Source organism: Arthrobacter sp. zg-Y1110, assembly GCF_025244865.1.
Lineage (GTDB): Bacteria > Actinomycetota > Actinomycetes > Actinomycetales > Micrococcaceae > Arthrobacter_B.
In genome coordinates, this window is record NZ_CP104273.1 from 271,285 (window position 1) to 377,054 (window position 105,770).

Annotated in this window: 149 protein-coding genes and 1 pseudogene (2 of these 150 only partly in view); 111 read left to right on the forward strand and 39 right to left on the reverse strand. The window is 65.0% G+C overall.

The window, feature by feature from the left end:
• The 6 genes from N2K99_RS18185 to N2K99_RS18210 all read right to left on the reverse strand — a co-directional run.
• On the reverse strand, positions 1–425 hold the 5' portion of the coding sequence (locus tag N2K99_RS18185; RefSeq protein WP_227934638.1) for a hypothetical protein. The gene continues 46 nt to the left of window position 1, outside the view; only the first 425 of its 471 coding nucleotides appear in the window; the start codon lies at positions 423–425; its stop codon lies beyond the left edge, outside the window.
• Positions 426–526: 101 nt separating this feature from the next.
• A complete protein-coding gene (locus tag N2K99_RS18190) occupies positions 527–2,806 on the reverse strand; it encodes a DEAD/DEAH box helicase (RefSeq protein ID WP_227934639.1) in 2,280 nt (759 codons plus the stop codon).
• A 34-nt stretch (positions 2,807–2,840) separates the two neighbouring features.
• Positions 2,841–3,491 (reverse strand): M23 family metallopeptidase, encoded by a 651-nt coding sequence (locus N2K99_RS18195; RefSeq protein ID WP_227934640.1) that lies wholly within the window; start codon positions 3,489–3,491, stop codon positions 2,841–2,843.
• A 92-nt stretch (positions 3,492–3,583) separates the two neighbouring features.
• A complete protein-coding gene (locus N2K99_RS18200) occupies positions 3,584–3,814 on the reverse strand; it encodes a hypothetical protein (protein WP_227934641.1) in 231 nt (76 codons plus the stop codon).
• A 159-nt stretch (positions 3,815–3,973) separates the two neighbouring features.
• On the reverse strand, positions 3,974–4,777 hold the full coding sequence (locus N2K99_RS18205; protein ID WP_227934642.1) for a DUF3592 domain-containing protein: 804 nt from the start codon (positions 4,775–4,777) through the stop codon (positions 3,974–3,976).
• Between the two features lie 74 nt (positions 4,778–4,851).
• The gene (locus tag N2K99_RS18210) at positions 4,852–5,577 is read right to left on the reverse strand and encodes a zinc-ribbon domain-containing protein (protein ID WP_227934643.1); all 726 of its coding nucleotides are present in this window, start codon (positions 5,575–5,577) and stop codon (positions 4,852–4,854) included.
• 94 nt (positions 5,578–5,671) lie between these two features.
• On the opposite strand from N2K99_RS18210, the gene fabG reads away from it, so the two are divergent.
• Positions 5,672–6,391, forward strand: coding sequence for a 3-oxoacyl-ACP reductase FabG (fabG, locus tag N2K99_RS18215; RefSeq protein WP_227934644.1), 720 nt, complete (start codon positions 5,672–5,674; stop codon positions 6,389–6,391).
• 10 nt (positions 6,392–6,401) lie between these two features.
• On the opposite strand, the gene N2K99_RS18220 is transcribed toward fabG, so the two are convergent.
• The 17 genes from N2K99_RS18220 to N2K99_RS19110 all read right to left on the reverse strand — a co-directional run bounded on the left by N2K99_RS18220 (position 6,402) and on the right by N2K99_RS19110 (position 28,113).
• A complete protein-coding gene (locus N2K99_RS18220) occupies positions 6,402–6,968 on the reverse strand; it encodes a hypothetical protein (protein ID WP_227934645.1) in 567 nt (188 codons plus the stop codon).
• A 61-nt stretch (positions 6,969–7,029) separates the two neighbouring features.
• Positions 7,030–7,497 (reverse strand): helicase associated domain-containing protein, encoded by a 468-nt coding sequence (locus N2K99_RS18225; RefSeq protein WP_227934646.1) that lies wholly within the window; start codon positions 7,495–7,497, stop codon positions 7,030–7,032.
• Positions 7,497–8,342 carry a helicase associated domain-containing protein gene (locus N2K99_RS18230; protein WP_227934647.1) on the reverse strand — a complete coding sequence of 282 codons (846 nt, stop codon included), beginning with the start codon at positions 8,340–8,342 and terminating at the stop codon, positions 7,497–7,499. The genes N2K99_RS18225 and N2K99_RS18230 overlap by 1 nt, the downstream gene beginning before the upstream one ends.
• A 104-nt stretch (positions 8,343–8,446) precedes the next feature.
• Positions 8,447–8,746, reverse strand: a complete 300-nt coding sequence (locus tag N2K99_RS18235) for a glutaredoxin family protein (protein ID WP_227934648.1) — start codon at positions 8,744–8,746, stop codon at positions 8,447–8,449.
• A gap of 83 nt (positions 8,747–8,829) precedes the next feature.
• Positions 8,830–11,085 (reverse strand): ATP-dependent DNA helicase, encoded by a 2,256-nt coding sequence (locus tag N2K99_RS18240; protein ID WP_227934649.1) that lies wholly within the window; start codon positions 11,083–11,085, stop codon positions 8,830–8,832.
• Between the two features lie 91 nt (positions 11,086–11,176).
• Positions 11,177–11,626, reverse strand: coding sequence for a hypothetical protein (locus N2K99_RS18245; protein ID WP_227934650.1), 450 nt, complete (start codon positions 11,624–11,626; stop codon positions 11,177–11,179).
• Positions 11,623–12,708, reverse strand: coding sequence for a hypothetical protein (locus N2K99_RS18250; protein ID WP_260554888.1), 1,086 nt, complete (start codon positions 12,706–12,708; stop codon positions 11,623–11,625). The genes N2K99_RS18245 and N2K99_RS18250 overlap by 4 nt, the downstream gene beginning before the upstream one ends.
• A gap of 287 nt (positions 12,709–12,995) precedes the next feature.
• Positions 12,996–15,509, reverse strand: coding sequence for an ATP-binding protein (locus N2K99_RS18255; RefSeq protein ID WP_227934652.1), 2,514 nt, complete (start codon positions 15,507–15,509; stop codon positions 12,996–12,998).
• A gap of 3 nt (positions 15,510–15,512) precedes the next feature.
• Positions 15,513–16,583, reverse strand: a complete 1,071-nt coding sequence (locus N2K99_RS18260) for a hypothetical protein (RefSeq protein WP_227934653.1) — start codon at positions 16,581–16,583, stop codon at positions 15,513–15,515.
• 23 nt (positions 16,584–16,606) lie between these two features.
• A complete protein-coding gene (locus N2K99_RS18265) occupies positions 16,607–17,212 on the reverse strand; it encodes a hypothetical protein (protein ID WP_227934654.1) in 606 nt (201 codons plus the stop codon).
• Positions 17,213–17,334: 122 nt separating this feature from the next.
• On the reverse strand, positions 17,335–17,847 hold the full coding sequence (locus tag N2K99_RS18270; RefSeq protein ID WP_227934655.1) for a hypothetical protein: 513 nt from the start codon (positions 17,845–17,847) through the stop codon (positions 17,335–17,337).
• Between the two features lie 49 nt (positions 17,848–17,896).
• On the reverse strand, positions 17,897–19,753 hold the full coding sequence (locus N2K99_RS18275) for a PD-(D/E)XK nuclease family protein (protein WP_227934656.1): 1,857 nt from the start codon (positions 19,751–19,753) through the stop codon (positions 17,897–17,899).
• Between the two features lie 543 nt (positions 19,754–20,296).
• Positions 20,297–23,446, reverse strand: a complete 3,150-nt coding sequence (locus tag N2K99_RS18280) for a hypothetical protein (protein ID WP_227934657.1) — start codon at positions 23,444–23,446, stop codon at positions 20,297–20,299.
• A gap of 159 nt (positions 23,447–23,605) precedes the next feature.
• Positions 23,606–24,442, reverse strand: coding sequence for an HTH domain-containing protein (locus N2K99_RS18285; RefSeq protein ID WP_227934658.1), 837 nt, complete (start codon positions 24,440–24,442; stop codon positions 23,606–23,608).
• A complete protein-coding gene (locus tag N2K99_RS18290; protein WP_227934659.1) occupies positions 24,435–24,938 on the reverse strand; it encodes a hypothetical protein in 504 nt (167 codons plus the stop codon). Before N2K99_RS18290 ends, N2K99_RS18285 begins: the two co-directional genes overlap by 8 nt.
• The gene (locus N2K99_RS18295) at positions 24,935–25,954 is read right to left on the reverse strand and encodes a hypothetical protein (RefSeq protein WP_227934660.1); all 1,020 of its coding nucleotides are present in this window, start codon (positions 25,952–25,954) and stop codon (positions 24,935–24,937) included. The genes N2K99_RS18290 and N2K99_RS18295 overlap by 4 nt, the downstream gene beginning before the upstream one ends.
• A gap of 89 nt (positions 25,955–26,043) precedes the next feature.
• Entirely contained in the window at positions 26,044–28,113 is a 2,070-nt protein-coding gene (locus N2K99_RS19110; protein ID WP_308036474.1) for an AAA family ATPase, read from the reverse strand.
• Between the two features lie 120 nt (positions 28,114–28,233).
• Between N2K99_RS19110 and N2K99_RS18305 the strand changes: the two genes are divergently transcribed.
• The 3 genes from N2K99_RS18305 to N2K99_RS18315 all read left to right on the forward strand — a co-directional run bounded on the left by N2K99_RS18305 (position 28,234) and on the right by N2K99_RS18315 (position 30,739).
• A complete protein-coding gene (locus tag N2K99_RS18305) occupies positions 28,234–28,902 on the forward strand; it encodes a hypothetical protein (RefSeq protein WP_227934661.1) in 669 nt (222 codons plus the stop codon).
• Between the two features lie 274 nt (positions 28,903–29,176).
• On the forward strand, positions 29,177–30,526 hold the full coding sequence (locus N2K99_RS18310; protein ID WP_227934662.1) for a J domain-containing protein: 1,350 nt from the start codon (positions 29,177–29,179) through the stop codon (positions 30,524–30,526).
• A gap of 42 nt (positions 30,527–30,568) precedes the next feature.
• Complete coding sequence (locus N2K99_RS18315) at positions 30,569–30,739, forward strand: hypothetical protein (RefSeq protein WP_227934663.1); 171 nt, start codon at positions 30,569–30,571, stop codon at positions 30,737–30,739.
• Between the two features lie 328 nt (positions 30,740–31,067).
• Here the strand turns inward: N2K99_RS18315 and N2K99_RS18320 are convergent, their stop codons facing one another.
• A complete protein-coding gene (locus tag N2K99_RS18320; RefSeq protein WP_227934664.1) occupies positions 31,068–31,859 on the reverse strand; it encodes an MBL fold metallo-hydrolase in 792 nt (263 codons plus the stop codon).
• Between the two features lie 282 nt (positions 31,860–32,141).
• On the opposite strand from N2K99_RS18320, the gene N2K99_RS18325 reads away from it, so the two are divergent.
• The 20 genes and pseudogenes from N2K99_RS18325 (at position 32,142) to N2K99_RS18415 (ending at position 50,440) form a co-directional block, all read left to right on the forward strand.
• Positions 32,142–33,200: a hypothetical protein gene (locus tag N2K99_RS18325; protein WP_227934665.1), complete on the forward strand. Its 1,059-nt coding sequence runs from the start codon at positions 32,142–32,144 to the stop codon at positions 33,198–33,200.
• 146 nt (positions 33,201–33,346) lie between these two features.
• The gene (locus tag N2K99_RS18330; protein ID WP_227934666.1) at positions 33,347–33,643 is read left to right on the forward strand and encodes a hypothetical protein; all 297 of its coding nucleotides are present in this window, start codon (positions 33,347–33,349) and stop codon (positions 33,641–33,643) included.
• Between the two features lie 260 nt (positions 33,644–33,903).
• Entirely contained in the window at positions 33,904–36,234 is a 2,331-nt protein-coding gene (locus N2K99_RS18335) for a transglycosylase domain-containing protein (RefSeq protein WP_227934667.1), read from the forward strand.
• Between the two features lies 1 nt (position 36,235).
• A complete protein-coding gene (locus tag N2K99_RS18340; protein ID WP_227934668.1) occupies positions 36,236–37,909 on the forward strand; it encodes a hypothetical protein in 1,674 nt (557 codons plus the stop codon).
• Between the two features lie 91 nt (positions 37,910–38,000).
• Positions 38,001–38,549: a hypothetical protein gene (locus N2K99_RS18345; protein ID WP_227934669.1), complete on the forward strand. Its 549-nt coding sequence runs from the start codon at positions 38,001–38,003 to the stop codon at positions 38,547–38,549.
• A gap of 17 nt (positions 38,550–38,566) precedes the next feature.
• Complete coding sequence (locus N2K99_RS18350) at positions 38,567–39,373, forward strand: inositol monophosphatase family protein (protein WP_227934670.1); 807 nt, start codon at positions 38,567–38,569, stop codon at positions 39,371–39,373.
• A gap of 54 nt (positions 39,374–39,427) precedes the next feature.
• The gene (locus N2K99_RS18355; RefSeq protein WP_227934671.1) at positions 39,428–39,853 is read left to right on the forward strand and encodes a hypothetical protein; all 426 of its coding nucleotides are present in this window, start codon (positions 39,428–39,430) and stop codon (positions 39,851–39,853) included.
• Between the two features lie 325 nt (positions 39,854–40,178).
• Positions 40,179–40,523 (forward strand): hypothetical protein, encoded by a 345-nt coding sequence (locus tag N2K99_RS18360; RefSeq protein WP_227934672.1) that lies wholly within the window; start codon positions 40,179–40,181, stop codon positions 40,521–40,523.
• A 144-nt stretch (positions 40,524–40,667) separates the two neighbouring features.
• Positions 40,668–41,426: pseudogene (locus N2K99_RS19135) on the forward strand (cutinase family protein); the annotation flags it as partial.
• 183 nt (positions 41,427–41,609) lie between these two features.
• The gene (locus N2K99_RS18365; RefSeq protein WP_231711996.1) at positions 41,610–43,040 is read left to right on the forward strand and encodes a PKD domain-containing protein; all 1,431 of its coding nucleotides are present in this window, start codon (positions 41,610–41,612) and stop codon (positions 43,038–43,040) included.
• A 143-nt stretch (positions 43,041–43,183) separates the two neighbouring features.
• Positions 43,184–43,420, forward strand: a complete 237-nt coding sequence (locus tag N2K99_RS18370; protein ID WP_227934673.1) for a hypothetical protein — start codon at positions 43,184–43,186, stop codon at positions 43,418–43,420.
• Between the two features lie 5 nt (positions 43,421–43,425).
• Positions 43,426–43,830, forward strand: a complete 405-nt coding sequence (locus N2K99_RS18375) for a hypothetical protein (protein ID WP_227934674.1) — start codon at positions 43,426–43,428, stop codon at positions 43,828–43,830.
• A 95-nt stretch (positions 43,831–43,925) separates the two neighbouring features.
• Positions 43,926–44,609 carry a hypothetical protein gene (locus tag N2K99_RS18380; RefSeq protein WP_227934675.1) on the forward strand — a complete coding sequence of 228 codons (684 nt, stop codon included), beginning with the start codon at positions 43,926–43,928 and terminating at the stop codon, positions 44,607–44,609.
• A 77-nt stretch (positions 44,610–44,686) separates the two neighbouring features.
• Positions 44,687–45,298, forward strand: a complete 612-nt coding sequence (locus N2K99_RS18385) for a metallophosphoesterase family protein (RefSeq protein ID WP_227934676.1) — start codon at positions 44,687–44,689, stop codon at positions 45,296–45,298.
• Positions 45,295–45,681: a hypothetical protein gene (locus N2K99_RS18390; protein ID WP_227934677.1), complete on the forward strand. Its 387-nt coding sequence runs from the start codon at positions 45,295–45,297 to the stop codon at positions 45,679–45,681. The genes N2K99_RS18385 and N2K99_RS18390 overlap by 4 nt, the downstream gene beginning before the upstream one ends.
• 17 nt (positions 45,682–45,698) lie before the next feature.
• Positions 45,699–46,469: a hypothetical protein gene (locus N2K99_RS18395; protein WP_227934678.1), complete on the forward strand. Its 771-nt coding sequence runs from the start codon at positions 45,699–45,701 to the stop codon at positions 46,467–46,469.
• Between the two features lie 154 nt (positions 46,470–46,623).
• Positions 46,624–48,747, forward strand: coding sequence for an NAD-dependent DNA ligase LigA (gene ligA / locus N2K99_RS18400; RefSeq protein ID WP_227934679.1), 2,124 nt, complete (start codon positions 46,624–46,626; stop codon positions 48,745–48,747).
• Between the two features lie 94 nt (positions 48,748–48,841).
• On the forward strand, positions 48,842–49,456 hold the full coding sequence (locus tag N2K99_RS18405; protein WP_227934680.1) for a hypothetical protein: 615 nt from the start codon (positions 48,842–48,844) through the stop codon (positions 49,454–49,456).
• A gap of 83 nt (positions 49,457–49,539) precedes the next feature.
• Positions 49,540–49,974, forward strand: a complete 435-nt coding sequence (locus tag N2K99_RS18410; RefSeq protein ID WP_227934681.1) for a hypothetical protein — start codon at positions 49,540–49,542, stop codon at positions 49,972–49,974.
• A 67-nt stretch (positions 49,975–50,041) separates the two neighbouring features.
• Positions 50,042–50,440 carry a hypothetical protein gene (locus N2K99_RS18415; protein ID WP_227934682.1) on the forward strand — a complete coding sequence of 133 codons (399 nt, stop codon included), beginning with the start codon at positions 50,042–50,044 and terminating at the stop codon, positions 50,438–50,440.
• A gap of 88 nt (positions 50,441–50,528) precedes the next feature.
• Here the strand turns inward: N2K99_RS18415 and N2K99_RS18420 are convergent, their stop codons facing one another.
• Positions 50,529–51,152 (reverse strand): NUDIX hydrolase, encoded by a 624-nt coding sequence (locus N2K99_RS18420; protein ID WP_227934683.1) that lies wholly within the window; start codon positions 51,150–51,152, stop codon positions 50,529–50,531.
• A 117-nt stretch (positions 51,153–51,269) separates the two neighbouring features.
• Between N2K99_RS18420 and N2K99_RS18425 the strand changes: the two genes are divergently transcribed.
• From N2K99_RS18425 to N2K99_RS18455, 7 genes are all read left to right on the forward strand, one after another.
• Positions 51,270–51,614 carry a hypothetical protein gene (locus N2K99_RS18425; protein ID WP_227934684.1) on the forward strand — a complete coding sequence of 115 codons (345 nt, stop codon included), beginning with the start codon at positions 51,270–51,272 and terminating at the stop codon, positions 51,612–51,614.
• Between the two features lie 46 nt (positions 51,615–51,660).
• On the forward strand, positions 51,661–51,972 hold the full coding sequence (locus N2K99_RS18430) for a hypothetical protein (RefSeq protein ID WP_227934685.1): 312 nt from the start codon (positions 51,661–51,663) through the stop codon (positions 51,970–51,972).
• A complete protein-coding gene (locus N2K99_RS18435; protein ID WP_227934686.1) occupies positions 51,972–52,643 on the forward strand; it encodes a hypothetical protein in 672 nt (223 codons plus the stop codon). Before N2K99_RS18430 ends, N2K99_RS18435 begins: the two co-directional genes overlap by 1 nt.
• A gap of 49 nt (positions 52,644–52,692) precedes the next feature.
• Positions 52,693–53,022: a hypothetical protein gene (locus N2K99_RS18440; protein ID WP_227934687.1), complete on the forward strand. Its 330-nt coding sequence runs from the start codon at positions 52,693–52,695 to the stop codon at positions 53,020–53,022.
• Entirely contained in the window at positions 53,023–53,181 is a 159-nt protein-coding gene (locus N2K99_RS18445) for a hypothetical protein (RefSeq protein WP_227934688.1), read from the forward strand.
• A 72-nt stretch (positions 53,182–53,253) separates the two neighbouring features.
• A complete protein-coding gene (locus N2K99_RS18450; protein ID WP_227934689.1) occupies positions 53,254–53,532 on the forward strand; it encodes a hypothetical protein in 279 nt (92 codons plus the stop codon).
• Positions 53,532–54,128 (forward strand): hypothetical protein, encoded by a 597-nt coding sequence (locus N2K99_RS18455; RefSeq protein WP_227934690.1) that lies wholly within the window; start codon positions 53,532–53,534, stop codon positions 54,126–54,128. Before N2K99_RS18450 ends, N2K99_RS18455 begins: the two co-directional genes overlap by 1 nt.
• A gap of 66 nt (positions 54,129–54,194) precedes the next feature.
• Here N2K99_RS18455 and N2K99_RS18460 read toward each other — a convergent pair whose 3' ends face one another.
• The 3 genes from N2K99_RS18460 to N2K99_RS18470 are packed head-to-tail and all read right to left on the reverse strand — an operon-like array spanning position 54,195 to position 55,642.
• Positions 54,195–54,635 carry a hypothetical protein gene (locus N2K99_RS18460; RefSeq protein ID WP_227934691.1) on the reverse strand — a complete coding sequence of 147 codons (441 nt, stop codon included), beginning with the start codon at positions 54,633–54,635 and terminating at the stop codon, positions 54,195–54,197.
• Positions 54,635–54,766, reverse strand: a complete 132-nt coding sequence (locus tag N2K99_RS18465) for a hypothetical protein (RefSeq protein ID WP_257793719.1) — start codon at positions 54,764–54,766, stop codon at positions 54,635–54,637. Before N2K99_RS18465 ends, N2K99_RS18460 begins: the two co-directional genes overlap by 1 nt.
• 15 nt (positions 54,767–54,781) lie before the next feature.
• A complete protein-coding gene (locus tag N2K99_RS18470; RefSeq protein WP_227934692.1) occupies positions 54,782–55,642 on the reverse strand; it encodes a hypothetical protein in 861 nt (286 codons plus the stop codon).
• 89 nt (positions 55,643–55,731) lie between these two features.
• Here N2K99_RS18470 and N2K99_RS18475 point away from each other — a divergent pair, with 89 nt between their 5' ends.
• The 4 genes from N2K99_RS18475 to N2K99_RS18490 all read left to right on the forward strand — a co-directional run bounded on the left by N2K99_RS18475 (position 55,732) and on the right by N2K99_RS18490 (position 58,223).
• Complete coding sequence (locus N2K99_RS18475; RefSeq protein WP_227934693.1) at positions 55,732–56,025, forward strand: hypothetical protein; 294 nt, start codon at positions 55,732–55,734, stop codon at positions 56,023–56,025.
• Positions 56,026–56,096: 71 nt separating this feature from the next.
• Positions 56,097–56,402, forward strand: a complete 306-nt coding sequence (locus N2K99_RS18480) for a hypothetical protein (protein WP_227934694.1) — start codon at positions 56,097–56,099, stop codon at positions 56,400–56,402.
• Between the two features lie 91 nt (positions 56,403–56,493).
• Positions 56,494–56,964, forward strand: a complete 471-nt coding sequence (locus N2K99_RS18485; protein WP_227934695.1) for a Panacea domain-containing protein — start codon at positions 56,494–56,496, stop codon at positions 56,962–56,964.
• Positions 56,961–58,223: a hypothetical protein gene (locus tag N2K99_RS18490; protein WP_227934696.1), complete on the forward strand. Its 1,263-nt coding sequence runs from the start codon at positions 56,961–56,963 to the stop codon at positions 58,221–58,223. The genes N2K99_RS18485 and N2K99_RS18490 overlap by 4 nt, the downstream gene beginning before the upstream one ends.
• A 69-nt stretch (positions 58,224–58,292) precedes the next feature.
• On the opposite strand, the gene N2K99_RS18495 is transcribed toward N2K99_RS18490, so the two are convergent.
• A complete protein-coding gene (locus tag N2K99_RS18495; protein WP_227934697.1) occupies positions 58,293–58,934 on the reverse strand; it encodes an RES family NAD+ phosphorylase in 642 nt (213 codons plus the stop codon).
• On the reverse strand, positions 58,931–59,539 hold the full coding sequence (locus tag N2K99_RS18500) for a hypothetical protein (RefSeq protein ID WP_227934698.1): 609 nt from the start codon (positions 59,537–59,539) through the stop codon (positions 58,931–58,933). The genes N2K99_RS18495 and N2K99_RS18500 overlap by 4 nt, the downstream gene beginning before the upstream one ends.
• 176 nt (positions 59,540–59,715) lie before the next feature.
• On the opposite strand from N2K99_RS18500, the gene N2K99_RS18505 reads away from it, so the two are divergent.
• The 61 genes from N2K99_RS18505 to N2K99_RS18805 all read left to right on the forward strand — a co-directional run bounded on the left by N2K99_RS18505 (position 59,716) and on the right by N2K99_RS18805 (position 92,569).
• Positions 59,716–61,059 (forward strand): hypothetical protein, encoded by a 1,344-nt coding sequence (locus N2K99_RS18505; RefSeq protein WP_227934699.1) that lies wholly within the window; start codon positions 59,716–59,718, stop codon positions 61,057–61,059.
• Between the two features lie 82 nt (positions 61,060–61,141).
• Positions 61,142–62,182, forward strand: a complete 1,041-nt coding sequence (locus N2K99_RS18510; RefSeq protein ID WP_227934700.1) for an RNA ligase (ATP) — start codon at positions 61,142–61,144, stop codon at positions 62,180–62,182.
• On the forward strand, positions 62,161–62,559 hold the full coding sequence (locus N2K99_RS18515; protein ID WP_227934701.1) for a hypothetical protein: 399 nt from the start codon (positions 62,161–62,163) through the stop codon (positions 62,557–62,559). The genes N2K99_RS18510 and N2K99_RS18515 overlap by 22 nt, the downstream gene beginning before the upstream one ends.
• Before the next feature lie 102 nt (positions 62,560–62,661).
• The gene (locus N2K99_RS18520; RefSeq protein WP_227934702.1) at positions 62,662–63,180 is read left to right on the forward strand and encodes a hypothetical protein; all 519 of its coding nucleotides are present in this window, start codon (positions 62,662–62,664) and stop codon (positions 63,178–63,180) included.
• A complete protein-coding gene (locus N2K99_RS18525) occupies positions 63,177–63,407 on the forward strand; it encodes a hypothetical protein (RefSeq protein WP_227934703.1) in 231 nt (76 codons plus the stop codon). Before N2K99_RS18520 ends, N2K99_RS18525 begins: the two co-directional genes overlap by 4 nt.
• Before the next feature lie 83 nt (positions 63,408–63,490).
• Positions 63,491–63,871, forward strand: a complete 381-nt coding sequence (locus N2K99_RS18530) for a hypothetical protein (RefSeq protein ID WP_227934704.1) — start codon at positions 63,491–63,493, stop codon at positions 63,869–63,871.
• Positions 63,872–63,982: 111 nt separating this feature from the next.
• Positions 63,983–64,951, forward strand: a complete 969-nt coding sequence (locus tag N2K99_RS18535; RefSeq protein ID WP_227934705.1) for an SPFH domain-containing protein — start codon at positions 63,983–63,985, stop codon at positions 64,949–64,951.
• 141 nt (positions 64,952–65,092) lie between these two features.
• Positions 65,093–65,371 carry a hypothetical protein gene (locus N2K99_RS18540; protein WP_227934706.1) on the forward strand — a complete coding sequence of 93 codons (279 nt, stop codon included), beginning with the start codon at positions 65,093–65,095 and terminating at the stop codon, positions 65,369–65,371.
• A 1-nt stretch (position 65,372) separates the two neighbouring features.
• Positions 65,373–65,582, forward strand: a complete 210-nt coding sequence (locus N2K99_RS18545; RefSeq protein WP_227934707.1) for a hypothetical protein — start codon at positions 65,373–65,375, stop codon at positions 65,580–65,582.
• Positions 65,583–65,584: 2 nt separating this feature from the next.
• On the forward strand, positions 65,585–66,175 hold the full coding sequence (orn, locus tag N2K99_RS18550; protein WP_227934708.1) for an oligoribonuclease: 591 nt from the start codon (positions 65,585–65,587) through the stop codon (positions 66,173–66,175).
• A 16-nt stretch (positions 66,176–66,191) separates the two neighbouring features.
• On the forward strand, positions 66,192–66,662 hold the full coding sequence (locus N2K99_RS18555) for a hypothetical protein (RefSeq protein WP_227934709.1): 471 nt from the start codon (positions 66,192–66,194) through the stop codon (positions 66,660–66,662).
• Between the two features lie 95 nt (positions 66,663–66,757).
• Positions 66,758–67,315 carry a hypothetical protein gene (locus N2K99_RS18560; RefSeq protein WP_227934710.1) on the forward strand — a complete coding sequence of 186 codons (558 nt, stop codon included), beginning with the start codon at positions 66,758–66,760 and terminating at the stop codon, positions 67,313–67,315.
• Positions 67,316–67,388: 73 nt separating this feature from the next.
• On the forward strand, positions 67,389–68,276 hold the full coding sequence (locus N2K99_RS18565) for an ATP-grasp domain-containing protein (RefSeq protein ID WP_227934711.1): 888 nt from the start codon (positions 67,389–67,391) through the stop codon (positions 68,274–68,276).
• A gap of 48 nt (positions 68,277–68,324) precedes the next feature.
• Positions 68,325–69,083, forward strand: coding sequence for a hypothetical protein (locus tag N2K99_RS18570; protein ID WP_227934712.1), 759 nt, complete (start codon positions 68,325–68,327; stop codon positions 69,081–69,083).
• Between the two features lie 38 nt (positions 69,084–69,121).
• Positions 69,122–69,421, forward strand: coding sequence for a hypothetical protein (locus tag N2K99_RS18575; RefSeq protein ID WP_227934713.1), 300 nt, complete (start codon positions 69,122–69,124; stop codon positions 69,419–69,421).
• 41 nt (positions 69,422–69,462) lie between these two features.
• Positions 69,463–70,143, forward strand: coding sequence for a helicase associated domain-containing protein (locus N2K99_RS18580; RefSeq protein WP_227934714.1), 681 nt, complete (start codon positions 69,463–69,465; stop codon positions 70,141–70,143).
• Positions 70,144–70,193: 50 nt separating this feature from the next.
• The gene (locus tag N2K99_RS18585; RefSeq protein ID WP_227934715.1) at positions 70,194–70,694 is read left to right on the forward strand and encodes a hypothetical protein; all 501 of its coding nucleotides are present in this window, start codon (positions 70,194–70,196) and stop codon (positions 70,692–70,694) included.
• Between the two features lie 2 nt (positions 70,695–70,696).
• Positions 70,697–71,053 carry a hypothetical protein gene (locus N2K99_RS18590; RefSeq protein ID WP_227934716.1) on the forward strand — a complete coding sequence of 119 codons (357 nt, stop codon included), beginning with the start codon at positions 70,697–70,699 and terminating at the stop codon, positions 71,051–71,053.
• 49 nt (positions 71,054–71,102) lie between these two features.
• Positions 71,103–71,405 (forward strand): hypothetical protein, encoded by a 303-nt coding sequence (locus tag N2K99_RS18595; protein WP_227934717.1) that lies wholly within the window; start codon positions 71,103–71,105, stop codon positions 71,403–71,405.
• Positions 71,406–71,492: 87 nt separating this feature from the next.
• The gene (locus N2K99_RS18600) at positions 71,493–71,843 is read left to right on the forward strand and encodes a hypothetical protein (RefSeq protein WP_227934718.1); all 351 of its coding nucleotides are present in this window, start codon (positions 71,493–71,495) and stop codon (positions 71,841–71,843) included.
• The gene (locus tag N2K99_RS18605; RefSeq protein ID WP_227934719.1) at positions 71,827–72,105 is read left to right on the forward strand and encodes a hypothetical protein; all 279 of its coding nucleotides are present in this window, start codon (positions 71,827–71,829) and stop codon (positions 72,103–72,105) included. The genes N2K99_RS18600 and N2K99_RS18605 overlap by 17 nt, the downstream gene beginning before the upstream one ends.
• A gap of 67 nt (positions 72,106–72,172) precedes the next feature.
• The gene (locus N2K99_RS18610; protein ID WP_227934720.1) at positions 72,173–72,487 is read left to right on the forward strand and encodes a hypothetical protein; all 315 of its coding nucleotides are present in this window, start codon (positions 72,173–72,175) and stop codon (positions 72,485–72,487) included.
• A gap of 135 nt (positions 72,488–72,622) precedes the next feature.
• On the forward strand, positions 72,623–73,132 hold the full coding sequence (locus N2K99_RS18615) for a helicase associated domain-containing protein (RefSeq protein ID WP_227934721.1): 510 nt from the start codon (positions 72,623–72,625) through the stop codon (positions 73,130–73,132).
• Positions 73,133–73,231: 99 nt separating this feature from the next.
• Complete coding sequence (locus tag N2K99_RS18620) at positions 73,232–73,492, forward strand: hypothetical protein (protein ID WP_227934722.1); 261 nt, start codon at positions 73,232–73,234, stop codon at positions 73,490–73,492.
• A 2-nt stretch (positions 73,493–73,494) separates the two neighbouring features.
• On the forward strand, positions 73,495–74,154 hold the full coding sequence (locus tag N2K99_RS18625; protein ID WP_227934723.1) for a hypothetical protein: 660 nt from the start codon (positions 73,495–73,497) through the stop codon (positions 74,152–74,154).
• Positions 74,151–74,711 (forward strand): hypothetical protein, encoded by a 561-nt coding sequence (locus tag N2K99_RS18630; protein WP_227934724.1) that lies wholly within the window; start codon positions 74,151–74,153, stop codon positions 74,709–74,711. Before N2K99_RS18625 ends, N2K99_RS18630 begins: the two co-directional genes overlap by 4 nt.
• Entirely contained in the window at positions 74,704–75,204 is a 501-nt protein-coding gene (locus N2K99_RS18635) for a hypothetical protein (protein ID WP_227934725.1), read from the forward strand. Before N2K99_RS18630 ends, N2K99_RS18635 begins: the two co-directional genes overlap by 8 nt.
• A 45-nt stretch (positions 75,205–75,249) precedes the next feature.
• Positions 75,250–75,534: a hypothetical protein gene (locus tag N2K99_RS18640; RefSeq protein ID WP_227934726.1), complete on the forward strand. Its 285-nt coding sequence runs from the start codon at positions 75,250–75,252 to the stop codon at positions 75,532–75,534.
• A 3-nt stretch (positions 75,535–75,537) separates the two neighbouring features.
• Positions 75,538–75,840, forward strand: coding sequence for a hypothetical protein (locus N2K99_RS18645; RefSeq protein WP_227934727.1), 303 nt, complete (start codon positions 75,538–75,540; stop codon positions 75,838–75,840).
• Positions 75,837–76,373 carry a hypothetical protein gene (locus N2K99_RS18650; protein WP_227934728.1) on the forward strand — a complete coding sequence of 179 codons (537 nt, stop codon included), beginning with the start codon at positions 75,837–75,839 and terminating at the stop codon, positions 76,371–76,373. The genes N2K99_RS18645 and N2K99_RS18650 overlap by 4 nt, the downstream gene beginning before the upstream one ends.
• 44 nt (positions 76,374–76,417) lie before the next feature.
• Positions 76,418–76,672: a hypothetical protein gene (locus tag N2K99_RS18655; RefSeq protein WP_227934729.1), complete on the forward strand. Its 255-nt coding sequence runs from the start codon at positions 76,418–76,420 to the stop codon at positions 76,670–76,672.
• Complete coding sequence (locus N2K99_RS18660) at positions 76,665–77,162, forward strand: hypothetical protein (RefSeq protein WP_227934730.1); 498 nt, start codon at positions 76,665–76,667, stop codon at positions 77,160–77,162. The genes N2K99_RS18655 and N2K99_RS18660 overlap by 8 nt, the downstream gene beginning before the upstream one ends.
• Before the next feature lie 74 nt (positions 77,163–77,236).
• Positions 77,237–77,698, forward strand: a complete 462-nt coding sequence (locus tag N2K99_RS18665) for a hypothetical protein (RefSeq protein ID WP_227934731.1) — start codon at positions 77,237–77,239, stop codon at positions 77,696–77,698.
• Complete coding sequence (locus tag N2K99_RS18670; RefSeq protein WP_227934732.1) at positions 77,699–78,130, forward strand: hypothetical protein; 432 nt, start codon at positions 77,699–77,701, stop codon at positions 78,128–78,130. It begins immediately after the preceding gene.
• A gap of 102 nt (positions 78,131–78,232) precedes the next feature.
• Entirely contained in the window at positions 78,233–78,715 is a 483-nt protein-coding gene (locus N2K99_RS18675; RefSeq protein ID WP_227934733.1) for a hypothetical protein, read from the forward strand.
• 4 nt (positions 78,716–78,719) lie between these two features.
• A complete protein-coding gene (locus tag N2K99_RS18680) occupies positions 78,720–78,989 on the forward strand; it encodes a hypothetical protein (RefSeq protein WP_227934734.1) in 270 nt (89 codons plus the stop codon).
• On the forward strand, positions 78,986–79,930 hold the full coding sequence (locus N2K99_RS18685) for a hypothetical protein (protein ID WP_227934735.1): 945 nt from the start codon (positions 78,986–78,988) through the stop codon (positions 79,928–79,930). Before N2K99_RS18680 ends, N2K99_RS18685 begins: the two co-directional genes overlap by 4 nt.
• 2 nt (positions 79,931–79,932) lie before the next feature.
• On the forward strand, positions 79,933–80,325 hold the full coding sequence (locus tag N2K99_RS18690; protein ID WP_227934736.1) for a hypothetical protein: 393 nt from the start codon (positions 79,933–79,935) through the stop codon (positions 80,323–80,325).
• Positions 80,322–80,726, forward strand: coding sequence for a hypothetical protein (locus tag N2K99_RS18695; RefSeq protein WP_227934737.1), 405 nt, complete (start codon positions 80,322–80,324; stop codon positions 80,724–80,726). Before N2K99_RS18690 ends, N2K99_RS18695 begins: the two co-directional genes overlap by 4 nt.
• Entirely contained in the window at positions 80,719–81,012 is a 294-nt protein-coding gene (locus tag N2K99_RS18700) for a hypothetical protein (RefSeq protein ID WP_227934738.1), read from the forward strand. Before N2K99_RS18695 ends, N2K99_RS18700 begins: the two co-directional genes overlap by 8 nt.
• Complete coding sequence (locus tag N2K99_RS18705; protein WP_227934739.1) at positions 81,005–81,598, forward strand: hypothetical protein; 594 nt, start codon at positions 81,005–81,007, stop codon at positions 81,596–81,598. Before N2K99_RS18700 ends, N2K99_RS18705 begins: the two co-directional genes overlap by 8 nt.
• Positions 81,599–81,665: 67 nt before the next feature.
• Complete coding sequence (locus N2K99_RS18710) at positions 81,666–81,956, forward strand: hypothetical protein (protein ID WP_227934740.1); 291 nt, start codon at positions 81,666–81,668, stop codon at positions 81,954–81,956.
• A complete protein-coding gene (locus N2K99_RS18715; protein WP_227934741.1) occupies positions 81,953–82,111 on the forward strand; it encodes a hypothetical protein in 159 nt (52 codons plus the stop codon). The genes N2K99_RS18710 and N2K99_RS18715 overlap by 4 nt, the downstream gene beginning before the upstream one ends.
• An 89-nt stretch (positions 82,112–82,200) precedes the next feature.
• Complete coding sequence (locus tag N2K99_RS18720; RefSeq protein WP_227934742.1) at positions 82,201–83,106, forward strand: hypothetical protein; 906 nt, start codon at positions 82,201–82,203, stop codon at positions 83,104–83,106.
• A 145-nt stretch (positions 83,107–83,251) separates the two neighbouring features.
• Positions 83,252–83,899, forward strand: coding sequence for a hypothetical protein (locus N2K99_RS18725; RefSeq protein WP_227934743.1), 648 nt, complete (start codon positions 83,252–83,254; stop codon positions 83,897–83,899).
• A 77-nt stretch (positions 83,900–83,976) separates the two neighbouring features.
• Positions 83,977–85,089, forward strand: coding sequence for an RNA polymerase sigma factor RpoD/SigA (locus N2K99_RS18730; RefSeq protein ID WP_227934744.1), 1,113 nt, complete (start codon positions 83,977–83,979; stop codon positions 85,087–85,089).
• Positions 85,090–85,163: 74 nt separating this feature from the next.
• Positions 85,164–85,556: a hypothetical protein gene (locus N2K99_RS18735; RefSeq protein ID WP_227934745.1), complete on the forward strand. Its 393-nt coding sequence runs from the start codon at positions 85,164–85,166 to the stop codon at positions 85,554–85,556.
• Complete coding sequence (locus tag N2K99_RS18740) at positions 85,553–86,215, forward strand: hypothetical protein (protein WP_227934746.1); 663 nt, start codon at positions 85,553–85,555, stop codon at positions 86,213–86,215. Before N2K99_RS18735 ends, N2K99_RS18740 begins: the two co-directional genes overlap by 4 nt.
• A gap of 107 nt (positions 86,216–86,322) precedes the next feature.
• Positions 86,323–86,547 carry a hypothetical protein gene (locus N2K99_RS18745; RefSeq protein WP_227934747.1) on the forward strand — a complete coding sequence of 75 codons (225 nt, stop codon included), beginning with the start codon at positions 86,323–86,325 and terminating at the stop codon, positions 86,545–86,547.
• The gene (locus N2K99_RS18750; RefSeq protein ID WP_227934748.1) at positions 86,540–86,950 is read left to right on the forward strand and encodes a hypothetical protein; all 411 of its coding nucleotides are present in this window, start codon (positions 86,540–86,542) and stop codon (positions 86,948–86,950) included. The genes N2K99_RS18745 and N2K99_RS18750 overlap by 8 nt, the downstream gene beginning before the upstream one ends.
• A gap of 201 nt (positions 86,951–87,151) precedes the next feature.
• On the forward strand, positions 87,152–87,541 hold the full coding sequence (locus N2K99_RS18755) for a hypothetical protein (RefSeq protein ID WP_227934749.1): 390 nt from the start codon (positions 87,152–87,154) through the stop codon (positions 87,539–87,541).
• Positions 87,538–88,263, forward strand: coding sequence for a hypothetical protein (locus tag N2K99_RS18760; RefSeq protein WP_227934750.1), 726 nt, complete (start codon positions 87,538–87,540; stop codon positions 88,261–88,263). Before N2K99_RS18755 ends, N2K99_RS18760 begins: the two co-directional genes overlap by 4 nt.
• An 18-nt stretch (positions 88,264–88,281) precedes the next feature.
• A complete protein-coding gene (locus tag N2K99_RS18765; protein ID WP_227934751.1) occupies positions 88,282–88,602 on the forward strand; it encodes a hypothetical protein in 321 nt (106 codons plus the stop codon).
• A gap of 77 nt (positions 88,603–88,679) precedes the next feature.
• Positions 88,680–88,973 (forward strand): hypothetical protein, encoded by a 294-nt coding sequence (locus tag N2K99_RS18770; protein WP_227934752.1) that lies wholly within the window; start codon positions 88,680–88,682, stop codon positions 88,971–88,973.
• Positions 88,974–89,017: 44 nt separating this feature from the next.
• A complete protein-coding gene (locus tag N2K99_RS18775; RefSeq protein ID WP_227934753.1) occupies positions 89,018–89,293 on the forward strand; it encodes a hypothetical protein in 276 nt (91 codons plus the stop codon).
• Positions 89,290–89,610: a hypothetical protein gene (locus N2K99_RS18780; RefSeq protein ID WP_227934754.1), complete on the forward strand. Its 321-nt coding sequence runs from the start codon at positions 89,290–89,292 to the stop codon at positions 89,608–89,610. The genes N2K99_RS18775 and N2K99_RS18780 overlap by 4 nt, the downstream gene beginning before the upstream one ends.
• 5 nt (positions 89,611–89,615) lie before the next feature.
• Positions 89,616–89,915, forward strand: a complete 300-nt coding sequence (locus N2K99_RS18785) for a hypothetical protein (RefSeq protein ID WP_227934755.1) — start codon at positions 89,616–89,618, stop codon at positions 89,913–89,915.
• Positions 89,916–90,038: 123 nt separating this feature from the next.
• Positions 90,039–90,248, forward strand: a complete 210-nt coding sequence (locus tag N2K99_RS18790; RefSeq protein ID WP_260554889.1) for a hypothetical protein — start codon at positions 90,039–90,041, stop codon at positions 90,246–90,248.
• Positions 90,249–90,476: 228 nt separating this feature from the next.
• Positions 90,477–91,475: an ATP-dependent DNA ligase gene (locus N2K99_RS18795; protein ID WP_227934757.1), complete on the forward strand. Its 999-nt coding sequence runs from the start codon at positions 90,477–90,479 to the stop codon at positions 91,473–91,475.
• Between the two features lie 40 nt (positions 91,476–91,515).
• Positions 91,516–91,890 (forward strand): hypothetical protein, encoded by a 375-nt coding sequence (locus tag N2K99_RS18800; RefSeq protein WP_227934758.1) that lies wholly within the window; start codon positions 91,516–91,518, stop codon positions 91,888–91,890.
• A gap of 175 nt (positions 91,891–92,065) precedes the next feature.
• Positions 92,066–92,569 carry a hypothetical protein gene (locus N2K99_RS18805; RefSeq protein WP_227934759.1) on the forward strand — a complete coding sequence of 168 codons (504 nt, stop codon included), beginning with the start codon at positions 92,066–92,068 and terminating at the stop codon, positions 92,567–92,569.
• Positions 92,570–92,648: 79 nt separating this feature from the next.
• On the opposite strand, the gene N2K99_RS18810 is transcribed toward N2K99_RS18805, so the two are convergent.
• The 6 genes from N2K99_RS18810 to N2K99_RS18835 are packed head-to-tail and all read right to left on the reverse strand — an operon-like array spanning position 92,649 to position 95,132.
• Positions 92,649–93,092, reverse strand: a complete 444-nt coding sequence (locus N2K99_RS18810; RefSeq protein ID WP_227934760.1) for a hypothetical protein — start codon at positions 93,090–93,092, stop codon at positions 92,649–92,651.
• A 33-nt stretch (positions 93,093–93,125) separates the two neighbouring features.
• Positions 93,126–93,341: a hypothetical protein gene (locus N2K99_RS18815; RefSeq protein WP_227934761.1), complete on the reverse strand. Its 216-nt coding sequence runs from the start codon at positions 93,339–93,341 to the stop codon at positions 93,126–93,128.
• 3 nt (positions 93,342–93,344) lie between these two features.
• Positions 93,345–93,680 carry a hypothetical protein gene (locus N2K99_RS18820; RefSeq protein ID WP_227934762.1) on the reverse strand — a complete coding sequence of 112 codons (336 nt, stop codon included), beginning with the start codon at positions 93,678–93,680 and terminating at the stop codon, positions 93,345–93,347.
• A complete protein-coding gene (locus N2K99_RS18825; RefSeq protein WP_227934763.1) occupies positions 93,677–94,135 on the reverse strand; it encodes a hypothetical protein in 459 nt (152 codons plus the stop codon). The genes N2K99_RS18820 and N2K99_RS18825 overlap by 4 nt, the downstream gene beginning before the upstream one ends.
• On the reverse strand, positions 94,135–94,617 hold the full coding sequence (locus N2K99_RS18830; protein WP_227934764.1) for a hypothetical protein: 483 nt from the start codon (positions 94,615–94,617) through the stop codon (positions 94,135–94,137). Before N2K99_RS18830 ends, N2K99_RS18825 begins: the two co-directional genes overlap by 1 nt.
• The gene (locus N2K99_RS18835; protein WP_227934765.1) at positions 94,614–95,132 is read right to left on the reverse strand and encodes a hypothetical protein; all 519 of its coding nucleotides are present in this window, start codon (positions 95,130–95,132) and stop codon (positions 94,614–94,616) included. The genes N2K99_RS18830 and N2K99_RS18835 overlap by 4 nt, the downstream gene beginning before the upstream one ends.
• Positions 95,133–95,271: 139 nt before the next feature.
• Between N2K99_RS18835 and N2K99_RS18840 the strand changes: the two genes are divergently transcribed.
• From N2K99_RS18840 to N2K99_RS18910, 15 genes are all read left to right on the forward strand, one after another.
• Positions 95,272–95,613: a hypothetical protein gene (locus N2K99_RS18840; RefSeq protein WP_227934766.1), complete on the forward strand. Its 342-nt coding sequence runs from the start codon at positions 95,272–95,274 to the stop codon at positions 95,611–95,613.
• 87 nt (positions 95,614–95,700) lie between these two features.
• Entirely contained in the window at positions 95,701–96,450 is a 750-nt protein-coding gene (locus N2K99_RS18845; protein WP_227934767.1) for a hypothetical protein, read from the forward strand.
• A gap of 39 nt (positions 96,451–96,489) precedes the next feature.
• Positions 96,490–97,266, forward strand: a complete 777-nt coding sequence (locus tag N2K99_RS18850) for a hypothetical protein (RefSeq protein WP_227934768.1) — start codon at positions 96,490–96,492, stop codon at positions 97,264–97,266.
• 64 nt (positions 97,267–97,330) lie between these two features.
• Positions 97,331–97,567, forward strand: a complete 237-nt coding sequence (locus N2K99_RS18855) for a hypothetical protein (protein ID WP_227934769.1) — start codon at positions 97,331–97,333, stop codon at positions 97,565–97,567.
• A 142-nt stretch (positions 97,568–97,709) separates the two neighbouring features.
• Positions 97,710–98,339, forward strand: a complete 630-nt coding sequence (locus tag N2K99_RS18860) for a hypothetical protein (RefSeq protein WP_227934770.1) — start codon at positions 97,710–97,712, stop codon at positions 98,337–98,339.
• Between the two features lie 250 nt (positions 98,340–98,589).
• Positions 98,590–99,387, forward strand: a complete 798-nt coding sequence (locus N2K99_RS18865) for a hypothetical protein (protein WP_227934771.1) — start codon at positions 98,590–98,592, stop codon at positions 99,385–99,387.
• A 13-nt stretch (positions 99,388–99,400) separates the two neighbouring features.
• The gene (locus N2K99_RS18870; protein ID WP_227934772.1) at positions 99,401–99,817 is read left to right on the forward strand and encodes a hypothetical protein; all 417 of its coding nucleotides are present in this window, start codon (positions 99,401–99,403) and stop codon (positions 99,815–99,817) included.
• Between the two features lie 79 nt (positions 99,818–99,896).
• Positions 99,897–100,349, forward strand: coding sequence for a hypothetical protein (locus tag N2K99_RS18875; protein WP_227934773.1), 453 nt, complete (start codon positions 99,897–99,899; stop codon positions 100,347–100,349).
• 86 nt (positions 100,350–100,435) lie between these two features.
• Positions 100,436–100,903, forward strand: coding sequence for a hypothetical protein (locus N2K99_RS18880; protein WP_227934774.1), 468 nt, complete (start codon positions 100,436–100,438; stop codon positions 100,901–100,903).
• Between the two features lie 88 nt (positions 100,904–100,991).
• Positions 100,992–101,384: a hypothetical protein gene (locus tag N2K99_RS18885; RefSeq protein WP_227934775.1), complete on the forward strand. Its 393-nt coding sequence runs from the start codon at positions 100,992–100,994 to the stop codon at positions 101,382–101,384.
• Positions 101,385–101,447: 63 nt separating this feature from the next.
• Positions 101,448–101,654, forward strand: a complete 207-nt coding sequence (locus tag N2K99_RS18890) for a hypothetical protein (RefSeq protein WP_227934776.1) — start codon at positions 101,448–101,450, stop codon at positions 101,652–101,654.
• Entirely contained in the window at positions 101,654–101,884 is a 231-nt protein-coding gene (locus N2K99_RS18895) for a hypothetical protein (RefSeq protein WP_227934777.1), read from the forward strand. The genes N2K99_RS18890 and N2K99_RS18895 overlap by 1 nt, the downstream gene beginning before the upstream one ends.
• Entirely contained in the window at positions 101,874–103,190 is a 1,317-nt protein-coding gene (locus N2K99_RS18900) for a CAP domain-containing protein (protein ID WP_227934778.1), read from the forward strand. The genes N2K99_RS18895 and N2K99_RS18900 overlap by 11 nt, the downstream gene beginning before the upstream one ends.
• Before the next feature lie 39 nt (positions 103,191–103,229).
• The gene (locus N2K99_RS18905) at positions 103,230–103,805 is read left to right on the forward strand and encodes a hypothetical protein (protein ID WP_227934779.1); all 576 of its coding nucleotides are present in this window, start codon (positions 103,230–103,232) and stop codon (positions 103,803–103,805) included.
• A 120-nt stretch (positions 103,806–103,925) separates the two neighbouring features.
• Complete coding sequence (locus N2K99_RS18910; RefSeq protein WP_227934780.1) at positions 103,926–104,519, forward strand: hypothetical protein; 594 nt, start codon at positions 103,926–103,928, stop codon at positions 104,517–104,519.
• Between the two features lie 68 nt (positions 104,520–104,587).
• On the opposite strand, the gene N2K99_RS18915 is transcribed toward N2K99_RS18910, so the two are convergent.
• The 3 genes from N2K99_RS18915 to N2K99_RS18925 form a co-directional block, all read right to left on the reverse strand.
• Complete coding sequence (locus N2K99_RS18915) at positions 104,588–105,427, reverse strand: hypothetical protein (protein ID WP_227934781.1); 840 nt, start codon at positions 105,425–105,427, stop codon at positions 104,588–104,590.
• A gap of 90 nt (positions 105,428–105,517) precedes the next feature.
• On the reverse strand, positions 105,518–105,676 hold the full coding sequence (locus tag N2K99_RS18920; protein ID WP_227934782.1) for a hypothetical protein: 159 nt from the start codon (positions 105,674–105,676) through the stop codon (positions 105,518–105,520).
• 67 nt (positions 105,677–105,743) lie between these two features.
• A protein-coding gene (locus N2K99_RS18925; RefSeq protein ID WP_227934783.1) for a hypothetical protein crosses the window boundary here: on the reverse strand, positions 105,744–105,770 show its 3' end. Its footprint extends 348 nt past the window's final position; only the last 27 of its 375 coding nucleotides appear in the window; the start codon falls outside the window, past its right edge; its stop codon occupies positions 105,744–105,746.

The window sequence follows — 105,770 nt, forward strand, 5'->3', positions numbered from 1 at the left end:
TCAGGTTCCGCCGCGGCGGCCGCCGGTGCAGGTTTGGCTGCCTGCGCTTCCGGGGGCAGGCCCTTGCCGGCTGTCGCAGCCACGATCTTCGCGGGCTTGCCTTCACACCCGGACCCGACCATGCACTTAGAGGGCACGGAATCCGAGACGAGAATGAAGTGCCCGCACTTGGGGCATACGGCAGGTGTCGCCGCCGGATTGATCCGCAGGAGGTTCAGGGCATCCTGATGGGCGGAAATGACGTCCAGCTGGGCGTCGGAGAGGTCCAGGCCGAGGAAGGTCTTCACGACCAGCGGATCGCCGGCCTCCATGGCCTCAAGGAGTTCCTGCCAGGTGTTCTGCTTGGTCTTCTTCAGGATTGCGATGCCGAGGCTCGCTGCCTGGGACAGGCCGCTGTAGTTATCGCGGGTCTTAAGCCAGCCCATTCAGTTCCTTTTCCCGGCGGTTTCCGGTGCAGCCGTGGCGGCCTGTTCCGGAACATTCGTTATTCGTATATCCCCTATGTGTGCGGCAGGCTCAGCCGCTCTCACCGCCGCTTCCTGACGCCGGCATCCTGTTCGCGGACGATGTCCTCCACGATCCGCTGCATGATGTCGGCCAGGGACTTGAACTGCTTCTCCAGCTCGGGGTCGTCCCCTGCCGTTTCCTCGTAGATACCCTCGTCCTCGTTGACGGCCGCGGTCATCTCGGTGACGTTGTTATCGGCGCCGGGCATGAGCACGTTCAGGTCGTTGGCCTTGTTGCGCAGGATGGCCCGCATGTGCGGATCCAGGGTGTTCACGGCCATGAGGGTGGTGATGATGCACGTTTCGGTCTGACCGATGCGGTGGATCCGGTCCTCAGCCTGGCTAATGTTCGCCGGCGTCCAGTCGGTTTCCACGAAGATCGCGTCCGAGGACCTGGTCAGGGTGATTCCGAAGCCGGCGGCACCGATGGAGCAGAACAGCACGCCGATCTCACCGTTCTGCAGCTTGTCTGCCATGGGCTGGCGTTTGTGCTCGGGGACACCGCCGTCGATGAAGCCGACGCCGGCCAGGTCCGCGGGGATCGAGTTGACCAGGGCTTCCATGACCGGCTGGTGGTGAACCCAGACAACCAGGGGGCGGGTGTACTTCTTGGTCCCGTCCTTGGCTGTTTCGGTGGTCTGTTCCATCCAGTCGGTGACGATCTCGATGGCGGCAGGCACCTTGGCGACGCCGGCGGCTGCGCGCAGCGGCGTGATGAGGTCGATACGTTCCCGGGAGAACTTCTTGATGTCCTCGGGTCCGATGATGGAGCCGTCTTCGGTGAATTCCTTCACCCATTCGCGGATCTTCTCGTACAGGACCTCGTGGGCTTCGTGGAAGCCGCGCGTGTCGATGTCCACGATCCGGGTGGTGCGCAGCTTCTTGGGCAGCTGCTTGAGGACGTCTGCCTTGTTCCGGCGAACCCAGCAGTCACGGGTCATGCGCATCTCCAGTTCGGAGAGCATCTCCCGCCTGGGCAGGAAGGCGCCGAAGCGGTTCTGCTTGGTGTAGCGGTTCATGAACTTCGAGGCGCCGCCGAAGTACGGCTCCAGGGCACCGGCGATGGCCAGCAGATTCGTCACCTCGGCCGGGCTGGCCAGGAACGGGGTGCCGGTAATGGGGATGCGCAGGTCATTGATGGTGCAGGCAAGGTTCCGGTCCGCGGTGGCGCGGGCGGTGCTGAAGTTCCGGGCACGGTGGATTTCGTCGAACAGTGCCGCCTCGGGGTTCCAGTCCACGAGCTCCTTCAACAGTTCCGGGCGGGAGGCCAGCAGGGAGTCGGCGACAACGATGACACCGCGGTCGGGGAAGGGCGGGACTTTCTTCCCGGCCCGGATCGGGACAATGTACGGCGGGAAATCAGGGGCCTTCGACCGGGTCTTCTTCTTGCCGGCCGTCAGGTCCAGGGTCGCCACGGATGCCTGCTTGTGGTCCGGTGCGAAGAACGGGCCGAGGGCAGTCAGGGCTTCGCGGCACCAGTTGGTGACAACCAGCGGCGGGACGACGATAACGACGCGCTCGGCGCGGCGGATTGCGGCCGCGGCCAGTGCCTGGCGGGTTTTACCAAGGCCAGGGGCATCGCAGAGGGCACGGTGTCCGCCGACGATGGCGTAGGCTCCGGCAACCTGGAAGGGGAAGAGGTCAAGGCCGAACCATTTTGGCAGGTAGCCGGTGTGGGAGGCGACGATGTCGACCAGTTCCCGGGTGCGTTCGGAGAGGACCTTCTGCTCGTCCCCGTCGACGCCGGTGGATGCGGCCAGTTCCCGTGCTGCTTCCCGGACGTTTGCGGGGATAGGGCCGGCCTGCAGCGCGGCGACGGCGTCGTTGAAGGTGTCGTCGTCGAAGCTCAGCCCCTTCTTGGGACCGTTCTCGTCGATCAGGTCGGTGATCAGGGCGGTGAAGCGCTGGGCTTTCTTGTCCCAGACAGCGCCGGGACCCAGGAGTTCGCTGACACGCTCGTAGCCGGCCAGCCGGTGGCGGACGAAGGCCGAGTGCGGGAACCGCTTGGAACGCTGAACCATCGGGCGCCACAGGGGCTCAAGGCTGTCCAGGTCTTCCAGATCGCCTGTCGCCTCGGAGTAATCGACCTCGATGCCGTGTTTGGCGAAGAATTTGTCCGGGTTGATGCCGGTTCCGGTGATGTACCAGGCCTTCTCGGCCGGATCCCAGCGGCGCGAGGGGACAACGTCCTTGATCCACTTCTGGGCGTCGCCGCCTCTGGGCATTCTGGCACCCCAGGGGAACTCAAAGCGCAGTTCCGGCCGGCGGAAGGTCCCGGTGAGGACAACGGAGAGGGTCATATTGTTTCTATGCGCCCGGAGACGTCACGGGTGCTCAAAGCCATCCGGCCGGGTTGATGTGCTTGCCGTTGAGGACGACTTCAAAGTGCAGGTGGCAGCCGGTGGATGCCCCGGTCGTGCCGGCACTGGCGATGAAGTCTCCGCGGGAAACCTTCTGCCCGACGCTGACGTGGGATGAGCTCAGGTGGTTATAGGTGGTCACGAGTCCGCCGCCGTGGTCGATTTCGACGCGGATGCCGCCGCCGTAGGGGTGCCAGCCAGCGAATGTCACAGTCCCCGATGCAGCTGCGGTCACGTCCGTGCCGCACGGGGTCCCGAAGTCCTGGCCCGAGTGGAACTCGGTGGGGTCTCCGGTGATGGGACTGATACGGCCGCCGAAGGACGAGGTGCGGACCGGATTGGCCAGCGGGTTGTCCAGCGTCCCGCCGACGGTCTTTCCGGTGCTCATGAGAGTGCGGAGGCGGACGTCGGGGTCATGGCTGCTGGTGACACCCTCCCGGCTGAAGGAGACTTCAACGTCAGCCGGTGCGGTAACGGACTCACTTTCGGTCAGGGTGCCGAGTTCATTCCCGGCCTCCTGGGGTGCGGCAGCTCCCATGAGCGATGCCGAGACGGCAAGGCCGAGCGCAGCTCCGATCCGAAGTCGGACCTGCGCGGTTATCGTTTCTTTCCTGTGCTTACTCACTTCCCCTATGTGTGCGGCACGTCCGGTGCCTCTCACCGCCGGACACAAAAGAGGCCGCCCGCTCGTGCGGACGGCCCTCAGGTACGCGGCTTTCAGCCTTCGAGGTTCTCGACAGTCACTGTGCCGGATTCCGGGTCGAAGCTCACGCACGGCGTCCCTTCGGCGGTGCGGGCCTTGGACAGGGCCACTGCCAGCGCGTTGCGGATTGACCGTGCCTCTTCCCTGCTGCTGAACCCCGGTGCGAAGACACTGGGCGGGGCCGAGGCGGAGATACATACATCCCAGCCGTTTCCGGTTTCCCCCGGGCGGACTACGATCGCCATGGCCGATGCCCTGACAAGGTTTCCGGCCGCTGTTTCGATCCAAACATCCACGTCTTTTTCTCCCCTGATTCTGCTCTTACCTTCTGCTTCCTATGTGTGCGGAAGGGTCCGTTTCTGTGCACGTTTCAGGCCCTTTTCGGAAGGTATTTTCGGCAGGTTTCAGGCCGCGTTCTCCAGTTGTTTCATGAGCCCCGTTTTCCGCCTGGCGACCACCGCGGAGCCTGCTGCAAGGGCTGCCGGGAACAGCGGCAGCAAGGTGAGGGCATTGATCCTGCCGGGTTCTTCCGGGTCCTCGGGAATGAAGTGCGAGGGGTCTTCGGGGTCCACGTACAGATCCACCTTCTGGCCCTGCTGCCATTTCGTGTCGGCGGCCAGCGGCGGCACTGTGTCGGTGGTGGAATCCGTAACCGTTCCGGACTGCTTCCCGCCGGACTGGTAGGAGAATGACGTGATCTCGTCGGTGCGGAACAGGGCGTGCTTATCCGGGTCCGCTTCCGTGGTGCGCCTGACACCGGTAACTGTGCCCGAAACCAGGTTGTCCTCCGACGCCAGGGACATGTATTCACTGTTGGTGCCGACCCCGGCAAGGGCCATGGCCACGGATCCGGCCACCGAGGCGCAGGCGATTGCTGCGGCAGTAATCCAGGTCCGGCGGTAATGGACCCGGGCGTGCGCCGGCACCCATCCTGCAGCGAAGTGCGGGACTCCCCGCCGGTCGGTACGGTAGACGTTCCGCCGGCCGATGCTCAGCGATGATCCCGGCCGCATCCGGACGTTGTGGGTGACCGGAATATCTTCGGGTTCGATGTACCTCTCACCATAGTCAGGGGTCTCCTCCCCCGGCACACCCGGGGCCTGTACGGCCTCGGTGTCGATTTCCTCTTCAAGGGCCTCGGTGGAGTAGACGGCGAATCCGCCCATCGGCCTCTGGGGCTCGGGGGCAGTGCCTTCGTTGTTCTCCATGACGGTGCCTTCAGATCAGGGTGGGGGTGACGGTGGTTCTCCCCAACACATGCGCAGATTCCCGCGATGAAGTCCTATCCGGTCACGATCCGGTCCGCGGAGGACGGCAGGCATACCGGGCAGCCGTTGGAGTGGTAGCGGTCCACCACACGCATCCGGTAGGGGTCGTGACCCTGCGGGCAAAGCCAGCTGTACACCCGCTTGGACTGGAGGGCGACGTCTGCGGGCGTCCGCGGCGCGTTGGCTTCGGCATCCCACTGGGCGGCGAGGTCCGGGCGGAGCTCGGCGAGTGAACGTCCGGGTGCCGGAACTGACCGGCCGTCCAACCGGGAACGCTCGGCACAGACGGGGCAGCCCCTTTTTGCGGCGCCGGTCCTGGACGAGGGCTTGGCGATGTAGCTTCCGTGCCCCTCGGGGCAGAGCCAGGAAACAATCCTGCTTGAACCGAGGTACACGCCGTTGGCCTGCAGGCCCGCGTTTGCCTCTGCATCCCATTCGGCGGCGAGGTCCGGACGGAGGTCTGCCAGCGACTGCCCGGGTACAGGTGTCTTGCAGGCGATAGTGGTCCGGCTCCGGCCGCAGGCGGGGCATCCGCTTCCGGCATTCCGGTTGGCGATGCGCGAGAAGAAGGACGGGTGCCCGTTGCTGCATACCCACCACGCCTTATTCAGGGAGGAAGGGGTGACGTCACTGGGCTTGAGGTCTCCGTTGCGGGCGTAGTCCCATTCAGCGGCAAGGGCCGGGTTCACCTGGGAAAGAGCAGGTCTGTGCGGGCGCCGGCGGACGGCAGTCTGTTCCATGCCCATCATGTGTGCGGACCGGAGATTCCCGCTCCCCGCCCTGCACCCGATACGGTTTCTGACGGGGGATGCAACTGGTCTCGAAGTAAAGGATATGAATATGGCAGCGGCACGCAGCGTACTGGTCACCGGCGGAAACCGCGGGATCGGTCTGGCCACGGCAAAGGCCTTCCTGGAGAACGGGGATAAGGTCGCGGTCACCTACCGCAGCGAGACGGAGCTTCCCGACGGCGTTCTCGGCGTCCGGGCGGACGTTACCGATTCCGAAAGCATCGACGCCGCGTTCAAGGAAGTAGAGGCAGCCCACGGTCCGGTCGAAGTCCTGGTCGCCAACGCCGGCATCGCCAACGACAAACTGCTGCTGCGCATGAGTGAAGAGGACTTCACCTCCGTCCTGGATACCAACCTCACCGGTGCGTTCCGGGTGGTCAAGCGGGCGTCGAAGGGAATGATGAAGATGCGCCGCGGCCGGGTCGTCCTGGTTTCCTCCGTTTCGGCCATCTACGGTGCCGCCGGCCAGATCAACTACTCGGCGTCCAAGGCGGGCATGGTCGGCATGGCCCGGTCCCTGACCCGTGAGCTGGGCTCGCGCGGCATCACCGCCAACGTCATCATGCCCGGCGTCGTGAAGACCGATATGTTCAACGAGGTCTCCGACGAAATGCAGGCCCACTACCTTGCCGGGATCCCGGCCGGCCGGTTCGCCGAACCCGAGGAGATCGCCCGGGTCATCCGCTGGCTCTCCTCCGATGAGGCTGCCTACATTTCAGGTGCAGTCATCCCCGTCGACGGCGGCGGCAGCATGGGGCACTGACAACTGGCGATTAGGCCGCCTGGGCGTCAATCCAGGCACGCAGCCCGGCTTCGGACGGCAGTTCTACAGGGTCCTCGATGGACACGATGAGGATCTGCCGCACCGGGGCCGGGGCTGCTTTCACCGCTTCGCTGTCCTGCAGGAAGGTTGTGAGTTCACCCAGGGCGCTGTCCACGACGTCCCGGTCGATCTCAGGGTTTCCGTGGACGTAGAGCGCCACCGCCAGTCCGGGGCACGCCGGGAAGTCCCAGTCTCCGTCGAGCACGTAGGCGATCGGCTCCGTCAGGGCGTTCAGGTTCAGCTGGTCGATGTCCTCGCAGGTGGCCTCCCCGTCGGCGAGGCGCTGCAGGGCCCCGCTGGTGTCAATTCCGGGGCGCCTGAGGCTCAGGTGCTCAACCGTCAGGCGAAGCAGTTCCTGCAGGTGCGGCAATGACTCGTCAACGGTGTCTCCGGAGGCTGTTGCGGCCGCTTTGAAGGCCTCGAGGGCCTCAGGTGAGGCGTAGGGCGCCAGGCCTTCTGCGATGGCTACGGAGGCTACCGAGGCGTTTGAAGTGAAGGGATCGGTCGGTGTCGTCATTGGGCTGCCATTTCGGTGGTCTGGTCGGTGAAGCCGGCGGTCGGGTTGTCCACGTTTGTTTCTATGCGTTCCGGATGCCGACGGGCCCGGCAGTCTTTTTGGTCAGGGTCCTTGGAGGGGTGCGGGACCACCCGGGGCAGTGCTCTTCCAGCCAGCGGCGGCGGTCCCCGCGCAGGCGTCCTGCACGCAGGAGCGACTGCTGGCCCGTCAGCCAGAGCGCGATCATCCGCTCGTTGTACCGGGAGGACTGGACGGAGGGGATCAGGCGGTGGGTGAGCAGGAAGTCGGAGGCTTCCCGGGCCCGGTCCAGCCAGATGCTGTCGGGGTCTGCTTCCCACCCGGGTATGGCCTGGTCCAGTGCGGCACGGCGGAAGTCGTCCATCGTTTTCGAGGCAAGGGCAACACGCTGGCGGTTCAGCCACTGGCCGAGGGAGCGTTCGTAGTCGGAGTCCGTGACAACGGAGGGCCAGCGGCCGTTCGTCTCGTAGAAGGCGGCGACGGCGGGCGGGATCCGGCGTTCATCGAGCATCAGATCGCACCGCCCTTGGCGACGACTGCGTCCGGCCAGCCGGGTATTGCAGCCAGCCGGGCGGTCCGGTCTTCGTTGAGCCGTCCGGCACGGTGGGAGGTCCGCTGGCTGCGGGCCCATTTGGCCAGTTCCGCTTCGGCCGGGACGGACGGCAGGGGCCAGCGGCTGTTGGCGGCAACGAATCCCGCCAGCGTCCGGGCCTGTGCCCGCCACGGGAAGTCGCGGCCTTCGGCCAGGGGGAGCCAGCCTGCAGCGTCCTTGTCCAGCCGGGACATGCGCGTGCTGCTGAGCCGTCCGGCACGGGCCTGCGCGCGCTGGTGGGCAAGCCACCGGGAGAGTGAGGCTTCGTCGTCCAGCCCTGAAGGCATGGGCAGGCGTGAGTGCAGGTCAACGAAGTCCGTGACGTCGTCGGCGCGTTCATCCCAGGTCGCCGGCCGGCGGACGGGTGCTTCGAGCCAGTCCCCTAGTGCTGCTCCCAGTGCCCGGCGGCGTTCTGGAGTCAGGGTCCCGGCGGCTGCGGCGCGGCGCTGGGCGCCCAGCCAGGATTTCTGGGCAGCCGTAGTGGTTCCGGTGATGCGCGAAGCCGCCGCGGCGCTGAGGTTTTCGTTCCAGCGGTCTTCGCGGCTCAGCCGCCACCCGGGCACGTTTTCATTCAGCCAAGCGCCCAGGGAGGCATTGAGGCGGCCTTTGCGTGCGGCGCGCCGTTTGCGTTCCAGCCAGGAATGGAGTTCGGGTTCGCCGGGTCCGGGAAGACGTGCGTGCAGGCCGGTAAATTCAGCAACTGCCCCGGCCATGGGGGCGTCGGCGGTCCGGCCCTTCACGGTCGGCAGATCTAAGTTGGTCACACTATCTTCTATGCGTTGAAATGCCCCACGGGCGGCAGAAAAATGCTCAGGGCAGCAAAAGGGCCCGGTTTCCACTATCGGAATCCGGGCCCGGTTGGTGACCGTTATGCGGAAAGGACTTCGGTGTCCTTGGCCACACGGCGGACTTCGGGATCTGCATTCAGTTCGTCGATCTTGTCCGGGCGGAAGCCCCCGAAGGAATCCAGGAGGTTCCCGTCTGCATCGTGCACCAGGGTCACCGGGGCAGACATGAAGCCAAGCTCCTTGATCAGCGCACTGTTTTCCTCGATGGTGGCGTCAACGACGGTGTACTCGATGTCCGTCTTGTTCAGTGAGCGCTTCATGGCAATGCACTGCTGGCATCCGGTGGGCTTGGAGTAGAGGGTTACGGTTTTCAGGGGCATGACATGCCTTTCGTTGGTGCGGCCGGTCAGCCGCGGAAGGTTTTTCAGGTAGTTGATCTGTGTGCGGCCGGGGCCGGAAATGCTCAGGCGGCCAGGCCCATGTCCGATTCGGAGATCGTTTCGAGGAACTCCACGGCGGCCTTGTGGCTGGTGGTCACGCGCAGGAAGCGTTCGACGGCCTTCTTGTAGACGCGGCGGGTCATCTCCGGGTAGCTGACCGGTCCGGTCTTCAGGAAGCGCGGGTCCAGCACGGCGAACATTCCCACGTCACCCATGGAGCGGATGAGGCGTCCGGCAGCCTGTTCCAGCAGCAGTGCAGCTTCGGCCACGTACACGAGGCGGTCCGCGGACCATTTGTCGGTCTGCAGTGCCTCCATGAGGGCTTCCACACGGGCATCGCCGACCGGGTTGCCGGCCTGGCGCGGGATGCGGTCCACGGTGACCAGCGAGCAGGTGCGCCCGGGAGCGTCCACGCCGGTCATCAGGGATTTGGTGCCCACCAGGACGGCGTGCTCGTCATCGCGCCATGCGCTCATCAGGTACCGGGTGGACTGGCCGTCCCACTGGGAGTAGACCTTCCAGCGTCCCTTTGCGGCTGCGCGCAGTTCCCTGGCGTACCGCTCCCCCGAGGAGGATTTGGCCGACAGGATCAGCGCGCGGCCGTGGGCTGCCTCGACCAGTTCCACGTTCTTGCGTGCAGCCCATCCTTCGTGCAGGCGGGCGTCGAAGCGTGCCCGGCGCCCGGGGGCCCATCCGGGGTAGAGCTCCTGGAGTTCGGCCCCTGCCAGCTTGGGGATGTAGAGCAGGGAGGACCCGTAGGCCTTGTCGAACGGGCTGGGGTAGTTCACGTTCTCGGCGCTCATGCCGGCCTGGTATCCGAAGCGGCCGGGCAGGGTGGCGGAGACGGCGATGACGGTCATCGGGTAGGTGCCTGCCTCTTCTTCGACCGGCTCCCCCGCTTCCTTCATGGCCTGGGCGACCGGGTCTTCCTCGTCGGGAAGTTCCGGGGCGGTCCACAGGTTGGCCAGGAGCATGCCGCCGACGTTGACCGGCGAGGAGCTGGCGACCCAGTACGGGGTCTGGTTCCGGGCATCCTTGGGCGGGTTCTTCATCTCGATCCAGCGGGCGACGCCGGTCTTGTGCAGCTTCACGGCCGAAATGTTGGCAATGAAGGTATCCATCCGGCCGGTCAGGCGCTTGGCAGCGAGGCGGATCTTGGTGTTGGAGGAACTGGAGGGAACCTCGAGGGCACCCTTCACGGATTTCGCCCAGGCGATCATCATGTCGCCGGTGTTTTCGACCGGATCCTCGTTCTCGGTGACCTTGCGGACTTCACCGGGCTTGGTGCCGCGGCCCAGGGCTGCCAGTTCGTCGTTCAGTTCCAGTGCCAGAGCCTTGCCTTCCTTCACGAGGCGCTCCACGCGGGGCTCGAACTCGTCAAGCACGCGGGTGATCGAACGGGCAAGGGAGGTTACGGAGGAGACCGAGACTTCGCTGGCGCCGGCGTTGCGGACGTTCTCGGGCAGCGCGTGGGCTTCATCGACCATGATGATGTGGAACTCGCCCAGGTTCTTGTTGCCCACGAGCACGGGCACACCCTTGGCGGCCTGGACGGCCAGCATGGAGTGGTTGGTGACCACGATGTCCGCCTCGGCAGCCTTGGCGCGGGCCTTCTTGGGCTTGCAGTAGTCAAAGAGCGGGCAGGTGTCGCCGATGCATTCACTCGGGCCGACGGAGACCGCTCCCCACAGCTCGTTGGTCAGGTCCCCTTCGTAGGACTGCTTGTCTCCGGGGTCGTCATCGCGCAGCGACAGGGCCCAGGTCAGCAGGGGCACGCCCTTGGCCAGGTCGAAGGAGCGCCCGTCCAGCTGGGCGTATCCGGTCTTCTTCAGTCCGGCCAGCTTGGTGCGCAGCTCGGGCTTGGTGAGGCGCGCGCCGGCGGTTCCGGTCAGGGCTTCGGCAGTGTCGCGGACTGCGGCCAGGCACAGGTAGTTGGAGAACCCCTTGAGCAGGGCGACGTCGGGGCGTGTGCCGGTGACCTTTTCGCAGGCGGCCGCGGCATTGGGGGCATCCTTGTCCATGATCTGCGCCTGCAGGGACAGGGATTCGGTGCTGATGATGGTGCGCTGGCCCAGTTCGGCTGCAGCCACCATGGCCGGAGCCAGCAGGGACAGGGATTTACCCAGTCCGGTGGGCGCGACGCCGACGACGTGACCGGTCGTCTTGATGGCTTCTTCGATGTGTTCGGTCAGGGTGGCCTGGCCGGGGCGCGGCATGGCATCGGGGATGCCGGTGGCGATCCTCACGGCTTCGGTGAGGGTCTTCATCATGGTGGTCATAGCTGTACCTCTGTACTTGGTGGGCCTGGCCGCAGGGGCCGTGCAGTGGGTGAGGTGTATCTGCGGTGCCGGGGCGATGCCCGGCACCTGGTCAGGCGTCCGCTGAGGCGGTTTTGCCGGCCTTGGAAGTCCCGGCGCTCCGGGAGCCCGTCTTTTTCGTTTCAGGGGCTTCAGCGCTCTTCGGGCGGCGGTTGAAAGTGAAGATGTCCTTCAGGCTCAGGGTCCTTTCGGTAACCCAGGCACGGTGCAGCGCGTAGGTTCCGCCGATGACCAGGACCAGCGGCAGGGCGTCGGCGTACACGCTGAAGGACAGGCCGATGACGGCACCCCAGCGGTACCAGTGCCGGGCCTCGCCGGGAAGCAGGATGATGCTCACGATGGCCGGGATGGCCAGCAGCAGCGGGTACATCCACATGAAGTGCGCCTCGGGCAGGTGGGCCGAGAAGACGAGGCGGATGTGGGCGATGGAGATGGCGGCCGTCACGAACCAGCCGAATGTCTTCAGCCAGAAGGGAGGGAGGTTGCTGATTGAAATGCTCATGCGGCGGGGGCCTTTACGTCGAATTCGGTCATGGTGGTGATCAGCCGGTCGAGCTGTTCGTAAATGTCGTTCTCGGTCATGCCCAGCCGCTGTCCGGGGTGGGCAAGGACGCGGGCGAAGACTTCGGGGGATTTCAGGACGGTGATCCGCCGGCCGGCAAGCCGTTCGTCCCGGTACTCGGAGCCGGTGGTGTCGAAGGAGGAGTACGCCTCGAATTCCAGGGCGATGAACGTTTCGCAGGTTTCTGCGGCCAGACGGGCCCAGCCTTTGCCGGTACCCAGTGCCCGGACGCTTGCACCGAACAGGCGCAGGACGTTGCGGGAGGGGCGTGCCCGGTCGGAGACGGCGGCATCGACCAGGACCTGGGCAACCTTGGGAGGTGCGCTGGCGATGGCGTCCATCTGGTCGAAGGAATAGTTGTCCCAGAGGGCCAGCAGGCCTTCGTCGACGGTGAACGGGTACGGTTCGGATTCGATCAGTGCCCGCATTGCGGAAACGGAACGGTGGGCCAGCTCGGGATTTGAGTCGAGCATTGCCTTGAGCCTTTTGCGCTCGGGCAGCGGCGGCCGGGTGACGGCCGGGACGCGGTATCCGTGCATGATGGAGGCAGCCGACGCCGAAAGCTTGGAGCTGTCGCGAAGGTGGCGCTGCTTGGACCGCAGCCAGTCTGCTGCGTCCGTGAAGGTCTCGCCGGCTTCGGCGGGGTCCCCCGCACCTCCGACGGAGGCGGAATGGAACGCGGTGTGCGAGATCGGAGGCGGGGTTTCAGCGAACCTGTCCTTGTCCGGGACCGGGTCGATGAGATCCAGCCTGGCTCCGGTACGGACATGGATGTTGCGCAGCAGGGAAGACCTTGCCGTCCGCAGGAGCTGGCGCGCCCAGGCAGTTGACGAGGTGTTCAGGGCCAGGGTGAGATCGAATCCGCCTGCCTCGCTCTGCATGATCTTGCGGTAGAGCAGCTCCTCCATGTCGGCCTGGAGATCATCACGCAGCTGCGGATTCTGAACGGTCTTCTCACGGGCTACAGTCCGGGCGATGCCGGAGGCGTGCAGGGAAGCAGCAATGAGCTGCCTGGCAGCCATTTCTTCGATGGCGCCGGAGGCGTACTGCTGAAGTACGTCTCGGCAAGTGGTGTCTGTGGTTATAGTCGGCTGCACATGAGCTATGTGTGCGGCTGACCCTGGAAGTGTGCCCACTTGGGGCATGTGAATTGCGTCACCTACCTCCGGGATCTCCCCTGCGGCGGCGACGGACTGAACCGGTGTCTGCGGTCCACGCCCCCTATGTGTGCGGCGCGATGGAGTTTTCTCACCGCGGAAACGGCGAAGGGCCCGGAGACATCTGCCCCGGACCCCTCGCTGCCGCAGTCCTAGATGACTGCCAGTGCTGCTTCCTGCCTGCGTTCAAGTTCCCGGGCCAGTGCTGCTTCGTCACGGCGCCGGATGTCGTCCGGGCTGGTGGAGGACAGTGCCAGGAAGCTCTTGGGCAGGACGATCTCCACCGGGACGGCCCGGCCGGCAAGGTCGGCGTAGATGCCGATCGCACCGCGCAGAACACGCCGCTCCGGATCGTTGGGATCACGCAGTGCCTTCATGGAGTTCCAGTTCAGGGCCACCGATTCGCCGTCGCCGATCTCTGCCTTGGCGGTGATGCGTGCCATGCGCTCCGGTGTCGGATCGAGCTTGAAGAGCTGGCAGGCGGCGCGCGCTTCGGTGGCATCCTCCACGGGCAGGATGAGTCCGCGGGAGATGTAGCCGGTCAGTTCGGCCTTCAGCGCATCCGATACACGCTGGGTGTACAGCTCCGGAAGCACGTTCTGGGAACGGGCCAGACGTCCCAGACGCTCAACCTCGGACTTGCCTGCACCCAGGAACACCCATGCCTCATCGAGGTGGATTGCTCCGCCGCGGCCGGTGAGGGCCATGGCGGAACCGAACACCATCATGCGCACCAGTGCCAGGCAGACGCGCTGCATCAGGGTGGCCTGGCCGATTGCGCCGGGCTCGGGCAGATCCAGGTGGGAGTCGCCGACCTTGATCAGGGTGATGCCGTCGTGGATGCGCAGCCCCTTGGTCTTGGGGTTCATGCCTACGCAGGCACGGAACATCGGGGAGGAGTCGGCCAGTTCGAAGACCGGACGGACCAGTTCCTCGGTCGCCTTGCCGGCGTCCTGGGCAATGTGCAGGGCCTGGCCCACACACTGGGCACCGTTGGCGACACCGTAGGACAGTGCGTTGTACACAGCGACTTCGAACCGGGCTGCGTTGCCGCCCCACGGGTCGATGGCCGAGAGCATCGACGCGGCCATTTCCACGCCGACCTCCGGACGGAGGGAGAAGCGGATCGGGTCGAACACACCGTCGGAGTTCGCCAGGTCATCAAGGGAGCTGACCTGTCCGCCGGCGGCCAGGACCGTAGGGCTGTGGTCCGAGCCCGTCTTGGGGTCGATGATCACCTGGGGTCCGCCCATTTCGGAGTACTGGACTGCCTTCCACAGCAGGACCTGGGATTTACCGGAGCCGGTGCCGCCCACGTTCAGGAAGATGGGAAGGCCGTCGGCGGTGGAGGCGGCGGTCGGGGACACGTAGGCCGGCTGCTTGTCGCGCTCGGTGAAGCCCAGCAGGGCGCCGGTCTTGTCACCGACCGTGGACAGGGACTGGATGCCCGAGCATGCCACCGTCTGGGAGGGAAGGTCGTGCAGGTTCGGGTTCGCCCTGATGTAGGAGCACAGCATCATTTCCGCGAGGGCCTGGCGCTGGCGGAAGTTCATGATGCGCAGGTTCGCCTGCGAGTTGCCGCCGGCCTGGGTGATGTCCTCGACTTCGCCGTCGAAGGCGATCAGAACGGAGGCATCCACCAGTGTCGGGGAGCCGCCGTTGGAGCCGTAGACACCTTCGACGTCCTCGAGGGTCTGGAGCATTTCGTCCTGCTCCGCGCGCTCCATCTTGTGCTGCTCGACGCGTTCACGGATGTCGTCCATGTAGCGCTTGCGCTGGCGGCGCAGCTCCGCGCGGGTGATCTTCGCCGGTTCGATGCCGGCACGGATGGAAATCGCAACAGCATCGTCGTCCAGCAGACCCGTGGCCCAGTGGGCCTTGGTGTCCGTGGGGGCGATGAAATCGAACTCGAAGTCCTCCAGCGTGGCGAAGGTCAGGGTCCGGTGGTTGGGGATCTCGGGCCATTCGTGGCACTGGGTGCGGCCGGCGTCATCAGCCATGCGCACGGCCTTGGCGTCGGAGAAGACGTGCAGGTGGTCCGAGTGGGGAAGATCCACCGTGTCCGGGAAGTGCCCCTGGTTCCACCACGAGTTGGCGATGGAAAGCTCTTCGGAGCTGGGCGTTGTCAGGCCGCAGCGGGCCAGGGCGGCATCCACCTTCTTCAGGTCGACGTCGTAGTCCGAAAGCGGCGCGCCGCCGACGGTGAGGGTTTCGGTGACCGACTCGATGGCAGCCTTCAGGCCGCCGGATCCGCCGACCTTGGAGGCCAGCTTCACGGCAAGGAACAGCATGCGCTTCTCGGTGATCTGTGCCGGGAAGGAACGCTTGAGGAATTCAGCCATCGGGTGGCCGGTCGGGTTGAACAGGCGGTTCAGGTTCACCATCAGCAGCTGCGTCTGGCGGTAATCCTTACGGGCCATGGCCCGGCGGGTCACGGTCACCGGCGTCATTGCGGAGAGCTCGTCGTACGCTGCAAGCAGCGGGGTGAAGACGTTCATGCGCTCATCGACGCTCTTGGCATCCACGACCGGTTCCAGCGGAACACGGCGGATCAGCCAGACCGAACCGTCCACGCCCAGCAGCCGGCCGTCGGGAAGGCGGGTGCGGAGCATGGTGGGTACGGAAACATCAATGAGCGGGGCCTGTGCGGGGGGCTTCTTGGCCATGGACTACTTACCTGACTCTTTCTTCGTTTCTTCAGCCGGTTCGGCAGCCTCTTCGCCCGTTTCGATTGCTGCGGAGGTGATCTTGCGGCCCTCGACGGCGTTCATGTAGGGCTTCAGGTCTTCGCCGGTGCCGACTCCGCCCCAGGCCACAACCTGAGGAGCGGCCGTATCGGCGTTGTGGATCAGCACGTCGTAGGTGACGGTGGAGAGCTGCTGGCCGCGCGAGACGGCCTGGGAGTCCCACTTGATGCTGAATTCGATCTGGGCGACGACGGTCTTCGGGCGTTCGCCGTCGTCCGCGTTGGCGTCCATCGGTTCCGAGGCGACCATGTTGATCTGCACGTCGCTGGCCTTTGCGTGAACCAGCGGGACGTAGGAGCGGTTGGCTGCGGTGTCGCCCACTGCCAGGCGAAGGACGTTGGGGTCCCCGGAGGTGAAGGCTTCAACCCACGCCTCCACGGCCTGGGTGAGTTCATCGGATTTGGTGGCCGGCTCCAGGTTCGGCCAGGAGTTCAGGTTCGGCCAGGCGGAGGTCTCATCCGGTGCGCGCGGGATCAGCGTCGGCTGGCCCATGACCTGGGCACCGCGGACCTCGTTGTAGGCGACCTGGACCTGCGTGGTGTAGAGGGCGCCGGCGGTGGTGACGATGGTCATCGTGTGCAGCTGCAGGCCCTGGACTTCGGTGGACTGACCGGTGTCCGGGTTGGTGGTGATGGAGGGCTCGGCCTGCACTTCGGCGCCGTCCCATGACAGGAGCCGGCCGCCGGGCAGCGGTGAAGGATCGGCGGCGAGCCATTCCTCCACCGCTGTCATGGCAACAGCCTTCGTCGGAGAACTGACCGTCTGAGCCACGGCGGGCGGCGGCGGTTCCTCCTCCATGATTTTGGGCAGCATGGCAATGTTGGCAAGCAGCGATACGGGCATCAGGCCGATGGTCGTGTAGATGAACAGCCGGTTGAACTTCATCCGCTTGCTGGACTTGTCGATGAACTCGATGTCGGCGCGGGGAAGTTCCTCGACGCCCTGCATCCAGAAATTGTCCTGGGGCGCGTTTTTATTCGTCTTGCGGGCCATGGTCTGCCTTCTGGTCGGGGGTACTAGGAGCGCTTGAGCAGTTCGGCTGCCGTGATGAGCTCTGCCTTCTGCTCTTCGCCCAGATCGTTTGCTGCCCGTACGACGCCCAGGCCGGCCTTGTCTGCGCGTGCCGGAGGTGTTGCGGTATCCACGGCTTCGAGTGCGTGCAGCAGGCCCCATACGGCCTTCAGGCGGCTGCGGTCCATGGAGGCGGCAATGACGCCGGCTTCCCACGGGCGGGTGGCCAGTGCGTCCACGACTTCGTCCAGGTCCGCGAGGGCGGCAGCGGCACTGCGCGGGGCGGTCATGATGGCTGCGGTCAGGTCCGCGACGTCGTCGGTGGATCCGGCCAGCACCGCGGCGATGGCGCGGGTGGTTTCGGATGCCTCGTTGACTTCCAGGGCCTTGGCGGCCACACGGCGGAAGGACGCCTTTGAGGAGGCGGGCTTCGCGGCGCGGGCGCGGCCGGCACCGCTTTCGGCAGTGTCACCGGGCTCGTTGTCCAGGTCGTCGATGTCGGTTTCGGCTTCTTCGGCAGCGGTGCCGTCGTAGCTCTCGTCCAGCTCGGGAAGTTCGTCCAGCGGCGCCGGGGTGAAGCCGTATCCGCCGTTGTAGGTGTTTTCGCTCATGAGTGCATCTCCTTGTAGATCAGATCTGCCCAAGGACATGCGTAGACACTTCGGTGACGGCTGCAGAACGCAGAAAACCCCCTCCGGCCGAACGGGGCCGAAGGGGGTTTCGAGGGGTAATGCTACTTGCGCATCTTGGCCTTGGTCAGGGCCTTGCCTTCCGCAGCGTCGTAGTCCGGGTCAATGCCCAGGTCTTCGATGTGCTGCAGGATGCGGAATTTGCGGGTGGCATCCTCATTGGTCTGCATTTCCACCCACACGAGTACGCGGTGGCCTTCCAGGCTGCGGATCTGGCGGCAGAACTCCAGTGCCTCCGGGTTGTTCTCGGTGATTTCGGTGCGGACCGATTCCACGCCGTCCTCGTTGAACTTCGAGGGGGTGGTTTTCAGGCCGACGAAGCCGCGCTTGGAGGAGGCTTCCTTGGCAACGTGCAGGACGGTGCCGGAGAAGACCTTGCAGCCCTGGACCATTTCGATCGTCTTGGCCAGGTTGGAGTTCTCACCCAGCAGGATGGTGAGCTTCTTGGTGTTGGCGCGCAGACGGGTGTTCCAGTCCACGAGGTCTTCCCCGACGGGGCCGGTCATGTTGACCGCGGCGAGGATGATTTCGTTGCGGTCTTTGGTTTCAAGAGCCATGATTCTTCTTTCGTTGGGGTGACGCTGGGGGTGGGTGGAAAGCGGTTGGCTACGCGCCGTAGGCGAATTCGTCCTCGTCGTCGTCGGCCGGGAACTCCAGGTCGTCGACGGTGATCGTTACGGGCTTCGGCTTAGCCTTGGGTTCGGGCTTCGGGTCCTCTTCGAACTCGTCCGCCTCGGTTTCGTCCTCGGCAGGTGCCGGGACCGGCTTCACGACGCGGCGGGCGGGCCGGGCCTTGCGTGCCACGGGAGCAGGCTCTTCCTCGGCGGCCTTTTCGGCTTCGGGCTCAGCTGCTTCAGCGGCCGGCTCGGGGACGACGCTCAGCGTCGGGCCGGTGGACAGGTTGCCCCACGGCTCGGCATCCTCAACGCCTTCGAAGACGTAGTGCGCGACGGCAACGATGGAAGAGCAGCGCTTGACGGCCTTGGACACCCATTCATCCCAGGCTTCCTTCGGCTGGCCGAAAGGCATGGGCATCGTGGCGAGCACCGAGCGCAGGGCACCGCGCAGGCGGGTGTTTGCGGCGTCGGCCATGGACGTCGAACCGGTCCATTCGTCCTGTGCGGTGACAATGACGTGGCGGAACGTTGCAGCCAGCGCCTTGACGTTCTTGCCGGTGACGGGCTGGCCTGCCTTGTGCAGTTCTTCCAGAGCCATTTCGGCGATGCCGAAGACACCGATCGCGGTGTAGGAGATCGGGTTCAGCTCACCGTTCTTGGTGTAGGTGTCCCAGGGCTTGCCTTCAATAATTGCCATGTGTTCCTCTTCCGAGAGTTCGTCCGGGTTCTGCCCGCTAATCCCTATGTGTGCGGCAGACTCAGCCGCTCTCCCCAGTGCCGCTGCCTCTTCCGGGTGGTCGTCTTCATCCGGAGGGAAGAACGTGACCGTGTCGCTGGAGTCGTCGTCAAGGCGGTCCGCCACCGCTGCCGGCGCCGGAACAACGAGCCCCGGGCGCAGGGTGGGGATGCCCAGGTCGGTGGCCGAGGGAATCTGGTCCGCGACCTTCTCCGACACCTTCTTGCCTTCGGCCTTGGCCACCGGGCAGGAGTTCACCAGAGGGCACCAGCCGCACAGCGCGGAGACCTTCGTGGGGAAGGCCTGGGACTTCATGTAGTTGTTGTGGCGCTTCCAGGAGAGCTGGAAGACCTTCAGCGTCTTATCCATCGCCCGCTTGGACAGGTCGATGTCGCGGGACTTGCCGAACTTGGTGTAGAGCACCTTGCCGGCCACCGGCATTTCACCGAACTCGATCCGGACGGACTCGCCGTAGATCCGTACCTGGTCCCCGTGGTCGTCGCCGAAGTAGGTGTTCAGCACCTTGCCGGTCTTGTAGTCCTCGGGGATCAGTCCGGTGACGCCGTCGACCGTGCCTTCGGAAATGCGGTCGATGAAGCCGACGGTCGGGACGTCGCGGATGACGACGCCGTCGATCTTGTGCTCGCGGCCCTTGACGATGATCGACTTGGGATCCTCGATGACGAAGATGCCCTCGTAGGCGGTCATGACCTCGCCGATCCAGCGGGAGCGGGCGATCTTCACTGCGGCGCGGAGAGCATCCGAAGCTCCGGGGTCGTCCGCCCACATCTTGTCGGCGTACCGGACGGTGATCTTCTCGGCCTCCCGCATGGTCCGCTGGTGTCCGGGAAGGGCGTAAAGGTCCTCCAGGACGGCGTGGGCGCTGGTGCCCAGGGGTGCGGGCGCGAAGGGGTCCTCATCGTCGCTGCGCAGCAGGCGTTCGCCCACCCAGCGTGCAGCGCAGGACTGCATCGACTTGGACGTGGAGGCAGACAGGGCCTTACGGCGCAGCTGGCTGTCGATGAGGCTGTCATCGGTGACGACAAGTTTCTTGCCGTCCCAGGCGACCTTGTCGCGGAGCAAAGGCGGCTTCAGCGTAATAGTGGTCATATAGTTTCTATGCGCCAAGATCGCTGATGGGTGACAACTTTTTGTGCCGACCGGTCCGCCAACCGGAACCAACCGGGTGCCGACCAAAGAGTCGGTGAAAAAATCCGCGGAATCTAGGGGCAAAAGAGGGGGCCCCTATATAGAACCAACTTAACCAACCTATTAAGAGAGATATATATATAAGGGGGCCCTATGTATGTTCCTTCGCAGCAGATTCCTATATAACCCTTTCTCTCTTATGGAGGCCTCCCCCTCCTGTCGGCAAGGTTGGTTTAGTCGGCAGAATTTCCAAAAACCCCGGAATCACGCGGCAAAACGGGGTACCGGCACCTCGTTATGGGTCGGTTTATCGGTTGTTTTCGGTCGCCGGACGGTTGGCAGGACCCCTTCAGGGGGCTGTTTCGGGCCGTTTTCACCCCAAAACGCGCCACCGCGGCACTGAGGGCGCAACGAAACGGTGCTCTCCTACCCCCCCCTGCGGATACGGGAAAGGCCCCGTCCGCATGGACAGGGCCTTTCCGGGGTTGTGCCGGCAGGCAGCGGTTATTCGATTTCCGAGATCTCCTGGGACTCGTCAATGCGCTTTCCGCCCTGCAGGATCACGTCCACCTCGATGGGCACACCGGAGATACGGCGGTCTCCCACGGGCCTGCGGACCGTTGACAGCAGGGTGCCGGAGGAGTTCCTGGACCGGGGAATGTAGCTGGGAGCCAGCTCTTCATCCCACACGGATGCCCACGCCGAGCCGGTTCCCTGGCCGTAGGGAATCAGTACCGGGTAAGCAGCCTGGGCCTTGGAGAAGGCGGTGTGGACATCGAAGAGGATTACCTTGCGCGGAACTCCGTCGCTGTCATTCGCCGTGATGACCGTACCGATCGACATGCCTCCCGGGCGGGGCGTTCCGTCGCTGGATCCGCCCATCCATCCGAGACCGTGGTTGGCCAGGGATTCTCCCCTGTCAGTTCCTTCGATCGGCGGCCGGTTGGGGTCGTCACCGGAGATGACGTGGGCTGCGCCGGATGCCAGGAGGGCAGACAGTGCGCGCACCAGGGAGATGCCCGGCGCAGCCTGCTGGTTCTCCGTGTGGGCCTTGTTCACGAGCTGGATGATCTCCCCGCCGAGGCGGTTGACGGAGAACAGGCGGATGAAGTCGGTGCCCATGTCCAGTTCCTGTGCCAGCTGCTTCAGGATCTCGAAGGTCAGCAGGACGTCGGCGGCCAGGGACGTGGTGCGCTCCAGAGAACCGGAGGCGGCGCCGAGCTTCTCCATGATGGTGCTTGCCGTGGACTGGACCTGAAGACGCTTCTCTTCAAGGCTCGTCATGTAGTTTTCCCAGCCGCCGAGCGTACCGATGGCAGAGCGGCGGATGTAGCGCAGCACGTGGGAGGTGAAGCGCGCCTGCACACCGTCGTTGCGGGCCATCTTGTTGATATGGCTGGTCGGGGCCTTGGACGGGTTCAGCTTGCCCGGGCCGATGAACACCGGGATGAGGCGCTCCTTGGCCGAAGGAGTCGTCAGCTCATTCTCGGCCGTCATGATCAGCTGGGTCATGGGCTTGTTGGTGCGCTTGGCCGTCATATCCGCGTTCATGCGGCCCTTGCCGGCGTTGTTGAAGATCGCGCGGGTCATATCGGAGAGCTTGGCGTCCTCCTGCTCGGCCTGGCGCTTCACCGAGGACGGTGCCATGTCGTCGATAACCCAGATCGGGGTGTACGCAAGGGCGTTCTCGATGGCGGCCGCGGTGTCCTTGGCCTGGCCGGGCAGCTTGTCCTGCCAGTCCGACTTCGTCCGGGCCCAGAAGTACATCATGCACTGGGCGGTCCAGGACTTGCCCTTGCCCTTCGGACCCCACAGGTAGATGGAGGTGCGCGGGCGCAGGGGAATCGTCGGGCGAAGGGCCACGGCCAGCACGAGCGCAGCGGTGGAGTCCTCGGTCCATGCCTTGTTGGTCACGTAGGCATCCACGACGGCCTGGAAGTCCCTGCGGACCATTTCCCGGTACGCTTCGTCGTCGTAGTCCCCGTCCACGAGGTCGCCGACGCCGTAGTGCTGGGCCACCGGAACCTTGCGGTCGTCGACGCCGCAGACAGCGGTGCCGTTCAGGTCGGCGTCGCCGATGACCTGGTCGCCGATGAGGTACACGGGGTCTCCGCCTTCAACGGGAACCCAGCCCATCTGCATCCACTTGGTCTTCAGGACGGTTTCCTCGGAGCGGTGCGCCTTCACTGCCGTGATCCACGCTTCGCCCTTCTGGGCGCGCGGCGGCCAGTACGGGTGGCGCTGCAGGTCCCACGGGATGACCGCACCCTGGCGGTGCCAGTCGGCCGGCATGTAGCTGAGGATGTGCTCCGGGCCGGTGACGATGGCCTTCTGCTCGCTTCCGCCCGGACCTGACCAGGCGACCTCGACCTCAACCTGGGAGTCCTCGACGTCGGTGAGCTGAACATTCGGGTTGAACAGCCCGGTGCGCAGTTCCTGGTCGGTGGGCTGGCGTACGGACTCCCGGCTCAGGATGCGTCCGCCCAGATCGACGACGGTGCGCCATTCGTAGCGGCCGACGGAACCGCCGGGGCCGTCATTGACGGCTACGCACTCTTCAACGGACAGTCCGTTCTTGGATACGCGCCAGTTGCCCGGGCGCTCCTCTTCGCTGCGCGGCGGGGCAGCGGGCATGTTCGGGGTCAGCTGGGCCACGAGCTGGTCCCAGGTACCGACCTTGGCGAGGTAGTCGTCCACGCCGGCCTTGGCCATTTCACCGTCGTCGCCGGAGTTGATTTCCGGGTTCAGGAACAGGATCTCGGACATCTTGGACTTCTCGTCCAGCTGCAGGAACAGCTTCTGCGCAGCTGCGTGGACGTGGGGGTTCACCGACAGGTCGGCGTCGAAGGCGATCCAGCCGATGCGGCCCTTGAGGGCGATTTCGCGCCAGTCCATCGGGTGCTGGTGGGCGTTGTGGATGCCGGCAATGGAGATGATGAGGATCCGGTCCTCTTCGGGAATCCGGTCCATCAGGGTCCGCAGCGCGGCGACGGGGTCGGCAACACCTGCGGACTTCAGCTCATCCCAGCTCGCACCGTTGGCGTGCAGGTAGGCGGACAGGGCGGCGTCACCCTTGAGCATGCCTTCGGCAAACATGACGACCGGGGTGGTGTCGATCCAGGCCACGGGGGTGGCCGGGTGCAGGTCCAGAGGGGTGACGGCATCCTTGACGAATTCGTACTTCATCGGCTTGCCGGACTTGTTGAAGGACGGGAATTCCGGGCGCAGCTGGTAGGTGAGCGGAATGAGCTCTTCCTGGCGCCGTTCAGCGATCTGCAGGCTGGCCACGGAGTACCACGGCATCTGCATGGCGTCCTTGCCCGGTTTGGCCAGACTGGCCTTCCAGCGCCGGCCCTGGTCGGTGGTCGCCTTCACGCCCATGGTCTTGAGTTCTTCGGCGAAGTTGGTGTGGTCGATGCGCTTGTAGCCGCGGGCTGCTGCGACCAGCGGGGCGACACCCGAATCGGCAAGCTTCTCGGCTCCGGAGCCGGCAATGTGGGAGTGGTAATCCTCTGCCGTCCAGGACGGGAGGTCGGGGAGGCTGAAGCTGACGCCGTTCAGTGACGGGGCCTGCCGGGTTGCTGCGGGAGTCTGGGCGCCGGCGTCCGATGCCGATTCGGAGGTCGTCAGGCCGGGCTCTGTGTTCTGTTCCATATATGTTTCTATGCGCCCCGGGACCTGACGGGTGACAACTATCGGCCCGAAGTGCACTCGGCTGCCCCTGCGGGTCGGTTCAGTCGGCAGAGTCGGCGTCTGCGGCACGGAAAAGGGGGCCGGACCTCCGCCCTGACCCCCTTCCGTTACTGCCCGTGCCTAGACGTCGGAACCGCTGATGTCGAACTCCTCCTGGGCGACGGTGACCGCGTACTCCTTGATCTTGCGGATGTACGAACGGGCCGTGGAGCGGGAGACGCCCATGGCGTCGGCGATCTCCTCGACGCTGGAGATGCGGGGCGGGTATTCGGTGCCGTACAGGCCGCCCAGCCACAGTTCCGCGGCGGTGCCCAGGCGCTTGTTGTGCTCCATCGTGCGCTGGACGAGCATCTTGATGAAGCGCGGCCCCTCCACCGGATGCAGGACGAACTCGGTGTCGATCGGCTCGGCACGGTCGTGGTCGTCGACGTCCGCGCAGGCACGGTAGGTCCGCAGATCCTCGACTGTGGCGATGACACCCTGCTTCACGGCATTGGACCGGGTCCGGCGCATCTTGTCGTTGTGGCTTTCCACGACTTCGCGGTCGGAGGGCTCCCTGCGCATTTCCATCCGCATCGAGTCACGGGTCTGGTTCAGCAGCCGCACCCGGCGAAGGGCCGAGGTCATCTCGGCTGCCGGCGCCATTTCCCGGTCAAGGTAGTTGCGTACGACCTGGCGGGAGCGCAGCTTGAGCATTGCCTCCCAGACTTCGACACGCTGCAGCTCGTCGTCGTCTTCAAGGTGCTCCATGAGCATCTTGTAGGCTTCCTCGGCAACCATGGAGGTGAAGTCGTCGCCGTGCACGTCAACGGAAACACCGAAATTACGGCACAGGGACCAGGCGATCTGTTTGAAAAGGCCCCAGCGTTCGGAAATGAATGTATTTATCAGACCGGGCTGTGCCCTTTTGTCGGCAGCAGCGATGCCACGGATAACGTCCCGTGTGTTTTCAGTCAACGCTGCAGCTCCTAGTGTGGGGGAATCCGCTCCATGGCGGGTCTTTCTTTGGCTCGAGTGCATCAAGCCAGGCCGTATAACGGCGTCCGCCGGCGCGGGGATCCAGCAGCCAGCCGACATTTACGAGACGACGGTCAAGTTTAGCCCCTGTAACCGACAAAACGTGATCTACCACGGCCTCTGCCTTTCCTTTTCCCCAGCCGGGCTGATAACGCAGGAGCATTCCGAGCCGGATACGAAGCAAAGGGCGGTATTCCTTGGTGCCTGCAGCCCTGAGGACATCTGCCACCGTGGCCGGTTCCGGCTGTGCGGGCATGACCGGCAGGACCTGGCCCTGCAGGACCTTGGCCATCTCCGCCTCGAAGAGCTCAGGGACGATTTTCCCGCTCTCCGGATCAGTGATCTTCACCCTCGCCAGCCACCCCGCCCGGCAGCGTGCTGCTGCCCGGGCGGCGGCATTGAGCCCGGCCTGGGTATCCACCGCGGCCCCGGTCACTGGCCCCGGCCCCTGCTGAAGTCCATGGTCTCGGGCATCAAAACCGTTGCACGGGCCATGGCGTCGGGGCTGACCGTCATGGCCGCCTCTGCCCGGTTGATGGAGAGCCGGTCCTTGGGGTAGACCTTCCGGTACTCGGACACGATCCTGGCCAGGTCCCGGTTCCCGTCGGGCAGGTTCCTTGCGATCTCCCTGATCTTCGGCCCGATGTGCGGATCGCCGATCTTGCGGCGGATCTGGGTTTCGGCGTCACGGCGCAGGTGCTTGGACATGTACTTGAGCGGATCGACCCGCAGGAAGCATTCGGGCGCCAGGCACAGCTCAATGAGCCGGAAGACCGAGCCGGGCTTCTTATCGTCCCCGAACATCATGAAGTCCTGGATTTCGTCGATGCTGATCTCATCGAGCATCGGCTGGAAGGCTCCGGAGGTTTCGGCGATCTCGTGGCTGACATAGGCGTGGGCCTTGTACAGCTCCTTGCGCAGTTTCGGCTCCAGGCTCTGGAGTACTTCCCACAGTGCTTCCTTGCCGGCAGACGCAATGGCTTCCAGGGACCTGATGACCTGGGCCCGGGGCGCTGTGCCGACGAAGACCATGGCGGAGAGCGAGGGAACGTCCTTGACCATGGCCACAGGGCTCCCACCGGCACGGCAGACGACCCTGGACTGGCCGGCCATCGTGTGTCCCATGCCGCGGGAGCGGTAGGTGACCGGAAGTCCGGACTCGGTGACCAGGACGACCATGGGCGTATCCCAGTCGTTGCGGATCGGCATCAGCAGTGATTCACCGGTGCCGAAGGCCTTGTCTTTGCGGCCGACGTTGATGAGGGGGCGCAGCCACGTCCATGCCGGAAGGGCAGCAACGCCGGCGCGGTCGGGAATGGATTCACGGTGGGCGAGCAGCTCCTCGGCTGCCCGCCCGTGCATGACTGCCTGAAGGCGGTCACACAGGATGTCGAGGTTGGGATGCCTGTCGCAGGCTTCCTCAACTTCGATGATTTCGGCACTCAGGCCCATCAGTTTCCTGTCTGGTGGTTCATTGGTACGTGGGGGTGCTACTGCTTCTACTGCCGATGACGGCTAACTGATGCTGCTGCCGGTTACCGCTACTTCTTGCCGAACACCTTGGCGAAGAAGCCGCGCTGCACTTCTGCTTCGGGCTTGAACTCGGCGTCGGCGCGGAACGCCTCGTTGCCGGTTACCCGCAGCAGGGCCCTGCTCATGAGGGTGCGCAGATCCTGGCTGCCGATGTTGATCCGGCCTGCGTTCATGTCCTGCTGGACATCGAGGTCGGTGGCGATGGTGCCGAGGTAGTTGCCGACGCCGCTGAAGTATTTGGGCATCGTCGCGGCAACCGGTTCCTGCTCCGGGTCGACCTTGTTGACCATGATCATCAGGCGGTCCTGGGGGACACCGTTCTTGATGAAGGTGCGCAGGCGGCCGTTGAGGTTGTTCACGCCGGTGTTGGACATGTCGGTCACGCCCATGCCCCACGCGTCGTGGACCAGCGCCGGAAGCAGGATCTGGCTGACGACTCCGGTACGGTCGTTGGTTTCGATGATCTGGGTGTCCAGGATGACCAGGTCCGCGTTGCGGCGGGCGAAGGCAATGACGTCCAGGTACAGCTGGTTGGTCACCACGGACGGGTCGTTGATGTCGTCCGGCGGTGCGGCGATGAAGGCGAAGTTCACGTGCCCGAGGATGTCTTCACGGTTCTGGTTGATGACGTCGGGGGTAAGCACCGCTGAGCGGATGTTGCGGATCGCGGCATCGTAGATGGTCGGCAGCGAGGTGCGGTTCAGGCGCAGGTAAGTGCGCAGGTCGCCCTGGCCGGAGTTGCCGTCGATGAGGATGACGCGCAGGCCGGCCGCGGCGGCAACGTGGGCCATCTGCAGCGACGAGGTGGATTTGCCGACACCGCCCTTGCCGGAGAAGTTGATGATGAATGAACCGAGCCCTGCAGCGGAGCGGCCTGTGCCGGCCAGCTTGGAGGCTTCGAAGTTGTCGAAGATCGCAGAGGCGTCCTCGACGTCGTACATATCGCGCAGCGGACGGCGTTCAGCCGTCCACGCATCGCTGACTTCACTGCGGGCCGGGACTGCCAGCGCTCCGGAACGCACGGGAGGTACCGGTGCCGTTTCCAGGGGAGAGAGTTCCTGTTCCTCCCATGCGCCGTAAAGGGCCGGGGCTGCCGGAGCAGGAGCTTCGTAGCGGACCGGTGCCTCGTAGGCCACGGGGGCGGGCGCCGGTGCCTGGTAATGAACCGGCTCGGGACGGACAGGTTCCGGCCGGGCACGGTAGACGGGCTGGACGGGTGCAGCAGGTGCCGGGGCAGGGGTGTCCCAGTCTTCGGCGGCAGGTGCAGCAGCAAGCGCGCGGGCCTCGCGGCGGGAGAGCGGCTGTGCAGCAGGTGCGGGGGCAGGGGTGTCCCAGTCGTCAACGACAGGGGCCGGGGCCGGGGCCGGGGCCGGTGACGCCGCAGGAAGGGGTGCCGGTGTGTCCCAGTCGTCCAGGATGTCGATCGGGGCGGGCAGCGGTGCCATCGCCGGTGCAGCAATGGTGTCCCACTCATCCGACATTGGTGCGGCAGGTTCAATGTTCACCGCCGAATGTGAAGGAATTTCCTTTTCCGGCACATCCCAATCGTCATTCGGGGTTTCGGTAACAGTTTTTGGTGTAACAATGGGTTCAGGGAATTCGTCCTCTTCTTCTTCAAAGAGGTCGTCGAATTCCGGCATGGCAAGCCCGGGCGCCTGGGATCCGAAGGATTCGGGGAAGACGGTATTGCCTGCAGGAGAATCAATAGCCGGAAGATTCAGGGAACCAAGAAGCTGGTTCACGGTAAAGGGCTCAATGAGTTCCGTAACATTGGGCGAGACGATTACCGGATTGTCAGCATTGCGCAATACTGAAGCGGAAATCGGGGCACCCTGCTGCTTGGCAGTCTGCTGGACACGGTCAATCCATGCCCGCAGGCCCGGAGCGGGAATGTCCGCCACGACCATCGGGAAAGCTCCGGAGGTTGTTAGTTCGGCGCGGATCGCTGTTGCAGCGCTCCGGAAGTCAGGACCTGTCACGACCCTTACCCCGCACCGGGTGAGGGTCTCGGCAAGGGCGGGCAGCTCAATCAGGCCGATGATGGGCTGGTTTGATGCTGAAGGATCAGTTATGTTCACATCTACCTTCTATGCGTCCCGCTGCCTGACGGCCGGTTCGGCGATACTCCCTGCCGTAAACTTAAACAGTTCCGGCTTACAGCCACGAGCAATTTCTTTGCCATACCGAGGAGTTTTTTGATGGATCAGAAGGACATCGACTGGGTCAGCCGTTGGGTTGTCGCCCAGTGCGAGCCCTTGATCGCCACCGCCGTACGGCAGGAGATCGACGAGCATTTTGCCGGCATCGCCGCCAGCGACCCTCTGTGGCTTTCGGCATGGGCTTCCGGGCTCGTTTCCGACCTGGTCCGTTCCCTCGACCCCGAGGATCCGTGGCGCAACCTTGAAGTGGACGGCGACCGCGCCCTGCTTCCCGACGGCTCACCGTTCGGCACCTGGGTGGATGCCACCGACATCGTTCCGCCCTCCGTCCCGGACCGGCGCTCCGACCTCGGCCTGGCAGCCGTTGACATGCCCTTATCGGCACGCTCAGCCGAACTCATTGCCGTAGCCGCCGGCGGATGGCGCCGGACACTGGACTGGTTCCGTGACAACCTGGCCACCGCACCGGTGCTGGAAGGCGACCGGGCGGCCGAACTCCTGACCACCGTTGAAGAAGCCATCCGCTGGGCAATGTTCCGCCGGCGTCTCTTCGCAGGTATGGAAGACCCGTTCATCCCCGTCAGCGCAGTCGCATGGATCTCGCGCGCCGGCAAGATGGTCAACGGCGAGGCGTGGGACGAAGCCCGCGCGGCCCGCGTGCTGGAAAGCAACAGGATCCACCCGGGAACGTACGGCCAGTTCGTCTAGAGAGTCCGCCCCTGCCGCACACATAAGGGTTATGAAAGCACTGTTCTTCGTATCCCTGGCCGCGCTGCTGGCAGTACCTGTCACGGCACTCTTCTTCTTCATTTACGCGTACATCCAGTCCCCCTACTGAGGCGGCGGGCACTTTCCTGCCCTCAGCCGCACACATAGATCCGGTGAGCACCTCATCAGATCCTTTCCGGACCCTGCCTGCAGGCCGGTCCGTGCTGTCTTCGTCCCTTGACCGCGTCCGCATGCCCTTCCGGGGCGTGCAGGGGTGAACAGCTACGAGGTCCTGGGCGTACGGCCCGACGCCACCCACGACGAAATCAAAAAGGCCTACCGGGCCCTGGCCCGACGCACCCACCCCGACGTCGGCGGGGATGCCATGAAGCCTCTTTTCCTCTCGGTCACCAGTGCATGGGAGTCCCTCTCGGACCCCGACAAGCGCGCTGCCTACGACCGGGCCAACGGGCTGGGCCACCCTGCGACTCCTCCCCCGGCACCGGATCCTGCTCCGCGGGCTGACCGGCGAAGCGGGCCCGATACGCACGGCGAAGCCCCGCCTGAAAGTCCCGACTTCGAGGACTTCTGGGCAGGAGCCGGTCCCGCCGGAGCGAAAGGTCCGACCAGGGACACCCGCCCTCCGTCGGCTCCCCGAAAGCAGGCACCTGCCCCGGCAGAGCGTTCCTGGCGTGAGATCTTCGACACCACTGTGCAGCGCCGGCGGCGGCACCCCCTGCCGGTGGCCATCGGGGTCCTTTCCGCCGCGTGGGCAGCCCTTCTGATCTTCCTGGGACTGAAGGAACTGATCCTTTCCGGCCCCGAAGGTGTCCTTCCCCGCGGATCCGGAGTCCTGACCTACGCTGTGTGCTGGGTCGCCGGAACATGGCACTGCAGCCGCCAGGTCCGCGGGGGTACGGGCATCGGATGGGGGCCGCTGACGGCCGCCGGCGTAGGCGCACTCACTTTCTGGGCGCTGAACCGTGCGCATCTGGGCGCCTCGGCCGCCGCGGTGGCTGCAGGACTGGTGCTCAGCCTTGCCGTTGCCGCCTGGCTGCGCCGCCGTATCAATCTCAGGGAGGCCGGACAGGGTCCGGGTTCCCCGGGCATCACTTCCTTCAACCGGCCGGATGAGTCACCTGAGGAGGCCGAGGCGCGGCGCATGACCCGCCGGGTGCTGGGCGAGCTGCTCAAGACCCCGGGTACAAGGGTGCTGGAGAACGCCCCGGTGCGCGGCCGGGCGGTAGCCCAGATCATTATCAACGGGACAAGGGTGGCTGTCGTTGACTCCCGGATTCTGCCTGACTGGGTCCATGAAGACCTGACGGGCGACCTGTCCGTAGACGGGGCGAAGGTCATTCCGAATATCGAAACGAGCATTGCCGGTGATGTGGCCGACGTCCGCTCCAATGTGCGCAGCGTCAGGGGCTGGCTTATTGTCCACCCCTCGGAGAAGGGCAGTGCAGATCTGAAGCCGGTGCGCGGTGTTCCGGTTACGGCGGCGTCACCGTCAGAAGCACTTGAGCAGATCGGTGCCTGGCTGGCCGAGGGCCCCAAAGCCGGGCTCATCGACCCTGACCTGGCCTACCGTGTCATCCGGGGCGCCTCCCCTGCTGTCCGCTAAGGGCCGGGGAGTTGCCGGACCCCTTCCGCACACATAAGGGGCATGGAAACCAACCTTGCAGAGAACGAAACAGACATCCGCAGCATCGGCACCGCCGTGCTGTGCAACGACCAGGGAAGCCCGGTGATTTCCGAGCTGTCAGCAGATGACGCCTGGACGGTTGCTCAGCTGCAGGATGCCGAAGAGGAGCCCATGCTCCGCGACGCTGCCTGAGACCCGGAGCACGGACGCTGCTCAGCCCGCGCCGCGTGCTCCGGGATCATCCGGGTCCTCATGTGCCGCACAGGTGCGGGCTTGAGCTCGGCGGCGGCGCTTTCTCCGGTGCCGCAGGTCGGGCACATAACGACTTCCTCGATAACCCACCCCTCCTTGCGGGCCAGGCGCAGGGAAATCATCTGCGGGTATTCGTAAACTTTGACTGACTCATGCGGGCAGGGCATTTCGGCCGTTCCATCGCACTGGACACTGGTTATGGTCATGATCTGAATAGACATCGTTGTGCTCTAATTCCCCGGGTTTGAACGAAAAAATGAATGAATGATCAGCGCTGTGCGGCTGAAATGAATGCGGCGGTGCTGCCGTGGAACGCAGGACCGTGGCCCGGAAGGATTACTGACGCCTCGGCCGGAGCCAGCAGATCGACTGCGGACCTGGCTGCCTGGAGGTCATGGTGGAACATCGGGTGGAGCATCTGGGGCCCGTCCCGGTGTGCGAGGGCGTGCCCGGTAACCAGGGCGTCTCCTGAAACGAGGACTCCTGAGCCGGGCAGGTGGTAGGCCGTGTGTCCGGGCGTGTGCCCCGGGGTAAGCACGGGGACGGGCGATCCGGGCAGCTCCAGCATCCGGTCGGCATCCCAGACTTCCGCTTCCCGGATGTCGTTGGGCGTCATGCCGCCGGACCGGGCTGCATGAAGGGCCCAGCGGAATACGGCGGGGCGCCAGAGATACGGCAGTGCCGACCCGATGGTGACCTGGAACTTCTCCCTGCCGAGCATCGAGAGGTGTTCGCCGGCGCTGGAGAGGATGGGCGTACCGAATTCCTCGGAGAAGTACTGTGCGGATCCGGTGTGATCCGTGTGGGCATGCGTAATCAGCATGGCCAGTGCATTGCCGGGGGTCAGTCCCAGGGACTTGATGGACCCGAGTACGAGCGGCAGGTCGGAGGGGTAGCCTCCGTCAATGAGGGTGAATCCCTTGTCGCCGCGGATGATGACCCAGTTGGATCCGGGCCCTTGGACGAGGTAGACCCCGTCGGCTGTTTCGAGGGGTGCTGAAGCTGATGCGTTTGCGATGGCTGTGCTCCTGGTAAGCCCGCTTCCGTGCGGGCAGTGCATATAAGGAAAACAGCCGTTCGGGCATCCGCCAGGTGGGCCTTCTAAGAAGTATTTCAGCTGCACAGGCATCCGCCGGCGTTTTAGCTGCATAACCAGTATTACATGCAGTTACATCTAGTTTGCACGTTTCGGATGTGACGTCTGTCATGTCCGAAATAGCTGTATGTGGGTTTTGCTACACTGTGCGAAACCGGTCGTTTCTTGGGTTTTGAAACAGCCTGTCTATTTTTATCAGGATTTGCGTAACTACGCGCGCTCAAGCAATGAGGATGGAAGTAATACGTGGATCAGACGATGGAAACCAAGGGCCGCTGGGTCCTCATTGACACCCTCCTGGACGACCAGTTCAGCCTCCTGAGCATCGGCGACATCGACTACGCCGAGGCAAGCGTGCGAAAAAACCTCGACGTCATCGGCCGCGAGCTGTTCATCCCGCGCATGAAGGAGGTCTGCGCCGAGGTCCCCTTCATCGAAGAGGAAGTGGAGGCGCGCGGTGCCCGGTGGACCGTCCGCGTCCAGGCCATCCTCTCCCCCATCAACAAGATTGTCCTTGCAGTCCTTGCCATCTACGTCCCCGCGGGCGAAACGATCCCCGAACCGCCCGTCGTAGGCGGCATCGAGTGGAAGGTCATGGACGGCGGCAACATCGACACCGTCTGGGACGACAATATGTTCGCCCTGTACGAGGTTCCGCGCTCCGGCGCGGGCAGCGCGACCGGAGACATGAACGGCTGGGTCAATTACCTCATCGCCCCCGAGGACCGGGCCCGCATGAAGGTGGTCATCGACAAAGGCCTGGCCGATCCCGACGGGCTGCGCCACACCGTGGCTTTCCGGATCCTGACGGGCACCCGCACCGACAACCCCGGATCCAAGCAACTGGAGACGGTCTCGCGCGTCCTGGTGGATTCCGAGCGCGGAGTGAAATGGCTGCGCAGCATCGCCCGCGAAGTCACCAATCTGACCCCTGCCCTGCCGCAGGAAATGGACAACCAGAGTGCCGCCCTCGTCCGCGCCGCCTTTGACCTGATAAGCAACAAGGCCATGTTCGCTGTGGACACCTCGACCTGGCAGGTCTTCATGACCTCTCCGAAGTGGCACGAGTTCGGCCTGCAGCGGCCCCGGAACAGCTACCTGCCGCACAGCATCCACCCGGATGACTTCACAACGTTCGCCAGCCTCTGCTCCGAAGGCGGCTCCGGCGGCGCCGTCATCATCCGCGGCCTGCAGGAGGACGGCAGCTACGCCCCCTACAGTGTCACGGCCAGCAGCGGACACTTCGACACCCGGGGCAAGCGGTACGTCATCGTGGCGGTCATCCGGGCCGAAGACGCCGCCTAGGCCCCGGCCGGCACGGACCCAGGACCGGCACCCGAACGCGGGTGCCGGTCCTTTGCGTACCCCGGGGAGAAACAGCAGGGGGTCCGCACACATATAGCTCAACAACGAACCCCGGCATCAGGCCGGAACGAAAGTGAGCGCATCCCATGTTTGAACTCCTTGCCGGCCCCGCATTCTTCATCGCCCTGCTGATCACAGGCGCTGCACTGATCGCGCTGGCTTTCGGCATGAGCCCCCGCACCCCGGCCCCCGTGCCGGTCCCTGCCGCTCCTGTTCCGACCCCCTCGAAGGTTCTCTCCCAGGTTGGCTTCGCAGAGGTTGACGGCCGCGTCGTAGCGTTCCGCTCCGTAGTCCGCCAGGGCGAAGACCTCACCGACCAGCAGCTGGCCGCCTTCCAGTCCCACCTGCTCGCCCCGGCACCCCGCTCGTCATACGCCGCCTAACCCCCTCCCGATCTGAAGCCCGGCCGGACGCCATGTCCTGCCGGGCTTCACTGCGTGGTGAGAGATACCGGAGGGTCCGCACACATAGCACCGGAAGGGTCCTCGGGCCCTCCCCGGACTGACCTCCGCAGCACAGGCAAGGACCCTGACGGCAAACCGTCAACGAGACTGCCGCCGGCCTGCCTGCGCATGGGGACATCAACGGCACACCCCGTCGCAACGGCGAAGGGGACCACAAGCTTCAAGGAGCACCACCACCCGTGAACGATCCCCGCCATGAGCCGGCAACCCTGGACAGCCTCCTCGGCGAGCCCGATGAGGACACCGGGACGAAGAAACCCCGGGGCAGGCGGCTGGGCGCATTCGCGGGTGCCGTCGCCATCGTGGCACTGGCTGCCGGGTCCCTCATCGCCCCTGCCGCCACCTTCGCCGCCGGCGCCGCATCCTCCGCTCTCAACTACTGGGAGGACCTGCCCACCGAACTTCCCCTGGATGTGGCACTGCCCCAGCACACGGTCCTGCTCGATAAGAACGGCAAGGAGTTCGCCCGCTTCTACTCCGAGAACCGGATCGACGTGAAGCTTGAGGACATCTCCGAGCACTTCACCCAGGCACTGGTGGCCACCGAGGACGTCTCCTTCTACGAGAACGGCGGCGCCGACGTCAAGGGCATCACCCGGGCGGCCGTGGCCAACCTCATTTCCGACTCCACCCAGGGTGCATCCACCATCACCCAGCAGCTGGTCCAGAACATCCTGCTCAACAACGCCCGGGATGAAACCGAAGCCGCCGTCGGCACCGGCACCAGCTATAACGCCAAGCTCCGCGAGATCAAGTACGCGGTGAACCTGGAAAAGCAGCTGAGCAAGGACGAGATCCTCAACTCCTACGCCAACACCGTTTACTTCGGCCAGGGCGCCTACGGTGTAGAAGCAGCCTCGAAGATCTACTTCGGCACTTCAGCCAAGGACCTGACCAGCGGCCAGGCTGCACTGCTCGTCGGGTTGGTGAAGGGCCCGAACATCTATGACCCCTACACCGCTCCCGAGCTGGCGAAGAACCGCCGCGACACAGTGCTTCACCGCCTCGCCGCCGTCGGGGACCTGACACCCGCAGAGCTCGAGGCTGCTGTAGCAGAGCCCCTTGGCATCCTGCCCGAGCCCGGGAAGATCCGTTCCGGCTGCGATCAGTCCGACTACCCGTTCTACTGCTCGCTGGTCCGCAAGGAAATCCTGGACGACCCGGCCTTCGGCGACACCCGCGAAGCCCGTGAAGACCGCCTGACCCGCGGCGGCATGACGCTGACGACCGCACTGGATCCGAAGGTTATGAATTCCTCCCAGCAGGCAGTGGACGAAGCCCTGGGTGCCGGCAACCGCGGAGCCCTCGGTGTCGCCGTCGTCATCCCCGGCACCGGCAAGATCGTAGGCATCGCACAGAACCGTGAATGGGGCGCGGGAGATAACGCAACCGAAATGGTTTACGCCGACCAGGCGTTCCAGCCCGGATCGACCATGAAGCCGATCGCACTGGCCACCGCACTGGAGCAGGGTATCCCTGCCACCACCCGGTTCAACGCAGTCAGCCCGTACGTTCCTGCGGCACTGGACTTCCCCGACGGCGGCTACATCAACTACGGCGGAACCGACTGGGGGGTCATCGACGCCCGCGGGGCCATCAAGGTTTCCTCCAACACGTACTTCATCCAGCTTGTGGAACGCACCGGCGTCCTTTCCGTTGCCGATATGTCGGCACGGCTGGGAATCACGACCCTTCCCCGCACCGGTGAACGCGCCATCCAGGGGCGGGAGGCATCCCTCGTCCTGGGCGCCTACGAGGTCAGCCCCATCGAGCTGGCCAACGCGTACGCCACCTTCGCCGCCGCCGGCGTCGAATGCACACCCCACGCCATCGTCTCCGGCATCCGCACCTCCTCCGGCGAATCCATCCCGACCCCCGATGCCGACTGCCACCAGGCGATAGCCCCGGCCGTCGCGAACACCGTCGGGGATGCACTGAAGATGCCGTTCACCTCGGGCGGCACCCTCGAGTCCCTCGGCGGCCTCGCAGGACGCGAATCCGGAGCGAAGACCGGTACGACCAACGACTATGCGGCCAACTGGATCGCCGGCATCACACCCCAGTACTCCACCGCAGTGTGGCTCGGTGACCCCCGCGGCGGCTCGCAGCACCCGCTGACCGTCCTGCAGGCTTACGGCCAGACCTTCTACAACCTGACCGGCTCGGAAGTTGCAGCACCGGTCTGGAAGAGCGTCATGAACGGCATCCACCAGGGCCTGCCGGCAAAGCCGATGCCGAAGGCCGACGACGCCGCCACCAGCTCCACCACGGCGTCCTCCATCCCCGACGTACGCGGAATGGGAACCGATGAGGCGGTAACCCTGCTGCTGGCCAACAAGCTGACGCCCGTCATTTCCGAAACCACAGCCAAGGCCAGCCGGCTGCACCCCAAGGACACGGTGGTCAGCCAGACCCCGGCGCCGGGCAGCACATCCGGGTACCGCCAGGAAGTGGTCCTGACCCTCAGTTCCGGCTCCACCACAGCCATCACCCTTCCGGAAGGCAAGTAGCATGCGCAGAAAACCCTCAGACCGCCAGGGGACCATGCTCCTTGGCGGTGCCGCGGCGGTGGCGGCAATATCGTTGGCGGCCACTGCCGTTACTGCCCTGATCGGCTTCCCGGTCCTGACCGACGACGGCGGAAGTGCCGTTGAACCCGTCCAGGCCCCCGAAGCCGTCGCCGCCAGCTGGAAGCAGACGCCTGCGACGACCGTACTCACCGATGTCCTGAACAACCCTCCGTCGGGGTGGAAGGCAGAAGGGAATCTGCAGAGCGCCGTCGTGGCTCCGCTGCCGTACTCCTGCCCGGTGCAGAATTCGGCCGCCTCCACATCGCTGGCCCGCTCCTACACGATCAACGGGAGCCGGATCCGTGTGACCCTCCAGGCGTACACGGCCGGCCTCGGCGCCGAAGCCCTCTCCCAGATGCATTCGGGCGCGTCAGTCTGCGCCGGTGCCGAAGGCGCAGTCGCCCAGTCCCCGATCTACGGGGAAGCCCCCGGAACGGATTCCATGGTGGCATCGGTCAGCCACGGCGGGCAGCGGACCTCGGTAGCCTCCTTCCGTGTCGGAGATGTCATCGCCTACACCACCGGGTCCAACTCACAGGCCCTCATCGACGCCGCCGTTGAGCTGGACGCCACCCTGGACAGCAAGCTCAAGGGCGTCTGCGCCAACCCGGGTTCCTCCGCAGAGGATGCCTCGCGCAGCCCCTTCAGCCTCGCCGGGTACAAGCAGTTCACCCAGCCGGTCACCGTCCGCATCCCCGCGGTGGACCTGCCGTCCACGACACCTTCCGCACCGCCGTCGGCCAAGGCCTCGGAGAAGGCTTCCGGCAAGGCAGAGACCAAACCCGCCCCGGCGGATAACGGTCCTGCGCTGACCCCGTACCCCATTCCCGCCCCGGACCTGATCGACACAGTGGCAGAACCCATGGCCGAGCCCGTGTTCCCCGTCTGGCCGCCCATGCCCGCCGCGGTGGCCTTGCCTGAAGCCCCGAAGGCGCCGGCCGCTGAAGCGACCACCGAGAAGAGCTTCCCGGTAGCCGCCGATGACACCACCGGTCCCGGCTGCGGATGGTCCTTCACTGGGCTGAAAGCCCCGGGCTTTGACGCCGCCACCGCCAAGGCATCGGAAAAGAAGCAGTCCGAGCAGGCCCGCAAGGACCTCGAAGCCGGTGCGAAGGACTGGCAGACTGCCGTGCTGAAGTACTGGAAGTCCTACGGCACCTACAAGGACGCCGCAGCGACCTACAACACGTACGCCGACAAGGTCGCCGAAACCAACCAGGCCTGGCTGGAGATCGCCGCGGACTGGGACCGGTACAACGCGGAACTGGACGAATACAACTCCGACGTCGCCGCGCGGGAAGACTTCCTGGCCCGCCGGGACGCCGCCCGCTCCGAGTACGAAAAGCAGGTCAAGACCTGCAGCATCCCGCTGCCTGCAGAGGAGACCGAGGTGCCGCAGGTGCCCGAAACCGACGATGAAACAGACGAGCCGGATCCGTCATCGACGGCGTCGCCCTCGGCTTCCCCTTCACCGACGGCGTCCCCTTCACCGAGCCCGACGGCTTCCGAACCGAAGACCCGGCCCGGCTGCCCGGCGGAGAAACCGGAGATCCTGAATCAGGATGCACCGGCCGTTCCCAAGGCACCTGCGATGCCGGCGGACCCGCGCCCGTAGGCGTCCGGGCGTCTTGCCGCACACAGTCGGGCATGAACACTCCCGCGTGCACAGTCGCCCGAACGTCCACCACCCTGCCGGGGGCAGTCCTGTGAGGCTGCCCCTGGCCCAGGACCCGGCCGACCACTTCGACTACGCCTCCCTGACCTGGATCCACAACACCGCCTACGACAGCCCACTGGCCATCATCCTGACCACCGGATGGTTCTTCATCCTGGCACTGGCCTGCTTCCTCGTCGCGGCCCGGCGCCTGGAACCTGCCCGGTTCGGAAACCGTCCGATCCGCCGGCTGCTCATCCTCAGTGCCGCGCTGCTCGTACTGCCGCTGGTGTCTTCGACCATCATCGAGAAGAACGGCGGTCCGGCCGACAGCATCCCCAACTTCGCCGGACACATGCAGGGCGAGAAAACAGCCGACTACGACGGCGAGTTCGCCGGCTGGGCCAAAGCCAGATACGGACTGGAACTGAACCAGGCCCAGTCACGCGAGCTGCAGGACAAAGAGAGCCGCGGCCTGTTCGTCCCCACCAATGAGACCCGCCCCGTCATCCATAACGGAACCCTGATCCACGGCATCATTGCCGCCGACCAGATCATCCTCGTCGACAAGGCCGGCACCGAGCTGCCGCTAGCCCGATGACCCGGAAGAAGGAAAGTATGAGCAATCAAACGACATCCCCGGCCATCCCTGGCGACTTGCTGGAAGCAGCCTTAGAGGCAGCAGCTGCAGGAGCCGCGGTCCTTGCGAATCGCTCCCTGGCAGGCATGAATGCAGTGAACAAGAGCGCCTCGGGTGACTGGGTCACCGACTTCGACACCGCAGCCGAAGCGGCAGTCAGGGAAGTGCTGACCCGCCGGCGTCCCAACGACGTCGTCACCGGGGAAGAGCTGGCCAACGAGGTACCGGCCAACCCCTCCGGGATCCGCTGGTCCATCGACCCTCTGGACGGCACAACGAACTTCATCCGCAACTTCCCCTACTACGCCGTCTCGGTGGCAGCGGTGGACGAGGACGGCACCTGGCTCGCCGGAGTAGTCCACGCTCCCGCACTCGGACGTGTCTATTCGGCGGCCCGCGGCCACGGAGCGTGGTTGGACGAGGGAGGACACCGCAGCCGCCTGACCGGACCGGACCCGGAACGCATCGGAAAAGTCCTGGGAACAGGATTCGCATATGACGACGCCGTACGTTCCGCGGAATTGACCGCACTCCCCCGGATGGCAGAGGGCTACGCAGATGTCCGCCGCTTCGGATCGGCCGCCCTGGACCTGTGCATGGTTGCAGACGGAACCCTTGATGCCTTCTTCCAGCAGGGGCTGCAGGAATACGACTACGCAGCCGGTGCACTCATAGCAGAGGAAGCCGGTGCCCCCGTCCTGCGCCCGGCCCCCGGACTGACCGGCGCCGCGAAGCGGGCAGCAGTGACAGCAGCCGGCACCGAGCTGCCCCTTGCCCTCCGGTAGCCCGGGCGCGGCAGCCCCGCGCTTCCCAGAGTGAAGCTCCTGAAGGTGATCGGTTTGGTCACTGCCATCCTGACCGTAATCACCGGCTACGCGGTCCACGACCACGCTGCAGGCACCGGCGCCGAGACTGCCCGGATGACAGCCATTGCCGACCTGCTTCCTGCCGACCCCGGCTGGGAACGGACGAGCGATCACCTGGGCTACAACGGATACCTCTGTGCACCAGACACAGGCTGCGCGGAGATGCAGCGGCGGTGGAACCTCGCCCAGGGCATCAGTGCCGAAGACCTGCAGTCCCGGATCGACGCCGCCGGCTGGGACATGGAGCTGGAGGGGGACTGTATCCGGGAACCTGACGATTCCGGACAGCTGACGCTCTGCAGTGCTGAGGGAACCGTGCAGGGATACGACGTCTGGCTCAATGTCATCTCCCTGTCCTCCTACCGGCCTGAGCCCTGGCTGGTCATGAATATCTCCTAGACCCGGGTACTTCCTCTTACTTGCCCGCATGCCCGGGCATTCGAGACGGGACTGCGGCACAAAACTGCTCCCGGGCACGAGGCGTGACACAGGCAACTTAGCGTGTATCGTTTGGCCAGCAAGGCGTGGGGGCGCATTCGGCCGGGGCAGAAAATACCGGTTCTCGAAGGGGCTCGGCATTACGCCGCAGAATCTCCGGGAAGGACTGAGTGGCCCAATGAGGCACCCCGTACTGCTTTCTGCCCTCATAGCTACTGTCTTGGCAGGCGCTGGACTTTTCTTTGTCCAGGATTGGGTATCCGGAACCCGCGAGGAAACGGTTCGGATGGCCGAAATTGCAGACCAGCTTCCGCCCGATCCGGCCTGGAAACAGAAGCCCGACACTGTGGACTACATGGGCTTCGTCTGCCGGCCATTTACCGGTTGTGCCGGGCTGCAGCGACGCTGGCAGCCAGTTCAGGGGCTGGATGCACAGAGCCTGCAGAAGCGAATAGACGCGGCCGGATGGGGATTGAAGCTCGAAGGGGACTGTATCCGCGAGCCGGAGACCTCGGGAAAAACCACCCTTTGCAGTGCTGAAGGCCACGTCCAAGGGTACGAGGTCTGGTTGAACGTTGTTTCCGAATCCTCGTACCGGCCGGAGAGCGAACTGATCCTGAACATTTTCTAGTTTCTCGGCTGCGCATCGCGGGTGTTCAAGCCCGCCCATCCAGACCTAGCTACACCACATCAATTAACGGGGGGACCGTTGCATCACATATTAGAACGCGTTTCGGGGGTGGCTGCCGTACTGCTCTTGGCAGCATCTGCTGGGATGTTAGCGCTACCGGGTGCCCAGGCGGCGCCGGACAGCTACCACCCGGTCTACACCGAGGAGTGCAAGCTGGTTGAAGCTGTTTTCGCCCGCGGCTCGGGGCAGCGCAGGGAAATAGATGGGAAGGACCCGTCCAAAGGGGTCTCAGACAGCAGAGAAGCGATCAAATTCGAAGAGAAGCTTAGGACGGCAGTCGATGGTGCCGGTTACGATCTGAACTATTACGAACTAGGCTCCGATTCTTTGGACAAGCACCGGTTCCCCGCCGTAGCGGTCAAAGGGGGTCTGGAAGGCTATGTGAACCTCGCCGGTGCGGCTGTCAGTTCAGGAGCCGCTAATGACTACGGAAAAAGCGTTGACGAGGGTCGAGACGAGCTGGACTCGTACCTGACCAAGCGTGCAGACAAATGCAAGGATTCCGTATTTGTCTTAGGAGGTTTCTCCCAGGGCGCCCAGGTGGTCGGGGAGGCATATGTGGAGAAGCTTGATCCTTCAATACGGGACCGCATTGTGTACAACGCATTGTTCGGGGATCCGAAGCTTTATCTGCCCGAGGGGCAGCTCGACACAGGCAATCCGTTGAACCCGTTCGACGATTACACTCCTATGTGCGCAGGCGAACCAGCGTCCGAATGGCGGTTCGATGTGCCGGACTGCACGCTTGACGGGGGCTCACTTAGATCGCGCGTCCCTTATCTGCCGGAGGGATTCACGGATACAACCGGTCTCTGGTGTAACGATATTGACTTTGTTTGCGGGTCTTCCGTAAACCCATTTGGAAGCAACGAGGGACACCGATATGACGGCGTTGATATGGATGCCGCTGTCGTCGAGATAATGTCTCGGGTGAAGAAGCGCCTGCCTCCCATAGAGCAGCCTCCCTCCGATACCTCCCCAGCTCCTGGTACCCCACCGATCGGAGTAGGGACAACCGGGCTGGACATGGTGTTCGTCATCGACAGCACCGGGTCCATGGGCGAAGACATTGATGCTGCCAAGGAAACTGTGGCGAATATGTCAGCGTGGGTGGAGAAGATGCGGGGCAGGGTTGCCCTGGTTGAATACCGAGATGAAGGCGATGAGTTCACGGCACGCGTACTCAGCGGACTGCAAGACAACACCGTGGATCTGAAGCTCAAGCTGGAAGCTGTGACGGTAGACGGTGGCGGCGACGAACCCGAGGCCCTCCTGCACGGCCTCATGACTGCTCTAAACGGCCTGGAATGGCGGGACGGCGCCACCAAGGCGGCAGTGGTCCTGACCGACGCCGGGTTCCACTCCCCGGATATGGTCGACGGCACTACTCTGGATCAGGTTGCCCGCCGGGCCCTGGAGATCGACCCCGTCAATGTTTACCCCGTTGTGGATTCCTGGAACGCCGAGGAATATGCGGAGCTGGCGGCCGCCACCACGGGTCAAGTCATTATCAACGAGGGCGACACGGCGGCAGCACTGGAAGAGGCCCTCTCCCGTATCGAGACCCGCCCGGTGGCACTTCTGCCCCTGGTGGACTATTACATCCCGGCAGGAGGCACGGTCACCTTCGATGCCTCGAAGTCGCACTCCAACGGGGATGCAACTATCACTGCCTACGATTGGGACTTCGACGGAGACGGCACTTTTGACTCCTCCACCGCCACCCCTGTCCAAACCCACATCTACACAGATGCCGCAGACGAAGTGATGCAGGTCCGGGTTACTGACTCGAATGGACAGGTTGCCAACATGTCGGCGTTCGTCCACGTTGGCACCGTCATCCCCGGGTCTGACCTGCCGGCGGCACCGACCGTTACCGGTACGGACGCGGAAGACGGAACCATTGCGACCCTGAGCTGGACGCCCGGCGACGCCCTGGCTGACACTTGGGCAGTCACGGTCAATGGGACGCCCATAGCCCGAATGGAAGGTGCAGCCCGTACTGTCACGGTCACTGATCTGGAGCGGGACGAACCCGTTGTTCTTGGGGTCGCCGGCATTTCTGCAGACGGGTCCATCGGGGACTACGGCACCGTTGAGCTGCCCGCAGTTGCAGCTGAACCCACCCCTGTCCCGACGCCCACGGAGACGTCCGACCCGACGCCGAGCGACACGCCTTCGGTGGATCCGTCGCCTAGTGATACACCTTCGACCGGGCCGTCACCGTCATCCGATCCGTCGGAAACGACGCCGGGTGAACCGTCACCGGGTGCGGACGCGACTCCGTCACCGACCGTACTCCCGGCTGGAGACACCAAGACACCGACCTCCGGAGAATCCGGCGGGTTCCTGGCCTCCACCGGAGCCAGGATCACCGGTGTCCTGCTCCTGGGTGCAGGCTCTCTCGCCGCCGGCATCGCGCTTGTGGCAGCCAGGCGCCGGAGAACTGCGGAATAACCTGAGCTGAAAGCACAGAGGGGAGTGGCCGCTGGCCGCTCCCCTCTGTCGTGAGGGTACGTCGCATGCGCATACCCGGGGACACCCCGGGTGCCGTCCGCACACATAGCGTGCAGCAACCCCGACACGCTGAAGGAACCTCCATGAACAGATCCATGCCCAGCAGCGGCACCAGCCCGCACCTGGCCAACCTCAAGCGGCTGGATGAGCGTGCCCTGCGTAGGGTCGCTAAACTGACCCTCAGCACTCCCGGCGGCCGGCGGCGGAAGAAGGCCATCCTCTCCGCCGAACTCCCCCGGTACCGTGAGCTGATCCGCCTCGTTGCCGTTGACCTGGCTGCGGGGGCCCGCTCAAAGACCCGCCCCCGTCCGCACACATAAGGAATATGGAAACTACTTTCTGGGCCGCCCTGCACGGAACTCCTGCAGGACTGGGCATCGCCTTGGTCTCCCTCACGCTCCAGCTCGGCTTCCTCATGGCCAATACCCGCAGGATTACGGCGGTGAAAGGCACCCGGCAGAGGTACATAGCCGCAACCTGGGCAACGTCGCTTGCAGGCCCTTCCCTGCTGGCTGCAGCGGTGGACACGGTCATGGATTTCTTCGCCGGCGACTGGTTCGGCGTCGTGGTCGGCATGCTGGTGCTCTTTGTGGTCGCCCTGAACTGGCGCCAGCTGCGGAATGCCGATGACGACAACTGGTGGAAGGGCCGCGGCACCAAGATCGGCAGGTACGTCCGCTCACTCCTGACCGCCCCTCCGCAGGTGCGCGCAGCAGGATCAAACGCCTGAGAAGCATCCCCCGGCCTGGGACGTCGAAGTACCCCCGGGCAGGCCTGACCGTTCACGGGCGATGAAGCCCGACAGCAAAAAGGAGCAAGACAGTAGTGAATGAAACACAGGACGCATCCCCGGATGCGGTCCAGGACTCCCCGGGGTCGTACCTCCCTCTCCACGACAGGATGGACGGCACCTTCCTGCACCCCACGCCGTTCAAGACGGCGGAAAAGTGCATCCGGTTCTGGTCAACTGTTGAAATACCGGACGTCATTGTCGACCAGGTTGCCGTTGCCTACGCGCAGGTGAAGTCCGACGAGGTTGATACCCGGATGGACGAGGTAATGCTGGAATGGCAGCGGCAGTGGTTTGCGGCCAACCCCCAGCCCAAGGACAAGCACATCCCCGCGTGGGACGCGAAGTACCAGAGCGAGCGGGAGGCGTACCGGCTGAAAGTGCTTCCCGGCGTTGAGGCTGAGCGCCCCCAGGGCATCGGCGAGTACGACGCCACGCAGCTGATCCGTGCGGCCCAGATGTGGTACCACTCGCCCAACTATGTCAGGTTCCCGGCCGAGGACGAGATCGTCAGAAACTTCCAGATCGAGCTCCACGGCGGCCTCATGACCGTCGAAGAAATCGAGAATCTGTACGGCCTGGAGCGCGTCCATCACGCGATGACGCGCATCATCCCTGACTTCTCCACCGACCGCATCGTCTCTACTCTCGAGCTGGTGGTCCACGCCGTCACGGATGTTGAGAAGCAGATCATCACGATGCAGGCGGCCGGGTACTGACCCTGTGACGAAGGCAGAAGGTCCGCATCTTCGGGTGCGGACCTTCTGTTGTTCCAGGGCGGGTGAGAGTTCCGCCGGTGTCCGCACACATAGTGGGCATGAACAACGTCTACTACTGGTCCGACCCCCATTTCGGGCACAGCTTTGTCGCCGGGCTGCGCGGATTCAGTAGCGTTGACGACCATGACAACCACCTGATCAACGCCTGGAACAGCCGCGTCACCAAGCGCGACAGCATCTGGGTCCTCGGCGACCTCGCTGCAGCATCCCCCTCGCGGGCACTCGAAATCATCCGGCACCTGCCCGGAACCAAACACCTCGTCTTCGGCAACCACGACGTCGGGCACCCCGGGCGGCGCAACGCACACCGTCACCACAGGCAGTACCTGGACGTGTTCGACACAGTGCAGTCGGCTGCCAGCCGCACCATCGGCGGCCGCCCCGTCATGCTCTCCCATTTCCCCTACGACGGGGACAGCCACTCCGAATACGACCGGCACACCCAGTGGCGCCTGCGCGACGAAGGCGGCTGGCTCCTCCACGGGCACGTCCACAACGAATTCGATGTCCGCGGCACCCAGATCAACGTCGGCGTCGACAAATGGATGGACGGTCCCGCACCTGAAGCCGACATCCTGGCCCTCATCGAGCAGCAGGAATCGGCCGGCTACGGAAAGGCTGCGTCATGATCCCCGGCCTGCTTCTTCCCGCCGGCCGTGACCGGACCCGGAACCGCGGAGGCCGCGGCTACCACCGTACCCGGCCGCAGCCGTTGGAACCGGTGTCCTTCACGATCAACGGCCACCGCTTTGAAACCTCCGGACGGGATCTCTGGGTAACCCCGGCCGGCCGCCGCCGGGCCGACCGTATCAAGGTCACCCGCTCCACCGTCTCCAGTTCCGCCCGTGCGGGCTACCCGTCAGCCCTTGTGTGGCCGCGCCTGGACATCCGGCGCAGCCTCGAGGACCTGAAGGAAACAGCCCGCTTCTGGATTTCCTGGAGCAGCACCGAAGATTACGCCCGTTTCCCCGAAGTGGGACTTGACCAGTGGCTTCGCCGCCTCGAAGCCTGATGAAAGACAACAGCACAATGCCACTGAATGAACTTCCCGACAATGACGCATGGATCGCCCGCTTCAAGGCCTTCAAGGCCTGGGTGGATGACAACGGCCGCCTGCCCGAGAACGACCCTGAAGGCGGACCGGAGGACACACTGCGCACCTGGCTCGACCGCCAGCGCACCGCCATCCTGAATGAAGACCTGAGCCCCAACCTTGAAGGCATCCTCCGCTCGGTCCACGGCGCCGTACCCCGCGTGCCCCGGAAGAAGGCTGCCCCGGTCACCGATGTCTTCCCCGCAGGCAACGGCCGGCTGGACAACCTGGAGCTGTTCTACAAGCGCCACGGCCGCCTGCCCCGCTACTCCGGCACCGCTCCCGGCGAGAAGATCATGTACAAGTACCTCAACGCCACCGTGCGGGTCCGCTACCGCCGGGACGAGCTGGAGCCCGAGGCTCTTGAGCGCCTGAACAAGATCCCGGGGGTCTTCACGCCCCGGAAGTTCACCCGCCGTGACGGCACTGCGGACACACCGAAGGAACCCACTGCAAGGGCCCTTCGCATGAAGGCCGTTGACACCCGCATGGCCGACCTTGTCGAGTTCTGCACGAAGCACTCCCGCATTCCCAGCGGCTACGGTCCGGGCCAGGAGCCTTCGCTGTACAACTACCTGCGCCGTGTTGTCCGGCCCGCCTACAAGGCCGGAACACTCGACGAAGTGACCGTCAAGCGCCTCTCGGCCGTGGAAGGCGTCCTGGTTCCCAAGAGCCAGCCGAACAAGGCACAGAAGGAAGCAGCGTAGGTCCGCGCCGGTAAACTCGGTCAGGGACTGGCCGGCTGCAGGAACGGCTGAAAACCACCTCGGAGTCCACGGATTCCGGGGTGGTTTTGTCGCTCGAAACCCCTCCTGCCGCACACATAGAAGGTGAACGCACACCTTCGATAAAGGACCGAAAATGCCCAAAGCCCCTGCCCTTCCTCCGCAGCCCCGCAAGGTCGCCGGAGCCGCAGCCTCCACCGGCGGCCAGTTCGATACCCGCACCCACGCAGAACCCGGGCTGACGCTCGCCCCGGCCGTCACAGAGGACAACTACGAGGACTCGGTTGCCCGGGCACTCTCGGCCGCCAAAGCCTACGAGACCACCGACGTCGAGGAGATGACGGACGCCGAGTTCGACCGCCTCCAGGCCTCGATCCTTGCCTACGAGACCGAGAACGGCATCACCGGCGACCACGGACTGCACACGGCCGTCGGCCACGGCGGCGCCGCAGGCGGAGACATTGAGCACGCCACCCTCGCCGGCTCCCTGGAAAAGCCGGGCGAAGAGAAGGTCATCGAGTTTGCCGAGAAGCACCCCGATGCGGTCATCGAACCGAAGATCGACGGCATGGCCATCATCGTGCGCTACAAGGATGGGCGGATGTTCTCGGCCGCCAAGCGCGGGGACGGCTACACCGGTGAGAGCGTCACCGAAAAGGTCCGCGGGGTCGAGGGCCTGCCCGAGGTTGCCGGAGAGGGCGATTTCGAGGTCCGCGGCGAGCTGTACCTGAACGATGAAAACCTGGCCAAGGCGAACGCCGTCCGCGCGTCCAAGGGCAAGGAGCCGTTCAAGAACGCCCGCAACGGCGTGGCCGGAATGATCAACAAGGACGACAACACCTACGCCGGCATGTTCAACTTCGCCGCCTACTCCACCACCATCAGCGAAGGTGCCGACCACCTGGATGCAATGGAAGACCTGGCAGGCATGGGCTTCACTACCGCCCGGTCCCTGCTTCCCCAGTCCGTCCTGGACGCCGAAGACCCGATGTCCGCCATCGCCGCCCTTGGTGCCGAACGCAAGGGACTGGGCTTCCTCATGGACGGCGCCGTGCTGAAGGTGCCGACCGCCGCCGAGCGTGAAGCCCTGGGTGAAGGCACCCGTGCACCGAAGTGGGCCGTGGCCTTCAAGTACCCGCCGGTTGAAGAACCGACCGTCATCGAGGACATCGAGTACGAGATCGGCAAGACCGGACGCCTGTCCATCCGGGCACGCTACGCCCCCGTGGATGTGGACGGCTCCACCATCGAGTACGCCTCCCTGCACAACGTCCAGGACCTGCTGAAGAAGGACATCCGCATCGGGGACACCGTCATGGCCTACAAGGCCAACGACATCATCCCCCAGGTCCACCTTCCGCGCGCCGACCTGCGTGACGAGTCCTCACAGCCGTGGCAGCCTCCGGCCGGCTGCCCCAAGTGCGGCGGCGAGTTCGACAAGTCCACCGAGCTGTGGCGCTGCACGAACCCCGAATGCTCCGTCTCCGGCCGCATCGCCTACGCCGTATCCCGTGACGCAGGCCTGGACATTGAAGGCTTCGGCGGCTCCACCGGGGATGCGCTCATCGAAGCTGACCTGGTCAAGGATGTCTCGGACGTCTTCCACCTGACCGAGGACCAGCTGGCAAACCTGAAGCTGGGCACCACCGACTCCGGCGCCGACCGTGTCCTGGGCGAGAAGAACGCCAAGAAGATCATGGCGGAAATCGAGAAGGCCAAGGCCCAGCCGCTGAACCGGGTCATCACCGCCCTGTCGATGCGCTTCACCGGACGGACCTTCGGGCGCCGCCTGGCCTCCCAGTTCGAGACGATGGACGCACTCCAGTCCGCCACGGTCAGCCAGCTGGCCAACGTGGAAGGCATCGGCGAGAAGAAGGCTGCCGTCATCCACGCCGAACTGGCCAAGAACGCCCCGGTCATTGACCGCCTCCGCGCGGCCGGGGTGAACATGGGTGCCCCGAAGCCCAAGGCGGAGAAGGGTGCGAAGGCTCCGAAGCTGGTAGCCCCCGACGGTGCTGCCATGAACGTGGTCATCACCGGCTCCCTGAAGGGAAGCGCCCTGGGTTCCCTGACGCGCACCGGCGCCCAGGAACTGATCGAAGCCAACGGCGGCCGCGCGGCCGGATCGGTCTCCAAGTCCACGTCGCTGCTGGTCTGCGGTGAGCCGGGCTCCTCGAAGTTCATCAAGGCGCAGGAACTGGGCATCAGGATCGTCACCCCCGACGAGTTCGCACAGATGCTCGAAGACGGCGAGGCGTAACCACCACGCTGGACGTTGAGAAAGGGTCTCCCGTTCGGGAGGCCCTTTCCGCGTTTCGGGGAGAGTGCCCGTGCCTTCCGCACACATAGGGGACATGACAATCCTGACCATGACCGTCGAAGACAGGATGCGGACCATCTCCTTCCAGGGGCCGTTCGAGCACAGTCCGGTGCCCCGTACCCGGGAACCCCATGTCCTGTTCCAGCCGGACAGCATCGAAGTACGGGTCGGGACCGGTACGCGCAACGGCGAACCCCAGGACTTCTATAACGCCGCCCTGCGCCCCGCGGACCCCAAGGACTACTCGGTGGCGTACTGGAACGGCACCGACCCCGTAACCCTTCCCGGGGAAATACCTGAAACGGTCCGGCAGGTCATCACCAACCTGCGGGCCGCACTTGAGGACGGCAGCACCCCCGGTCAGACCGTGCTCATGCTCCGCCGCGACTACCGGGTCAAAGGAGCCGAACGCATCAGCAGCTCGGCCTCCGGAACGGCATTCATCCCGCGGGACCTCACCGTTCACTGCTTCGGGAACCTCGCCGGCACCGGCGGAGATGAACTGCTGGTCTCGGCATACCCGTCCGAGAAGAGCCGGATGGTCCGTTACTGGTACGGGCCGTTCGGGGACGGCAGCGATGCCCCGGCGTGGGTCCGCGGTGCAGCCGAGCAGGCCCTGGCAGACCTGAGGCCCTCGCCGGTCACCTAAAGCCAGCCGGTGCCCAAGGGAGCTGCCGGCATCGCACACACTGCAAACACGAACCCGGCCCGGCCGGAGAACCAGGAGCATCCATGCCTTCCATGAAAGACCTTCCCTGCGCTGTCTGCGGGACGACCTTGGAGCCGGTCGAATCCGACCTTCCCGATCAGCCGTACGGTGCCAACATCTTCACCACCTCGGGGCACTACGGGGCGACGGCATTCGACTCCCCCGGCGGTGACCGGCTCGAACTGCTGATCTGCACGGCCTGCATGAAGTCCATGGCTGAACGGCAGGCGATCCACCGGGTGCTCGACGCCACGGAACAGACCCCTGAGCAGACCCTGGTCTGGGGCAGTGACGCTGAGCAGGCCATCAGTGACACCCCGATGAATGCGCTCCGGCTGGCAAACATGTACCGGCTCGAAGCAGTCGAGGAGATGCCCGGCATGACGGTCGAAAAGTACCACGAGGCGTTCAGGGCATGCGCTGCAGCCTCAGCTGCCGGACGGGTCTTCAGTCCGTAGCCCACGGTATTCTGGATTCCCTCAATTCCCACCCGCACCATCCGGCCAACGCCGGCGAAGGATTCCCATGCACAAATCACTGGCAGCCGCCGCGCTGCTCGCCATCGTCCTCACAGGTTGCTCGGCCGCGGAGGAGGTGGAAGTGCAGGGCACCCCGGACGCCACCGCTGCCCCTTCGACTGCGGCCCGGCTGATCCCGCCTCTTGAGAAAGCCGTCGATGACGCCAAGGCAGAGCATGTCGGCGCAGACGAAGCAGTCCGTGCCATGGATACCCTCGGGACCCTGGCCCGGGAAGAGCTGGAACCCGTCGCGATGGCAGCCGACCTTCTGGACCTGCGACAGATGGAAGTGGAGATCATGCGCGGCTACAACGGGACAGCTTCAGAGTACGAAACGGTCCAGGCCGTCCAGCAGTACGCGGACGCCGTGGAGAAGACGGCAGCGGACTACAGTATCCTGCCCTGACACGGAAAAGGGGCCCTCCATACGGACATGAAGGGCCCCTTGTCGTATCCCCGGCCGGCAGATGAGCGGCTACCGGCCGGAAGCCTGCCTAGAACTCGCGGATGACGCCGGCGTTCTGGATGAGCGCCAGCGCTGCGAGGGTCATCCCGCAGGTGATCTTGCCGTTGGTGACCAGGCCCATCACTTCCCCGTGGCTGTACCAGCGCACCGTTGCCCCGGTTTCGTCTTCCACATGGCCGCTGTCCAGCCCGTCCAGAGTGTGGGTGGTGCACCAAACGGCCACCTCAGTGTCCAGGATGCCGGTATCCGGACGGATGGTGCCCAGCAGCCGACCGCTGTTGAACCCCAGCCCTGTCTCCTCGACCAGTTCCCGTGCCGCCTCTTCAAGGCTGAGGTCATCAGATCCGCCGCGGGGGAACTCGAGGGTAAATTCGCCGACCGGGTAGCGGTACTGGCGGACCAGGCCCAGGTACGGGATGCCCCGGAAGTTGGCGTAGGGCACGGCAATGACGCCAAGCCCGGCTCCGGTCGTGATCCGCGTGTAGCGCCCCTGGGCACCGTTAGGGAAGACGACGTCGTCGAAGTGTACGGTCACGAACCGGTTCTCGTAGTCCACATGCTCACGCACCCGACGGATGACCGCATCCTCCGGAGGGCCTGCTGCCTGCTGTGCTTCTGGTAGATCCTGGGTGGTGGTTTCCGGATTGGACAAGGTTTCTCCTGGGGAAAGGCGTTTCGGTGGGGCGTGCACCGGTAGACATGCGCAGATACCGGCGAACCTTTCCCGGAGGCGGAAAGAGATGGCCCCGTTGCCGCACACATAAGGGATATGAAGAAGATGAGCCTCACCCTCGCACTGGCAGCTGCCGCCCTTCTGTCGACAGGATGCTCCGCAGGAGAGCCGAAGCAGGGACCGGGATGGACCCCGAACCCCGCCTGCTCCGTCCACGGCAATGAAGGCGAGCAGTTCGAAGTCCCCTGCCCGTCTGCAGATCCCGGCACGGAGAACCCGGTTGGGGTCCTCGGCGAGAAGGTCGAAGAGCACCTTGAAGAAACCAACGCCCGGCAGGAAGCCCTGGACGCAGCGGATGAACTGTGCGCCGAGGCCGGGGTTGAGGACTGCGACGTCGAGGCCATCCTGAATGAACAGATCCCCTACCTCGAAACCCGTTAGCCGTCAGGCGTTGAGGGGCGGCCTCCGTGCCGCACACATAGGAGTCATGACTATCTCCCCGCCTCCGGGCATTGAGTCCTCGCCGGAATCCGTTACGGCAGCTGTCCTGAGTGTCGAACCGGATCCGTCCGGCCGTGCCCTTGTCACTTTCCGCAGCACCATCACTGCCGCGAACCCCTCCGGACGCGAGAGCGCCTACACTCCGCTGCTCTCCACCAAGGAGGGTGCTGCCCTGGCCGCGAAGCTCCGTGCCAGGGTCAATCCCGGCCCCGTCCGGCGCCGCAACACAACGTTGGACTTCGGCGTTGAGCCCGACGCCGAAGGCGGGACGATCCGCGTCATCCGCCGGGCTGCCTGATGCCTGTACTGACCCTCACCGGTGAGAGCCGGACCCGCAGCGTCCAGAACCGCCGTGCCGCACTGGATGCCACGCCCGTTCCGGCCACGCTGAATCACGGAGAGGAATTCGCTCCGGCAGACATGCTGATTTCCTGGATCCTGGAGGAAGGCGATATTTCCGGACGCGGGAGCACATTCAATGCCTACCTCTGGCCCGCGCTGCGCAGCTCTGCCGGCACATTCGCCCACTGGCAGGCCGGCCGCAATGCCCCGCTGCCCGCTTCCATGCCCGCTTGGCTGGCCACGGCGGCCGAGGAACTGCGAAGCGCCTTCGTCCAGGGAGACGAGATGCCCGAGGGTGTCATCAGCCGCGGCGTCGGACTGGAACGCACCTACCGCATCAACGGTGCTGCAGCCACAGCCTTCACCGGCAGTACATTCATCCCCGCCGACCTTTCCGTGTCCTGGATTTCCGGAGAGGGTGACCTCCAGCAGAGATTCCGGATGGTCGTCCGCCCGGACCGGAAGAGCCGCAGCCTGGACGCCAGGCACTGGGTGGGAACCCACAACGGCGGCTACGACGCGGATACTCCCGACTGGGTAATCAACGCCGCCGAACAGTGCCGCATTGACATGCTTGCCATGCCGGGAACCCTCCCGCCCCGGGCACTGACGGATGAAAATCCGTAGGGGAGCCCGCCTGGCGAGGTACGCCGGTGCTGCCGCACACATAGGAACCATGAGTACTGATAACAGCATCCTGATGTACGGCGCCTCCGATGACGTGGTTGTTCTCGAGGGAGCCATCGACGACGAGTTCGGCTGCTACGACAAGCTGTGGCAGGCAAGGCTGACGGCCCCTGACGGAACCTCCATGCAGGTCAGCGCACACTACGGCCGCGACGGCTGGGCCCTGGCCTCCGGCCCCGTGGACGGCAACACCGGGAAGACCTGGCCGGTTGCCGCCGGTAAGAGCCCGGACGACAAGGAGAACCCGTCGCTCCGCATTGATGCGCCGGCCGGAACCACCATCGAGGTTTTCGGCGACTGTGCTGAAGGCGGCGAGTAGATGGTTGCGTTATCGACCCTCCGGAAGGTCGAGGGTGTCGCCATCATCGTTGCAGTCTCGCTCTGCGCTGCCGTCATGACGGTCTTCACGCGCCCCTCAGAGCTTCGCCGGATACCCGCCAAGAGCATGGAAATGATCCGTTACATGCTGCGGGATTGACCACGGGCGGGGATTTTCCCACCCGGCGCCGCACACATTAGGTTCGAGACCAACCACCAACGAGGAGTTTCCATGGACCACGATGAATATGCACGCATGTACGACCGGATCGCCGCCTACCGTCAGGCCGTCATCCGCCGTGCCACCGCCTGGGTTACCGAGAACCTCACGGCATTCAAGGTGGACAACTCGTTTACCGACATGGATGCCTTCAACGTCGGCCTGTCGGAAAAGATCACCGTCGAGGGTGGACACTTCCTCGTCTGGCTCACCCACAACACCAGCGGGACCGCCGAACACCGCGTCCGTGTGCCCGCAGAACTTCTGGATGTACCCGAGCTGGCCGCGTAATGAGCACCATCCCGCTGGCAGCTCATAAGGACGAGACGTTCGAGTCTGCCCACGACTACGGGAGCATCTACGTCCAGGGCGGCAACGGCGTCGTCATCGGCTGGAGGAACAGCGCTCCGGCCAGGCGTACCGCTTTCGTGGAGTGCTTCCCTGAAGGGGCCTTCATCCGCGGCGAAGGCGCCACTGTCGCGGAGGCCGATGAGGCCTGCTGGTCGAAGCTGCGCGCATACCTGGACTGCCCGGGACACCAGTGGGTGGCCGGCAAGGCGCACTCCCCCGTGGGAACGTGTGCCATCTGCCGCACCCGCCGCAGTGACGCGTTCACGGCCGAGGAAACGGGGTCATTCTGCACCGCATGCAGTGAGCCGACCTTCAGACCTGCCGTCGGGGACCCGGAGCGCCGACTCCTGTGCGAGAGCTGCGATCCCAAGTCCGCGTACGGCGAGGCAGTAGTCCTGGCCATGTTCAGCTTCCACCCTGATGCCTCCGAGTACCATCGGCGGCTGGACGACGTCTGCGAAGGCGTCCGCAGTGAGGATCCCGAGGCGCTGGACTGGGCGTACGAACACCTGGAGATGGAAAAGCCCCGTCCTTGAACGTAAAAGGCCCGGGTCCGGCCGACTCGATGGTCAGCCGGCGCCCGGGCCGTATGCGTCTTGGGGTTAGTACCAGCCGGTAGCGATGCCGACGGCTACCGAGAGGGCGATGACGGCAAGGAACGGGACGCCGATCAGGAAGCCCATGGTCTTTGAGGAGATCGAGGGCCTGCCCTGGGCTTCGCGCTTATTGTTGCTCAGGTACGCCAGCCAGGCGACGCCAGCCGAAGCCAGGACTCCCGCAGCGGCGATCAGCGGCCACGCCTGTTCGATGAGCGCGGAGGCGCCGGCGACGATCATGATGAGGGAAAGGATGAGCCCGGCGATCCCGGTCACCTGACCCCATTTCTTTTCGTAGGCTATCCCGGCTATCGCTCCGGTAATGTGTCCGGCCAAAGCGGTTCCGGCCACAATGTAGGCAGAGGGCTCACCCAGGAAGACGGCCACCTCATGGGCGCCTACAAAAGAGAAGGCCAGAAACCCGAGGTAAATGGCGACCAGTTCCATCAGGCAGCGCCGGTCGCGTTGGCGAGGGGTTGGATGGGCATGGTTCTCCGCTCCGCAGGCTGCGCCTGCCGGTCATACTGGTTCTGCTCCGGCAGCTGTCTTGAGCTGCCGGAGCCTTTACCGGATGACATGCGTAGACCTATGGCCTACCCGCGGGCCGGATCCATCAGGATTCCGATGACGCCCCCTTCGTGCATGGGCTCATCTACGGGGATCCCTGTCACCAGGAACCGCAGTTCTCCGACGGGAATCTCTCCGAGAACCGAACGCACCGTGCCGCCGGGGATGGGTCCGGCTGCCAGCGGTGCCCCGGACCCCAGCACATGTCCGGTCTCATCCACGAGGTCCTTCACACTCCAGGAGCCGCCCCGGTAACGCACGCAGAGCATGTAAGCCTCCGGGTACTCCCGAAGAATGCCTGCCCGCAGCCTTACCAAGGCCTCTTCCCCGGCGCGGACCCGGGCGGCGTTGCGATGAGGAGGAACGGTTACGGCGCCAAGCACGGGCACAGGCAGTGCTGCGGCCTTGGCAAGGTCGATGTCGAATTCAGCCTTGGTGAGGCGGCTGGGGTCTTCGTAGTCCGTGTCGATGTCGGGAAGGGCATCGACACGGTTGATCCAGGTGCCGTCGCTGCCCCGGTTGATTTCCTCCAGCAGCTCGGCCAGGGTCCATCCTTCGATGTCGGTCTTCTCCAGCGCCCGGCCCTGGGCGATGACGGTCGGTGTCGGGACCTCGTACGTGGGGAAGGTGCTCTGCCCCTGAGGCACCGGGGCTTTCCATGCCGGCTTATCTGTGAGCTGCACCGGTACGGCAAAGCCGTCCCGGATTTCCACCCTGAGGAGTCCGGCTCCCGGGAATGTTTCGAGCAGCCCTTGGGCGAGCAGGATCAGTTCCAGCGTGCGCTGGTGTTCCTTTACGTCGTTGATCGCGAACCGCAGGTTGCCTTCAAGGATGGTGAATCCTTCATGGAGTTCGTCGATCTGCTCCAGTTTCGTTTTGTTTGTCATGGCCCTTATGTGTGCGGCAGTGCATGACCTGCTCCCCGCGGGCCCCGGATCCGGTGAGAGCGGGCGGCCCGTCCGCACACATAGGGTCCATGAGCGCCAAGACCAACTCCCGCCCGCTGCCACGTCCGACGCGCGGCCGGCGACGCTTTACCAAGGATGTCGTTAAGCCGAGTGGCTACGTCCGCACCTATTACAAATACGGCTTCAACCTGAACCTCGAGGGTGACGATTCCTCCGGGTTCGGCCGCCACACTCCGACGGAGCGGACTCCACGGAAGGCCAAGAAATACGTGCGCCGGAGCATGGGCTGGGGCGACTTCGCCACCTGGTACCACCGCCATGCCACCCGTTCCGCCGTCGTGCCCAAGGGCATCCTTCGGTGAGGGATTTTCAGGACTCCGCACACATTAGTGGTGCAGGGTCCGACCAGGGCCACCGGACAGAGAAGGAAACAATGACCACCGGAACGAACAGTAGCGAGATCACCGCATTGGCAATCATCACCGGACTGGAAGCGAAGGGGATCGAATCCTTCGTCTACCAGACGGGCGGCGGCACAGCCACCATCTACGTCATGATGCCCAGCCGCGTCCTGATCGTTGGCCCCGGCGCCTACGACTACGACGAACCGGGTGCATCGACCTTCGATACCGGTGACCTCTACGTTGGCACCCTCGACGAAGACGACCCCGGTGCCTCGGTGGCCGCGGACGCGACAGCCGAACAGATCGTCGAAACCGTCATCAATGCCGTCAACTGACCCCCGGCCCCCCGCCTCAGCCCACGACGTCGCCGCATACCTGACTGACCTGCAGCGGGCCCAGACCCGGAGCGGGAAGGGGCTCGCAGGCATGGCCAGCAGCAAGCTGCACAAGCTGACGTACTTCTGCCAGGCCTACCATCTGGCGTGGTACGACGAGCCCCTGTTCAGCGAGGACGTCCTGGCTGCTGCAAGCGGACCCGTCATCCTCGAGTTCTTCAAGCACTCCGACCTGTCCTTTCCCGATGCCTGGCCTGAAGGCAGCGCTTCAAACCTGGACGGCCGGCAGAGCTCGGTCATCAACTCGGTCTTCAAGACCAACAGCTTCGTGACCGGCATGGATCTGGGTGACATGGCCAGGGAGCATGTCCCGTGGATCAGGGCCCGGGCGAAGCGCGCACGCGAAAGCGACCGTCCTGCCATCGACCCCGCCGACATGGCCTCCTACTACCGTGCACTTTCCGACGCACCGCAGACCCGGCAGGATTACGCTGCCCGGTTCATGGACCGGTATCTGGACGGCGGAATCCCGGGCATGCCTGCATCCGACACAAGGATTTGAGCTCCGGATCCAGACACGGCGCCGGCCATAGCCAGGCTTCCAGGGTCGGTGCAGCGTCACTGTGGGCTGCGGCGTCAGGGTTCCTGGTCCTGTTCATCGCCGCCCGATCCCTCTCCCCCGCCGACAACGCGGAGTTCCTGGCCTTCTGGGCTGCACTCTTCGGCGTCACCGGCATCCTTGGCGGAGTAACTGCCGAGACAACACGCAGCGCAGGAGCCGTCACCGCCGCCGGCCGGGTACAGGGGCATCCGCAGGGTGCAGGCATGATGGCAAACGCCCTGCTCACCGGGACGATACTGGCCGGGGCCATCGCATTACTGGGACTTCCGTTCGCAGACCGTCTCTTCCGTGAGAACGGGACGCAGGTCGTCCTGCTGCTGGCGGGAACCTCGGTGGTATTCGCTGCCCAGGCCGCGTTGGCCGGCACCCTTCAAGGCAGCGGCAGGTGGGGTCCGTTCTCCATACTGGTCAGTCTTGAAGCCTTGCTCCGGCTGGCAGCGGTCCTCGCGGCGGTGCTGCTGGGAGGCGCCCTGTTCGGCATCGAAACAGCCTGCCTTGCTGCACTGTCTGCGTGGCTCATCGTCCTGCTCATCTCCCGGCCGGCACGGGAGGCGGCACGGATGCGGGCGGATGTTCCGGCGGGGGCATTCCTGCGCCAGACCGGTCACGCACTGGTCTCAGCCGCGGCGTCGGCGGCACTGCTCGTGTCCTTTCCGCTGCTGGTCAAGGTCACGACGTCGGCGGAAGATTTCGCCCGTGCGGCTCCCCTGCTGCTGGCGGTTTCCCTGACCCGGGCACCGATCATGCTTCCGCTGCAGGCGTTCCAGGGGATGGTCATGGCCTCTGTCATGCGGGCCGGATCCAGGGCACTGCTGAAGCCGGTCACTGCAGTGTTTGTCCTCGGTATCGCCGGTGCCGGACTCGCTGCGGTCGCCGGGCCATGGATCATGCTGCTGCTCGGACCGGAGTACGTTGTGCCCCGCTGGGTTCTGGCGGCCCTGACCCTGGCATCTGCCCTTATCGCCGTGCTGACCCTGACCGGGACGGCGCTTCTGGCCGCCGGACGGCACCGTGCCTACGCCGCTGGCTGGATGATTGCCTCCCTGACAGCGTTCCTGTGCCTGCTGCTGCCCTTCCCTACGGAGGTGCGCTGCGTGCTGGCCCTCCTGACCGGTCCCGCCGCCGGTGTCGGGGTCCACTACACATCCCTGCGCCGCCCCGCCGGCCAGACAGAACGGATACCAGGCCTTGCTTCCTGACCTGCCGACGGGCCCCGCTGGTGATCCGCCTCAGCCCGCAGGACACCATCCTCCTCTGAGTTTCCGCGCCTAGACGGCCGGGATGACATCCACTTTCATCGGCCCGCACACGTCTACAAGCCAGTCGAACCCGGCTCCTGCGCCCAGCGGCATCAGGGATTCGACGGTGAAGTCAGCTTCGGCCACCCGGTCCCCGAAGACCATCCACGACCTGCTGATGTTGTACTGCCGGCTCATCCAGACGACGCCGTCGAAACCTGCGGTGTAGGCTGCCTCGGCCCACTTGCGTGTCTGGGAGTAGTTGTCGGAGTTGGTGTCGGTGAGCTGGTTGGCGGCGACGTTGAGTGCGCGCAGGCCGCCGCTGTGGAACACGGCCATCTTCAGGTCCCGGTTCAGGACCAGCTCGGAGACGGCCTCATTCCGATAGGACCCCGGCGCCAGACGGGACGGAGCGCCGGCCGGGGTATACCGAAGGATCTTCTCGCACAGGGCGGCTTCCGGCGACTGGGCAAAGTACAGGGCGGGCACCTGAGGGGTTCCGAAGAAATGGAAGCGCCCTTCACCGTAGGGTCCGGGGTTTGCCTGGCCCGGCCGGTACTTCAGCTGGTGGCAGCGGTGGACATGCATTCCGGCGTGCGCCGTCTCAGTCTGCGGCAGGAAAGGCACCGGCGGGTCAGGTGTTTCCGGCATCGCCGGAACCGGAGTGCTCACTGCTCCCCGACGGTGGCCGTGAATACTTCGAGCACGCGTTCGGTGTTGTCCAGGACGTCGACCGGTCGCTTCCCCTCCGGGAAATGGGTGTTCGGGTTGGTCAGCCAGATGAGCAGGTCCATGTCGTCCCAGCCTGCCTGACGGGCCGCGTCGATCAGCAGAGGAACAGCCGGGCGCACCTCTCCGGTTTCGGTGAACTGGAAGGCCGGAACCTTGAAGGAGTTTCCGCGGCGGTAGTCCAGGATCAGCCCCTTCGCCTGCATGGCGGCAGCCATGCTCCTGTTGGTGCCCTTGGAGCCCCGCATTTCCGCAACCTGCTGCCGGGTCAATGCACCGAACTCCTTCTCGATGCTTCGCAGCCAGTTCTCACGTGCCTGCAGGCTTCTGGCCATCTGGGGTGAAGCGGTGACCTCGGCGGACTCCATAACGGGCGCCAGGGAGAAGGCGGCAAGGAGGTTCTCCAGGACGGGCTGAATCATGGAGGCCGGGATCTTCACTTTGTCCAGCGCCTCCTGCACCTCCCTGGTGACCTTGCCGCTGACACGTACGGTCACTTCGCCGCCGGTGGCGGCATGCGCCTTCGGCCGGTCTTTCAATGCACTCATGAGCACTTCTCCCTAACGATGATTACCTCACGAGCTTAGCGTAATGAACGTGCATATTGAAGGGGTGCAGGCAGGCCGGTTTGAAGGATGGACTGTGCGGGATCCGGTGAGCAGGCGGGTGATGTCCGCACACATATGGATCAGATCCACCCGCACACGACCCCAAAGGATTCCCATTGGCCACGATCCAGATCATTTCCGTTCCAGGCATCGAGAGCACCGGCGACCCGGCGCGCATCGCTGCTGCCATGACCGCCGGCGATGACCACACGAAGCAGCGCCTGGCATCCAACGCCAACCTGACGGCCGGCGACATCGCAGCCCTGGCCCGGGAAAACGACGAATCAACCCGCGGGCTGATCGCCGAGCGCGACGATGTGCCTGATGATCTGCTGGCCCGGCTTGCGCAGGACAGCTCGGGCATCGTCCGGGCAAAGGCACTGGCCAACGCCAAAACGGATGCAGAAACCTTCGCTGCCGCAGTGCACGGCCAGCAGCTCCCGGCCAACGCCGTGTGGTATCTGGCCCGGAGCGTTCATGCAGTCGCGGAACGGAAGTTGTTTGAGGCCATTTGGAGGATGTCGAAGCCGTCGCGTTACTGGCTGCTGACGAATTTCAACGATTCCCTGCGCGACGGCCGCCCCGACACGGACCCGGGGATTGCTGCTTTCATCGACCAGGAGATTCTGGGCGAGAACAACGACCTCCGCCGTGCCTACGCCATGTCAGAGTCGAGCAGCAACCCCGCTGTCCTCGACAAGATGAAGGATGACCGGCACCGCCCCGTCATCAACGCGGTCGCCGGCAACCCGAGGGCCTGGCTTTCCACGCATGAGCACCTGGCTGCCTCGCACAAGACACCGGCAATCCGCATTGCAGTCGCCGGGGCCACGACGAGCAACGACCTGCTGAACAGTATTTACGCCGGCACCAAAAGCGAGCAGATCCGTAAGGCAGTGGAAGCAAACCCCGCATTCGTCCGCACTGAATCGGAGAAGCCGGCACGGCGCCGTGCAGCCATCGTGCCCCACGCAGGCGGCGGCGGTCTGGTCATCGACGATGACGGTAAGTGCTTTGAGAGCCTGGAGGCTTTGGAAGCCGCGGTCAATACCGGCAACGACGTCGCGATCGACTTCGACGGCATGGAATGCGACATCTTCACGGAGGACGAAGCGCAGGCGGTGCGCGGCCTGGTCGAAAAGCACGGCCTCACCGGAAAGCTGAAGGTGACAACCGACGAGGACCTCGGTTACTACACCCTGCTTGGGGTGAGCCCCGGCTCCCGGACGCACTGTTACCTGAACATCGACGACGAAACGCACGCAGTGTTCGACGCTGACACTCCCGGCCCTTTCATCCTTGAGCTGCTCCGGTATCTGGTCTCTGTCGGCCACCCGGATGACGACTCCACGGACCTGCTGCACAGCGTCTACCGGAACGGGCACATCATCTGGGGAATCGAGGATGAGGGCTACATCCCCTTCACCTGGGATGACGTCGAGGCACTCCTGAATTCCTAGGACCAGGCTGCCCGGACATTGTGCCGGGCAGCCCCCGTCGGCCTCGGTGAGCGGTTCCGGGCTGTCCGCACACATAGGTGGCATGACCACTACCGTCGAAACCCTTGACCGCGAACTTGCCACGCTGGACCGCATCACCTCCCTGACCCCGATCGAGAACGCTGACGCCATCGAGTCCGCCACTGTGCGCGGCTGGAACGTCGTCGTGAAGAAGGGTGAGTTCGCCGTCGGCGACCTGGTCATCTACTTCGAGATCGACTCGCTGCTGCCGCTGGATGACGAGCGCTTCGCGTTCCTTGCACCGCGCGGGGAGAAGACCGTGGACGGCATCCGCGGCCACGTGCTGAAGACGGCCCGGCTGCGCGGCACCTACTCGCAGGGCCTGGTCCTGCCCGCAGGTATGTTCCCCGAGGTGGGTGAATGCCGCGACGGGACCACCTTCGCCGGCCGGCTGGGCATCAGCAAATACGAGGAGCCGATCCCGGCCGAAATGGAAGGCAAGGCCGCCGGCCCGTTCCCGCGCGACTTCGCACCCAAGACCACCGTGGAACGGGTCCAGAACCTCGCCCGCGTCTGGGACGTCCTGCACCGGATGCCCTTCATCGCCACCGAGAAGATCGACGGGACTTCCACCACCTTCATCAACGACGGCGGACGGCTGCGTGTGGCCGGACGCAACTGGGAATACACCGAACCCGACTCCCCGGAGGAAGGTACCGTTCCGTGGAAGATCGCCGCCGAGTACCGCATCCTCGAGAAGCTGCCCGAAGGCTGGGCCGTGCAGGGTGAAATCTACGGCGCCGGTGTCGCCGCCAAGAACCGCCTGAAAATCAACGGCAAGCGGTTCGCAGCGTTCAACGTCCTGGACCACGGAAAGCCCGTACCCCGCGGCTCCTGGCCCTTCGGCATCGGCCTGCTGGCCGCGCCCGTCCTCAAACTCCGCCTCCCGGCCACCGTTGCCGAAGCGGTGGAGCAGGCCAACGGACTCGAATCGGTCATCACCCCCGGAGTCCAGGCCGAAGGCATCGTCTGGCACTCCTCCGACGGCACATTCATCCCCGAACTCGGCGGCCGTACCGCCATGAAAGTCATCAACAACAAATGGCTGCTGAAGAACTCCTGAACAGCCCGAAAGGAAACACCATGACCGGCATCATCCTCACATCCGTCCTCGTCATCGCTGCACTCACCGCTGCCTTCGCCGTGGGGCGCCGCATCAAGCGCAGGCGCGCTGCCGCAGTCCGTGCCCCGGCCGGCACAGGCCCCCTGTCCGACCGCGTCTCCTACAACCCCGTCTCCACCGCCGATCAGGGCAGCTCATCCTGGTTCGCGGCGATGCTCGCAGGCATCAGCGATTCCGGATCGCACCGCAGCACGGACTCCGGTTCGCAGTACGGCGGTTCCGGGTCCCACCACTCCAGCCATGACTCAGGTTCCGGCCACAGCAGCTACGACTCCGGCTCCTCCTTCAGTGGCGGCTCCGACGGCGGCTCCTGGTAACCACCCATACGGCCGGCAGTCCATCCGGGCTGCCGGCCTCTTCCGGGTACGGCTCCGCGGCCGCCGAAACCAGCAAACCCACTTCAGAAACGAGAACAGCCAGTGTCTGCAAACATCACCCTCGACGACGTCTCCGGCGGTCAGGTGACCATCCACGGCATCATCCAGCTGAGCGTTGGGGATTCCTCCATCGGCGTCGACCTGGGCCCGGGTGTCGGGTTCGAGATACAGGGCGAGGGCCGCCGGATCGTCTTCACCCGCGACGACGTCTCCCTGCTGCCCCCGCTGCAGAACGTCATGGATGCCCTGGTCCTGCGGGCCGCCCCGCGGGGAGCCAAGGCCGTGCACCGGCTGCGCGGAGCGTTGAACGGCGTCCTCGCACGCCACCCCGACGCTGTCGCCTCCAACGCCGGCACCACTGTTCCCCGCTGGGAAGGACCGCTGGCAACCCCCGGCGTGGAGATCCCCGAGGAGCCCCTGCCCGGAACATACGGTGCTGCCGCGGTCGGCGCCGTGTTCTGGCTGGAGGACGGATGCCGAATGCGTGCCGGAATCAACGCCGCCGGCATCCTGGGGAAGGCAACCCGGGCCCGGATCCAGCCGGCCGGTGGAACACAGTGAGTTCGACCCTCATCGGCATCGGCGTTCTTATTCTGGCCCTGGCAGGACTCCTGTTCCGGATCGCGCTCCTGTACGTCGGTACCATTGCCCTGCTCTGGATGTTCTGCTGCATGTTCATTCCCACAGCCAATCCCGGGTTGGTTGGTCAGGTCCTGCGCCGCCCATGGCGGATGCTGCGCCCGTCGACCCTCCAGCGGGCGGGTACGCCGGCTGCGCCACACCCGTAAGGGCTGAAGCCGGAGCCGTTGTGCCCGGGGACCGTCTGCATGCAACAATCATCCGGCCAAGGTGCAGATCCAGAGGGGGAACAATGAGCGTATTCGTCAGCCGCGGGCTGCCCGACATCACATTCGGGATCGTCAACGGACGGGTCCATCTCGACCAGGGTAAGCACGGCATCGCGTTCCTTGGGTCTTTCGAGCAAATGCACGACGAGATCCGTCCGGTACTCCTGCGGGCCCACGCAGGCCGGGAGCCCCGTACCGGCAGATACGCCGCCACCACGCTTCCCGGAGGCATTGTCCGGCTGGAGGCGAAGAAGCTTCAGAAAAGGGCATGGATGACCCGTGAGCACAACCCGTCAACCGGTGACGGTCCGGCGGTCATCCTGGTCCGGGCCGACGACATCCCGGCCTTCCTGACCCAGCTGGCTTCATTCCTGGGGAACCCCTACACGGGGTCGGTCAGCTAGGCGGGCCGGCAGCAGCAACGTGCGGCGGAGAGAGATTCCGGGCGCTCCGCACACATAGGTGGTGCGGGCCAGATTCGGCCCCTCCCTACGAAGCACCGAAAGCAGGCCCATTTGTTCAGCGTCATAGCCTCCGCCATCTTCCTTATCGGCGGCCTGATTGTTCTCTCCCTGGGGCTCAAGCTCAAGAAAGCACGGGCCGGCAGCACTGCAGGCGGAGTTCTTGACGTCCCCTCGGCCGTTCCCGTCGGGATCGGGACAGTTGCCCTCCTGATAGCCGTGGCCATCCTCAGCTCCAGCATCTTCACGTCCGTGACCGCCAAGAACGCAGGCGTCCTCGTGTCCTTCGGCAAGGTTTCCGAGAAGACCCTCTCCCCGGGTCTGCACGCCAAGCTGCCGTGGCAGAAGGTCGTTGAAATCGACGGCACCATCCAGACGGATGAATACCGCGGCGACTCCTGCATCCAGGTGCGCATCGGCGACGGCTCGCAGGCCTGCATTTCCATCACGAACCGCTGGAGCGTTGTCGAGTCCGAAGCTGACCGGGTCTACAAGGACTTCAAGTCCGACGACCCCACGCTGTCCTTCCGCGACGCGGTCATCAGCACCCAGCTGAAGGCTTCCCTGCAGAAGGCACTGAGCGACTACAACCCGGTGGCCCAGTTCAACGGAGCCAGCAAGGAAGCCTCCTCTGCGGAGCTGTCCTTCTCCCCGGATTACGACGCCGTCTCCAAGGTTGTTGAAGACGACATGAAGGCACGTCTGGGCGACCAGGCCATGGCCCAGGTCGAGTCCATCACGATCTCGTACATGCAGCTTTCGGACAACACCCAGAAGAAGCTGGACGACTACGTTGCGGCGATCGGCGAGACCCGTATTGCAGAGCAGAAGCAGCAGACCGCAGCGGCACAGGCCGAAGCGAACCGTCAGCTGTCCTCCTCGGTGAGCAACGACCCGAACGTCCTGGTCTCCAAGTGCCTGGACACGCTGGCAGAGTCCGCCGAAAGCGGCTACCAGCTCCCGGCCGGCTTCACCTGCTGGCCCGGCGGCGGCACCGGAGTAGTTATCCCCGGTACCAACTAGCACCACCGGCGAACGGCCCCGGTCTCTCCTCTACGGACAGGCCGGGGCCTTTCCTGTTCCCGGGAAGGTTTCCGGCCCTCTCCGCACACATAGGGAATAAGGGCGCAGACAGAGCCGCCCCCTGGAACCGAGGAGCATCCCGTGATCACCGCAGACCTGCCGAAGATTTCACCGGCGCCCGAACAGGACTACCCGGCTGAATGGGCCGAGTACCGGCGTCTGCTGGAGGCACGCACACCGAGTGTCAAGGGAGCTCCGGGCCGCTGCGGTGCCTGCGGCCGGTTCCTGTCCAAGGACACCTGGGACAACACCGGCTACGGCCCGATGCTCATAGGCGGCCGGGTCGGATTCGATCCCGGCTTCATCGCCGTCACCTACCGGTGCACGAACGACGGCTGCCAGCCCGAGGACCTCTGGTGACATGAACACTCCGAACACCTCCGCCCCTTCCCTTTCATCCGCCTGGATTGACGGCGCATCCGAACCCGCCGACATCTACGGCGACGTGACTGCGGAATGCCCGCACAATGACCCGCGGCTGGCAGCAGCCTGGGCCGAAGGCGCCTCCGAAATGCGCGACTGGGACGGCAAAGCCACCCTGTCCAACAACCCCTACCAGCAGGAGCAGTAACCATGCCGATCCCCGATCCCGACAACGTCCTCTGGCTCGACTTCGAAGCCACCGGCCTCATGAACAACCCGAAAGCGGTGCCCCTCGAAGGCGCTGCCGTCATCACCGACGCCAACCTCAACGAACTGGCATCCTTCGGCCCCTTCACGATCCACGCCGATGAAGACGAGCTGGCGGTCATGAATGACTACGTGACCGAGATGCACACGAAGACCGGCCTCATCGACCGTGTCCGCGCCTCGACCATGACGCGCTCACAGTTCGACATCCATCTGGCAGCCTTCGCAGCCCCGTACTTCCCCGCCAAGGGTGAGATCGTGGACGGCGTCAAGTACCGCGGCATGATCGTCGGCGGAAACAGCGTGAAGTTCGACTACGACGTCATCGAGAAGTTCTTCCACCGCACCAACGCCAACATGGACTACCGCGTCATCGACATCACCTCCGTCGGCGAACTTGTCCGCCGCTGGAACCCGGCCGCCTGGGATGCCATGCCGCCCAAGGACAGCGACCACACGGCCATGACCGACATCCGCGCCGGCCTCGACGAACTGCGCTACTACCGCAGCGCCGGACTCACCCCCGCGTCCTGACCGGAAAAGGACTTCGATGACTTTCCCGAACAACCCTGCCATCGTCCCCTGGTGTTCGCACGGCCTCGACCACACCGGCAGTGACACCCATGTGGACTTCACGGGAATGTGCTCCGACGACTTCACCGGGACCGAGAAGCAGGCCGTACTGGACCTGATCGAAAAACACGGCCTCACCGGCAGCCTTAAGGTCGAAACCGACCCGCACACGGGCTACTTCGTCCTGCTCGGAACCGCACCGGATTCCGAAACGCACTGCTTCCTGAACATGGCCGACGGGACCAGCGCCGTCTTCGGGCACGAGGTGCCGGGCCTGTTCGTCGTGGAGCTGCTCCGGTACCTGCAGGAACTGCCCGTGGGCTCCGTACCCGGTGGCACTGACGGGCTGATCTCCGTGACCAGGAAGGGTCACGTCATCCGGGGCGCGGAAGAAGACAGGTACGTCCCGTTCACCTGGGATGACGTGCAGGTCCTCCTCACGGCTTAGCACCCGTCCCCGCGAAGCCCCGGTGCAGTACTGACTGTGCCGGGGCTTCCGCGTGCCCGGTGAGAGTGCCGGGCCTGTCCGCACACATAGGCGGCATGAGAACTCTTGATGCAAATTATCTCGCCACCCACCCCGAAGGTGACGAGAAGGCAGTCTTCACCCTGACCACGAATGTGCCCGGCAGGCTCGACCTCAAGCCGAACCCGGACGGCACCGCCCCCAGCATCAGCGTCAAGGTCGTTGCAGACACCTTCCTGGCCGCCCTGACCATCCTGACCCAGATGCACGACGACCAGGACGATATGCTCCTCGCCTGGATCTCCGAGCACCTGACGCCGGAGCAGATCAAAGCCCTGGACGAGATGCCCGACGATGAACCCCAGGCCCCGCCCTTCCTGCTGGAAGCGGCCAACAACGTCCACGAGGATTTCCTGACCTTCGAAGTCACTGCTGGCGCCACGTTCGAGGTCAATGGAGAGGACGTGCCCATGGAAGCGGAGATCACCATCACCGCACCGTCCATCGCCAGCGGCATGGGGGCCTTCAGACACCTGACGACGCCGAAGATGCTCACCAGCGCAGCGATCGGCTTCAGCCCTGAAACCGGCGACGACGAAGACTGGGGCGACTCCAACGAGGTCCTCGTACGCTAGAAGCGGTGCTTGATACGGCCCGGCACCATCCTGTGCCGGGCCTCAACCTTTCCCACCCACACAGAAGGACCCCATGCAGTACGAACGCCTCACTGTCGTCTCACCGGCAGCCTGGCTGGCACGCGACCTCGCCGAGGCAGGAACCATCGAGGTAAAGGGGTCTGTCGGGCTGGATGTACCCGACATGAAGGACACTGCGCTCTGGTGCTCCGGAAGCTGGGCCATGCGCCTGCTCAAGTCCGGCATCAGCCACCCGTTCCTGTCCGCCGGACCGCACTGGCTCTCCCGTGTGCCGGACCGGTATCTGGGCCGCCGTGTCTGGACAGGCAGACTCGGCTCAATTAAATCCCCGTGCGGGCGCCAGGAGGCCTTCTACAAGCTCAGCGAGCACAAGCACGCCCGAATACCCGCCGGACCCCTGCAGGGCCCTCAGGCGTTCCTGGAGCGTGTTGCAGGAGCCTTCAAAGACCCCTCCCGGCCCGACGATACGGGGCCGCCGGCCATAGACAGCCTTCACTACACCGGTTCCGGCCTCATGGACTACAAACGCGAATACCGCTGCTTCATCGCCCACGGCCGGGTGACCGCATCGTCCCACTACATCAGCCGTGTCCCGGGCATCCGCGGCGCCGACGTCGAACTGACGTGGAACGCCTTCCCCGAAGACCGCAGCCCCGACGCCTCCGAGGCCGCCGCCTTCGCCCAGGAAGTAGTGGATGCCATGGGTGCCGACCAGCCGCCCGGATACAGCCTGGACGTAGGCACGGACACCGCCGGACGCTTCTCCGTTATCGAGGCCAACGCAGCATGGAGCTCAGGGATCTACCATGCCCCGCGGTCCGGCGTCATCGAGTCGGTACTGGCATCCCAGGAGCCCGGCCATGAGGACTGGATCTGGCGTCCGGATGAGCTGTTCCTGGCCCGGTCACGGCCCCTTCCGGTCCCCGGAGTTCTCCTCTGACACTTGCCTTCGGCGCCCCGTCACGTCCCGGAGCGCATAGAAGACAATGTGAGCTACTCATCGAAATCCACCAAGCCCGCCCGCCGGCACCTGCTCCGCGCAGGCGCACTGGCCGGGGCCCTTGCCGTCACCCTGTCGCTCGGCGCCTGCTCCACTGAGGATCCTGCACCCGAGACGTCTGCGGCCGCTGAAGCAGGATCCTCCATCCCCACGGCCGGCACGGTGAAGACTTCCTTCGGCAAATACCGCCAGAGCACCGTCACCGAATCCGATCCGGCCTGGGAACTTCCCGACGAGGCGGTCGGTAGTGACGTCCTTGCCGAATACTCCCGGGACGAGGTAACCGATGCGTACCGCTTCGCCCTGACCTTCGCCGCCGAGGAAGGTATCGACTCCCCGCTCAACGGTGAGGGTGTCAGCGTCGACGACTGGTGGGGCGACCATAAAGGCGACTTCCACCCTGACAACCGTCCCGAAATGCTCACCTCGCTCGAGCAGGGCAAATCGGTCGTCCAGCGCGAACCGTGGCAGACCAAGGACTACGAGGGCTACTCGTACATCTACGACTCAGGCCCGCGCGTTGTCGAACGCACCATCACCCCCGACGCAGCATGGCTGGCAGCGGACGGCGGCATCGCTTTCCGGATGAACGTCAACTACACCATGAGGGTCACCCCGGGAATCGGTGAAGCCGGCGACGGCCGCCAGGTGACCAACGGGTACCTGACCTACTCCGTCCGTGAAGACGGCCCGGGAGACTGGGCCATCACCAGCTTCCTCCACGACCTGCGCACGTTCCCGGGCTAGCGGTGAGAGTTCATCCGACCGCCGCACACATAATGGGTATGAATACCCCTGTGCTTCCCTCCGGCACCGCAGTGAACGGCCTGCCGCTGACCCGGCATGAGCTGGAGGGACTGCCCGTGCTCTCCATCGTCCTGAACACTGAAATGAACCCGCATGCCTGGCAGAAACGGCTCGTGTTCACCGACGGCGGGGCACGGCGCCATGAGTGGTTCTGCACCACGGACGCCGACTGGGGCGAAACCTCCGAGAGGCTTATCGCCGAACATGGCGAGGTCGTCCTGCTGTGGCTTCCCTCCGGCCTGGACATCGCGGCAGCCGAGCGCCGGGCCGACGAATAACTCCCCCAACCAGATCCGATACAGAATTGTGGATGCCCAGAATGACTGCACCAACTGAAGAAAAGGCAGCGGCCAAAGCCCCTGCCGCACCGACCCCGCGGCACCGCCGCATCTGGTCTGCCGTATTTGCCGACCTGTCCGCGTGGGTTGAAACGCACGGTGACGTACCCAAGCGCCGCTCCAAGGATGCCGAGGAATACCGCCTGGCCAACTGGCTGAACGTACAGCGCTCCAACCACCGCTCCGGCAAGCTGCACCAGGACTACATCGACCAGCTCGAAACCGTTCCCGGCGCCCTTGAGACCCGTCCGACCCGCACCCACCGCGAGTGGGCAGAAGCCGTGGCCGACTTCCACCGGACCCACGGACGCCTTCCCGGCACCGGGGCCGACGATAAGGCCGAACGCTCCCTGGGCCACTACCTTGCGGACCGCCTTCGCCCCGGCATCCGTTCCGGCGCCATCAAGGACGAGGACTTCGCCCCGATTGCGGCCATCGCCGGCACGGTTGCTCCCGCACGGGAACGCAAGAGCTCGGAGACGTACTTCCGTGAGCTCAAGGAATACACCGCCGCCAACGGACGTATGCCCGGCTGGCAGGACGCCCGCCCCCTGGCCCGCTGGGTACGCCGGGTCATGACTGCCGACTCAGAGACCACCTACGTTAAATACCGTGACGAAGTGACCGCCCTCGCCGCAGGCATGAACTCCGGAGACGCCTGAAAACACGGCCGCCGGGGAGGGAACGCCTCAATGCCGCACACATAAGCGGTATGACGACTTCCCTCCCCCTCCCGGACTCGCCGGTTGAATCCACCCTGGGCACCAAGCCTGTCGCGACCATCTGGATCCACCCCGAGTCCGGCTACGCCTATATCGGCACCGCCGACCTTGACCGGCCTGAGGCAGCCGCTGCGCTGCGCGCACTGGCCAACGACCTCGATCCCGTCCACCGTGCACCCTCGGGCCCTGCCGGAGTAGTCACCGAGGACTTCGCCGCCGTCATGGCCTCCATCCACGATGCAGCCGTCACCTCCCCCGTCACAGTGGGAGAGACCGAGGACTACCAGCGCGGCTGGGATGAAGCGATGACCGCCGTCGCATCCATCGCAGGAACCTACGAACCCGAATTCGCCTACCGCGCCGACGAAGAAGACACCGGACCCGTCGACATCGAAGCCTCAGACATTGCCAGCATGCACCGCAACGGATTCCGGGTTTCCCGCCGTGCCGTTGGACCGTGGGAGACCGTTCCCAAGGGCGCCAGGAACTGACCATGTACCCCTTCGGATACGACGACACTGCGCCGGAAGTGCCGATACAGGACCGGATCTTTGCTGCCGCGGCGGACCTGCAGTCAGCCTATGAAGCCGGTGAGGACTTCACGACGTCACAGCCGCTCTCGGAGGCGATGGTGATGCTCGTTGTCACCGCCGTCGAGGACACCGTCCTGGCCATGGTCGACGAATGGGTGAAGGGCCCGAGGATCGCCTCACCCGTCATCCCGTACTGGCAGCCTGCAGCACCGTTCCCCACGGTCGATACGCTGCGCGATGCGCTGACCGTCATGATCACCCGGGAAGCCCGGGCCGAACGCGGCCTGCCGCCGGTTCGGGAGCCTGGCGGAGACTGACCGGGCATTTCCCGGCACCGCAATCCACCCCGGAATGAAGAGAGAACGATTGAGAAACCGTACAAAAACCACCGTCAACCGCACCCTGAAAAGCTCCCGCGGGTCATTTACGAACTATGACATCGTCGGCTCTCTCATCGTCATCTTCGGGCTTCTTGTCATGGGCGTCTTCGGGCTGGCGACCATCGTCCTTGGAACCGGGAAAGGCATCCTGGGTTCGGGCACCTACACCATTCAGCTCTTCTCTGTGGCGGCATTGGCTGTTGGTACCGGCGCCTTCACCGTCTGTTTGTTCGTGCGTGAGCGGGCGCGGGATAAAGCGGAGGAAGCCCTGGCCGCCGATACGCAGTAGCCGCCGGGCAGCCTGTGTTCCGGCTCCGCATACATAACCGGCATAGAACAGTAAGCCCCTCCCCCGACCACACCAAGCAGGAGCGACATGAACAGCGACACCGGCAGGGCCCTGAACTTCCCCGAGGCCCCGGCCTCACCTCAGACACGACGGGCACGGCACCGCATGACCGAAATGGTCGAAGCCGCACGCCGGTTCGGATTGAAGGACCCGGTCCTCTTCAACGGCCTCCGGCCTCAGAACGGCGAGCTTACTGCGATCTGGCAGTACGACGACGGCCGGATCACGGTGTATCTGGCCGGGGACTCCTTCGACGTCGACGTCGTCCCCGGCGGTCCCCTTGATGCGTTCGCCACCGGCAGCGCCGAGGCAGCCGCGGCCTACATTGCCGGAGTCCGGGCCGGCAGTGGAAGGGATTCCGGTGGACGGGACAGCTGAAGGCACAAGCCGGCCGCAGCCGCACATCGGTGCCGTTTACCGTGAGTCAGCCACCGGCATCGAGTACACCCTGTCCGGGCTCCGTTCGCACAGGCAGGTGTTCCTGGCCGAGAACCCCTTCGGCAACGGCCGGATCATCGACCGGACTTCCCTGGATGAGCTGACAGAGCGGTTCACCTTCGTGCGCTGCAACCATGAGGACTTCTGCTGCACCGAACACAGGGTCCACGCCGCCCCTCACCGCGGCTGCATGATGCGCTGACTGCCGGGAGGATCGCCTACGGTTTATCCGGGGGGAAAGTACGAAGTCTCGATAAAGAAAGCACCCATTGAACACCATCCTTTTCACAGCAGTCTGCCTCATCGGAATTGTCGGCATTTCCCTGCTCGTCACCCTGCCTGCCGGAATTCCCGGACGCCGCCGCACCCTGGCCGCCCTTGAACGCGCCGAATCCGGCGAAACGACGCTGTCAGACCTGACCGAACTGATTCACGGGCACGCCCACCCCGTCTTCTTCATGCTCCGCGGCTACACGGCCCGGATAGAGGTCCAGTGCTTGCGGCTCATCGACGAACTTGGAGTACCCGGGGAAGATTTCGGCTGGGGCGCCGGACGCGATTCCCTGGAGGTATTCAGGCGGTAGGCGTCATTCCGGCAGTGGACATTACATGACGTGTGCTCCATAATCCGCCCGCGATTGTCCGAAACCGTGTCCGAAACATAAAGTGACGTTGTGAACGTAACAGCGAATCGGGGGAGCGCTATAAGAGACCGCAGGATGGTGGGCCGGGCCGAACAGCTCCTGGCCTTCCATTCCGCGGTCGGACGTCTGCCGTCTGCACGCAGTGGGGACATCGCCGAACTCGGCCTGTTCATGTTCCTCAACGCCACCGTCAGGCGCCGGTTCCAGAACGGGGATCTTCCCCCGGCCGTCGTCGAGATGCTCGGCCGGATTCCCGGGGCACTCTGCCCTGAGCCGAAGGCCAAATCCGCTGCCACGGTCCGGGCGGAATCCCGACGCGCAGCTGCCTTCGAACGCTGGCTGGTCCGCGCGGAGATCTACACCTCGCGCCACGGACACAGGCCCACCTCCGAAGACGAGAACGCCCTGTACCAGTGGTTGAACCGTGCCCGCCGGAAGCTGATGGCAGGCGAGCTGGAAGAGCCTGTGGCCGGACGTGTCAGGGCCGTGCTGGACTTCCCTGACGTCCGGACCTACCGCTACCGGGCAGCCCACGGCGAACCCATGCCGGAGGAAGGGCGCAGGAGGTGCTTCACGGGCTTCTAGCCAGCTCATGCCCCCACGCTGCGCCGCCGAGGATGTCGTACCTCACTGGCCCGGGCTGCAGCGGGAATAGAAACACGCCCGTCCGCACACATAGAGGGCATGACCACATCGACCCCCTCTACCAGGCTGCGGACGAAGCCGTCCCGCGGCCTGGCCCCGCGCCATGCAGAGCGAATCCGTTACGGCATCCTGGCCGCCCGCGAGGACTTTGAAAGCCGGCGGCTAACCCCCTCCCAGATGGCCTTCCTGGACGAATGCCGCCACGGTGCCGCACTCATGCTCGGTGACACCGGCACCCAGAAGCCCTACGACCGTGAAATAGCCGGAATCCGGAACCGGCTCAGCGCGGGGGTGAAGTAGCCATGGCCGCAGAGGCACACATCTCCCCCGGCGCAGTCCCTCCCGCTGCCTTGACCGGGATGGCGGCCGCTGCTTCAGCACGCCGGGTCGACACCGTCTCCCTGGTCCGCGAAACGCTGGACGGGATGCCAATCGGCTGGATCCTGCGGTTCGGCAGCGTCAGCAGGGACGGTCCCATGATGACCGTGTTCGCCGGATCGGACGACAACGATCTCCGGTGCTATCTGAACGGGGACAGGATCCCCACCCCGCAGGCCGACGAATGGATCGGCGGGCTGGCCGCAGCCCCGGCCGATGAGGAAATCCTCGACCTCTTCTCACGTGCGCTGGCCAACGGCTGGACGGCCTGTCTGGAACGGGAGGACAGATCCTTCCATACGCGTCAGATCCCGGACCTGCTGTGTCTGCGGGCTGAGGCCAACGACTACGAAGGCAGCTTCCTTCGCCCCTCCGAGACCGTCCACGTCAGCCGGCATGAAGGAGAAACGGACTTCGCATTCATCGGCAGGTCGGACCCTTCCGGCGGTCTCCGCCCGCTGTCCATCAGCATCGCCGAAGCCACCGTTCTGCTCGGCAGCCCGGCCCCCATGACGACCGACACGTTCGTGTACGACGAGGACACCGAAGACTTCATCCAGCCCCATCCGAAAGAGGACTCATGACCCAGGACGCCCGCGGCGCCGAAATCCACGTCGGCGACACCGTCATCTACTTCAAGACCGGCAAATTCCCCGAGAAGGTGGCAGGCGTCGTCGAAGCGGTCGACCGGATGGTCACCCTCGGCAGCCTCGACCAGATCAGCCCTAAGAACAAGACCCGCGCCAACGACACGACCCGGGTGTACGCCCACAGCCTGATCGTTATCGAGGCGCTCCCCCGTGTTGAAGGGCGCCTGAATACAGCCGACACCCGCCCGCAGTTCGCGGTCCCGGGCTGGGGCGAACTTCCGGAGATTGAGCCCATCGGCTTCGATGAATACAAGCGCCGCCGGACTGAGCTCTTTGCATCCAATGGAAAGCCCCTTCCGGAAACGACGCACGAGCACTACGACCGGGCCCGTCAGCTGCCCGACGCCCTGCGCCAGACGATCGACGGGGCGGTCCGCAGCCATGCGTCCTCCCTCAGCCTCTACAGCCAGATGACCGGAAGCCTGCCCTGGGCCGATTACCTCGCCGGATACACCCACACGCCGCCGGAACGGATGGACGACGATGCCTAGGCTGACGCTGGAGGAATTCAAGGCCCGCAACCATGCGCTGAACACTGCCGCCGGCCGCGACGCGGTGGTCCTGGGCGACGACGAGTGGGCATGGATGCAGTCCACCATTCCGATGGAACTGGCATCGGCCCGTGCCGAGCAGCGCGCCATGGACGTCAAACTCGCCTGGGCCGCAGTAACCCGCGAGAACCTGGACACCTTCGCCTACCTGTCCGGGGAGACGGATACCCACCCGCTCATCCACGGCGCCCCGGCAACCCTTGAGGCGGCAGACCTCAGCGGCCGGCACCTGGGTACGACGGTGCGCAGCCTCACCTACCGGGAGCGGAAGAAAACGGCCCGGCCGGATCCGGGAGAGCGGACATACCTGATCTCGAACATCCAGCACCTGAAGGACGGCGGCGTCCTCATCAACGGGTCCTGGCCCTATCTGCGCGCCGGCACCGTCCTGACCGTCGTCGAGCAGCAGAACCGGGCTGCCCGCGCGGCCTGACATCCCGCGGGGAGAGCCTGGCCTTTCGCCGCACACATAGGGGTCATGAACGCTCAAGCATCCCCCGCCTTCGCCCTCCGATATTCCTTCGTCTTCCGTTACCAGCACGATCGCGCCTTCTCCATCGACCTCCCGATGGAAGCAGTCCAGGAGATCGAGCTGTCCGTCAACGCGGTCCGCGAACTGATTGCCGAGGACTATTACCTCCAGGCCCAGCTGCTCGGGGACTACCTGCCCAGGTACGAGGAAATGGCTGCGAACTGGGACTACTGGGACAAGAACCTCCAGCGCGAACGCGAGTCCATCCGCATCGTCCAGGTTGAGGTGTAACCCGTGTCCGCCGCAGCACTTCCCGAGCCCGTAGCCGCCCGGCCGCCGGAGCCGCTCAGCTCTCTCCACGACACGGTTACCTTCAGCTCCAACGACTGGGCATCCGCACCTGACTTCGCCTGGATCTACGGCATCACCGTCGGCTGGGACGGTCGCTCCATGCTGGAACTTGCAGGCCGGTTCGGCTGGAGCGGAGAAAAGATCGTCCGCCTGCGCCGGCTCCGCCGCGCGTACCGGAGGCTGCAGCTCGAAGAAGAACGCAGGTCAGCCGCATCCGCGGCAGAAGGAAAGGAACACCTCTCATGAGCAATGACACTGACTACAACGGCAGCGAAGGCGGGAACCTGACGGTCCGGGAATGGGCCGACGGCAAGGTCTCCGTCATTGTCTCCGGCACCACCGTCAGCAACGGCATCGAGAGCTTCACCTTCGGCTCCCGCGACGAGGTGGCCGGCTTTGCCCGCACCGCCGCCCGCATAGCCGGCATCAAGCTTGCGGAGGAAGAGGACCTGCCGACCGTTTATGTTGAACGCGACGGTGTGTATGCCGGAGACGGGGATTCGCGGGTCCGCGCCGGGCTGGAAGCCGACGTCGACTGGCTCCGGAACAGGGCGGGCGAGCTGTTCAAACAGATCGAGCACCTGACCGCCCAGTACCGGAACACCTTGGCCGTCGAACGGTGGCGGCAGGGTGTCATTGCGGAGGAGGTGGATTCCCTGGCCCGCTCGTACTTCGGTCCGGACCTTGACGGGCTGCCGGCCGGTGCACGGGAGATCGTCCGCGACCTCCGCCTTGCCAGGAACCGGATCGCCGAGCTGACCAAACCGCGGCCCCGGTAGGAAGTGCGGGCAGAGACCCGGTACCCTCCGCACACATAGGGGGTATGGAAAAGATCCTCTCCCAGCACCGCTGGAACCAGCTCCCCGTGAACTCGTACGCCAGGCTCACATACTGCGGTCCCGAAGGCGACCGGCACTCCTACGTGACCCGGGTCCGGGCTGAAACCGGTCCTGCTGCGGGAGAGAACCTGTCCCTGGGCGGTGCTGCGTGGCGGGATGCGTTCAACGACGCCGACGTCGCCTACGCGCTCTATGTTCCCGGAAATGACGAAGCATTCGAGGTGAAGACGCGTGCGTGAACTGACCCTCGAGGAATTCAAGGCACGGGACCTTGAACTCATGAAGACCCGCGACAAGGACGCCGAGCTGCCCGACCTTCCCGAGAAGGCATGGCTGTATGTGCAGCGCACGGCCCTGGCCAATGTCACCTCCATGCGGGAGTCGCTGGAGCGCCACGAACGCGACCTGGAATCCATCCCCGGTCTGCGGTCCATGCTGGATGACGCCCTGTACGTTTCCGGCCATTCCGACACCCACCCGGCCATCCACGGCAGCACGATGACCATCCCGGCTGTTGAGCTTTCCGGGCGCCACCTGGGAATGGAGGCGCGCAGCATCTGGTACCGGGACAACCGGCCGGGCACAGCAGCGTCGCCCGAGGAGACCTACCCGCTGCTGAGCATCCATTACCTGCGCAACGGCAATGTCCTCATCAACGACAGCTTCGTGCACCTGCGCCCGGATACCGAGGTCACCCTGATCCTGCCGCCGGCGGTGAGAGAGGCGTAGGCGTCCGCACACATAGCGGAAGAACCCGGCTGCAGCCCTGACCGGCCCGGCCACCCGCTAGAGAAAGACTTTCCGTGGACACCATCCCGTACATCGGAGCGCACACCGTGGCGCAGTCACCGATGGGACTCATCATCCCCCTCGCCCTGGCCGCAGCCGTGCTGCTGCTCCTGAGCGCATACAAGCCCGCCCGTGATGCGGCTGCAGGCTCATGGAAATCCTTCCTGACCGGCGCAGTCATCGCCGCCGCCGTCATCTGGACAGGCATCTGGGGCTGGATGGTCATCGGGTACAACACCGAGACCGCCGAAGCCGCAGAAAGCGCCGCCTTGAGCCTCAACGCCGTCTACGGCCTGGAAATCAGCGAGGAAGCCGCCACGGCAATCGTCCGGGATGACCTGGATGGATACGAATTCAAGGGAACCACCGAACAGGACGTCATGATCCTCGGCGGTGAATGGGAAGACGGCAAGCTTCACCTGTACTCCCGCGGGTTCGAGGCAGCCGTGCTGGAGCAGGCCGGGGACGAACACTAAATGGATGTCTCTGACATCTTCGCTGTCGAAGCAGCGCCCATCTTCACCGTTGCATTGTGGCTGACCGGAGTTTTCGGAGCCCTTACGGCCCTGTCCTTTGCCGTCGACAGATACCGGGACATCCCCGGTTGGGTCCCGGCCGTAGGCGCCATCCTGACGTTTGTGAGCGTTTTTACCGCCATGATCTCGGGCTCCAGCCCCTCCGACACACGCCAGAGCATGATGGAGTCGGGACTGTTCGAGACGTACGGGATCACCGCCGACGCAGGCGAGGCCAACTGGCGCGACGTCAATGACGCCGGGGGTGCCGGGGCAATGGCCGAAGTGACCATCGACGGGCGGGATGTCGACGTGCTGATCAAGCTTGACGGCAACCGCCTCACGGTCATCGGCGACGACGGAGAGGAACTGCCGGCCAACCCCGGACGGTAGTTCCACCGGCGGCCGGTGAGAAGCCCGGAACCGTCCGCACACATAGGTGGTAAAGCCGCCCCCTCTGTTGCCGCGGCACACCCCACACGTCAGGAAACGAATTTGACCACCTCCGGAAAAGCCTGGACATCACCCGTGATGTACCTGGGCCCCCTTGCCGTCCTTGCCATGGCGCTTCTCAACGGCACGGACGGCTGGGTGCCCATGGCCGCCTTCCTGGCAATCTACGCATTCGTCGCATTCGTGCCGATGACCGTAGATCTGATGTCCGCTGACATCGCAGGGCAGGAACCTGACCGTTCTACCGAGGAGCGGCGCAGCACCGGCGCCATCGGGCTCCTTGGACTCAGCTCCATCGTGGTCTCGGTACGCTTCGACACTCCGGTCGTCACCCTGGGCCTGTGCCTGCTCCTCACCGTGGCCTCACTGGCAGTGTTCTTCAGCCGATACCTGTCCGGCGATACCGGCGGCGCCACCGTCTCGGGCGAAGTGAAGACTCTCGCCCCGGTGGATGGGATCCCTGGTGATGTGCCGGCTCCCGTGCCTGCCTCCTCCCACCGCTCCCTCACCCGGACAGGGCGGTAGGGCCGTGGCTGCTGTACGCAGGGACGTCAAGGCCATCACCGCCGTCCTCGAGAACCTGAAGGCCGGTGAGAGGGTCCGTGCCGGATTCCGATCACCGCGCTACGGGGAATTCACCATCACCGCCGCGGCCGTAAAAGGCATCGAACGCGGCCAGCTGACCGCCGGTTCCTGGCTTCTGGGAACGGCAGGCAAACCCTCCAAGCACATCCAGTCCCTGGAGGTCATCGCCGACGACCCTGCCCCGGACGAAACCGCCGCACAGGAAGAATCATGAGCACCTGCAGAGTCACCAGCCTGAACAGCACCGCGGTGCCGGGCCCCGCAGCTGCAGCGCCTGCTGCCGTTCCGGCCATTGAACCCGCCCTGGTCTTCCACACCGACTATGAGTGGAACAGCTCGGGTACGCGTATCCGCTGCGCCCATGCACAGTGCCGTGCGGTCTTCCAGGTTCCCGAGCCGGGCGACGTCGAGAAGGCTGAGGCGCTCTTCGCCGAACACCAGTCCGCAGCCCTCGGTGCCATCCCGGTGGAACTTGCTGCCCTGCGCCGGCTGAAGGACGCGATGCCGTCCGTGCTGGCCGACCTCGCCCACGGCGTGTCCGTCCTGCGTATCGAGGCTGAACTCTTCCGGCTGGTCAATGAAGCCGACCTGGCCATCGGCAACGCCCGTGACCTGCTCATCGAGGCGCCTGCACCGCAGGCCCCGGCAATCCCGGTGACTGAGGCAGATCCCGCACCCGAGGTCCCGGACGCGCCCGCAGCCGCACCTGAGCCGGAAGCTGAGCCCGAACCGACGCCGGCAGACACAGAAGCACCCGTAGAGGAGGAGCCGACGATCGAGGAGAAGGCACCGGACGAAGAGCCTCCTGCAGAGGAGCTTCCGGAGCCGGAGCCCGTCCCGGAGGAGTCAGCCGACACGGTCCGCCCCGAAGAAGCCGCCCCAGCGCGCCCGCCTGTCGACGTCGCCGGCGTGGCTGCCGGAGACCGCGTCCTTGCCGTCTTCGAAACGGAAAAGCAGGGCGTCTTCGACATGGAAGCCACCGTCATCGACGGCCTCGGCCAGGACCAGCTCGTCGTCGGCTCCTGGCTGATCTCCTCCAACGGGACCGCCTCGGCACACCTGCGCGAAGTGACCGTCCTGGCCGCGGCCGGCACCCACGACAAACCGGTGAAACCCGGATCCAACGCCCCTGAACACTTCGGAACTGGAATCTGACCATGACTCGTGCAAACAACCCCGGACCGGATCTGTCCGTGTCCATTCCCCGCGCTGACCGGCGTGCCCGGGCCTACAAACTTGAGGACAACGGAGCCTCGGACATTGCCCTGCGCAAACGCAACGCCAGGGACGCCATCGCCTCTGCCCAGCGTTCCATACAGCGCATCCGCGACAGGCAGAACCGGATCCACCCGCTGCCGCCCATGGACCAGAGCGACGCCGGTCCACTGATCTCCCGCTACAACGACATCATCCGCGCCAACCGGGAAGTGCTCGAAGAAGCAGAGGCCTCCTCCGCGCTCATTGCACCGATGACCCGCCGTGTCGCCCGCGAGGACCGTCGACGGCGCCGTGCCGCCAAGCGGAACAAAGCCCTCCAGGAGAAATCATGACCGCCTACGAGAGCATCATCCGCCCCATCCTCGATTCAGCCGTCGCCCTGGGTGCTACCGATGTCATCATCTTCGCTCCCGAACCCGCATCCGTTCCGGGCGACACCCTGTCAGGCTCGTATGCCGCCGTCAGGGGTCACGTCCGCCCCATGACGGACGCGCCGGCGGTGACCTCCGACGACGTCGAGCTCTTCCTTCGGGAAATCGGCCTTGAACTGGGCGGGGACTTCCAGGCGGAGGCCGACGGGTCCCTCGGGGAGGCGATCTGCTTCAATGCACGCCGTTCAGGGAACCGGTCGATAGACATCTCCTTCCGGCACCTTCAGGGTGTCCCCCGCTCCGCTGATACCGGAAACGGCGGACATACTGCCTGGAAGAACCCGGAGGCCACCGGTGTATAGGCGGCTTCCTCCCAAACGGCTCACGGACTCCCGCCCCGACTACCCGCAGATCAACACGTCCAACGAACTGGATGCCCTTCCTGACGGCTCGATCGTCATGATGGACCCGGACACCTCCACCTCCCCTGTGCTGTGGACGAGACTCGGACCCCTCTGGGTGAAACTGGACCCGCTGGCACGCCCCGGCGAGAGGGACGAGGCGTGGTCGATCCAGCTCTTCCGGCGCACGCTGACCCGGTACCGCCCCCGGAAGCTCGTACTGCTCTGGATGCCGCCCCGTGGCTGAAAAACACACGGAGCGTTCAATGCTCGATGCGCTGCTGGAGCGGTACACCGACATCCGCCGCGGCACCATCACCGACCGTTGGATCCGGGCCGAGCACGTCCAGTCCGGCCTCGGCTACAGGGACGGCGCCCGGGTGGCCGACTTCGTGGCCGCGGACCGGCACTCCTCCACCATGGCCCTGCACGGGCACGAGGTGAAGATCTCCCGCGCGGACTGGCGCAACGAGCTCAAGGACCCGACCAAGGCTGAAGCCGTCAAGCGCTACATGACCCACTGGTGGCTGGTCGTGCCTGACGCGGACATCGTCAAGCCCGGCGAGCTGCCGGCGGACTGGGGCCTGATAGTCCTCAAAGACGGCAAGCTCCGGGCGAGGAAGACTGCACCGCGGCTGGATCCGGAACCGATCCCGCTGGAGTTCTCCATCGCCCTGATGACCGGCGCCGCCCGGACCGGCCAGCGCGAAGTCCTGCACCGGGATGCCCCGCCTGCCCGCATGGGAGGCAGGTACGTCTGCGGCCTCTGCGGAATGCCGGCCCCCTGTGCCCACCACCAGCCGCGGGAAGCAGCCGGACGGATGGCTGCCTGACCCCGGTGAATCCGTGGCAGTTGCCCCGGACCTCACCCATCCACTGAAAACCACCCTGGAGAGAACCATGTTCAAGAACCTTTTCGCCCGCACCACCGCCGGGAACGCCCCAATGCCCGGCAAACGCCTGCAAACCATCGCGGAGGTTTTCGGCCTGCCCGCCATACTGCTGCTGCTTGCTTCGGCCGCCGCATTCCAGCTCGGCAAGTGGGGCCAGCGCCTGCAGTTCGACAGTCTTCAGCAGTGGATGTCCTGGGGGGACGGTGCCGCAACGGCCGGGTACCTGCTGACTGCCGTGTCACTTTCATTGCTCGCCCTGGACCGCGTCCGGGGCCGGATCCTCAGGGGAGTGTCATGAGCACGAAACCGAACAAGGCCAAAGAGCGCGCCGAGTCCTATATCGACCCAGTGCAGATCGTTTCCTGGGCAGCCATAATCATCGTCCTGGCACTCCTCTTCGCCTGGCCGCTCGGCCGACTCATTACCCGGGCGCTGCTGGTGCTTGCCGGCTGACCCCGCCGCTTTGGCGCTGCCTGCCCGTCCCCGTGCGCGCACTGTCCGGTGGTTCTGCAGTTTTCCTATCCCGCCGCACACAGGTAGGCATGAACCTGAACAGAATTTTCAAACGCAAGCCCGCCGGTGTCTCCGACGGAGGCCAATTCGCCCACGACCAGAAGGCAGAGTCCGCAGTGACTCTCGCTGCACCCCCGGAAACCCGGGATACGGCGAAACTGAAGATGGGCGAATGGACACCGTACGGGGCGGCAGAACCCTTCAAGATCGAAGCGGAAGGAGTCCAGCGCTTCATGACCGGAGATGATGGGGATTACCTCCGTCTCTCCGAGGAGCGCAACGCGGCAATTCCGGAGGAGTACCGCAGTGAGAACCGCTTCTACGCCGCGCACGACTACTACTACGGGCGGCCCAAGGCCGACGTGATGGACGTCGTAAAGGTCACCCACCCGGATGCCTTTGAGGAGGAGGAAGTGGAGTGGGCACGGGACCGCATCGCCGTCAGGGATGCACCCCAGGACGTCCAGGAGGACCTGAGCGAGATCCAGAAGCGGTCCTCGATCGCCCGGGACAAGGCAGATCGGGTCCGCGAGGAAATGGCCCGGCTCGAAGCCGTCGAAAGGAAATGGGCCGCCTCCACGGTCGCCGCCGGCACGCTCGAGCACTTCCCCCAGGCGAAGGAAGTCAGCTACCTCCTGCACGGAGACAACCTGGTGGGGTCCGTCAGCGTCACCGACGGTGAGAAGACACTCGGCAGCCTGTCCATGAAGCAGGACGGGGCCATCGACGGCACCGGACACGAAGCCGGCCAGGAGTACCTGCACACCGTCATCAGCAGGCTTGAGGACGTGCCGGACAGCTGGATGGCGGAGCAGGGAGCACAGGTGTCCGAGCCCGACGCCAACGGCGAGAGGGTCCTGACCATCGACATCCACTCAGCCCTCAACATGGCAGCTGAACGCTACCGCGACGAAGACCACCGCTGGCGGAGCTAAGCAACCGCGTAGGTAAAGAGAAGGCCCGCACTATCCGGTGCGGGCCTTCTTCATGTCCGGGCCCGTCCGGTGTGCAGGGAACCGGCCCCGTCCGCACACATACGAATTGCCGGCACACCGGCATCCCGCCGACGAAAGGCCCTCCATGTTCACCGCTCCCGCCCGCAAGCTGGCAAACGCCCTGGTAAACGCTTCGCTCTTCGTGGATTCAAAGCCCGGCGAGCACCGTGGACACCTGGCCGGCATCCGGGTCCGGGTCACCTCATCCCTGCTGGATGCAACCGGAACGGACGCCTACATCCTCGCCCAGGGGCGCACTGAAGGAACCAGCCCCGGAGATGAATGGGCTGCCCTGCTGTCGGCCGTCGAACTCAAGCCGGCCCTGGCCGCCCTGAAACGCGCCCGCGGCAATGCCGGAGTCGACTTCGACGGCTCCTCCGTCATCTTCACCATCGCCGATGAGACGTTCGAAGTACCCGTCATGGAAGGCGTGGATAAGTTCGCCGGCATGGACAGCCTCTTCCCCGCTGCCGTGGAGCACCGCAACAGCCCCGGCTACATGGCCCTGGACCCGGCACTCCTGGCGAAGCTGGGAAAGCTGAAGGACTACGACGCCGCCAACACCAGGGTCGAACGTTTCCACCCGCATTCGCTGGCCATCGGGCTGAACCCTGATTCGGGCAAGCCCGCAGTTGCCGCCTTCGGCCCGGATTTCCGTCTGGTGATCGCGGTCCGGCGTACCTCCGGCATCCCGGTGGAGCTGGACGAAGTCTGCACCGGCTGGGCCTCCTGACCTTTCCCGGGCGCCGGTCCAGCCCGGGCCGGCACCCGGTGGGGACAAACACCTGGTCGTCCGCACACATGAGGGACATGAACGAGATCCATCCCGCCGACAGGGCCGAGAACGCCGAAGCATCCTACGAAGGACCGGCGTCCCCGGACCACGAACGGAGGCGCGCCGACGACATCAAGACCTATCTGTCGACCATCGGCCGGTACAAGCTCCTCAAGCCCGAAGAGGAGAAGGAACTCGGTGCTGCCATCGAAGCGGGCCTGTATGCACAGCACCTGCTCGGGGACGGAACCGAACGCAGCCGCAGGGAAGCCCTGGACCTCGAGCTGCTGGCCCGCCGCGGACGGGAAGCAAACGATAAGTTCTTCCACGCCAACCTTCGCCTCGTCGTCTCCATCGCACGCCGCTTCGGCGGCCGCGGCATGGATCTCCTGGACATCATCCAGGAAGGCAACATCGGACTGATGACCGCCGTGGAGCGCTTCGATTACACGATGGACATCAAGTTCTCCACCTACGCCACCTGGTGGATCAGGCAGGCCGTAAGCCGTGCCGTCGCCGACCAGAGCCGCACCATCCGTTTCCCGATCCACTACCACGACGTCATCACGAAGTTCCATGCCGTCACCACAAAGCTGGAAGGGACCCTGGGACGTTTCCCTGAAGCGGAAGAGGTCGCCGAAGCCACCGGCATGGCCGTGGAAGCCGTACTCCTGGCCCGCCGCCGCACCCAGCCGATCCTTTCGCTGGATGCCCGCATCAACGACGGCGACGAGGACGACGAAGGCCTGGAAGGCTTCGACGCGCGCTACCAGACCATCCATGAGCCGGAGGCTCCGGACCCGTTCGACTTTGCCGAGCACCACGACCTGAACCGGGCACTGACCAGCGCGCTGGATCTTCTCCCGGCGCGCGAAGCGCACATCCTGGCACTGCGGCACGGTCTTACCGACGGACTCCCGCGCACCCTCCAGGAAACCGGCGACATCCTGGGCCTCACCCGCGAACGTATCCGCCAGCTGGAAGTCAAAGCGATCGACACCCTCCGCCAGCCGGAGAACACCGGTGCCCTCATGGACTTCTTCGAACCCGACCAGGGCTACACCGTCCCCGTCCGCACTGTCCGGCGCCGCACGGCCAAGGTCCTGCCGTTCCTTCCTGCGGCCGAACAGACACTGGCCGCAGCCTAAACAGGACGGCACCTACGGGCAGCGGCGCCGGCCTGCCGGTGAAAGGTCCGCACCTGTCCGCACACATAGGGGATATGAACACGAACCTTGAGCAGATCACCCAGATGGCAGCCGACGCCAGCAACCCTGAGTGGCTTATCAGCACTGCCCGTGGGGATATGACCACCCGCGGGCAGGAGTACTTCCACCTGGTTGAGGAAGCCCTGGATGAGCGGTACGGACGCAACGCACTGGACTTCGGTACGGACCACCGCACCGCGTACTTGACGGTTGCCGCGGTGAACTCTGCCCCCGTGATGGCAGCGTCACTGCTTTCCCTCTCCGCCCTGGCTGAGTCGATCCCCGACGACGCCCCCGAAGCGCTGCGTGAAATGGCTGCCGCCATCCTCGACGCCGCCGCTTCGGTTCCCGATGTCCGCCCGGCGCCGGGCCATCTCTCCGAAAAGAAAGAAGGGGCAGCAGCATGAGCCTTTCGCATCCGATGACCTTCAACGGGGTCACCTACCGGGCCCGCCGGGCCATCATCGTAAAGAGCCACTTCGGTATCTCCGACCACGGCGGCGTGATGACCATCGACCTGCACCTGTCCTACCCCGACGGCGGCCCCGGCCTTACCAGCATCGGCGGCTATGCCCTTGACGGCAAGGCAGTACGCGGAGAACGCACCAGCACCGCCTACGGCATGGACTACGCAGTGAAGGTCATGGCTGCGGTCGGTGCAAGCTCATGGGAAGACGTCCAGGGCCGCGAATGCCTGGCATTGTTCTCCGTCCCCTCAAGCTCTGAATCCGACGACGAGGACTTCTGGGGCCGGCACCCCGTGGGCATCGCCACCTCCGACGGCACGAACGCCTTCTTCCCGCAGACCCACTCCGCCTTCTGGGCCGAGCGCGGCACCGCTGCACCGAAACCTTCCGAAGAGCTGTCCGGCTCACAGCTGTCACAGCTGCCTGCAGGATCCAGCGTCGGCTTCATCAACAAGACGGACGCCTCCTCGGGGGTGGCCATCTGCGGCGGGAACGGACTCTGGTCGGCAACAGGCATCGGAGACGACCTCGATGACTACGCCCTCTGGGCACGCACCGCCCGCATCTACTACCTCGGCACAGTCATTCCGGCCGTATGAGCGACGGTGCGCGCGGAGGAAACATTCTCCTCATTCCGGAAAACACAGAAGAATGGAACAGCAACAGTTCACACGCGGCCAACCGCCACCCCGAAAGGACACCCGCATTGGGCACCCCCGTCGACGACCTCGCCCAGCTGACGGCGCTCGAACCCGGAACCTCCGTCCGCGTCTCCGGGCGCATCGGACCGGGGCTGGCCCTGCGCAACGAGGACGGCAGCTGGTCGGCCACCGGTATCAGCACTCCGCTGTGCGACGAGGAACTCTGGGAGTACTTCGGCTCGATCACCGTTCTGTCCCGGCCGCGCATGATGGAGGGTGAGTGTGCCTGAGCCCGTGACCCCTGCCGCGGCGCTGCTGGAGGAAATCACAGCCGCCCACCAGTTCACCCATTCCACTGAAGGCGACGGATGGTCCGAACCCCTGGTGGAGAGCTACGACTGCTCGTGCAGCCACAGCCATTACGGCTTCTGGGTGCAGGAAGACCCCCGGCACACCGGCCGGCGTGAACTCCACGACGACGTCGGGACGTTCCTCAATGAGCACTCAGCCCACCTGGTCCGCGTGCTCGCCCCTGCCCTCGAGGCAGCCTGGGATGCCGGCCATGAGTCAGGCACACGGCAGGCTGCCCGGCCCACCCGCATCGACCTGGCCGGCGACCACAACCCCTACCGCCGCGGTCAGGACACCGTAGCCAGCCAGGCAGTCCGGTACCCCCGCCGTCCTGTGGAATAACGTCAGTGCTGCCAGCCCCGCCGGGCAAGACCGGCGGGGCTTTTCCATGCCCGGGTGGCGCCCCGTCGAGAGATCCGCCGTCCTCCGCACACATAGAGCCCATAAGCACCCTGCAACAGGGGATGCCCGCCAAACTTTTCCGGGCGCCGGCTTCCAAGGCCCCGCACACTGTCCATAACTGCCCGAACGGGAGTACACCAAGTGAATGAAAGACCGCAGTCCGCATCTGCAGCCGCAGAGCCCCTCCTTCTTGCCGCCCCGGAGTCCGTCGTCCTCGAAATGAACAAGCCGGCACGGCCCGTCTTCGCCGTCCAGCGCCCGCTGTCCCTGACCCGTTCCATCGAGATCGCCGATGCTCTCACATCGCTTCACGGGACAGGGATCACCGTCGAGGAGATGGGGAACCGGTTCGTATTCTTCACCCCCGGCCGCCGCTGCTCGTGCCTGCACTGCTGCAGGTACCTGGCATTCTTCGCCGACCGCTCCCCTGAACACGTCATGGCCATGCCGTGCACCGAATGCGGCAACGACCGGTGCCCGAGGGCCATCCGCCACACCCAGAACTGCACCGGCGGGGCAAAAGCCCTGTGAGCACGACACCTCCGGACCTTGCCACCGTGGACCTCACCTCCGAGGGCCTCGTCATCACCCTGCTGGACGGCACCGCCTACACGGCAGTCTTCTCCTTCCCGGTCCCCATGGAGAAGCGGACCTGCACCGACGGCAGTCACGGCAAAGCATTCCCCGACGTCCTCGTCACCGACGAAAAGGGCCTTGCCGCCCACTGGCACATCGGAGGCCGGGCGAAGCTTCCCGAGGTGGTGAACAACGCCGTAGCCTCACACTTCAAGGACGTGGTGGAAAGAGAGCATGCCGCCGCCGGTTACCGCCGCCTGCTTCCCGTCCCCGAGGCCGTCGTCGAACAGTTCCGCCAGACCGACCCTGACGCGACGGTTGAAGAGATCCGCCTGGCCGACGCCGCACACCGCGGAATGGTTGCAGACCTTGGCATGGGTTCGCGCACCACCGCCCTGTGGATTGCCCGGAACTACATTCAGGCCGAGGTGCACTACGCTGTGGTCGAAGACCTTGAAGCCGACGTCGTGGAACTGGAAGATAAAAACCGGGACCTGAATGAGCAGGTGGAGAGCCACTCCGAGTGCTCCAGTTCCGGCGAAGACGAGCCCTCGCCCAAGGTTGCCGGAATCCTGAGCGCCGTAGAACTTCTGCGCACCCAGGGCGCCAAAGTGCTTGAGTTCCGTGCCGGCCGGGACGACGTCGAGAAGGTGATCGACCTGCTCGACGCTGCGTAGCCCAGGAAGGGGCGTGCCATGACTGCCATCATCGAGCAGAATGCCGTTGGCAACCGGAGAGAGTTCACCCTCACCGTGTCCGCCCATGCGGACATCAGCCGCGGCGGCGGATCCGTTCGGCAGACACTCATCCAGGCAAGGGCAGCCCGCACGCCCGACGGCTACACCAGCGCCGACACCAGGGTGCTCAGTGACGACTTCACCTGGACAACCATCCTCAGCCTGACCGGCGACATGGCTGCCGTTCCGGAGCCGGCACCCGGGGAAGACTTCATCCAGACCCTGAAGAATTACGGGCTGGACCTGGTCGAACGGACCATCCGGATCATCTCGCTTTAGGGGCGGGGAGAGATCCTGCAGCGTCCGCACACATAAAGGGGTACCGGCACTTCCGGCCGGACCTACCGAAAGACCCCATGGACGAACAGGCTCCCGCAACCGCGTACCCGCGCACCTTTACGACCTTCGTTGATCTGCGTGACGGCCTCGATGAGCTGAACTACGAGCTCGGCATCGACGCCACCGGTATCACCACAGGATCCGGCACGGCGTTCTGGTTCGCCTACTGCACCGATCCCGACGGCCTCTGGTGTGTGGAATCCGGCCACCCCGGCGAAAGACTTGCCGACGACGGATGCTACGACACCCTCCCGCTGGACACCGTCCGCGGAATGGGCCCCTGGACAATTCTCTGGGCACCGGCCAGCTGACCTTCCCCGCGGCCGCGACGGCGGCTGCCCTACCGAAAGATTTCATGAAGAACCTGAAAGCATCCATCCGTACAGCCCTGGGCAACAGCCGCGGCTACACCATCGCAGACGTCCTGATCGGCGTCATCGTCACGGGCATCCTGGGCTTCGTCGCCATCGGATCCATTTACGCCGTGGATTCCGGAGTGGCACTGGGCAGCTACTTCATTGGCGTCGCCGCCGTTGCAGGGGTAGGCGGACTGGGCTACTACGCGTACACCCTGTGGAAGAAGAGCACTGCAGCCGGCGGAACCAAGATCGGCCAGGTGCCGGGCCAGTGACGAGGAGCGGGACCGTATCCGCACGGAAGGCCCTGGGCAGCACCCGCGGCAGCGCCCTGCTCGAGATGATTATCGGGCTGGCCATCACGATGATGCTGTTCCTCGCAGTCACCTCTTCAGTGAACGCCATGGCCGGGGACGGACTGATCAGCACTTCAGCAATGATCAATGCTGGCCTGGTTGCCGGCGCCGTCCTCCTGGCAGCCGGTCTGGGAACCTACGTCTTTTTGCTGTGGAAGCGCGTCTCCGGAGTACAGGCCGCCGAAGCTGAGACGGCCGCCCGTGAAGCCAAAGCAGCATCGGTGCAACACCTGTGAACCCTTTGAAGCCACAGTCCGCGCGTTCAGCCCTGGGTAGCTCCCGCGGCGGGCTCGACCTCGCCTCCCTGCTGATCTGCATCGTCATCGTTGCTTTGCTGGCTGCCGGTTTCCTGGGCGCAGTGCAGGCTGCCGGGTATGGATCCGTCGGTGGTCCGGTTCAGGATGAGTTCGATATGTCCGGCATCGTGAACTATGCGGTCGCCGGCGTCACGGTTATTGTCGCTGCTGCCCTTGGTGCCTACGCGTACAGGCTGTGGAAGAAGACCGCCGCTGCCGGCACCGGCCCGAAGGGCGTGGCATGAAGGCGCCTGAAGGCCCCTCCCGGGGTCCCGACCGACAACCCGGCGTTCAACCGCCTGGTCTCCGCCATTGCCTTGACGATCAGCCAGCATCAGCCGGTGCGCCGCGGCGAGGGGAAGGTGGGCATGACGTGCCGGTTCCGGCTGTGCCGGGAGCCGATCTTCCTGACCCGCGGTGACGGTGCGAACCATCAGTCATTCGAGATCATCCGGACCATCCGGGAGACTGCCGGTGACGCCGCCATGGAAGAAGATCCCGAAGACATGGCCAGAGCTGCATCCGACCTGATCGAACTACTCGGGCTTGATACCGGGGACGCCCCGGCAGTGGAGTAGGCACCAGGGGGGGGTTGGAGGTCCACCCCCCCCCTGACACGAACAACCCACACCAGGAGGGACCGCCGCTGCCCGCCGTGGTAGCGTACGGTGCGCAGGACCCGTTGGCTGTCCGACCGCAGCCAGAGGGCCCTGCATTTCGCGGCCCCCCGGTTCTCCGGGGGGCTTCTGCGTTCCCGGGAAGGACCCCCACTCCCCCATAGCTGACGGCACGCGTAGCATCTGCCCATGATCGGGCTCCCGGATTCCCTGTCGCCGCCGCAACCGATGGCACTGGCCCGGCCGGTGGAATCAATCCCCGCCGCCGGCGCCCTCCCGGGAGGCTGCCTGTACGAACCCAAATGGGACGGCTTCCGCGCCGGGGTCTACACCGGGGAACTGGGAACACAGATCTGGTCCCGGAATGCCCGAGACCTCACCGGACGCTTCCCCGACCTCGTCGAAGCCGTCCGCAGCCAGCTTCCACCCGGTTACGTCCTGGATGCCGAAGCGGTCATCTGGTCGGGGGAACGCACCGACTTCGCCGCACTGCAGGCCCGGATGAGCGCGGGGCGGCGGACGCTGCCTGACATGGTCCGCCGGGCGCCGGCGTCCCTGGCGGTCTTTGACCTGCTGGCCGTGGCCGGACGCGACATCAGGGACCTGCCCCTGCATATCCGCCGGACACTGCTGGAGGAACTGGCCGCCGACTGGGAACCGCCGCTGAACCTCTGCCCCTTCACCGCGGACAGGGATACGGCGGAACAATGGTTCACCGACCTGCCCGCGGCCGGAATCGAAGGGCTCGTCATCAAGGGAGCCGGACAACCGTACCGGGGCGGGGAACGCCAGTGGCTGAAGATACGCCATCGAAACCCGGTCGACGTCGTGTGCGCTGCGGTCCTGGGAACCCGGGCCCGCCCGGCTGCCCTCATCCTCGGACTGCCTTCCCGCGGACGGCTGCGGATCGTGGGCAGGACGGCCCCCTTGAAGAAAGACGCTGCGGTGCGCGCCGGACGGATCCTTGAACCTGCCGGAGAGAACCATCCCTGGCCGGAAACCATCAGCCCGCGGATCCTGGACCGGTTCACCGAGAACAAAGATCCGGTCCGCCTGGTCCGGGTGGCGCCGGTCACCGTCGAGGTTTCCGCGGACACCGCCTTCGAGAACGGATCATTCCGCCACCCGGTACGTTTCCTCAGGCTGCGCCCCGATCTGGATCCGGTCGGGGTAACCGACCCCTCCTAGGGTGGGCAGGGACCCGGCTATCTCCGCACACATAAGGGGCATGGAAACCGCAACAGCCCCGCAGAACAGATTTGATGTCCATCAGGACTCGCTGACGGCCGCCGCCTCTCTTACCCTCGCCCTCGCAGAGGCAGACCGGTGGACGTCCCCCAAACTTGCCGAGGCCTGGGCGGCGGAGAACGGTTTCACTGCCGAGACCGTCCACGATCCCTTCCGTTTCGATGAGCTGCACCGCCCGGGTGCGCTGGTTGTCCAGGCCGGGAACGTTGAGATAGCTCTCCGGACCGTCGACAGCTTCCACGAAACGGTCACCCTGCAGGGAAGGCTCTCATTCCTCAGCACACTGGAGGACTTCGACCTCGGCGGCTGGGGCGGGGCAGTCACCTTCCTCTACCCGTGCGAACAGCCCGCATAACGGACGGCACTATCCGCTGTCCTGCCCGCCTCCACCGGGTCCGCCCGGACTGGGTCCGGAAAGCGTTCAAAATCGTGACCGGATTACCGGCAGAACATCATGCGTTGTGCTGGATTCCCATTTACAGAACGTGTGTAATAAGCCCTACCACTCCAACCGATAGGCCCATTCCTTCATGAACTCAGAACTGGCTTCAGTGCTCTTTCTCCTGATACCGCTTGTCATCGCATTCATGGTGATCAAGAAATTCGTCGACGCGTGGACCGGAAAGAGCGCAACGAAGAGTGTGGATCGAAAGTACAAGAGGCGCGACAGGGTTGATTCCAAGTGCCGTAAGCGCCTTGAGTCCCTTGGCTTTACCTACACGGGGAGCGAGCACGAACGCATCCCCCCAGTCACTTACCAGAAGTACGTCCGGACCGAGAAAAACGGCGACACACTCGAAGTACGGCATACCTCGGCTGATCACGGAAAGATGCAGCAGGGGAAGGTCACACTCATTGTCACCAGGTATAGAAGAAACCTCGAAATCTTCAGGGACGGAAGCAGCTGGCGGCCATTCGGGCTCTTCGGCTTCAGCGGAGGTTATATCGACCAGGCCATTTCACGGGCCACCCGAAGGAAGTTTACGAAAGAACAGCCGGCAGTTTCCGACTCCCGTTACTCCGGGCGGGGATAAAGCACCCGCTGCACAAGATCAGCACAGACAAGGAAGGCCCCGCCACCCAAAAAGTGTGGCGGGGCCTTCAACGTTCAGGTTAGTCCTCTTCGGCCGGCGGCAGGCCTGCCGCTTCCTCCCTCACGGAGTCGATGGCTTCCTTGATCCGGGCCGGGCTCGGGTCCGCTCCGAGGTTCTCGGAAACGTAAATCTCTTCCTGGACTTCTGCTTCGACGGCGACGACCGTGGTTCCGTCTTCGGTTTCGCCAATGACCAGTTCCCGACCCATGTCCTCGCGCCAGTACCGCAGGGCGCCGTCCTTCACCGGGTAGTCGCCGTTGTAGGGTTCCAGGGTGCCGTCGACGCCTGCCTCATACAGGGAGGCCGGGAAGGCGCGTTCGCCTTCGTCCCACCAGGACATATCGTGGTCCGCCCCGTTGGGATTGCTGAGTTCGACACCGGTCGGCTCGCTCTGCTCTTTGGCTGCGAACTGGCCGCCGTTGCCGGCCTGGCCGACATCCTTCTTACGCGTGTTTTCTGTCATAGCCATGTTGTGTGCGGCTGCAGCCCGCTGTGCCTAACCCCGCTCAACCGGTGTTGCACTTGTGTCCACGACGGGGCCGAGCTGGGCGGCGAAGTCGGCAGCCCACTGCTCCTCGTTGCCTTCACCGACGGTGAATTCCCAGTGCCGGCGTTCCTGGCTGACCATGACGGTCCCGTCGTTGTCGGGCACGACCCGCAGGATGGTGTCCGCGTTGATGTACTTGCCGTCGATCTTGACCATGGTGGGCATCGTCTATTCCTTCTGTTCAGTCGTGGGCTCCGCGATGGCAGCCTCGGCGGATGTTCCTTCAGCGGCTGCAGAACCTGTGACCTGCCCGGAGAACGCCTTGCTCATGTGCTCCGACAGCTGAGGGCCGCATACCAGCACCAACGTCGCGCCGACGGCCATAAAAGCCAGGTGAAGCCAACCCTTGGGCCATACCTGCTGATCTTTGTCGACCATCCTGGCGAAGATCATCTTCACGCCGGACACTGCGATTCCCAGCCCGAAGACCGCGCCTATGCCCCACAGGACGGCGGGTCCAAAGACACTGAAGATGGTGTCGGCGATGCCTGGTGTTTCTGTCATTTCTTCCTCTGGTTGGGGTTGCCGAGGCTGGCAGGCTCCTGTGTATTTGAGAGGCTTCGCTCGAGCGCCGAGTCGAAAGCCTGCTCGAAGTCGATTCGCTCACGCACCGTGCGCGGGCGGACGTCGGGGTGGATCCGGCACTGCACGGTCTTGTCCCGCAGCATGGTCCCGCACAGGCATTCCCGTCCGGCGCCGGCTTCTGCGGCTTCCAGGCGGGCGATCAGTGTCAGGACAGTGTCCGGGTCCGCTGCGGTAATGAAGGCGGCAACGTTCCGTCCGTAATCCGCGAACCGGGTGCTGACCGTGCAGATCTCCGCGAACTGGCCGCGGCCACCGGCCTCCACCACGATCGGGTCGCCGTGGACGTTGGGCCAGACTTCCCAGTTCCGGGCCGGGACAGCCTCTGCGGCGGCCTTCAGCAGCTGCAGGTTCGGTCCGTCCGTAGCGGCACCCATCAGCCCTGCACCTCGGCAAGAGGAAGTTCTGCTGCTGCCTGGACCATATGGAATTCGGCGTCCCCGTCCTGGACCAGCTTCACTTCGATGACACCGGAGGCACCCTCAACGACGAAGGTTTCGCCTGCACTGATGGACGCACTCCGGATGGCTCCGGCCATGGCCTCAGCTTCGTCGTCACTGACGGTGACCCCGTACGTGTTTTCAGCCCATTCCTGGACGATGCCAATATGCCCTTCGTCGGCCGACGGACGTGCCTTCCATTCCTGAAGACAGGAGATGCCGCCGACGATGAACGCCCCGGCCAGACCCAGGCAACCGATGCTGACCAGCAGCCATCTGGACTTGTACCAGCCCTTCTCCCCGAAGGGGAAGACGGCCACGGCGGCAATCAGCGGAAGGATGGCTGTCATCAATGCCAGCAAGCCCGTGAGCAAACCGTCCCTTGCGGACGAGTCGATGGCGATGAGTTCTGCGGTCATGGCATCTCTTTCGCGGCGGCAGGCTCCCAGATGACGGTGAGGTCGCCGTAGTAGCGCACTGCAGCGCCCACGGGGATCGGGTCATGGTTATGGTCGGGGCTGGATCCGAAGAACTCATTGCCGGAGTAGGAGTAGACGCGCCGGAGCAACTTCGGCCAGGACGGGTTGTGCCGGATGCCGAGGCCGCGGACGAGCGAGCCTTCCGGCAAAGCCAGCAGCTCCTCTTCGGTGGTGATAGCCCGGCCCTGACCGTCCTTGTCTGCATCAACGATGATGATGACGGTCTGTTCAGGGCGGATGAGCAGCCCGGCGGACGGGATGTTGTTGCTGTCGGTCCCGGCTTCAAGGAGCGTCCACCCGGAGCCGTAGCGCAGGAACGCCTCGGGCCACTTGTCGTCGGCACTGTTCAGGATGATGGCAATGGACCCCTGCGTAAGGGCATCCAGTCCGGCGGCATCTTTTACTTCCCTGTGCAGGGGCTGTGCACCGTCGGGCGTCGTGTCATTGATGGTCATGCTCCCTATGTGTGCGGAGCTGCCCGAAGCCGTCTACGCCGGGGTTCGGACTGGCCCGCTCGGGGAGGGAAAGCGGGACGTCCGCACACATAATCAGTACCGGCGATAGTCGGTGAGACCTCCTCGAAAGGAACCTTCTGTGTTCGACTTTTCCCTCTTCGCCGTGTTCGCCGAACTCGCATCAAGCCCGCAGAAGCTGGCTGTGGCCTTGGCCGTTTTCGCGGCCGGGTTCGCCGTCCTGTACATGGTCAACAAGGTAAAAATGGATGTTGAATCCGACTGGTTCGTCTCCGTGGTCTTCGCAGGTGACGAGGAGCTCGCCGCACGCGGCACCCCGGCCCTGATCAACGACTGCGCCCGCATGGAGGAAATTGCCCTCGATGTAAACAACCGTGCAGGGGTCAACCGCTCGTGGATCAACGAGGACGCCGTCAACGGCCAGCTCATGCGGCTCAAGGCGGCACTGACGGCGAACCGCTGACAACAGGCCGGGGCGGATCTATGGCCGTCCCGGCACCCCGCCGGCGCTCCGGGGAGGACCAATGCCCTGTCCGCACACATAGGGGGCATGGATACCAACCCTGTCTTCAACAACGGTTTCGATAGTGACGTCTTCATCCGCTTCCTCAGCGAGTCCCTGGCCGACCGCGGCGTGCCGGTGGATGAACGTGTCCGGGAAGCGGTGCTGGAAGCCCGCGGGAAGATCGCCGATCTGGAAGTCGAACGGCTTATCCGCTCTGCCCGCGCGAAACCGCAGGGCACCGGCAGGAACCTCGTCGCCGAGCTGGAGGCCCGGGACCATTCCCCGAGCCTGGCCGAGTTCCGTGAAATGGAAGCGGTCGACTCCAACATCTTCTGGCGTCTGGAATCCGGCGACCACCAGAACCTGCTCGATGCCGCGATGGAGGAAATCGACGAACTCAAGGCTGCCCTGCGCCGGGTCACCCCCGTCCGCGGCCGCAACGGGCTCACCAATGCCGCCGCCCTCATGCACGCTGCATTCACGGCACGGCACCTGCGTATGCCCTTCGAAACGAACGGCACCGAGCTGGCTGACTGGCTCCAGGAACGGGCCCTTTACTGCCTGAACCCCGATGCCGACATGGCCTCCCTGCTGACCATCACCAGCCGCCGTGAAGTGGACGAGATGCCCTACGGCACCACTATCTTCACCGGTGATACGCGGCTGGCGATCAATATGCCCCCGGACCCGGCCAACGGGCTGCGCGGACCGGTCTGGACTGACTGCCTCACCGGCCGGCGCATCAGCAACTTCGCCGTACCGGTGCGCATCATTCCCGGCTACCGGGAGGACTAGGCGGGGAGCTGCCGCGGTCCTTCCGCACACATGGAAGTCATGTCACAGACCGCGCTCACAGGCACAGCCGAATACACCACCTACCGGGTCCCCGCCGAGGGCAAGGGATACCGGAAGGAACATACAGCCTCCCTCAGCATCGAAGTCCGGCAGGCCTCGTCACTGCAGGCGCCGGTGGCAGCCCTCCTGCCCGGCAGCGACCGCTTCCGTACGGTATTCCCGCAGCGGATGGCCGAGCTCCGCACCGTCGACGGCCTGCTGTACCGCAGGCTCCTGAACGCTGACCGGCAGCCCGTGAAACCCGGGAGCAAAGACCTCAACACCTCATTCGGACGCCACTCCAGCGCCGTTGAAGCCCGCGAGGCTATCCGCGCCGGGCTCGCCCGGCTCATCCTCATTGACGGTGCCCTGTGGGAGCAGGTTGAAGAGCCGGTTATCGAGGTCGGGCAGATATTCACCGAAGTGATTCCCGGGCCTTCGGACCGCGGTGCCTGGCAGGTCTTTGCCCTGACCGAATACGACGCCGCGGTCGCAGCGGGAAAGGCCGTGGATGCGAGTGAGGCACGCTTCAGCCGCAAGCCCCGTCTGCCGCTGCCCCGGGTGGAAGTGTTCATCCCATCGGTGTTCACCATGACCACCAGCGCCGAGCGGGTTGCACAGGCCCGTACTGCTGCCGCGGGCAGGGTAGCCCGTGCCCGGGACATCCTCAGGAATGAAAGCCCGGAGGCCATGACGCGGGCATCCCGGATACTCATGAAGGCTGCCAATGAGCTGAGCCGGCAGACCGGAGAGAGCAGCTTCAGCGACGAGGACTGAGCACGGCCGGCCATCAACCCCAACCGGGTCTTACGGCCCGGTTGACACCCAACAGAAAGAGAACATGAGCAACCATCAGCACGCCGACATGCCCGCCAAGAAGGTCCTCGCCAGGGCCATCTTCATTCCCACCGCCATCACCCTGGGCATGGCTGTCTACTTTGCCACCACCGGCGAATGGCTCCTGGCAGGATTCATGGCCGTCGTCAGCACCGGCAGCCTGATCACCTACCCCTGGTACAAGCGCCAGCTCGCTGCGCGGGACGCTGCTGCCGCGAAGGTCGAAAACACCGAAAGCTGAGCTGTCATCACACACCGGTACGCCCGTCTGGGAAATCTCCTAGACGGGCTTGGTTTTTGCTGGAGACGGGGACAGACCGGGGACGGTCCGCACACATAAGGAGTATGACCGGCAAGGTCCCCACACGACTGAAGGAAAATCCATGCCCACCGTTACCCGCGAAAAGATCCGCCTGGAGCTGCGCCGTGCCACCGGCCGGCACAACAGTGATTCAACCCCCGAGGTGGAGTTCCGCACGTACAGCGGCACCCTTTCCTGGGACGTCAGCCGCAACACCCTCGACCTGATTTCCCCTGAGACGGGAGAAATCATCGTCCGCCTGAGTAAAGACGCGACGGGGCTGCCTGCGAACACGGTCCTCCTCAAGGACGTCCCCCACCCGGCACTCATCCGCGGCGTGATTCCCGAAGCCGCCGGCTCCCTGGCCAGCCTGCGCACCCTCGGGGTCATCAAGCACAACCCCCGCGTTGTCTACGAAGGACAGCGCTCTGCCGTGGAACTGGTCGAGGACCTTGGCGCTGCAGCACAGGCCGCCTCCACCCGGACCGCCGTCGTGACCCTCTTCAAGAGCAGCGGCAAATACTCCTTCAAATCCGCCTGGAGGGTGCCCGTCAATGCCATTGAACCGGTCGACATGCTCCTGAGCCCGGACTTCCAGCAGGTCAAGGGCGGTGCTGTCCTCGTTGAAGCCGAAGCCGGTGAGGAGTACCCCGAGGCCGAGAATTGGGGCTACCCCCAGCTGTTCACCGCAGAACGGGCAGGTCAGGCATGATGACCGCCGGAGCCGGTGCGGTAACCACAAGTGGAAAACCGACCGTAAGAGTGCCGCTGCGGTAGGCCCTGCCCCGGCATCGGCTGCTGATACCTGCATCCCGGTGGCTTCACGGTCACCGGGATGCAGGCGCGATGCTCCACGGCTAAGCTCGGAGGCACATGACCGGTTCCGCCTGCCCCAACAGGCCCAGGGCCGGTCTTCATTTTCCCCGGGGAGACCCTTCGCCGCGTCCGCACACATAGGGGACATGAGCACCCCGAACCCCTCTGCCATGTACAGGTGCACGGCCACATACTCCAGCACCGAGACGGTCGACGGCCTCCCGGTCGTGACCCGTGGAATCCTGACCCTGACCCTTCCGCTGCGTGAAGCCACCATCGAAGAAGCACCGGTCGCCGCACTCGTTCCATCCGGCGACAACCTCGATGCCGTCCCGGGCTCACGGCTGGCCGAGATCCGTGTCCTGGACGGGGTCTTCTTCCGCCAGCCGCGTACCCCGTCCGGCGGGGGCATCCCGCCCTGGTCCGACTGGGCCGACGTCCTTATCGGCCGGCACATCGACGGTACCCATGGAAGCGAAGATGAAGCCCGCGGGGCCATCCTGGATGCCACCTCCGGTCTGATCCTCATCAACGGCGAAATGTGGGTGCGCATCCACGAGCCCTTCCTGTACGTGACCCGTCACGGCTACAGGGTGGACGTCGTAACGACAGGGCCGACCGGAGAGGAGCCCCAGCGCCGGTTCGCCCTGACCGAGGCCCGTCATGCCCTGGCGGCAGCGCGCGCCGAATCCCTGCGCGACGGTGTCATTCCCATCCCGGAACTGGATGTGCGCATCCTCATTCCCGGCCTGTTCTCCGTGGACAACAGGCCGGAACGCATTGCCGAGGCACAGGCCAACACGGTTGCCAAGGCCTGGGAGGCCGTCGCCGAGCTGATGAAGGCAAACCCCACCGTCCCGACGCCGGCCGACATCCGGACCGCAGTCGAAACACTTGAAAAGGCGGCCGAAGAACTCGCCGCCCTGACGTTCCCGCGCAACTGAAGACAGGAAAACCATGAACTTCATCGACGAAGCACGCGCCCGCCTCGAAGCGGCAGCACAGAAATACGGCGGCCTCATTGAGACCCGCCGCGCCGACCACGAACAGGCACGCCTGCTGATCGAAATGGAGAATGCGCTCCAGGCCCGCATCACCAACCTGCTGACTCTGGCCGGACTGGGTATTGAAGAATCCCCTGCAGCCGCGGCAGAGGCAGCCGCCCTTCTCGCCGGAAGCGACTCCGCCGCCGAGGTGGTCATCCGGGAATTCTGCGAAGAGATCCAGATCGCCGGCAACGATTACCACGCACGCATCACTGCCGGACAGATCGTGAACCTGCTCGCCGGACGTGACCCCAACGACGACGGCGCCCTGATGTCCTCATTCGTCCCGCCCGCTCCCCCGACTGTCCTCCCGTCCCTGGCTGCCTGACCCGAAGGACCGCCATGACCACCGACATCGTTGCCGCGTTCAAGGGAGTGAAGTAAATATGCACCTCGGAGCAGGAGGAGTGAGCACGCTGAACGGTTTCGGGAATGCGATTCTCCGGATCGAGGCCGAACGCATGGAGGAGGCCCGCCGAGCCATCGAAGCAGGCTGGACGCCCGAAAGCCATCCGGACACCTGCTGCCCGGAGCCGGTCAGGGTTCCTGTCCCCCGTCCGGCACCCGATCCCGGGTATGCTGCCGTGCGCCGCCGGTCGGCAGAGGCAAGAGTGTCCCGCCTCAAGGAGCGCCTCGCCGGTCTGGAGCAGACCGGTCACCCGGCCCGCCGTGCCGACGCCGGCGAGATCAACGTTCCGTTCCATCGGCGCGAGCGGGCCACCAATGCAGCCATCAGCCGCGGCGTCCAGGAAGCCGACCTTCGCGCCAAGCTGGCACACGCTGAATCACGCATCCGGTACTGGGCGGAAAGGGAAGCCGCAGTGAGCGGTCCGGACCGGGGCGCGGGTGCCGGACGGTGAGATTTGGGCTTCACTCCGCACACATATCTTCCGTAGCACCCAACCCTTCCCCGTCCATTGGCGGGGACCTCACGACGAAGGAACACATGAGCACCGTTACGCCCCCGGCAGATGACACCGTAAACACCCGCGAGAGCATCGCCGTACCCGACATCTTCTCCTACGTCACCCCCGGGGCCTGGTCGGTATCCCTCATCCGGACGTCGTCCCAGATCTTGTCCCTGTCCGTAGCAGTGGCAGCGGTCCGGGCCAATGTGAAGGGCTCCCGCGCTTCGGTGGCGGCCGGGGTCGCAGCAATCGCAGCAACTGTCCTGTACAAGCGGTGCCATAAGACCTCCTTCATGAAAGAGGCTTTCCTCGAAGAGTTCGGCATCACCCTGGCCGGCTCCCCGCTGAGGTTCAGCGACTTCACCAAGGCACGCAAGGACGGCGGCTTCCCGTTCATTGCATCCGTGGACGGAGTCCGCGGCATCTACACCCTGCACGAAAAGGATGACCGGATCAGCGTTACCGACCCGGCCGGCGTCAAGCTCCAGCGCATCTCCCGCCGCTAGCAAAGACAAGCACCGGCACCGGATCGGCCTGATTCCGGTGCCGGTGCTTGCGGGCAGAGTTCCGCCGGCGTCCGCACACATAGGGGTTATGACTACAGACAAAAACCTCCCCCTGCCCTCCGAGCCCAACACTGAACAGGTTCAGGCCAGGAAGGCGAAGACGGGTGGAAGCAGCCGCCGCGGCGCGCTGGCCGACGTCATGGAAGCAATCGGTTCATGGGTGACCGGTGCCGTCATCGTCGCAGTCGCCGCTGCCTGTCTCTTCGGCCCCGCCTTCGTCTCCGAACTCCGGGAGGACGAGATCATGTCCGTGCTGGACTTGAGCGACGAACAGCTTGAGGACACCCCGATGGGCGATCTGGTCGACATCCGCAAATACGTCGACGAGTACGAAACCGACGACGAAGTGAACCGGCGCGCTGCCGAGAAGGCCGGGAAGATTCTGGACAGCACCATCGAGCAGCGCCTCGACCGGAACTAGCAGCCGAGGCCGGCGGGCAGAGACTCCGTGCTGTCCGCACACATAGGTGGAGGAGCGGGCGCCGTGCCTGCTGAAAGACCGAAGGACACCATGGAACCCACGCTTCTGGCCCAGCTGCAGGCCCTCGCGGAAAACCTCTCCACGGAGCAGGACCCGAACTACAAGGAGGAGTGGGAGCGCGGATACGACTCCGGCATGATGGCCGCCGGCCGCCTCCTGAAAGACGTACTCGCAGCAGCGGGTAAGCCGGCCGAAGAGAAGGCCTCCTGATGGCCGTCCAGGAAGAAACCGGTCCCGTGCTGGTCACCGTCTACTGCGACGAGTGCGGCATCGAGGAAACCCACGACTACCTGGTCCCGGCCGGACAGGACAGCCTCGCTGTCGCCCGCCGCCACCTCAACATGAACCTTGGCTGGGAAACCGGCGCCCGCGCAGATCTCTGCCCGGCCTGCCTTCCGACCCCCGCCGCCACCAATACCGAAAGTACCCGTGAAGTCTAACCACGAACGCCCGGCCGCACGCCGCGCGCGCATCCTGTCCCTGACCGCCCTCGCACCGCTGATGCTTGCCGCCTGCTCCGGCCCGGCCGCAGCACCCGAACACGCTGCCTCCCAGCCCTCGCCCCCTGCAGGCAAACACTTCGGCAACGTTGAGAAAGCCAGTCCGGAGACCGGCGGCAACGTCGGGAAGATCCCCGGCGCCGTGATTGAAGTGCTTCCTGCGGACGATCCTTCTGCCGTACCTGAAGGGGAGGCCACCGAGCCTGCACCGGCGGCGGCGGAGCCTGCGGTCTTCACCTCCGGCACACCGGCACACGTTGTCCGTGCCGGGGACACCCTGCAGTCCATCGCGGACGGAAACGGATGGGGCAGCTGGTCCGAGGTTGCCGCGCACAACAACATCCCGGCCCCGTACATTCTCTTCGAAGGCCAGAGCGTCTCCTCCCCGTCCGCAGGTTCCGCCTCCGCTCAGCCGGCCGGCCTTACCCTCACCCCGGCTCCTGCTGCAGCTGTGAAGGAAACCCCTGCCGAGGCCCCCGCGGTGGAAGCCGAACCTGACAGCTCCCCGGCCGCACCGGTCGAAGAGGCTGAAGAAGCTGAAGCGCCTGCACCGATCGAAGATGCACAGCCTGAGCCCGTCCGGACTCCGGCCAAGGCTCCGGTCGTCGAGAAGCCGGTGGCGGCTGAACCTGTCATCGTCACGCCGGTCGTTGAAGCTTCGCCCGCCCCGGAACCTGCCGTCGACACCCCGGCAGCTGAGCCCGCACCCGCCCCGGCTCCGGTGGAAACCCCCGAACCTGTCGTGACTCCCGTCGAACCGGAACCCGTCGTCCAGGCACCTGCCGCCCCGGCACCCGTAGTCACGGAACCGGCTGTCACAGCTCCTGTCGTCACAGCACCGGTGTCCGGATCCTCGGAATTCGCCCAGCGGTCGCTGGAACTGATCAACGAGTACCGGACCGCCAGCGGTGTGCACGCCCTTGCGTACGACCCGGCTCTCGAGGCCCTGGCAGTGAACTGGGCCGGTTCGCAGAAGGACGCCATCGACGCCAACGGATGGGCCGGTGTCGCCCACAACCCCGACCTGGTGAACCAGCTTCCGGGCAACTGGTCGAACTACGCGGAGAACATCGCGGTCAACTACTCGCCGGAGGACATGTTCCAGTGGTGGACGAACTCCCCGTCGCACAACTCCGCCATGCTCTCCCCCGCGCTTGATTCATTCGGCTTCGGTTCCGCGGAACTGGATCCGCAGTCCTGGCTGGCCGGCAACCACGTAGGCGTCCAGGTCTTCGCCCGGTACTGACCCGCACCGGCCGACATCAACCTCCGAAGAAGGATGGACATGGAACAGAAAACCCCCGGCACCGCAGCGGAGCCGATGCCCTTCGGTGCCCCCGTCACGGAGATCGACGTCCCTTCGGGGAAACTGATCGTGGCCGACAACCTGGGCAGGGTGGCGCACTTCAGCATCGACCCGCCGATGTCGATCAACACCGCGTCCGGTACCGACGCGTGGGCACAGCTGCTCGCACGGCAGGCAAACACCGCCTACGCCTACGTCGGCAACTCCTGCCCTTCCGTCATCCGCACGGCTGACGGTGCCCTTGAAGTCATCAACTTCGAATGGGACGAGGAAACCGACACCCGGAAGATCAACGAGGGCGAAGAGAAGGTCGCCTGGATCTGCACGGACCTGTGGGCGACCATGGCCACCGACTACCAGCACTGGCTCGATCACGGCGGTCCCGACATTGCGGTGGCCAACGAACCGTATTCGCTGCAGGTCTTCACGGTCATCGACGTGGCACCGGGACGGTACCGCTGGATTGCGTACTCGCACCTGGACTCCTTCGACATGGATGCAGAAGGCCGCATCACGTACGCCCGTCTTGAGCGCATCGAGCCCGGGCAGGACTGAGCCGCCGGGCTGAATCCGAAGCCCCGGCTGGTCGGCTGAAACGTCGGCCGGCCGGGGCGGGTACACCCCTTGTTGCACACTGACATGACCGGACGCTACCTTTCGACGATGGGATCCAGAATGGGCGCAAAGAAACTGCTGGCCGTCTTCTCGACCGCGTCGACGGCTTTCGGCCTCGCAGGTGTCCTCGCTGTGGCTGCCGCCCCGGCGGAGCCCCCGCGCAACGCCGGTTACGACCTGCTCATTGATTCGGGCACTCCCCTGCCGGACACCCTGCAGAACCGGCAGCTCCTCATCAACGGCGTTCTGGCTGCAACAACAACCGGAGACGAGAAGGAGGGGCAGCGACTGCCGCCGGCGGTCACCGGAGTCATTGAGGATCTGGCTGCACCGGCAACCGACTTCACCTGCGCCCGGGAAGCATTGGCCGGGTACCTGCAGCAGGAGGCGGAGGAACGCAAGAACACCGAACTCCTCAGTTCCATGATCGGTGCCGCCGGCCTGGATAACGAGTCGCGCGCCGAGGACGCTGCCCGCAGCTTCGCACTGACCGGAACCGTCGACTGGCAGGAGCTCTCCAGCGTCCAGGCCACCATGGCCGGCGTCTACCTCGAAGGGTTCTCAGAGCTCATCGGTGCTGTCGACAGGAACGGCCAGCTTGAACGCCTCGGGCAGCTACGGAACACAACCCTCATCTGCAGCAGCCCCGTCTAACGCCCGGCTCCGGACATGGAAAGGCCCCCGCCTGAATTGGCGGGGGCCTCTTCTGTTCCTGCGGGCGGTCAGCCGCGCCTGCTCCGGAGCGCCGCCCAGGTCAGACCTTCAATCTCCAGATCGTCAACCAGCTCGCGGGCGATATGCGCCGCCTCATCCAGCGGGTAGCGGGGCCGGGAGGGGACGTCCTTGCCCCAGCCGCCGGGCCCCCAGTGCTTGCCGAGCCAGCCGATGTCCCACAGCTCCGGACCGCGCCAGGTGAGCTTGATCGAGTAGGCGTCCAGGTCCCGCTCTCCCGGCACGGCGCCGGCCGGAAGGATCGTGAACTCGGTGGCCAGGGGAAGGAGGTCTTCGCATCCGCGGGGAACAAACCTCGGCGGGTTCGGTGAAGGCAGGCCGGTGATCTCTGCTTCGGTGAGCACCTGCGGCGCCCCGGCCAGGACTGCCTCGTGGACGTAGACGAAGTACGGACTTTCGGCCAGGGGCTTCTCTCCGGCAACAACGATGCAGTCCCACCCCAAGTCCGCCCGGCAGACGGGTACCACAATGAGGTCGTCCACACGGAGGACAGCACCCTGGACCGTTTTCTTTTCGGTGCTGTGCGCGGCTTTGCCGCGGGCCGGAGTCGCCTGCAGCTGCCCGTCGGTGATCAGGCGTCCGCCGTTGAACAGGACGGTGTCTTCGACCGGAATCATCGGGAAGCGGTTGAGGCCGGCGACCACGATGCAGGACCAGGATCCAGCCAGCTGCTCAACGGGGACCACGACGACGCCGGTGCCCGGAACACGGATCAGGTGCCCGCGGACATCCTCTTCACGGGGCAGACTGCGCACACGCTGCTTCCTGGCCAGCTTGTGCAGTGCTTTCGCCGGGCCGTACTTCACTTCTCGTCTGTAACTGTTGGTCATGACCTCTATGTGTGCGGAGGGATACCTGCCGCTTCCCGGACACAGGAAGGCCCCCGCCCAATCAGGACGGGGGCCGTTGCGCTGCCCGGTTCAGGCGGCGGCGTGCAACTCTTCGAAATCAGCACGGCGGGCAACCTCGACATCAGCTGCCCGGTCGGCGCGGTCCCGGCCGGCGGCAAGGTACGCGTTCACGGGAAGGATGATGCCCAGTGCGGAGAACCAGGCGAGGACGATGATGATGGCGGTCATGGGGACCCCTTTCGTTGTCACCTGACCTGTGTGCGGCTGCCGGCCCCGGCGTCGCGGTTTTCCGGAATTATTTTTCCGAAGCGCTGCGCCGGGC

What these genes read in the sequence shown, in the direction of transcription:
- N2K99_RS18190 (WP_227934639.1), bottom strand. Translation starts at nt 2,806, where the DNA reads ATGACCCTCTCCGTTGTCCTCACCGGGACCTTCCGCCGGCCGGAACTG.
- N2K99_RS18200 (WP_227934641.1), bottom strand. Translation starts at nt 3,814, where the DNA reads ATGGCGATCGTAGTCCGCCCGGGGGAAACCGGAAACGGCTGGGATGTA.
- N2K99_RS18205 (WP_227934642.1), bottom strand. Translation starts at nt 4,777, where the DNA reads ATGGAGAACAACGAAGGCACTGCCCCCGAGCCCCAGAGGCCGATGGGC.
- N2K99_RS18210 (WP_227934643.1), bottom strand. Translation starts at nt 5,577, where the DNA reads ATGGAACAGACTGCCGTCCGCCGGCGCCCGCACAGACCTGCTCTTTCC.
- fabG (WP_227934644.1), top strand. Translation starts at nt 5,672, where the DNA reads ATGAATATGGCAGCGGCACGCAGCGTACTGGTCACCGGCGGAAACCGC.
- N2K99_RS18220 (WP_227934645.1), bottom strand. Translation starts at nt 6,968, where the DNA reads ATGACGACACCGACCGATCCCTTCACTTCAAACGCCTCGGTAGCCTCC.
- N2K99_RS18225 (WP_227934646.1), bottom strand. Translation starts at nt 7,497, where the DNA reads ATGCTCGATGAACGCCGGATCCCGCCCGCCGTCGCCGCCTTCTACGAG.
- N2K99_RS18235 (WP_227934648.1), bottom strand. Translation starts at nt 8,746, where the DNA reads ATGCCCCTGAAAACCGTAACCCTCTACTCCAAGCCCACCGGATGCCAG.
- N2K99_RS18240 (WP_227934649.1), bottom strand. Translation starts at nt 11,085, where the DNA reads ATGACCACCATGATGAAGACCCTCACCGAAGCCGTGAGGATCGCCACC.
- N2K99_RS18245 (WP_227934650.1), bottom strand. Translation starts at nt 11,626, where the DNA reads ATGAGCATTTCAATCAGCAACCTCCCTCCCTTCTGGCTGAAGACATTC.
- N2K99_RS18250 (WP_260554888.1), bottom strand. Translation starts at nt 12,708, where the DNA reads ATGGCTGCCAGGCAGCTCATTGCTGCTTCCCTGCACGCCTCCGGCATC.
- N2K99_RS18255 (WP_227934652.1), bottom strand. Translation starts at nt 15,509, where the DNA reads ATGGCCAAGAAGCCCCCCGCACAGGCCCCGCTCATTGATGTTTCCGTA.
- N2K99_RS18260 (WP_227934653.1), bottom strand. Translation starts at nt 16,583, where the DNA reads ATGGCCCGCAAGACGAATAAAAACGCGCCCCAGGACAATTTCTGGATG.
- N2K99_RS18265 (WP_227934654.1), bottom strand. Translation starts at nt 17,212, where the DNA reads ATGAGCGAAAACACCTACAACGGCGGATACGGCTTCACCCCGGCGCCG.
- N2K99_RS18270 (WP_227934655.1), bottom strand. Translation starts at nt 17,847, where the DNA reads ATGGCTCTTGAAACCAAAGACCGCAACGAAATCATCCTCGCCGCGGTC.
- N2K99_RS18275 (WP_227934656.1), bottom strand. Translation starts at nt 19,753, where the DNA reads ATGACCACTATTACGCTGAAGCCGCCTTTGCTCCGCGACAAGGTCGCC.
- N2K99_RS18280 (WP_227934657.1), bottom strand. Translation starts at nt 23,446, where the DNA reads ATGGAACAGAACACAGAGCCCGGCCTGACGACCTCCGAATCGGCATCG.
- N2K99_RS18295 (WP_227934660.1), bottom strand. Translation starts at nt 25,954, where the DNA reads ATGGGCCTGAGTGCCGAAATCATCGAAGTTGAGGAAGCCTGCGACAGG.
- N2K99_RS18305 (WP_227934661.1), top strand. Translation starts at nt 28,234, where the DNA reads ATGGATCAGAAGGACATCGACTGGGTCAGCCGTTGGGTTGTCGCCCAG.
- N2K99_RS18315 (WP_227934663.1), top strand. Translation starts at nt 30,569, where the DNA reads ATGGAAACCAACCTTGCAGAGAACGAAACAGACATCCGCAGCATCGGC.
- N2K99_RS18320 (WP_227934664.1), bottom strand. Translation starts at nt 31,859, where the DNA reads ATGCACTGCCCGCACGGAAGCGGGCTTACCAGGAGCACAGCCATCGCA.
- N2K99_RS18330 (WP_227934666.1), top strand. Translation starts at nt 33,347, where the DNA reads ATGTTTGAACTCCTTGCCGGCCCCGCATTCTTCATCGCCCTGCTGATC.
- N2K99_RS18340 (WP_227934668.1), top strand. Translation starts at nt 36,236, where the DNA reads ATGCGCAGAAAACCCTCAGACCGCCAGGGGACCATGCTCCTTGGCGGT.
- N2K99_RS18350 (WP_227934670.1), top strand. Translation starts at nt 38,567, where the DNA reads ATGAGCAATCAAACGACATCCCCGGCCATCCCTGGCGACTTGCTGGAA.
- N2K99_RS18360 (WP_227934672.1), top strand. Translation starts at nt 40,179, where the DNA reads ATGGCCGAAATTGCAGACCAGCTTCCGCCCGATCCGGCCTGGAAACAG.
- N2K99_RS18365 (WP_231711996.1), top strand. Translation starts at nt 41,610, where the DNA reads ATGGTGTTCGTCATCGACAGCACCGGGTCCATGGGCGAAGACATTGAT.
- N2K99_RS18370 (WP_227934673.1), top strand. Translation starts at nt 43,184, where the DNA reads ATGAACAGATCCATGCCCAGCAGCGGCACCAGCCCGCACCTGGCCAAC.
- N2K99_RS18375 (WP_227934674.1), top strand. Translation starts at nt 43,426, where the DNA reads ATGGAAACTACTTTCTGGGCCGCCCTGCACGGAACTCCTGCAGGACTG.
- N2K99_RS18390 (WP_227934677.1), top strand. Translation starts at nt 45,295, where the DNA reads ATGATCCCCGGCCTGCTTCTTCCCGCCGGCCGTGACCGGACCCGGAAC.
- N2K99_RS18395 (WP_227934678.1), top strand. Translation starts at nt 45,699, where the DNA reads ATGCCACTGAATGAACTTCCCGACAATGACGCATGGATCGCCCGCTTC.
- ligA (WP_227934679.1), top strand. Translation starts at nt 46,624, where the DNA reads ATGCCCAAAGCCCCTGCCCTTCCTCCGCAGCCCCGCAAGGTCGCCGGA.
- N2K99_RS18405 (WP_227934680.1), top strand. Translation starts at nt 48,842, where the DNA reads ATGACAATCCTGACCATGACCGTCGAAGACAGGATGCGGACCATCTCC.
- N2K99_RS18410 (WP_227934681.1), top strand. Translation starts at nt 49,540, where the DNA reads ATGCCTTCCATGAAAGACCTTCCCTGCGCTGTCTGCGGGACGACCTTG.
- N2K99_RS18415 (WP_227934682.1), top strand. Translation starts at nt 50,042, where the DNA reads ATGCACAAATCACTGGCAGCCGCCGCGCTGCTCGCCATCGTCCTCACA.
- N2K99_RS18425 (WP_227934684.1), top strand. Translation starts at nt 51,270, where the DNA reads ATGAAGAAGATGAGCCTCACCCTCGCACTGGCAGCTGCCGCCCTTCTG.
- N2K99_RS18430 (WP_227934685.1), top strand. Translation starts at nt 51,661, where the DNA reads ATGACTATCTCCCCGCCTCCGGGCATTGAGTCCTCGCCGGAATCCGTT.
- N2K99_RS18435 (WP_227934686.1), top strand. Translation starts at nt 51,972, where the DNA reads ATGCCTGTACTGACCCTCACCGGTGAGAGCCGGACCCGCAGCGTCCAG.
- N2K99_RS18440 (WP_227934687.1), top strand. Translation starts at nt 52,693, where the DNA reads ATGAGTACTGATAACAGCATCCTGATGTACGGCGCCTCCGATGACGTG.
- N2K99_RS18445 (WP_227934688.1), top strand. Translation starts at nt 53,023, where the DNA reads ATGGTTGCGTTATCGACCCTCCGGAAGGTCGAGGGTGTCGCCATCATC.
- N2K99_RS18450 (WP_227934689.1), top strand. Translation starts at nt 53,254, where the DNA reads ATGGACCACGATGAATATGCACGCATGTACGACCGGATCGCCGCCTAC.
- N2K99_RS18455 (WP_227934690.1), top strand. Translation starts at nt 53,532, where the DNA reads ATGAGCACCATCCCGCTGGCAGCTCATAAGGACGAGACGTTCGAGTCT.
- N2K99_RS18460 (WP_227934691.1), bottom strand. Translation starts at nt 54,635, where the DNA reads ATGGAACTGGTCGCCATTTACCTCGGGTTTCTGGCCTTCTCTTTTGTA.
- N2K99_RS18465 (WP_257793719.1), bottom strand. Translation starts at nt 54,766, where the DNA reads ATGTCATCCGGTAAAGGCTCCGGCAGCTCAAGACAGCTGCCGGAGCAG.
- N2K99_RS18470 (WP_227934692.1), bottom strand. Translation starts at nt 55,642, where the DNA reads ATGACAAACAAAACGAAACTGGAGCAGATCGACGAACTCCATGAAGGA.
- N2K99_RS18475 (WP_227934693.1), top strand. Translation starts at nt 55,732, where the DNA reads ATGAGCGCCAAGACCAACTCCCGCCCGCTGCCACGTCCGACGCGCGGC.
- N2K99_RS18480 (WP_227934694.1), top strand. Translation starts at nt 56,097, where the DNA reads ATGACCACCGGAACGAACAGTAGCGAGATCACCGCATTGGCAATCATC.
- N2K99_RS18485 (WP_227934695.1), top strand. Translation starts at nt 56,494, where the DNA reads ATGGCCAGCAGCAAGCTGCACAAGCTGACGTACTTCTGCCAGGCCTAC.
- N2K99_RS18500 (WP_227934698.1), bottom strand. Translation starts at nt 59,539, where the DNA reads ATGAGTGCATTGAAAGACCGGCCGAAGGCGCATGCCGCCACCGGCGGC.
- N2K99_RS18510 (WP_227934700.1), top strand. Translation starts at nt 61,142, where the DNA reads ATGACCACTACCGTCGAAACCCTTGACCGCGAACTTGCCACGCTGGAC.
- N2K99_RS18515 (WP_227934701.1), top strand. Translation starts at nt 62,161, where the DNA reads ATGGCTGCTGAAGAACTCCTGAACAGCCCGAAAGGAAACACCATGACC.
- N2K99_RS18530 (WP_227934704.1), top strand. Translation starts at nt 63,491, where the DNA reads ATGAGCGTATTCGTCAGCCGCGGGCTGCCCGACATCACATTCGGGATC.
- N2K99_RS18545 (WP_227934707.1), top strand. Translation starts at nt 65,373, where the DNA reads ATGAACACTCCGAACACCTCCGCCCCTTCCCTTTCATCCGCCTGGATT.
- orn (WP_227934708.1), top strand. Translation starts at nt 65,585, where the DNA reads ATGCCGATCCCCGATCCCGACAACGTCCTCTGGCTCGACTTCGAAGCC.
- N2K99_RS18555 (WP_227934709.1), top strand. Translation starts at nt 66,192, where the DNA reads ATGACTTTCCCGAACAACCCTGCCATCGTCCCCTGGTGTTCGCACGGC.
- N2K99_RS18560 (WP_227934710.1), top strand. Translation starts at nt 66,758, where the DNA reads ATGAGAACTCTTGATGCAAATTATCTCGCCACCCACCCCGAAGGTGAC.
- N2K99_RS18565 (WP_227934711.1), top strand. Translation starts at nt 67,389, where the DNA reads ATGCAGTACGAACGCCTCACTGTCGTCTCACCGGCAGCCTGGCTGGCA.
- N2K99_RS18575 (WP_227934713.1), top strand. Translation starts at nt 69,122, where the DNA reads ATGAATACCCCTGTGCTTCCCTCCGGCACCGCAGTGAACGGCCTGCCG.
- N2K99_RS18580 (WP_227934714.1), top strand. Translation starts at nt 69,463, where the DNA reads ATGACTGCACCAACTGAAGAAAAGGCAGCGGCCAAAGCCCCTGCCGCA.
- N2K99_RS18585 (WP_227934715.1), top strand. Translation starts at nt 70,194, where the DNA reads ATGACGACTTCCCTCCCCCTCCCGGACTCGCCGGTTGAATCCACCCTG.
- N2K99_RS18590 (WP_227934716.1), top strand. Translation starts at nt 70,697, where the DNA reads ATGTACCCCTTCGGATACGACGACACTGCGCCGGAAGTGCCGATACAG.
- N2K99_RS18600 (WP_227934718.1), top strand. Translation starts at nt 71,493, where the DNA reads ATGAACAGCGACACCGGCAGGGCCCTGAACTTCCCCGAGGCCCCGGCC.
- N2K99_RS18615 (WP_227934721.1), top strand. Translation starts at nt 72,623, where the DNA reads ATGGTGGGCCGGGCCGAACAGCTCCTGGCCTTCCATTCCGCGGTCGGA.
- N2K99_RS18620 (WP_227934722.1), top strand. Translation starts at nt 73,232, where the DNA reads ATGACCACATCGACCCCCTCTACCAGGCTGCGGACGAAGCCGTCCCGC.
- N2K99_RS18625 (WP_227934723.1), top strand. Translation starts at nt 73,495, where the DNA reads ATGGCCGCAGAGGCACACATCTCCCCCGGCGCAGTCCCTCCCGCTGCC.
- N2K99_RS18630 (WP_227934724.1), top strand. Translation starts at nt 74,151, where the DNA reads ATGACCCAGGACGCCCGCGGCGCCGAAATCCACGTCGGCGACACCGTC.
- N2K99_RS18635 (WP_227934725.1), top strand. Translation starts at nt 74,704, where the DNA reads ATGCCTAGGCTGACGCTGGAGGAATTCAAGGCCCGCAACCATGCGCTG.
- N2K99_RS18640 (WP_227934726.1), top strand. Translation starts at nt 75,250, where the DNA reads ATGAACGCTCAAGCATCCCCCGCCTTCGCCCTCCGATATTCCTTCGTC.
- N2K99_RS18650 (WP_227934728.1), top strand. Translation starts at nt 75,837, where the DNA reads ATGAGCAATGACACTGACTACAACGGCAGCGAAGGCGGGAACCTGACG.
- N2K99_RS18655 (WP_227934729.1), top strand. Translation starts at nt 76,418, where the DNA reads ATGGAAAAGATCCTCTCCCAGCACCGCTGGAACCAGCTCCCCGTGAAC.
- N2K99_RS18670 (WP_227934732.1), top strand. Translation starts at nt 77,699, where the DNA reads ATGGATGTCTCTGACATCTTCGCTGTCGAAGCAGCGCCCATCTTCACC.
- N2K99_RS18685 (WP_227934735.1), top strand. Translation starts at nt 78,986, where the DNA reads ATGAGCACCTGCAGAGTCACCAGCCTGAACAGCACCGCGGTGCCGGGC.
- N2K99_RS18690 (WP_227934736.1), top strand. Translation starts at nt 79,933, where the DNA reads ATGACTCGTGCAAACAACCCCGGACCGGATCTGTCCGTGTCCATTCCC.
- N2K99_RS18695 (WP_227934737.1), top strand. Translation starts at nt 80,322, where the DNA reads ATGACCGCCTACGAGAGCATCATCCGCCCCATCCTCGATTCAGCCGTC.
- N2K99_RS18710 (WP_227934740.1), top strand. Translation starts at nt 81,666, where the DNA reads ATGTTCAAGAACCTTTTCGCCCGCACCACCGCCGGGAACGCCCCAATG.
- N2K99_RS18715 (WP_227934741.1), top strand. Translation starts at nt 81,953, where the DNA reads ATGAGCACGAAACCGAACAAGGCCAAAGAGCGCGCCGAGTCCTATATC.
- N2K99_RS18720 (WP_227934742.1), top strand. Translation starts at nt 82,201, where the DNA reads ATGAACCTGAACAGAATTTTCAAACGCAAGCCCGCCGGTGTCTCCGAC.
- N2K99_RS18725 (WP_227934743.1), top strand. Translation starts at nt 83,252, where the DNA reads ATGTTCACCGCTCCCGCCCGCAAGCTGGCAAACGCCCTGGTAAACGCT.
- N2K99_RS18730 (WP_227934744.1), top strand. Translation starts at nt 83,977, where the DNA reads ATGAACGAGATCCATCCCGCCGACAGGGCCGAGAACGCCGAAGCATCC.
- N2K99_RS18735 (WP_227934745.1), top strand. Translation starts at nt 85,164, where the DNA reads ATGAACACGAACCTTGAGCAGATCACCCAGATGGCAGCCGACGCCAGC.
- N2K99_RS18740 (WP_227934746.1), top strand. Translation starts at nt 85,553, where the DNA reads ATGAGCCTTTCGCATCCGATGACCTTCAACGGGGTCACCTACCGGGCC.
- N2K99_RS18765 (WP_227934751.1), top strand. Translation starts at nt 88,282, where the DNA reads ATGACTGCCATCATCGAGCAGAATGCCGTTGGCAACCGGAGAGAGTTC.
- N2K99_RS18770 (WP_227934752.1), top strand. Translation starts at nt 88,680, where the DNA reads ATGGACGAACAGGCTCCCGCAACCGCGTACCCGCGCACCTTTACGACC.
- N2K99_RS18775 (WP_227934753.1), top strand. Translation starts at nt 89,018, where the DNA reads ATGAAGAACCTGAAAGCATCCATCCGTACAGCCCTGGGCAACAGCCGC.
- N2K99_RS18790 (WP_260554889.1), top strand. Translation starts at nt 90,039, where the DNA reads ATGACGTGCCGGTTCCGGCTGTGCCGGGAGCCGATCTTCCTGACCCGC.
- N2K99_RS18795 (WP_227934757.1), top strand. Translation starts at nt 90,477, where the DNA reads ATGATCGGGCTCCCGGATTCCCTGTCGCCGCCGCAACCGATGGCACTG.
- N2K99_RS18800 (WP_227934758.1), top strand. Translation starts at nt 91,516, where the DNA reads ATGGAAACCGCAACAGCCCCGCAGAACAGATTTGATGTCCATCAGGAC.
- N2K99_RS18805 (WP_227934759.1), top strand. Translation starts at nt 92,066, where the DNA reads ATGAACTCAGAACTGGCTTCAGTGCTCTTTCTCCTGATACCGCTTGTC.
- N2K99_RS18810 (WP_227934760.1), bottom strand. Translation starts at nt 93,092, where the DNA reads ATGACAGAAAACACGCGTAAGAAGGATGTCGGCCAGGCCGGCAACGGC.
- N2K99_RS18815 (WP_227934761.1), bottom strand. Translation starts at nt 93,341, where the DNA reads ATGCCCACCATGGTCAAGATCGACGGCAAGTACATCAACGCGGACACC.
- N2K99_RS18820 (WP_227934762.1), bottom strand. Translation starts at nt 93,680, where the DNA reads ATGACAGAAACACCAGGCATCGCCGACACCATCTTCAGTGTCTTTGGA.
- N2K99_RS18825 (WP_227934763.1), bottom strand. Translation starts at nt 94,135, where the DNA reads ATGGGTGCCGCTACGGACGGACCGAACCTGCAGCTGCTGAAGGCCGCC.
- N2K99_RS18830 (WP_227934764.1), bottom strand. Translation starts at nt 94,617, where the DNA reads ATGACCGCAGAACTCATCGCCATCGACTCGTCCGCAAGGGACGGTTTG.
- N2K99_RS18835 (WP_227934765.1), bottom strand. Translation starts at nt 95,132, where the DNA reads ATGACCATCAATGACACGACGCCCGACGGTGCACAGCCCCTGCACAGG.
- N2K99_RS18845 (WP_227934767.1), top strand. Translation starts at nt 95,701, where the DNA reads ATGGATACCAACCCTGTCTTCAACAACGGTTTCGATAGTGACGTCTTC.
- N2K99_RS18850 (WP_227934768.1), top strand. Translation starts at nt 96,490, where the DNA reads ATGTCACAGACCGCGCTCACAGGCACAGCCGAATACACCACCTACCGG.
- N2K99_RS18855 (WP_227934769.1), top strand. Translation starts at nt 97,331, where the DNA reads ATGAGCAACCATCAGCACGCCGACATGCCCGCCAAGAAGGTCCTCGCC.
- N2K99_RS18860 (WP_227934770.1), top strand. Translation starts at nt 97,710, where the DNA reads ATGCCCACCGTTACCCGCGAAAAGATCCGCCTGGAGCTGCGCCGTGCC.
- N2K99_RS18865 (WP_227934771.1), top strand. Translation starts at nt 98,590, where the DNA reads ATGAGCACCCCGAACCCCTCTGCCATGTACAGGTGCACGGCCACATAC.
- N2K99_RS18870 (WP_227934772.1), top strand. Translation starts at nt 99,401, where the DNA reads ATGAACTTCATCGACGAAGCACGCGCCCGCCTCGAAGCGGCAGCACAG.
- N2K99_RS18880 (WP_227934774.1), top strand. Translation starts at nt 100,436, where the DNA reads ATGAGCACCGTTACGCCCCCGGCAGATGACACCGTAAACACCCGCGAG.
- N2K99_RS18885 (WP_227934775.1), top strand. Translation starts at nt 100,992, where the DNA reads ATGACTACAGACAAAAACCTCCCCCTGCCCTCCGAGCCCAACACTGAA.
- N2K99_RS18895 (WP_227934777.1), top strand. Translation starts at nt 101,654, where the DNA reads ATGGCCGTCCAGGAAGAAACCGGTCCCGTGCTGGTCACCGTCTACTGC.
- N2K99_RS18905 (WP_227934779.1), top strand. Translation starts at nt 103,230, where the DNA reads ATGGAACAGAAAACCCCCGGCACCGCAGCGGAGCCGATGCCCTTCGGT.
- N2K99_RS18910 (WP_227934780.1), top strand. Translation starts at nt 103,926, where the DNA reads ATGGGCGCAAAGAAACTGCTGGCCGTCTTCTCGACCGCGTCGACGGCT.
- N2K99_RS18915 (WP_227934781.1), bottom strand. Translation starts at nt 105,427, where the DNA reads ATGACCAACAGTTACAGACGAGAAGTGAAGTACGGCCCGGCGAAAGCA.
- N2K99_RS18920 (WP_227934782.1), bottom strand. Translation starts at nt 105,676, where the DNA reads ATGACCGCCATCATCATCGTCCTCGCCTGGTTCTCCGCACTGGGCATC.